Source organism: Actinokineospora sp. NPDC051303 (genome assembly GCF_055586285.1).
The window spans coordinates 83,452-179,576 of the sequence record NZ_JBVJIN010000010.1 but is presented as its reverse complement, the minus strand read 5'-3'; the positions used below and the strand labels follow the sequence as shown (position 1 = coordinate 179,576).

Below are 96,125 nucleotides of genomic sequence, written 5' to 3'. Positions count from 1 at the left end.
GCTGGCTCGCGTAGCCGTCGGCCAATTTACTGTGGGAGCCGGAATAGTGACGGCCCTAGCTTCCCACAGCGTCGCACCGACCAGTTGAGACCAAGGTTGGACGAGACGGTCACCGCGCTCTACGACGCCCAGCCCGATTCGACATCGACGCCGCCGTACTGGTTGCCGCTGGTGTGAATGAGGAGTGCGACCAGAAGCTTGCCCGTCACCGCGCGGAGCTGGAAGCCGGTGCTGGTCGCCCGGTGGATGGTCGACACCCAGGCCCGCCCGCGGAGGCTGCGGCGCGGTCACCGGCGGTCAGCGGGAAGCGGATAAGCCGAGTCCAACTCGGACTCCGGCTGATCTACTAACCCGGAAACAAATCGTGCGGGTCGAGACGAATCTCGACCCGCACGATTGGGGTTATGGCACGTGTCCGAGGGGGGACTTGAACCGTATCCCCAACCTAGTTTACGCGGCTGACCTGCAACTCCTCGAGCGGTGAAGTGTGCGTTCGTGTCTCCGGGGCGGCTTGCGCTGGATGCACACTGAGCCGGGTCTGATTCGGGGTGCCGGAGTGGCTCGTTCAGGTTGCGCGTCTTTGGACGTGAAGCCGTTGGTCATCTCGGCTCGGGTGCCGTTGGTGATGGAGCGTCGGAAGCCGTTGGCCGATGCGGAGCGTTGATTGGCGCGGCTTACCGGCGTAGCAAGTGGTGACGTGGGATTTACGCCTTCGTGTAGTTCGGAGTTTCATTCCCTTGTGGTGGTGGCTTGTGACGCTTCTCGGCGAGTTGCGATCGCCTCGCCATTGCCGTTGTCCCAGCCGTGAGAAGAACCCGCTGGTCAAGAGTCGACCAGAGCTCCTGTCGGGCGGTCGAGTGATGAAGGACGGGCCTCGGCGTCCCTGTTGGCGTCATAGGCCTTGTCGCCGCCTTGTTTGGTGCGGTCGCGTGGGGAGCCTCACCGAACCGGTGGCCGACGGAGAGACACCGGACCCGCTTTCGGTGATTCGCCGGGACGGTTGGGCGCTGGTCGCCCATATCCCGGCGCCGGTCATCGGTGTGGTCTTACTTTCCGTTGTGGAACAGCAGTAGACTTCATTCTCGCCGTCCGTGGCAGTGATCCTGATCGCATCGACAGCCGTCTTCGATCAAGTCCCCGGCGCGGCTTGGAGTCGGTGGGTTGTGCGTCGTGTCCTCCTCGCCCGCCACGATCTGCCGTCGAATTTGGGACAGGCACTGGAGACCGCTCGCTAACAGGGAATCCTGCGCGCGGCGGGGATCAGTTACCGCTGCCGGGCCGAGTTGGTGGCCTGCGGTGCCAGTCGACGTCGAATGGCACCGCAGGCCACCGCTCACGCGGCGGCGGCCACCTCCGGCGTGGCCTTGGCGGCGCGGTCGCGGGGGAGCAGCCAGACAGTGACCGCGGCCAGCAGCGCCGGGACCATCAGCGCGTAGAACCCTGCCTTCGGCGACGCGATGAGCACGGTCACCGCGGCCAGGTAGCTGGGGCCGATGATCGCGCCGATCCGGCCGACGGCCAACCCGAAGCCGAATCCGGTGCCGCGCAGCCTCGGCGGGTAGCACGTGGCCATCGCCGCGGTGATCAGGCTCTGCGTGCCGAGCGAGCCGAGGCCCGCGAGCCCCGACATCACCAGCAGCAGCACCCTGGGCTGCGGGGTGCTCAGCATGAACAGGGTCCCCACGGCGACCAGGAACGCCGCGCTCGTCACCAGCCGCAGATGACCCCGGTCGGCGACCAGCGCGACCAGCATCGTGCCCAGGCTGGCTCCCAGGGTGAACGCGACCAGGAACTCCAGCGACGAGCGCAGGTCGTAGCCGGACTTCACCATGATCGAGGGCAGCCAGGTGGTCGAGGCGTAGATGAGCACCATGCCCAGAAACATCGCCGCCCAGAACAGCAGGGTGCTCCGGCGCAGGTCGGACGCCAGCAGTCGGGCGATCCGGTTGCCGCTGACCTCGATCCCTCTGCCCGCCGCGCCCTCGGGAATCGTGTCCGGCGCGACGCGCAGGATCAGCGGGATGATCAGGACGGCCGCGGCGCCGATCAGGTACAGGACCTGGAAGTGGGTTTCCGGCAGGAGTGCCAGTCCCGTCAGCGCCGAGAGGGTGCCGCCGATGCCGATGGCGCCCATCGCGGTGGCGAGGTGGATGGTGCGCCTGCCGGGCGGGGCCCAGTCCGCGACCAGCGCGGCGACGAGCGGGGTGAGCGCGCCGACACCGATTCCGGTGCCGAACCGGCTCGCCACGAACAGGCTCAGGCTGGGCGCGAGTCCGCCCACCAGCATGCACAGGGAGATCCAGCCGACGCCGACGGCGAGTGGGACGCGGCGGCCCCACCGGTCCGCGGCCCAGCCCGCGAGGACCGAGCCGAGCGGCATGCCGAGCGCGGTCGCGCTCCCGAGCAGCCCCAGCGTCGCGGGGACGGCGTGCCATGGCTCGTACCGCAGCAGCGCTGGGCCCGAGGTGCCCAGGCTGAACAGGTCGTAGCCGTCGATCAGAAGGACAAGGAAGGCCAGTCCCAGCACACCGCGTCCGCGGGCGCCGGTACCGGGGGTTGTCGGGTCACTCGCCATTGAGGCCTCGTTTCCTGGACGAAGGAGATCCTGTAATGCAGGACACATGTCTCCTATGACGGGACTGTGACACAGAAGGTGGTCTTCGTCAAGGACGCGCACAGTGCGTGCGGACTGCTGACCAGCGTATATCGGCTCAGACTGAACGACAGGCTTGGCCAACAGCGAGAGTGTGTGCGTATACTAGGACTACAGTCTCGAATATCAGGACATGTTGTCAGGGTGCCAATGAGCGGGTGTCGGCAGTGTCAACGCAAAGGACTGAAGTGATGCGCGAACCGGCGATCGACCGGACTCTGACCCTGCACATGCAGGGCGACTGGGGCATGCAGAACCTTCACCGGGTGTGCGGCTGGCTCGGGCAGGGACTGGTCGACCGCGGCGGTCCCGGCACCCGGTTCGCCATCTGGAACGGGCGCGGTTTCGCCGACAACGTCCGCGCGGTCGGCCGGGGCGATGTCGACCTCGCCATGGTCACCCCGGCCGCGTTCGTCACCGCGGCGCTGGACGGGCGAGGGCGCTACGAGCAGGAGAGCTTCCCGCGGTTGCGGGCGATCGGGGTCGTCCCGCAGCGGGACCGGCTGGTCGTGGGCGTCCGGCGGTCGCTGGGGATCGGGACGTTCGCCGAGCTGCGCGCCACCCGGCCCGCGCTGCGCCTGGCCACCTCCGCCGACGACGGGGTCAACCACGTCGGCCTCGCCGCCCGGCAGGTGCTCGCCCGCTCGGGAGTCGACATCGAGGGCTGGGGCGGCCGGTTCCTGGTGGATGAGCGTCCGTTTGAGACGATCGCGCACGTCCGGGACGGCCGGGCCGACGCGATCGTCCACGAGGCGGTCATGCTGCCCGGCTGGCAGGAGATCGGCGCCGACCTGGCGTTCCTGCCCGTCGAGCCGAACGTGCTCGACGGGCTGGCCGCGGACTTCGGCTGGCCAGCCGCGACCCTGCCCGCGGGCTACTTCCCTGGCTCGCCCGAGCTGCGCACGCTCGACTTCAGCGACTTCCTCGTCCTCGCGCACGCCGATCTGGCCGACGACGTGGCCTACGCCCTGGCCTGGCTGCTCGGCGAGACCCGGCACCTCATCGAGGCGCAGTACCGGCACATCCCGCCGGAGCGCAGCCCCATCACCTACCCGCTCGACCCGGCCACCATGGGCCGCGCGCCCATCCCGCTGCACCCGGGCGCCGCCGAGTACTACGCGGCGCTGGGGACGTGATGGAGCCCGCGAAGCGCCTCGTGATCCAGGCGAGCCACGCCATGGCCGCGGCGGGCCAGGGCGATCTGGTGTGGGGCCACGTCGCGGTGCGGGCGGCCGACGGCAGCGGGATCTGGATCAAGGCCCCGGGCTGGGGGCTCGACGAGGTGCGCCCCGACCGCGTGCAACTCGTCTCGTTCGAGGCGGAAGTCCTGTCCGGGGAGGGAACACCGCACCACGAGTGCCACATCCACCTGGAGATCCTGCGGCGGAACCCGCGGCTGCGGTGCGTGGTGCATACCCATGCCGGCGCGGCGGTCGCCTTCGCCGCGCTGGGCACGCCGCTGCTGCCGATCTCCCACGATGGCGCGCTGTTCGCGGGCGCGGACGTGCCCCGCTTCGAGCGGGCGGGCGGTTTGGTCGGCACGCCCGAGCGGGGCCGCGCCCTCGCCGAGGTCCTCGGCGATGCCCCGGCCGCGCTCCTGCCCAGCCACGGCCTGGTGGCCGCCGGGGAGTCCGTCCCGGCGGCGGTGATGCACGCGGTGCTGCTCGACCGTGCGTGCCAGGCGCAGCTTGCCGCGATGGCGGCGGGTCCCGTCGCGGTGTTCTCCGATCCCGCCGAGGCGCGGGCCAAGCGCGCCGAGTGCTGGCCGGAAAGCCAGCTCACCGCCGGATGGCGCTACCTGGTCCGGCGGTCTCGACAAGGCCAGCAGGACCGACACGACCTTGTGAACGGAGCCGAGGAATGACGACCAAGTCCCCAGAGACGACCGAGTCCCGGGAGCGGTGGCGCACGGTGGACACCGCTGACGGTCCCATGCGGGTCTACGTGGCCGAGCCCGAGCGCCGCACCGGCCGGGCGGTGATCGTGCTGCAGGAGGCGTTCGGCGTCAACGAGCACATCCAGGACATCGCGCGCCGGTTCGCCGGGCGCGGCTTCCTCGCCGTGGCTCCCGACCTGTTCCACCGGACCGGCGCCCGCGTCCTCGGCTACGACCAGCACGCCGACGCCGTCGGCCTGATCAGCCAGATCGGCCCCGACGCGATCACCGTCGACGTCCGCGCGGTCCTCGACCACCTCGCGGGCGACGAGGGCGTCGGCGTGGCGCGCACGGCGATCGTCGGGTTCTGCTTCGGCGGCCGGGCGGCCTTCACCGCCGCCACCGCCACTCCCGGGCTGGGCGCCGCGGTGGTGTTCTACGGGCCCGGCATCGCGGCGGGACCGCACGCGGTGCTCGACCGCGCCGGGTCCGTCACCGCACCGCTGCTGCTGCACGTCGGCGCCAATGACCCGACCATCCCGCCGGATCACGTCGCCGCGATCGACGACGCGCTGCGCGCGGCGGGCACGGAGTTCGAGCAGCACGTCTACCCCGGCGCGGGCCACGCGTTCGCCTGCGACGCGCGCCCGGCGATGTTCCGCGCCGAACCGGCCGAGGCGGCCTGGGCGCGCACGTTCGCGTTCCTGGACAAGCACCTTTCCCCCGCCATCTGAATCGAGGCTCCCCGCCATGGGAATCGTCCACGAGGTCATCGACGCCCTGCCGTACGACGAGAGCACCCGCACCGTGCGCAGGCGCGAGGAACTGCTGCTCGCCCGGCCAACGCCGGGCCCGGTCACGCCGCGCGAGCCCGAGCCGCTGGTGGCCGTGCACTTCGCCCAGGAGTACAAGCCGATCGCCTTCGCCCCGCCGCGCGGGGTCTACGAGAGCGACAGACTGCGCGTCGAGTGGCAGACGATGAACTTCCGGCAGCCCTTCTACCACCGCAACTGCGACGTGGACGAGCTGTCCTACCAGATCTGGGGCGAGCGGACGCTGATGACCGAGCAGGGTTGCGTCGAGCACCGGCCCGGCGAGTTCTCCCGTATCCCGGCTGGCGTGGCGCACGACAACTACGGCCGTGCGGAAAGCCACCTGCTGTTCTACATCCCCGCGCCCGTCACGCGGGTCCACCCCGCGGCCCGGCGCGGTGCGCCCGTCTTCCCGCCGTTTCCCGGTTGGGAGCCCGCGACGGTGACCGAGATGGTCACCGAGTGCCTCGGCGGCCCCGGCCATGACGTGGCGGCTTTCCGCAGCGACGAGCGGATGCTGCTGGAGCACGCCCACGACGACGAGGACGCCATCGAAGTGGTGCGCGCCGACACCGGCCCTGGCACGACCTGGCTGTACCGGTCAGCGCACGTGGTGCTCGGCGTCACGCGGCAGGCGGGCACGGACGGCACGATCTACCGCAGGCACCGCGCCGCGGAGGAGATCCAGTACCAGATCAGCGGCCACCGCACGCTGGTGAGCCAGGCGGGCGCGCTCACGCTGGAGCCGGGCGACTTCGCGCGGGTCCCGCTCGGCTGCGCGTTCACCGACATAGCCGCCGGGGAGAGCAGCCACATCACCCTGATCTCCGGCACGCCTGTCCCACAGGTCGCCCCGGCGACGAAGAAGGCCGAGCCCGTCTCCGCCGAGCTGCTGGACCGGCTCCGCACCGCCGTGGCGAGGCGCTCATGACCGGGATGCTCGCCGCACGCGCCTACCGAGACTCGACAGAGCTGCGCTTGGAGCGGGTCGAGATCCCCGTGCTCGGCCCGGAGGAGGTGCTGGTCAAGGTGGCCTCGGCCGGGCTCGCCCCCGGCATGATGCGGCTGCTCGCCAGGGAGGGCGCGTTCCGGCACCTGCCGACCACGCCGGGCCACGAGATCGCGGGCGTCGTGGCCGAGACCGGTCGAGAGGTGACCGGGGTGTCCCTCGGTGAGCGGGTGCGCGTGCACGCCACGCTGAGCTGCCGCGACTGCCGGTACTGCCGCACCGACCGCGAGCAGATGTGCGCCCAGGCGGCCATGATCGGGCACGCCGCGTTCGGCTCGGGGCCGATGCCGCTCTACGAGCGCTACCACGACGGCGGCCTCGCCGAGTACGTCCGGGTCCCGCACTGGCTGATCGACCGGATTCCCGACAACGTCAGCTTCGAGGTCGCCGCCAAGGTCCACGATCTGGGCAACGCGGCGCGGGCGCTCAAGTGCGCCGCGCTCCCGCTCGGCGCGACGGTGGTCGTCGCGGCGGCGACCGGGACAATGGGCACGGCGACGGTCCGGTTGGCTCCGTTCTTCGGCGCGGGCAGGCTGATCCTGGTCGGCCGGTCCGCGCGGCGGCTCGACGAGGTGCGCGCGCTCACCGAGCTTCCGGTGGACGTGGTGGCGCTGGAGGACCTGGACGGGAACTGGCCGGAGTCCGGTGGGCTGACCCGGGGGCTGCGGGCGTGCGCGCCGGACGGCGCCGACGCGGTGATCGACTACACCCCTGCCTGGCCGGGGCTCGCCCAGGTCACCGCCGCGCTGGCCACCGGCGGGACGCTGGTGCACATGGGCGGCAACCCCGCGCCGCTGCCGCTGCCCATGATGACACTGATGACCAACTGCTGGCGGATCGTCGGAACCCGCAACTGCACCCGCACCGACGTCACGCAGGTGCTGGGCCTGCTGGCGGCAGGCTCGCTCACCGCGGACGACCTCATCACGCACCGCTTCCCGCTGCGCGAGGTCAACGACGCCATCGCCGCGATGCGCGACCGTCCCACCCCGACCTGGATGACGGTGGTGGCCCCGTGACCCGGCCACCCGTGCTGATCGTCGGCGGCGGGCCGGTCGGGCTGACCGCGGCGAACCTGCTGGCCGCCAGGGGGGTGCCGGTGCTGCTCGTGGAGCGCAACGCGGGCACCAGCGACGAGGCCAAGGCGATCAGCCTCGACGACGAGTCCCTGCGCGCCTTCGCCTCGGCCGGGCTCGCCGAGCCGGTGCTGGAGGTCGTGGTGCCCGGCACCGGCACCCGGTACTTCGACCGGCACGGCGAACCGCTGCTGCACGCCACCGGGCCGCGGCCGCCGCGCTGCGGGTTCCCGTTCAAGAACCAGTTCGCGCAGCCGGAACTGGAGCGCGCCCTGCTGCGCGCGCTCAAGGACCGGCCGGGCGTGGACGTGCGGTTCGGCACCGAACTGGTCGGGATCGTCGAGACGCCCGCCGGGCTCACCGCGCACCTGCTTCCCGAGGGTTCCCACGAGGTGGTCGAGGTGGCGGCGGACTGGCTGCTCGGCTGCGACGGCGGCCGCAGCACCGTGCGCGAGCTGACCGGCGTCGGCATGACCGGCTCCGCGCACCGGGACGTGTGGCTGGTGGCCGACACCCTCGGCGACGAGCACGACGAGCGCTACGGAATGCACCTCGGGACGCCCGACCGGCCGACGGTGATCGTCCCCGGCCGCGACGGCCGCTGCCGGTACGAGTTCCGCCTGCGGCCCGGCGAGGGCGAGCGCGGCATGACCCCGGACTTCGACACCGTCCGGCACCTGGTCGCCCCGTACCGCGACATCACGCCCGCCCAGGTGGAGCGCGGCACCAACTACACCTTCAACGCGCTGGTCGCCGACCGCTGGCGGGCCGGGCGCTGCTTCCTGCTCGGCGACGCGGCCCACATGATGCCCCCGTTCGCGGGCCAGGGCCTCAACTCGGGGGTGCGCGACGCGGCCAACCTGGCGTGGAAGCTCGCCGAGGTCTGGCACGGCCGGGCGTACGACCGGCTGCTGGACACCTACGAGCCCGAGCGAAGACCGCACGCGGAGGCGATGGTGCGGTTCTCCGAGCGGCTCGGCCAGGTCGTGATGACCACCAGCCGCACCCGCGCGTTCCTGCGGGACACGGTGGTCAGGGCGATGCTGTGCACGTCGCGGGGCCGCCGGTACCTGACCGAGATGCGCTTTCGCCCCCGCGCGACCCATCTGGGCGGTCTGGTGGTGCGCACCGGGGTCGGCGACGAGCGGTTCGTCGGCGTCCAGCTTCCCCGGCCCGCCGTGCTCGTTCCGCCCAGCCTGCGCCCCAGCCCGCTCGACGACGTGCTCGGCGATGACCTGGCTCTGCTCGGTGTCGAGGTCACCGAGCAGGACTGGGCCCGGGTGCTGGCCTGTCCGACCCTCTTCTCCGCCAGGAAGATCGACGCCGTGCTCGGTGACCGCCTGCCTCGCCCCCGCGCGGGTCGCCTGGCGGTCGCCGACGCCGACGGCGGCCTCGACACCGCACTGGGCGCCCTGAGCGGCCGGTTCGCCCTGGTCAAGCCGGACCGCTACCTCGCGGCGGTCTTCCCGGCCGACCAAGCCCCGCGGGTGGACGCTGCCTTGGCCGACTACCTGGTCCCCGGCTGACACCTACGCTTCGATGCCGTGCGTGCCCTTGTCGTCCGGTTCGGCGTGGGCAGGCACGGCATCGGGCGCTACCTGGTCCCCGGGCTGTCCATGATCTCCAGCCGGGTCACTTTGGCGGAGACCTCGGCCGCGGCCTCGGTGACGACGGCGGCGATCTCGACGGCCTGCCCGTCGGACACCCGGTGCGACAGGGTCGCGATGCTGAGCGCGGCGACGACCACCCCGTCCACGCCGCGGATCGGGGCGGCGACGCCGAGGACGTCGAGGTCGCGTTCGCCTCGGGAGACGGCGTAACCGCGCTCGCGGATCTCCGCGAGCCTGGCGCGCAGGCGGTCGGGGTCGGTGAGCGTGGCCTCGGTGAACCGGGTGAGCGGTGTCTTGAGGATCTCGTCGATCTCCTCGGCGGGGGCCGAGGCGAGCAGCGCGAGCGCGGCGGCGCCCGCGTTGATCGGCAGGATCTGCCCTCGCTCGTAGGACAGCCGCAGCGTCTGGTTGGGGGCCTCTTCGCGTTCCAGACAGACGACCGACGACCCGGCGCGGCGAGTCAGCAGCGCCGGGCAGCCGGTCGTGTGGACGAGTTCGCGCATGACCGGGCGGGCGACGTCGGAGAGCCCGATGCCCTTGCGCGCCAGGCGGGCGAGGTCGAGCACGCGCGGGCCGAGGCGGAAGCCGGAGCCGTCGCTCTCTTCCAGAAAGCCCATCGAGGTCAGGCTTTGCAGGTACCGGTAGGCGGTGGACCTGGCCACTTCGAGGTGGCTGGCGACCTGGGTGGCGGACAGGACGAGCCGGTTGTCGTCGAATAGCAGCAGAATGTCCAGCGCCCGGTCCGCGGTCGAGTTCCGACCCCGATAGCCGGCTCCTGAAACCTGGGAGGCTGCTCCTGACATACGAGAAATCTAGCAGGCCCGTCAGGTGACCGGACGGTATGCGGGTCCGTCCTCGGCGAGGAGGCGCTCGGCTTCGGCCTGGATGTCCTCGATGGGCTGGTCGAGGTTCAGCGTCTTGCGGAAGGGCTGCCGGACGTCGCGCTCGATCTTGAGGTAGACCTCGTTGCGGTTGCCCTCCGGGTCGAAGAAGTAGATGCCGAAGGCGTTGCCGTGGGTGACCTCCTGCTGCACGCGCACGCCCTCATCCCGGAACCGGTGGTGGAAGGCGACGATGTCCTCGATGCTCTCCACCCGCCACGAGATCTGGTGCTGCTGCTTGGCGCCCGGTTCGGCGGTGCGGCCCACCTGCAGCACGAACTCGTGGTGTTCGCGGTCGGGCCGCGCGCTGAGAAAGACGATGCCCAGGTCGTCGTCGGAGTCCGTGACGGTCAGACCCAGCACGCGCTCGTAGAAGTCGCGCATCTTCGGCAGGTCGTGCACCCAGAGACCGGTGTGCCCGAGTTCCGCGATCGCCATGACGCTCCCCATTCTGTCCTGAAAAACAGGACTATTGACCTGTTCTATGGGACATAGCGTACGCTGGGGTCCGAAGACGGTCAACGAAGGAGCGCTCATGAAGCTGGCCACAGTCCGACACCAGGGCGGAACCCGCGCCGCGCGCCGCGACGGTGCGGGCTATGTCCTGCTCGACCACGCGGACGTGGGCGAACTGCTGGCCTCCGGCGCGGACTGGTTCGACCGGGCGGCGCGCGCGGAAGGCGAGCGGGCGCCCGCCGACGTGCCGCACGCCCCTGTGACGCCGCGGCCCAACAAGATCATCTGCCTGGGGCTCAACTACGAGACGCACATCCGGGAGATGGGCCGGGCGCTGCCCGCGCACCCGACGCTGTTCGCCAAGTACGACGGCGCGCTCATCGGCGCCAACGACCCGATCGTCCTGCCCTCGGTCAGCGACCAGGTCGACTGGGAGGCCGAGTTGGGCTTCGTGATCGGCCGAGCGGGCCGCCACATCCCCAAGGAGCGGGCGCTGGCGCACGTCGCGGGCTACACCGTGGTCAACGACGTGACGGTGCGCGACTGGCAGCACCGCACCCGGGAGTTCCTCTCCGGCAAGACCTTCGAGTCGACCACACCGGTCGGCCCCGTCCTCGTCACGCCCGACGAGTTCGGCCCCGGCGAGCCCGACCTGGAGATCCGCTGCGAGGTCGACGGCGAGCTCACCCAGCGCTCCCGCACCTCGGACGTGCTCTTCGGCGTGGCGGACATCGTCGCCTACGTCAGCGAGATCATCACCCTCGTCCCCGGCGACCTGATCGCGACCGGAACCCCGGGCGGTGTCGGCGCGGGCCGCGACCCGAAGGTCTTCCTCAAGCCCGGCCAGGTCCTGCGCACGACGATCGAGGGGATCGGCGAGACGCGCAATCTGTGCGTCCCGGAATCCCGTCCCTGACCCCGGTTTCCGCGGTCCCGCTTTCACAAGACACGTCCGCATCGGACAAAGGAGATGGTGCTGTGCTCGGCGAGCAGGAGTTCCGCGACCTCATGGCCGGTGTCTGCGCCCCGGTGACCGTGGTGACCTCGGCGCAAGACGACGTGCCCTTCGGGGCGACGGTGAGCGCGTTCGCGTCGCTGTCGCTGCGGCCCCCGATGGTCACCGTGGCGTTGGACCGCTCGTCCACGCTGCTCACGCGCATCCTGGCGACCGGCCGCTTCGGGGTGAACGTCCTCGGCCATGCCCAGGACGACCTCGCGCTGCTGTTCGCCCGCCGCGGCGTCGACCGGTTCGCCGGACAGGACTGGCGCCTCGACCACGGTCTGCCCCGGCTCCTGGCCGCGCCCAGCTGGCTCGCCTGCGAACTGGCGGACCGCGTCGAGGGCGGGGACCACCTGCTGCTGCTCGGCCGGGTCACCCACGCCACGACGACCACGGCCGCGCCGCTGGTCTACGGCTACCGCACCTTCGGCACCCACTCGGACTTCGCCCGCCGCCCCCGGCGCCCCATCACCGACCACGTCGAGGCGTGTGCTCGGTAAGTGTCATCAGGAGGACTCATGCCAACGTCAGCCACCACACCGTCAACCACCAAACCGTCAACCAGCGAGTCGCCAACCGGCAGCCCCGACACCGTGGAACTGGTCGCCAGGGCGCGGGCGCTGCGGCCGCTGTTGCGCGAGCACGCCGCCAAGACCGACGCGGACCGCCGGGTGCCCGACGAGGTGATCGACGCCATGACCGAGGCGGGCCTGTTCAGGCTGTCGGTCCCCAAGCGCTACGGCGGGCACGAGACGAGCATGCGGACCATGCTCGACGTCTCGGCCGAGGTGGCCGAGGGCGACGGCTCCGCGAGCTGGATCGTCACCCTGGTCAACATCTGCGGCTGGATGACCGGGCTGTTCCCGCGCCAGGCGCAGGACGAGGTCTTCGGCGCGGACCCCGACGCGAAGGTCACCGGCGTGCTCACCCCGTCCTCGACCTCCCGCAAGGTCGCGGGCGGCTGGCGGGTGACGGGCCGCTGGTACTACAACTCGGGGTCGTCGCACGCGACGTGGGCGGTCGTCGGCGTCCCGCTCACCGACGACGCGGGCGAGGTGGTCGACCAGGCCATCGCGCTCGTGCCGCGCGCGGACCTGGAGATCGAGGACACCTGGTTCGTCGCGGGCATGCGCGGCACGGCGAGCAACTGCCTCATCGCCGAGGACGTGTTCGTGCCAGAGCACCGGGTGCTGTCGGTGCCCGCCGCCATCAGGGGCGAGTACGCCACCGAGCACACCGAGGAGGCGCTGTACCGGTCCCCGTTCGTCCCGATCCTGTCGCTGGTGCTCGCCGCCCCGCAGATCGGCCTCGCCCGCGCCGCGCTGGAGATCGTGACCGACAAGGCGGGCAAGAAGCCGATCTCGTACACCTTCTTCGAGACCCAGGCCGAGTCGGTCGCCGTGCAATTGCGCGTCGCCGAGGCCGCGATGAAGATCGACACCGCCTACCTGCACGCCGTCCGCGCCGCGGCCGACATCGATGACGCGGCAGCCCGCGGCGACTATCCCGGGCCGCTGGTCAGGTCCCGGGTGCGCGCCGACACCGGCTACGCGGTGCGGCACGTGCTTTCCGCGATCCAGATCCTGCTCGACGTCCACGGCGCGGGCAGCTTCGCCGAGGTCAGCCCGCTGCAGCGGATCTGGCGCGACGCCAACGTCGCGGGCAGGCACGCGATCGCCAACCCGATGATCGGCCTTGAGGTCTACGGGAAGGCGCTGCTCGGCGTGGACGAGCAGATCACCCCGCTGCTCTGACCGCTGCCAACGAAGGGAATCGCCATGCCCCCGCACCGCCTCAGCTCGGTCACCATCGGGGTTCCGCGCCCCGCCGAGGTAGCCGCCTACTACACGGAGTTCGGGCTGCGGCCCGAGAGCGACGGCTGGTTCAGCACCACCGACGGCGGCCGCCAACTCCGTGTTGTCCACGCGCCGACACGGCGGCTCGTGGAGGTCCGCGTCGCCGTCGACCACGACGAAGACCTCGCCGCGGCGCGGGCCCGCCTCGCGGCGCTGGGCATCGGCGCGGCCGGGGTCGGCGGCGCCCTCGCCGCCCACGACCTGGCGACCGGGGTGCGGGCGGTTCTCCAGGTGGAGCCCCGGATTGCGCAGCGGCCGGTCGCGCCAACGCCGTACAACGGGCCGGGCAGGCACGAGCGCGTCGGCGCCCGGGCGCCCGGGGTCCTGCGGGCGGACCCGGTCCGACCGCGCAAGCTGGGCCACGCCGTGCTTGCCACCACGGACCTGGCCACCACCACGGCGTTCTTCCGCGACGGGCTGGGATTCAAGGTGAGCGACCACATCAAGGACGCAGGGGCCTTCCTGCGCTGCTCAACCGACCACCACAACATCCTCGTGCTCGCCGCCCCGGTGACGTTCCTGCACCACACGTCCTGGCAGGTGGACGACATCGACGACATCGGCCGGGGCGCGATGGCGATGCTCGAAGACCACCCGGAACGGCACGTGTGGGGCCTCGGCCGCCACCACGCGGGCTCCAACTTCTTCTGGTACCTCAAAGACCCGGCAGGCAACTTCAGCGAGTACTACTCGGACATGGACTGCGTCGTGGACGACCAGCTCTGGACACCCGAGACCCTCGAAGGCGCCAGGGGGCTCTTCAGTTGGGGCCCGCCCCCGCCGCCGTCATTCCTGCGCCCGGAAGACCTGGCGGATCTGATGACCGGGACCCACCACCGCCCCCCGGCCACGACCTGAACCCCCGCGAAGGAGCACATTCCATGCGCATCGCCAACATCTCCGGCAGGCTGCACCTGGTTCGCGACGGCCGCGCGCTCGACGTCGCCGATGCCTCGGCGGGTCGGTTCGGCCCGGATGTCCAGTCGGTGTACGACTCGTTCGACGCCTTCACTGACTGGCACACCAGCCTCACCGCCGATGCCAGCACCTGGCGGCCCTTCGACCCAGCCGACCTTGGCTCGCCCGCGCCCGCGCCCCGGCAGCTGTTCGCCATCGGCCTGAATTATCACGCCCACGCCACCGAGTCCGGCTTCGCGCCACCGCCGTCGCCGACGGTGTTCACCAAGTTCGTCTCCTCGATCACCGGCCCCTACACCCAGGTCACGCTTCCCGACGGCGACGTCGACTGGGAAGTCGAACTGGTAGCCGTCATCGGCCGACTTGCGCGCCACGTCACCGAGGCCGCCGCCTGGAGCCACGTCGCTGGGCTCGCCGTCGGCCAGGACCTCTCCGAGCGGGTCCTGCAGATGGTCGGCTCCGTCCCCCAGTTCAGCCTCGCCAAGTCCTACCCCGGCTTCAGCCCGATCGGCCCGTGGCTGGTCACCCCCGACGAGTTCGCCAACCCCGACGACCTCGCCATCAGCTGCGCGATCGATGGCGAGCAGGTCCAGAACGGCCGCACCCGTGGATTGATCTTCCCGGTGCCTGCGCTGATCGCGAAGCTGTCCGCCGTCCTGCCCCTCTACCCGGGCGATGTCATCTTCACCGGCACCCCCGCCGGAGTCGGCCTCGGCCGCACCCCCAAGCGCTTCCTCAAGCCCGGCGAAACCCTCACCAGCACCATCGAAGGCATTGGCGACCTCCGCCAAACCTTCATCCGCTGACGCTGGGCCCAATCGCCCACCGTTGGTTCAGACGCACACCGAAGCGGGCCCGTAGGCGTTCGGGCCAGGCGCGGCCGATCTCGTCACCGCCATCGAGGGTGCGGGTCCCGCGTTCGTCCATCAGGTTGTTCTGGCGTCGGGCCTGTTCCGTCGTGCCTGGGCGGCGCCCACGCCGAGTCGAACTCGCAGGGTTTCAGCTGATATCGGTCTCTGGTGAGCTGCGTCCTCGCGTCGTGCCCGGGTCAACTTGATCGCCGGACCCGGTCGGCGGTGCCGCTGTCGACGCTGGGGCCCCGCAGCATCCATCCGAGCAAACTAGCCTCTCCGGCCGCCGTCCCGCTCACGGGTGGCCGCTACGTCAACCTCGTCGCGGTAGCGGTCCTGGCTGCCGGGGGTCACAGGCGGCCTGCGTCAATGATCGCCTGCGTGAAGGGGCGGGGGGCTTCTTGTGGGACGTTGTGTCCGATCCCGTCGAGGACCCGGTGCTGGTACTTGCCGGTGAACTTGGCGCGGTAGGCCGTTCCGTCTTTGGCCGCGTCGTCGAAGTCGCTGCCGATCGTGATTGTCGGCACGGTGATGGCGGGCCCGGCGGCGAGCTTCTGCTCGTACTGGTCGTATCGCGGCTCGCCGGGGGCGAGGCCCAGGCGCCAGCGGTAGTTGTGGATGACGATGTCGACGTGGTCGGGGTTGTCGAACGACACCGCGCTGCGGTCGTAGGTGGCGTCGTCGAAGTTCCATCGCGGTGAGGCGATTTCCCAGATCAGCTTGTTGAAGTCGTGCCGGTTCTGGCGGTAGCCGAGGACGCCGCGCTCGGTGGCGAAGTAGTACTGGTACCACCAGCCCAGCTCGGCCGCCGGGGGCAGGGGGCGCTGGGTCGCCGCGCGATCGGTGATGATGTACCCGCTCACCGCGACGATCGCCGCGCAGCGTCGCGGCCAGAGCGCGGCCATGATCGCGGCGGTCCGCGCGCCCCAGTCGAACCCGCCCACGATCGCCTTGTCGATGCCGAGGGCGTCCATGAGGGCGACGATGTCGAGCGCCACCGCCGACTGCTGCCCGTTGCGGATGGTCTCCGGGGAAAGGAATGTGGTCGGGCCCCAGCCGCGCAGGAACGGGACGATCACCCGGTACCCCTCGGCGGCGAGCAGTGGCCCGACGTCGACGTAGCTGTGCGGGTCATACGGCCAGCCGTGCAGCAGCACCACCGGCTGACCGGTGCTCGGGCCGAACTCGGCGTAGGCCATGCTCAGCACTCCGGCGTCGATCTGCTTGAGCGGGCCGAGGGCGGTGTGCTGGCCTGAGCCGTCCCGGAGGTCTTCCCCTGTGGCCGGTGCGCCGGTGGGAGTGTCCGACGAACAGGCGGCCAGCGACGTCGCCGCCATGCCCGCCGCGAGCAGCTGTGTGAACCGTCGTCTGTCGATCATCTGGGCTCCCGAGCACGTCTTCGTCCACTTTGACCAGGACGTTAGGGAGCCCGCGAAGGCGCACGCGACTGTCGGATGACGCAGCCGGTGTAAGTCACCGGCGGTTGTCCGCTATCGGGAAGTCGTTCCCCGCGACGACTTGAGCATCCCCGCGAGATCAGCGCGGGAACGGACGCCCAGTTTGGGGAAGATTCGGTACAGGTGGGTTCCCACGGTCCGGTGGGACAGGTAGAGCCGCTGCCCGATCTCCCGGTTGGTCAGGCCCTCGGCGGCCAGCCGCGCGATGCTCAGCTCGTGCGGGGTCAGCCGCTCCCGCGCGTCCGGGTCCCGGTTCGGGCTCGACTCTCCGGCGCCGCGCAGCTCCCGGCGGGCCCGTTCGCCCAAGGCCGCCATCCCGAGCGCGTCGAACGCCTCCCTGGCCGTGCGTAGATGCTCCCTGGCTCGCACGACTTGGCGCTGCCGCCGCAGCCATTCGCCGAACGCGAGGTGGACGCGCGCGCGTTCGGCGGGCCACCCGCCCAGGTCCGCCCGCAGCGCGGCCGTGAACAGCTCCTCGGCCTCGTCGTTCGCCGCGAGCACGGCGCGCGCGTAGCGCAATCCGATGTGCAGCGCGGGCGACGGCGTCGCGCAGGCCAGCGGCTCCAGCTCTCGCAGGACTTCCCGCATGGCGCCGCTCTGCCCGGCTCGCACGGCGGCGTCGGTGAGCTCAGCTGTGAAGTACGCGCGCAGGCCCAGTTGATAGGCGGGGTCCGCGGAGTCGAGCACCCGGCGCAGGCTGGCGAACGCGTCGTCGAAGCGCCCCTCGCCCAACGCCGCGAGCCCTCGGGCGAGCTGGACGGTGGCCAGGACGGGCCGGGCGCCCGCGGCAAGGCCGACCCGCTCGGCCTCGTCGGCCAGCACTCCGGACTCATCGTGCTCGCCACGCAACGCGGCGATCTCCGCTTGGACGGCCTTGGCCAGCCCGTGCATGAACGGCTGGCTGGTCTCCTTGGCGAGTCTGGCGGCCTCCGCCGCGGCGGGCACGGCCGTGGCCAGGTCGCCGAGCCGGACACAGCTCCACGCCTGGACGGTCAGCGCCCGGGGCAGCGCCCCGAGCCGTCCCTCGGCGCGCAGCCCCGGCACGGCCGCTTCGGCGAAGCGGGCCGCCAGGTCGAAAGCGCCGACCTGCAGCGCCGCGCTGCCCAGGTAGCGGTCCACCTCCGGGTCGGAACCGGCTGCGCCCGCTAGCCCGCGCAGCCCGTCGAGCACCCGCTCGCCCCGCTCGAACGGCGCGACGTAGGCGGCGACCGCGACCAGCCGAGGGTCGTCGGCGCCGACGGGCAGACGATCGGCCACATCCAGCAGCAGGCGCCGCGCGTGCGGGCCGGGTTCGGACCAGAAACAGCGCATGGCGGCGCCCAGCAGGATTCGGACGGCCGCGTCCACCTGCCCGTCGGCGGCAACCGACGCGGCCAGCTCGCCCAGCTCCGGCACTCGGGAGACGTCCTCGCGCACGCCGTCCTCGAAGCCGCTCAGCAGCCAGCTCGCGGTGGCGCGCTGACGCGGTGAGAGCTCGCCCGCCCGCGCCTCACGCACCAGGCGTTCGGCCATGTCGCGGCGGCCGGTTTCGACCGCCAGCTCGGCGGCGCGCACCAGGCGGGCCGCCCGTCCGCCGGGCCGCTCGCTCAACCTGGCCGCTTGCTCCAGCGCCGCGATCGCGGCGGCGAGCCCGCCCCGGCGCTGGGCCCGGTCGGCTGTCCGCTCCAGTTCGGCGGCCACCTCCTCGTCGGCTCCGGCTGACGCCGCGGCCCGGTGCCATGCTCGCCGGTCCGGCTGGTCGAGCAGCGTCTCGGCCAGCGCGAGGTGGGCCCGCCCGCGCTCGGCGGGCGTCGCGGCCGCTGCGATCGCCGACCGCATCAGGGGATGCCGGAACGTCACCGCGCCGTGGGTGAGCTCGACCAGCCGGACGTCGGCGGCAGGCGCCAGCATCTCCGGATCAGCCGCCGCGCCCAGGATCAGGCCGCTGGCCGCGAGCGTTTCGGCGATCGAGTCGTTCTGGTTCAGCGCCGCGACCAGCAGGGCGGTCCGGGTGGCTGAGGCCAGGGAGCCGACCCGGGCGGCGAAAGCGCGCGCGAGGCGGTCGGTCAACGGCAGCACCGGGTCGAGGCCATCGGCGTTCGCCACGGCCGTCGGCAGCTCGCGCAGCGCCAGCGGATTCCCCGCCGCCTCCGCCAGCAGCCGTGCCCGGGACGCCGGGGGGAGAGTGGGAGCGACTGAGTCCAGAATCTGGGCGGCGACCTGGTCGGGGAGTCGGTCGACCAGCATCGGGGACAACCCGGCGTCCCGCAGGGGCGAGGACTCGCCGTCGCGGAGGGTAGCGATCAGCACGACGGGATCGGACTCGATTCGGCGCGCCACGAACGCGAGCACGTCCGCGCTGGCGCGGTCGAGCCAGTGCGCGTCCTCGGCGACTAGCAGCACGGGCCGGTCCGCGGCCTCGTCAGCCAGCAGGCTCAGCGTGGCGAGGCCGACAAGGTATGTGCTGGGTTCCCGGCCGTCGGCGATTCCCAGCGCGGTTGCGAGCGCGTTCCGCTGCGGAGCAGGGAGCCCGTCCACCCTCGCCCGGATCGGGTGCAGCAGCTGGTGCAACCCGGCGTAGGCGAGGTTCTGCTCAGCCTCCACACCGGAGGCGGTCAGCACTGTGATAGCGGCGATCGACGCCGTGGAAACGGCTTCCGCCACCAGCGCGGACTTCCCGATGCCCGCATCCCCGAACAGGAGGACGCCACCGCCGTTCTCCGGCCCGTCGATGAGCTCGGCCAAGAGCTTCAGCTCGGCTTCCCGTCCGAAAAGCGGCATGGCGCGCACTCCTGCCCTCGGCGCCCCACAGCCCGCGTCCCCCGGGCCCCACGCGAGTCCTCACGACGACCCTACCGAAGGCCCGAGCGCGACGACGTACGGCAATGGCGTCATCCGACAGGTGCCGCGGCCCCGGCAGGCTGCCTAGCGTGACCTCATGCCACCTCACGACTTCCGCCGCTTCGTGACCGGTGCCGTGGTCACCGTCATCGCCGCGCTCGCGGCCGCCTGCTCGTCGCAACCGCCTGCTTCCCCCGCACCGGCGGCGGCAGCACCGACGACAGCCCACGCGGCGGCCTGGGCGCCCGCGCCGGTCGTCGCCCTGCCATCGCAACCGCCTGCCTCGCTCGCCGTCGACGCCCCCTTGCCCGACCAACTGGCGACCGGACTGGTCGTGATCCGCTACCGCGCGGAGAACCTGCGGATCGTCCCGGTGTACGGGCAAGCCGCGCTGGACGTCTCGCCCCGGATCGGCCACATCCACGTCACCGTCGACAACGCGCCATGGCACTGGGCGGACGGCAGTGGTGAGCCGCTGATCGTCCAAGGCCTGCCGCCGGGGCCGCACAAAATCTGGATCGGACTGGCCGATCCGACACACAAAATCATCGACAGCAAGACCGTGGACTTTATCATCGCCACACAAGGCGGCCACCGCTGACCTGCGAGTAACGAACTCACGTCGCCCTGGGTGTCGTGGAACTGGATTCCGGAAAACCAGGCGTGAGGGAGACGCAATGCCGCCGAGTCAGTTTTTCGCCGGTCTCGTCGCGCGTGGCCTCAAACTGGCCATGAAACCGCGCTTGACAGCCGAGTTGCGCTTCGAGGAGATCCCAAGACGGACGAGCGCCATCACGATGCCGACCCGACACGGGACGGTCTGCGGCGCCGTTACCGCTGGCGTCCGACGCGCCGGGCGCGGGGGTGTACGTGAATCTCCATGGCGGCGGATACGTCGTGGCGCCCCCCGAGCAGGACAACCCGTGGTGCCGATACCTGGCGGCCAAAGCAGGCGTCGCCCTCAAGGTGGACTACGCGGTCGTGCCTCGACACCGCTTTCCCGTCGCGGTGGAGCAGGTCTTCAACAACCGTCCACTGGGGACAACCCGGTTATGCGGCCTGGATGACCGACGTGTTAGACCGCGCCTACCCGCCCGATCCCATCACCTGACGAGACCGGCTTGAGGGATGGCTTGTGAGATCGAACGGTTGGATCGCACCCTTCGATGCTTACGTGACAGTAGGGGACGCACTTCGGCTGACCCGTGTTACCCCGGGAGTGGACCTCGGGATGCCCGTTCTCGTGCCACCCGCAGACCGACGACCGTATCCCCGTATCCGTCCCAACACGGTTTCGCGTACAGGCCGCATGTTTGGTTCCTCCGGGTATAGCTTGCGGATAACTGCACCTCAAGAACATCGCGATAGTAACAACGAAGGTAAGCGAAGGCTTGATTCAGCGATGAAAATCGAAAACGTACAGTCCACCGGCGCCTCCGATGACTACTGATCGGCCGTCGGGCGTCCAGGCGCACGCGGACGCCCGACGGCCGATCCTCGTGCGGCGTGTGGTTGACCGGTGACGACGTCCCAGATTCGTACCGTCCGGTCGTCGCCGACTTTGGCCAGCCAGGTGCTTGGCCTCAACCGGTCAGTGCGACGCTGTGGGATGATCTTGGGGACTGATCGGGGTGTCGCCTGGTGGCGTTTGGTGCTCAGCGAGCGGAACGCATTGCGACGTGGTCTGAAGATCCTCACCGAGGCACTCTGTCGCCATCATGACGAGCACCACATCGGAGTCGCCCGGCGGTGTGACGCCTCGCCATGCAGGTTGCTGTTCCGGCCGGAAAATCGGCGAGAACGGACAGGCTCGTGTGGTGAGGGCACTGGTGGTGGCAGTGTTACCGTCATCCCGATTCGCTCTGCTCGACGTCGCCACTTGAGCTCTTAGGAGATCGGGCATCGCTTTCACCGAGGTCGCCATACTTCGGGCTTCCGCGCCGTCAACGTCTGCATACGCAATCGCCTGATATCACGGCACTTGGCGCCCGTCGTCCTACTCGAACATCGCCTGCGGACTCCGCAAGCGGAGCAGCGGCCTGGATCAGTTTGGGTTTTGTAGCGGGTCGTGAAGCCCGGTGGGCGTGCGGGTGCGTTCGTCGACTTTGGCTCGTTTGAGTTGCTCGTTGGTCAGCCCATGGGTCTGGGTGAGGTCTGTGCCGCGGAGGTCGGTGTTGAACAAAATGGCGCCTGTGAGGTTGGTGCCGGTGAGTGTGGCTTTGGTGAGGTCGGCTTCGGTGAGGTCGGTGCCGGTGCAGTCGGTGGAAGTGAGGTTCGCCCGGGTCAGTGTGGCGTGTCGGAGCGAGGCGTGTCGGAGTCGGGCCGAGGTCAGGTTGGCTGCTGTCAGAGTGGCGTGGTCGAGGGTGGCTTCAGTGAGGTCGGCGGTTGTGAGGACGGCTCGGTCGAGGTGGGAGTTGGTGAGATCGGCGTAGGCGAGTGGGGCTTGCCGGAGGTTGGCTTGGGGGAGGCGTGCGGAGCGCAGGTCGAGAGGGCGATCGATGGCTTTGCGGGTTCGTCGGGGTCGCCGGAGTGTGGCCAGTGCGGCCTCGATGTCGGCGCGGTTGTGGGCTGTGGTGGGGTCAGTGTCGCGTGTGTGTTGTCGGAGGAAGCTGGTGATGGTTTCCAGGACGCGGTCTCGGTCGGTGGGGGAGTCGTCCAGGATGCGGTCGAGTGCGCGCACGCCGCCCGCGCGGAGGGTTTCGTCTGGGGAGCCGAGATGGTCGACGGCGGCGTTGTAGCGGTCGGTGAACTGCTTGTCGCGGTCGAGGAAGTACTTGCGGGCGGTGTAGTAGAGGCCGCCGCCGACGAAGGCGAAGCCGAGGACCGCGGTGATCCGGCCTTGGATGGCGGCGATGGCGTCCAGTCGTTCTTTCGCGCCGAGTTGCGCGAGGTCGTCTCCGCCCAGCCATCGTGCGGCGGGGCCGAACAGCAGCCACAGTGCGGCCAGCGCGACGAGCGCTGCGGCGATGGAGCCGAGGATTCGCGCGGCGGCCTGTGCAGGTGTTCTCATGGGGACATTCCACTACGGGCCGTGCGTCGTCTGTGCTCCAGGGTGTTCGCCGAGTAGCCTGCGCGGAGGTGGAAGGGGGAGATCGTGAGTGATGGCGTGGCAGGCGCGGGGGAGTCCGCTCCTGATCAGATCCAGGGCCGCAACCCGCATTACGTGAACCACGATAAGGAGTTGAAGATAGCCACCGCCGAGGCGGGGGCGGCAGAGGGAAACCACATCGTGGTGTTGTCGGGCAGTCCCGGAGTCGGCAAGACCGCGGCCGGGATCGAACTCTCGTTTCGGTTGCGGGACAAGTATCCCAGTGGTCGCCTGTTCGGGAGCCTCGGCCAGCTCGACTGTGAGGCCGAGGTGCTGAAGAACTTCTTGCTGGCGATGGGGGAGACGAGCATTCCGGATCGGCTCGATGCCCTCCGGACGCGCTTTCAGGCGCGGACCGCGGGCGGGAGGTTTCTGGTGCTTCTCGACCGTGCAACCTCGGCGGAGCAGGTGCGGCGTCTGCTGCCCGGCGATGGGGCGTCGCTGATCGTGGTGACCGAAGGACGGCCCCTGAGCGTGCTGCAGACGACCTACAAGGTGACCTTCCTCGATCTCAGCCCGCTGAAAGACGCACCCGCGCGTGAACTACTCGGCCGGCTGGCCGGAGCCGACCGGGTGGCCGCGGAACCGGAGGCGGTCGACAAGGTGATCCGGTTGTGCGGGCATCTGCCGATCGCGCTGTGTGTGGTCGGTGCCCTCGTGAACAGGTCACGCATCCGCACGTTCGCCTCGATCGCGGAACGTCTCCAGGACGAGCGCAGACGGCTGGTGGCCCTTTCCATCGACGCGGATCTCTCGGTGATCACCGCATTCACCGCTGCGTACCGGCTGCTGGGTGACTCAGCGCAACTGTGCTATCGCGGACTCGGGTTGCGGCCTCGAACCGGGGAGATCAGCGCCGCCGCGCTGGCCGTCGCTCTGGATCTGCCGGACTATGAGGTGGTCGAGGCGCTCGCCGAGTTGGCCGACAGCAGACTGGTCGAGGAAATCGCCGCCGACCGTGTCGCCGTGCGCGAACTGATGCAGCTGCACGCCGAGAAGCTCAACGAAGCCACACCGCGAATCGAGCAGGACGAACGGGCCGATCGATTGTCGCGGTACTACCTCACCCGCTGCGCCGCCGCCGACGACAAGATGTCACCGTTGCGACCGTGGCGGCGTCTGTTTCTCCCGGACTTGGAGCGTGGCGAGCCCTTCGCGAGCGAAACCGAGGCGCGGCGCTGGTTGCGGACCGAACGTGCCAACCTGCGCGCGGCTGTCGAACACGCATACGAACAAGGACACTACGAACCGGTCGTGTGGTGGTGCGTGCTGCTGTGGCCCTTCTACGAGAAGGAGAAGTTCCTCGACGACCTGTTCGCCACGCATCGCCTCGGAGTCAAAGCCGCATGGCGGTTGTCCGACCAGCGTGCCACCAGCCTGATCTGGGCACAGATGGGCTACGCCCACTACTGGCTACGCGACCTCGACGACGCGGCCAAGGCTTTCACCACGGCGATCGACGCTGCCCGTGACGTGGGCAGTCTCGAACTGGAGGCGACGGCAACCGAAGGACTCGGTCTGGCCCAGCTCGGCCTCGGCCGCGATGACGCGCGGGCGCTACTCGAACACAACCTCGAACTCGCCAAGCGAATTGGTGACGCCCGCCGGATCGCGCTCGCCCGGTTCCACTTGGCCAAGGCCGTGCCACCAGACCTGGCCCTAAGCCTCCTCGACGAGGCCGAGAAGGCTTTCACCGGGCTCACCGACGACGAAACCGAGAACCTCACCAAGGTCGCCATCTGGCGCGGTAAGAAACTGACCGAGGCAGGTCGATTCAGCGGAGTCGCCGCCGAGCTCACCCGTGCCCTGGGCACCATGGCCGCGCGTGGCCGACGATTCGACGAGTCCGAGATCCTCGACGCCCTCGGTGACCTCGCCTCCGCCCAAAACGAGCCAGCCAATGCCGCCGCCCACTACAAGGAGGCAGTGTCCATTGTCGAAGACCTCGGATTCACCACCCAGGCCACCGCGATCCGCGACAAACTCAACCGACTGGCCGGAGACCACTGACCACGACCTCGTGCGCCCGGAACCCATGAGCGGTCCTTTTAGGTTCATCTGAGTCGCTCCAGCAACGACGGCTCTCCCGGGCGACGACAGCGGACGGCGTCGAACGTGCACTGTCCGTTCGGCGACGGAGGCGTCGGGGGCGGTCATTGGCAGGGGAGCATCACGAGTTCGGATGCCTTGACTGGATGCGGCGAGGCGCCTGGCGAACTTGGTGTGGATGGTCGACAGTGGCGCGGTGACCGACGTGCCTGCGGCTTCGCCGCTCGAGGAGATGACTCGCCTGGAACGCGAGGTAGTCGACGCCGCAGGCCGTGGGAAATGGTCGGGTCCTGACCATGTGCCCGCATCGAAGAATCGGGGACGCAGGTCGACTCGGCCGTAGCGGGCGATGGTCTTGTTCAGGGCCTTCGCGTCGGCTGCTTCGACGAGTTCGTTGACCAGTTTCGCTGCCAGTACGTATTTCACCCGGTGGCCGGTCATGGCTGCGGCGGCGCCCAGTGCGATGAGCAGGTGCGACTTCCCGGTTCCGGATTTCCGATTAGACAGAGGGGTTCGCCTGTCGGACCCTGCCGCAGGATACGGGCGTGTTGATCATCGCTGGGTTGATGTTCGGGTTGGCGTCTTAGTCGAAGTCGGCCAGCCATTTCGGGCGGGGGAACCCGGCGCCCTTGATGCGCCGTTCGGAGCGTCGCCGGTCGCGGTCGTCGCACTCGACCATCAGCAACTCGGCCAGGAAACCGCGGTAGGTGAGTTGTTCGCGTTCGGCGGCGTCGGCGATCTGGGAGACCTGGGAACGGATCGAGGGCAGCCGCAGTCCCCGGCAGGCTTGGTCGATGGCGGCGTCGGCGGCTTGGTCTGTCATGGTGCGACGTGCTCGGTTCACGAGACTTCTTCCTGCGATGGTGGCGCTTGGGGCAGTTGACAGTTCTGGGCTGCCCGGCGGGGCAGGAGTTGGTCGTAGGCCGCGACCGAGGGCAGCGGCCTGAGATCGGACGGCAGCTGCGGCCCGCCGAGGCGACGCTCGGTCAGGCTGATCACTCGACCCGAGGCGGGCAGGGACTCTGGTTCGACGTCGGCATCACGGCGCAGACGACCGGCTTGCGGGCTTCCAACGCGACCACGTCGCAGGTGCTCGCCCGGCCTTGCGCGCTTGGACCAGCGCGGTCGCCCCGGGCAGCGCGCCCGGCTTGCGTAGCAGCACTTCGAGGTAGTGATCGAGCAGCATGGTGCGCGACCACTTCGTGATCGCCCGGACGTGCCGGGCGACCTCGACGCGGCCGTCGAAGACGATGACCTCCGAGGCCCGCAGCAGCACCCGGACCTGTTTGCCGATCAACCGGGCGGCACCGAGTGGTAGCACTGGCGGACCGTGACGCAGCCGTAGCGGTCCACGCGCGGTGTCAGCATCCGACCCGGCTCGAACCTCTCGCCCGGCGTCGGCGCGAGCAGGGGGGCTTCGGCGGCGAAAGTCGGCGCCGATCGTGCGGGCGCGCGGCCTTCGATGCGCCGAGCGTCCTCGGAGATGTCTCGACTGCGTCGATGCGGGCGTTCAACTGGGCAAGGGTGTCCACCTCCGGAACCGGGACAAGATGGTTGCGGCGAACCGGCCGACTTCGCCTTCGACACCGCCCTTCTCTTGGGTGCCCTCGATGCCGGGCATGCAGTAGAACGCCTCGAACCCGATGTGGGAACGAGAAACCACACCCACTGATCGGATTCGGTCCGTGACCGGCCACCCAGCACCCGCGATGCCGCCGGTTTGAGGTTGTCGTAGCGGATCTTGCCTACAGGCACCCCGCCCAGCACGGCGAAGGCGTGCAGGTGGCCTTCCACGAACGCCTCCAATCCCTGGGAGGCGAACACCTTTCTCCGCACTAACCTGCTGGTCGCGGTGGCCTCTGGCGTAATGACTCAATTAGTTCATTGAAGCGTACCTGTGCCGGGTTCATCCCCTTAGGTGAGCTTGTAGGTGGTGGTGACGGAACTGAGTGGCAGTGCCGGCAAGCCGGACAAGTCCTGCTGTGTGGGCCCAGTCGAGGAACCGGGCTGGTCGCATCGGCAGGCGATCAGTGCGGGCGAGGCGGTGGACGGTGACGAGGTATCTCGGCCAAGGCGACTCTATGAAGCCGGTCACAAGCCCGAGCGCAACAGAGAGCCAAGCCACAGCCTCGATTTCGAGCCAACCTGCGTTCCAGCTCACCAGCCCGATGGTGAGGCCGAAAACGAGCCCACCCGCGCACGCTGTGGCGATATTCCATGCGACGGCTTGCCGGAAGGCGTCGCTGGGTTTTCTAGCCTCCTGTTGTGGGGTCGCGAACCCAGACACCAGTCCGATCGCGAGTCCGGTGCTGACTGCGAAGGTTAAGTCAACTGCTAACCCGATTCCAGGTCCGGTCACGAAACTGAAAGGGATTGAGAACACGAGGCCAAGAGCGAGTCCGAAAATGGTTCCTAAAGTTGTTCCGCGCACGAACCGGGTCGTGAACCCACGGCGACCCTGGGGTGTACGAATGCTGCGTAGGTCCAGTCGCTGCGGAGGCAGCTGCCTTTTCCTGCCGGAGAAGAGGAAGACGAGGCCCAGCGCAAGCGCCACGCCCAGCACGGCAAGCCCGTCCAGCGGCGGAAGCGGAATATGGACGCCATAATTCATGGCGTACTGGAGTCCGAGCCCTATCAGGGGGAGGGCGGTAAGCCCGGTCACCAACGCGCCTGCCTGCCAGCGGATGCTGCGGCCGAGCCGGATGGGGTCACCAGTGGTGCGCCAGAGTTCGTGCAGGTGTAGGTCAGTACCGGAGTGGCCGAGGGTGGCCATGGTGGCGAGGTGATCGGCCAGCGTGCGCAGCCACTGTTCAACCGTTGTGGGGTCGTAGTGGCTGCCGTCGGGACCTGGGTGGTGCGTCGTGATGGCGGGGATGAGGCGGGTGAACAGGTGGTTGTCGAGCGCGGGAGGATCGAGATCGCAAAGCTCACGTGGAGCGGCGTCGGGGTGCTGGTAGACGGTAGCGGCGAGGTAGAGCCGCAGCGGTGAGGTTAGGCAGGCTGCGAGACGACCGCGTGGGTGGTGACGCAGAGTGGTGACGACTTTGCGCCATCGGCGTTGGACACCGTCGGGTTGGGTGTGGTCGGGGAATCGGTGGGCCAGCCATGCCACGACCTGATCGACGTGGAGGGGTTTCAGCGTCACAACGGTGGCGTCCTGGAGCGATCCGTCGATCCCACTGGAGTCGGGATGGGCGAGTTGCTGGTAGCGGGTAGTGCGGCAGGTCAGCACGACCGGCCAACGAGCAGGGCCCGCTGCCAGGTTGAGTGCGGCAAGTACCTGGCGAGCCCGATTGGACGCACCCTGGTCGGGATCCATCTCGTCGAGGCCGTCGAGAATGGGTAGCACCCATCCCTCCATGACTAGCGCCCTGGCGACGGCAGGCTCAACGCCGTGGACGTCAGCCACGTGTTCGGCGATCCAGTCGTCAAGGCAATCACGCACCGCAACTGGGCCAGCGGCATCGGCGGAGAAGGTGAAGGCTGACAGGCTAAGCCGTACCGGGACCCGGATGCGGGCGTTCGGGTCCGCGTGTGCGTCGGCGTTCGCCTTGGCGGCCAAGTCGAGCAGCAAGCGGACGACAAGTACGGTCTTGCCCGCGCCCGCGCTGCCGAGCACGACCAGCCTGCCCCGCTCAAGTGTGTTGTAGTAGGTCGCGACTGTCGCCAGCGTTCCCGACTGGCCGCCACCGTCGGTGCGCCACCGCAGCATCGCCGCTTCGGGTTGGGCAAACTCAACATCGGCCGGGCGCGCATCCCCGGTGTCACCCAGTAGCTGTGCCAGCCCCCGTGCCTCAGCCGTCGTGACAGCGGTCAGCAAGGCACGGGCTCGGCTCGCCAGCGTTGATGGGTCGTCAACTCGAAGCCGCGATCGCATACCCACTGCGGCGATGATGGTGCCCAACACTGTTGCCGGCAGGGCGAGCACGTTTGCGATTCCCGCTCCGTCGTTCCCGCCGGTCTTGCTCAACAGCCACCAGGTCGACCACGCCAAGCCGCCCACCAACAGGGTCACGCCGATACCCATGACCGAACGCGAACGATGCGACCACCGCCGAAACCCCACTATCTGCATCCTCCTGCACGAGCACCCTGTCAAACAGGCATCGTCACCCAGTGTTCCCGACCTTCAGGGTCTGTCAAACGAGCGGTGTAACTCGGGTTGAAGAGGATTACTGGCGTTCGGCGGCTAGGCGGCCGTCGAAGGCGATCTCGAAGGCGTTGAGCGCGGGTTTCCAGCGCATCGTCCAGCGTTTGCGTCCGGTGCCGGTCGGGTCCAGGCTCATGATCGCGAGGTAGACGCATTTGAGCGCGGCCTGCTCGTTGGGGAAGTGCCCGCGGGCCTTGACCGCGCGGCGGATGCGGGCGTTGACGGACTCGATGGCGTTGGTCGAGCAGGTCACCCGCCGGATTTCGGTGTCGAAGGCGAGGAACGGCACGAACTCGGCCCAGGCGTTGTCCCAGAGCCTGACGATCGCCGGGTAGCGGGCGCCCCACGTGTCGGCGAACTCGGCGAAGCGTTCCTTCGCCGCGGCCTCGGTCGGTGCGGTGTAGACGGGCTTGAGGGCCTTGGCGACGGCGTCCCAGTGCCGGCGGCCGGCGTAGCGGAAGCTGTTGCGCAGCAAGTGCACGATGCAGGTCTGCACGATCGTGCGCGGCCAGACCGTGGTCACCGCGTCGCGCAGCCCGGTCAGCCCGTCGCAGACCAGCATGAGCACGTCGGCGACACCGCGGTTGCGCAGCTCGGTGAGCACGTGCAGCCAGTACTTCGCGCCCTCGCCCCCGTCACCGGCCCACAAACCCAGGATGTCGCGGTGGCCGTCGCAGGTCACCGCCATGGCCATGTAGATCGGCCGGTTGGCCACCTGCCCGTCGCGGATCTTCACGTGGATCGCGTCGATGAACACCACCGGATAGACCGGATCGAGAGGCCGGTTCTGCCACTCGACCATGCCCTCGACCACCTTGTCGGTGATCGTGGAGATCGTCTGGCGGGACACGTCGGCGCCGTAGACCTTGGCCAGGTGCGCGGAGATCTCGCCGGTGGTCAGGCCCTTGGCGAACAGCGAGATGACCATCTCGTCGATGCCGGTCAGCCGCTTCTGACGCTTGGCCACGATCCGCGGTTCGAACTCGGCGTTGCGGTCGCGCGGCACGTCGATCTGCACCGGCCCGACGTCGGTGAGCACGGTCTTCGAGCGGGTGCCGTTGCGCGAGTTCCCGGTCCCACGACCGGCCGGGTCGTGCTTGTCGTAACCCAGGTGGTCGGTGATCTCGCCTTCCAGCGCCGACTCCAGCAGCCGCTTGGTCAGCTGCTGGAGCACCCCGCCGGCACCGGTGAGCTTCAGTCCACCGGCACGGGCACAGCTGACCAACTGGTCGACCAGCTGCTCGTCCAGGCCCTCCAGAGCGGTCTCGGGCTTGGCGTCCTCGGCGTTATCCACGCCGGACATCATCTCGGTCATCAGGTGCGCATCCTTGATCAGGAGTTACACCGCTCGTTTTACAGTCCCGACCTTCACGGAATTGTCCGCTCATCGGCAAATGAGTGCATTACCAGGTGTCGATGCGATCGACTGTCTGGCTTGATCAGCTGAGGGCGTTGACGCCATGTTCGCCGCGGTCGGCCCGGTGTAGGAGTTGCTCGGCCTGACGCTTCTTGCGGTTGATGTGGCGTAGGCTTTCCTGGAGTGCGGAGACCTCGCCGAGCCACTGCATCCGGCGGGCTTCATCGAGCCGTTCGTGGGTGTTGCGTTCGATCTCCAGCAGACGAGGAACTTGGCTCAACGACAATCTGAGCATTGGACATCGGACACAAGCGTGCTCGTGCTGACACGGTGTCCCATAAGGACGATCACAGCGTCCCAATGCGACCTGGCGAAGGCTGAAGTGGTCCCGGAACTCCTCCCACTCGGTGTCGGAGGGTTCGCGGTATTCTTCGCTCGGCCGCCGGGCGCGACGCTGGTCGACGAACTGCCGGTAGTGTCGGATCACTTCTTCCGGATAGACCGCGACATAGCCTTGTGTGGTGTTCAAGTCGAGGTGTCCCAATACTTTCGCGGCGATGTGGATGGGTAGTCCACTGTTGACGGTCTCGGTGGAGAAGACGCGCCGAAAGTCGTGCGGGGTGAACCTCAGCGGGGTGCCGTCGACATCGGTGATGTTTGCCCGGCGGGCGAGGTCGGTGAGGAGTTCGCGGATCCGGTTGGGCGGGATGACTTGCCGCCGATGCTGGGTGACGCGTTGGAACAGGTGCGGCAGCGGCGGGCCGAAGAGTCGTTCGTAGTTGTCGTAGCGCTGCAGCAGCGGCACTTTCCCGTCGTCGGCCTTGACCCGGCGGATGATGCGAGCGAGGACCGCGACCAGGTCCGGGTCGGCGGGGATGACGCGTTCGCGGTCGGTCTTGGATGGGCTGATCTGCAGCAGTGGCACCATGTCCCCGGTCGGGGCCTGGTATTGGCGCAGGCTGACGTGGGTGAGCTCGAGCAACTCCTCGATGCGTGCCCCCGTGCGGCGCAAGACCTCGATGGCGGCCCAGGTCCAGAAGGCGTTGTCTTCCCAGCGTTCGGCGTCGAACCGTGCCCCGGGAGCTTCGTCGAGCGGGGTGACGAACAGGGCGATGGGCCGCCACTTGCTGCCCGCGCGGCCGGTGCGTCGGTAGCGCAGCCCGTCGACGGTGAATTCCTCGCCCGGCGCGACCTCACGGACTGCGGCAAGCAGTCGGCGGGCGCTCTCGAACTGCTCTTCGGCCGCGCTGGTGAGCTGTGGGAGCACGGGGATGAGGGTGCGGGTGCGTTGCTGCATGCGGGCTTGGCGGTGGCGGGTTTCTTTGATGTAGCCGCGGATGTCGGCTTCACCGATCGGGCAGGGTGCGGCCCATCGTGCCCAGCGAGCCGGGTCCTCCAGCGACCATTGCAGCAGGTCGAGGTAGAACGCGCGGACCGCGAGCAGCACGGTGTGGACGGTGTGGCGGGGTTTGCCGTTGGGCAGCGTCCGGATCCGCTGCTTCCAGTCTTGGGCGACCTGATCGGGTAGGTGCAGAGACGTGATGCCGGGGTGGTGGCGTTCCAGGTCACGCCAGAACAAGTCGACCAGCACCTGCACCAGGTTGACCAAGGAGCCGTAGTCGAGCATGGCGGACCGCTCGACCAGGTAGTGCACCAGCACGTCCCGGACCTCGCGGTTGGCCACCGGGTAGCGGTCGACGAGTTCGGCCACCGACAGCTGCCCGCGGTTGTGCGCCTGCTGCAGCGTCGGCGGGAACCCGGCGAGACCGCCGATGGCGTGCAGGATCTCGTAGGCCAGCGGGAGCGAGGCGATCTTGTGGCCGCAGGACCGCCGGGCCGTAGCGTACTGGTCGAAGTCGGCGAGATCGAGCGTGCGTACCGGTTTGCCGGTGACGATGACCATGCGGGTTATTAGGTTCAGCGCCTCGACGGCGTATTCCGTCGACCCGCCGGGCCGAGAGCCCGTTTCTTCAACGTCTTCTCCAAGGCAGCGAACGCCTCGCGCTGATTGTGTCGGCGGAACGTCGTGTAGACGCCGAGCAGTCGGCTGCTGGACAGCCAGGCGTAGGACGGGCGGACCGCGCGTAGGACGATCAGGATGCTCAGCCCCGCGGTGAGCCGGTTGCGTTGCGCCGGCGTCAGGTTCGGCGGTCCCCATCGCCGGCCGTGTTCTTCGCCGCCGCTGAGGAGCCACCGGTCCTGCCAGTCCTCGCCGGGGAAGGTCTCCAGCCAGTCCAAGATCCGGGTCAGCGCGAGGGACTGTCGCCACTGCTGGTGATAAGTCGGCTGATCGAGCAGCGCCTCGGCCAGCGAGCCGAGTTCCTCACGGGTCGCTCGGTCACGGCCGTCCAGCACCACCGGTGCGACAGGTTGGGCCGCGGATGGGGCGGAGAGCGTCTGAGGGTCTTGCGGGCTGACCGGGGTGCGGGCGACCCGCCCGTGTCGGGTGGCCATCAAGCTGTCCCAACCACGTCGTCCCCGAACACGTCGGCCAGGTCCTGCGGGTCGTAGGACCAGCCGGTCAGCGGCTGTGGCGGTGGTTTGGGGCGGGTGTAGTGCTCATGCACCTTCGCGATCACCTCGTCCGGCCGCGGGCGCAGGTAACTTCCGGTGGTGGTGATCCGGCGGTGCCGCATCACCTGTTGGACGTCGACCAAAGTGACGTTCGGGTCGTCGATCAGCCGCAACCCCAGCGTGTGCCGCAGATCGTGCAGGGTGATGTTGGTGCCGATGCGGTCATTGATCCGGCGCAACACCGCCCGCAACGCGGTGTAGGACAGTGGCCGCAACGGGTGGCGCCGGGTCCACCACAGCGGCTCGTTCGGTTCGGGTCGGTGTCCCTCGTCGGCGAGTTCACCAAGGTAGAGCGCCAGCCATGCGAACGCTTCCGGCGCGGCCGGACACGCCTCCTTCGCCCCACCCAGTCCCTTGGTCTGCACGTAGATCCGGCCGTCGCCGGGGTGGGCGTCGGCGACAGTCATGCCCAGCAACTCCGCCGCCCGCGCCCCGCTCGACAGGAACATGCTGAACAGGGCCCGGTCCCGGTTGCAGCCCAGGCCGGCGAACAGGTCATCAAGGACATCGTCCGGGACCGCGCGCGGGGGCCGATCGGGCTGCTTCTGCCGGTAGGTGCCGCGCCGATGCAACACGAACGGCTCCAACGGGTTGTGATGGGCATTCAACCTTCGCCCGGTTCGGGACTGCGGCGGCACCGGGGACACCACCGGCCCCTGTCCGGTCTGCAGGTGGAAGTCGTAGAACACCGACAACACCGACAGCGCGTGGTTAATCGTGGCCGGCGCGTACCCGGCCGCCAGATACGGCTTGCCCGTCCGCCGGTTCACCGACCCCGCCGCCGGCGCATCCGGCCGCCGGCGGTCTCGCGCCGGGTTGTGGCTCGTCCGCAACCACAACACGAAATCCCGCACCTCCGCCCGCTGCGCACGACTCCATACCACGCCAACTGCAGCGAGGAACCGGAACCAGCGCAACAAGTCGTAGCCATACGACCGACATGACGCCGGGCTGTTCCCGCAGGCCAACAGGTCACGAAGGAACTCGCTGACCGGCGCGATCGCCACGCCCGCACCGTCCAGCACCACCCACGGCAAGCTCGGATCGCTCGTCGACCTCACGGCGCCGGTCCGCGCAACGACAAACCCAGCCAGCCGCTGGCCGGGCACCTGCTCGCCTTCCATCACCCTCCGCCCACAAGATCAACCTTGAGGACGGAGAGTGCTCAGCTACGCCGCCAACCTCCTGGACGACACGCCGGTAGTGCGGTCAATGGGTCGATGCACCGACTTATCCGAGTACGACATGCGCAGGGTGAACAGGAAGACCTTCGTCTTCACCCCGGCCAGCACCACGTAGAGCTCACCGAAATCGACCTCGGCTTCCTGCCCAGGCCCATGGGTTTGCAGGATGAAACCCTGCTCAGAGCCCTTCCCGGCTTCTGCGGCGATCTCCCGGCGGCGCGGGCCGACATAGTCACGCACCGTCGTATAGGGCAAGTCCACCGCGTCGTGCTCGTCGATTAACCGCGCAACGATCCGGCGCACCGTGTGGCGCTGCTTACGAGGCGCGGGCGTCAGGTTGGCTTACTGATATCGAGGACGTAGGGGACGATGTGCCATCCTTCGGTTGCGAGCTCGTTGGCTTGCTTGTGTAGCTCGTTGAAGAGGTTATTGGGTGTTGAGTAGCCCTTGCGCCAGGCTGGCGGACGTTGGGTTGGGGTGACCCAGTAGACGAGGAAAATGCTGTGTGAGCGCTGCTCGCGTTTGAGGTATTGGTTGATGAGTTGGTCGCGCATCGCGGTGAGCAACGTGTCGTTGTCGAGGCGTTTGGCCTCGACGAGGACGCGGGCGATGTCGTCGGTGTGGGTGCGTAGGGTAGCCGTGAGGTCAATTTTGTCGCCTATTCCGCCCTGTTTCAAGCGTACGACCTGTACTTCACGATCGACGACGATGCCTCCGGCGAGTAGCTGGCGAAGTTCGCGGTTTACCCAGTCCGTGATGTCGTCTTCGATGCGTGGTTCCTGTTCTCTCCAGATGTCGCGGCATGCTCCCTTGTGGGTGAGGCTGTGTTGGATCTTGTCGAGTAGCGCGAGCAGAACGCGTTGGAGGTCGGCGTCGTCGCGGACGAGGCGGGAGTCGGTGCGACGGAGCAGTTCGAGTAGTTGCGCCGGTGTGGTGGGGATGAGGCTGAGATCGGCCCGCCGGGCTCTCGCGGTGCGGAGGTACTCGGCGATGACCTTCTGGTCGAGATCGGGCCGATGCTGGCGCAGCGCTTCGAGTGCAGCGACCTCACCTTGATCGGCGAGCCGCCTCAGCAGTCTGCCGCGGAGGTCTTGGGCGTGATGCTGGGGTGAATAGGCGAATTTACTCTGGAGGGGTTCGTCGGTTCCGTATGGGTGGGTTTCGAACACGACCTTGGCGGCGGTGACCAGATGGGGGAGATCGAGCTGGTCCGCGTCGAGACGCGCCGCGATGGCGCGGACGGCAGCTGGCGTGGGTGTGCAGTCGGCGAGGTCATCGATGGTCGTGTTCGCGTCGAGGGTTACCAGATGCTCTTGGGCGCGGTCAACGACGGGGTTGGTCGGATCAGTGGCGCCCGGCGAGGTCGCCGTCATCGCCGCGGCGATGAGCCGGGCGCCGTCGGTGCACAACACCCAGCCGTGGGCGCTGGAGTTGCGCGAGCGCGCCGCCGGAGTGCACGAGCGGGTCGACCCCTGCCCCGGCACGACCCGCTCGGTTGGGACCGGTTGATCTCCTGTGGCGCCGCCCTGGCCAATGTGCGTCTGGCCGTGCGCAAGCTCGGCTACCAGGCCGAGGTGAGCGAGTTCCCCGACCCGGGCAGGCCCAGCGAGGTGGGCCGCGTCGTCGCAGGTCCGCGCGTCGAGCCCACCGACCGTGAACTCGCCCTCTACCGGGCGATCCGGGCCAGGCACAGCCACCGCGCCCGCTTCGGCGCCGGGCAGGTCGCCCCCGCCGTCCTGCGCGAGATGGTCGGCTCCGTCGACGTGCCAGGAGTGGCCGTGCGGCCGTGCGGCCCGAGGATGTGCCCGCGCTGGCGCACGTGCTGGCCTACAGCGGGTCCGTGGTCCAGCACGACCGCGCCTACCAGCGGGAACTGTCCGCGTGGACTGCCAAGGAACACCACGCGGACGACGGGTTGGCCCCTGCGGCGGCCGGGACCCTGCCCTGGGCGGGGCTGGTCGACGAGCGCACCGCGCTGCCCGACGAGGACGTGCTCGGGCGGCGGCTGAGCACGGAGACCGAGGTGCTGATCACCACGGTGGATGACGGTCCCGCCGACCATCTGCGCGCGGGCATCGCGGTGGAGGAACTGTGGCTGGCCGCGACCGCGGCGGACCTGGCCGCGTCCGTGATCACCCAGCCGCTGCACCTGCCCGAGGCCCGCGCGGGCCTGGTCGAGCGCCCCGGTCTGGCGGGCTACCCGCAGGCGCTGCTGCGCATGGGGCAGCGCACGGAGATCACCCCGCCCAGTCCCCGCAGGCCGTTCGCCGCCCTCATTCGCGGCCGGACGACGGCGGGCGCGCGATGAGCCGCGCCCACCCGGTCCTGGTCGCCGTAGACGGGTCCGATTCGGTGCTGGCCGCGGTCCGCTGGGCCGCGGGCGCCGCGAGGCGGCGGCGGCTGCCGCTGCGCCTGGCGCACGCGGGCGGCGGCCATCTGTCGACGGACCCGACGGACCCGGGGCTGCGGTCGGACTACCTCGACGCCCTGTCCTCGTGGGGCAGGCACACGTTGCGGGAGGCCCAGGCCGTCGCCGAGCACCGAGCCCGGAGTGGAGGTCACGCAGTCGCTGCGGCTCGGTGAAGCTGTGGACGTCCTGGTCGAGGAGTCCGCGCAGGCCGCCATGGTGGTGCTGGGCTCCCGCGGCCTCGCGGGCGCGCGCTCGGCCACCCTCGGATCGGTGTCCTCGGCCGTGGCCGAGCGCGCCGACTGCCCCGTGGTCGTGGTTCGCGGCGCGGGCCAAGGGGCCGATCGTGGTCGGGGTCGACGGGGCGCGCACGAGCGAGGCCGCGGTGGCGTGGGCCTTCGAACAGGCGTCGCTGACCGGCGCCCCGCTGGTGGCCCTGCACACCTGGAGCGACGTCGCGTTCCCGGGCCTGTGGGCGCCGTTGGCGCTCGATGTCGACTGGCACGCGGTCACCGGCCGCGAACAGCACCTGCTCGACGATCGCATGGCGTCGAGCTGCTTGTGGGGCTGATGAGGAATGTTCCGTCCTCGGCCAGGAGATGGTGTGCGAGGCGTCGCCATTCGGTGTCGGTGCGGTCGAGGTAGTCGTCGGTGTCGTCAGGGACCTCGACGGCCGGGACCGCTGTGCCTGCCGCGATGCGTTTCCAGGCGTCCGCCGGGAGTAGTGGTCTGGCTGATTCCGTGGTGCCGAGAATCTCCAGACCTGCTCGGCGGAGCTGTTTTTCCCGTGTGGTCATCAGCTTCCCAGCGGGTAGAAGTAGTGATGCTTGCCGCCGACCTGACCGTACCGCTCGAACTCGGTGGACCCGTCCCACCCGAAGTTCACGCCGTCGCGGCTGGGGTTGCCCTTGGGTTCGCCCGCGTGGAAGTGCGGGCCGGTGCTCGCGGGTCGTTGGTGTGCTCCGCGATGACGCGCGTGATCCGTCGTGGCGTCCATTGCCTCTGGGCGCGACGAGAAGTTCTGGTTGTCGACGCACTTCACCAAACCGAGCGGACCGTGCGTGCCGAGGGCGGTCGGGAGCGGGCGGCGTAGCGGAGCTGGCTGCCGAATATGTGGCCGGTCTGGGTGACCGCCCTGTCGCGCGGACAGCTTCGCGTTTGGCCCTGCCGTGCTCGGACAGGCCACCTCCATCCGCGTACCTCATCCATCCTTGCGTAGATCATGAATCGATCAGGATCGGGGAGGACACGCTGCGCGAGGGCAAGATCAACCCTGGCCTTTCATGATCTGTATCTAGAGGTCAATGCAGTGGATGCAGGTCGAGGGCGTGCGACGGATCGAGCGACGTTAGGCACGTTGGACTTGGAGGACCACGTGGAGCGGGATTCGATCACCGGGCTGTCCCATCGTGGAAACGTCCGCTTTTGCCGATGAGCATGGCCGGGTGGGCGGGGGTCATCGGACCTGGATGCCGCCGGTCCAGATGTGTTTGATCTGTTGGGTTCTTCTGATGTCGGTTGTCGGGTCGCCGTTGACGAGTATTAGGTCGGCTCGCTGCTGCGGCGCGATGGTCCCGCGGTCGGTGAGACCGAATATCTCTGCGGGAACGACGGTCGCGGCCCGGAGCGCTTCGACAGGGGAGAGGCCTGCGTCGACGAGTAGACCGAGTTCGTGGTGCATGGCTTGGCCATGTGGCGGGGAGAACGGTGTGGTGGTGTCGGCGTTGGCGTCAGTGCCTGCGAGGATGATCGCGCCCTTGCAGTGGAGGCGACGGACCGAGGCGAGGGCGTTGTCGAAGGACATCCGCGGCACAACGCGTAGTGCGGACAGCGCCCGCAGCACGGGTTTGCGGCCGACGGTCGCGCAGATTCCGCGCATCATGACGAGCGTGGGACTAACGACCAGGCCGTCGTGGGCGAGGTCTTCGCTTACGATCGACTGGATGGGCACGTGTGTCAGCACGTCCACACCGGCGGTGACGGCTGTCCGGAACGTCGCGCCGGTGACGGCGTGGGCGATCACTTTCAGTTCGTGGTGGTGGGCTGCGCGCACGAGCGCGTTCACCGTGGCGGGATCGAGAGCCTTTGTGCCGGGCTGTTTCGGATCCTCGACGAGGACTTTCAGGTAGTCGACATCATCGTGCACGCGGGCTGAGACAAATGCCTCGGCACTGGCCGGGTCCGGCACGCCGATACTGTTCGGATAGCTCATTTTCCTGATCGCGGTGGCGCCCGGAGCCACGGCTGGATAGCCGGCGCTGAACAGGTCGGCCACCCCATCGAGGTGGCGCAGCGGCAGGGTCTTGTCCGGGTGCGGTGTGCCCATGTCCAGCACGGTGGTGACGCCCCATCGGGCGCACACCGCCAACTCGGCGCGTGTCTGGACGTGGACATGGGTGTCGATCAGCCCAGGTAGCAGGGTCCCGCCGCGGGCGTCGACGACCCGGGCACTGGGCGGAGGGTCGGACACGATTAGGCCACTGTCGATGTGCACGGAGCGCGGCTCGGTCAGCGTGGCACCGTCGAACACCCGTGTGTTTGCGATCGTGGTGGCTTCCATGGGCGCGCAGATCCTCTTCTCACGGTCATCGGCGATGATAGACTAGCTACTGGTCTAACCTAGTCGATGTTTATCGAAGTTGGAGGTGTGGATGCCGACACCATTGCCGCAACTGCTTGCCATGGCGTTCCGGCTGCTCACCGACCGGGTGCACGTTCGCCTCGCCGCTGAGGGGCACCCTGACGTGCGGCCCGCACACGGCTTCGCGGTCGGCCGGCTGGTCACCTCACACGGTGCGACCGCGGTGGAGTTGGCCGGATACTTGGGTGTCACCAAGCAGGGTGCCGCTCACATCGTCAGCGAGCTGGAACGCTGGGGCTACGTCGAACGCGCCCGCCACCCCACCGACGGCCGTAGCCAGCTCATCCTCGCCACCGAAAAGGGCCGATCCCTGGTAACGCGGGTGGCCGCGATCTGGGCAGAGGAAGAGGCCCGGTGGGCCGACCTCGCGGGCGCCGACAGCCTCGACAGTGTCCGCGACACGCTGCAGATCTACGTCGCCGCCACAAGCGATGAGCGTCCCCCGATGAGACCGGTCTGGTAACCAGGTGGACCTCAACCGCGCCGCACACCCGGTCAAGAACCGACACGCGAATGCGCTCACACGCCGTTGATCGCGCGTTGCTTGAGCGCACGCAGAGTACGGTTCGGTTGGCTCAGCTGCAAAGTTCGATGCCGTTATGGCGGTAGAAGGTGTGTGCCGACGCCAGCAGGCTCAGACGCCGAGCCGATAGAGCAATGCTGCCATGACGGTATGTGCTCCTGACGAGATCGTGGATCAAGGAGCCCTAAGCACACCGCCCGAGCCTGACGACCCGGCGCCCGCGAACCTGACGGTTCGCTGAGGGGTGCCTGACAGTCGATCCCAACGGGTGGTGTCACCGGGCCAGTCAGCCCTAACGTTTTCCCGACACACCAACACACAGTTTGGAAAAGAAAATGTCTGGTCCTACTCGTCGTGGATTCATCGCAGGCACCGCGGCGCTGGGAGGTGCGGCACTGGTCGGAAGTTCGGCGGATGCGGAGGCGACGTCGACAAAGGGCGCGCGCGATTCGGTCGCGATCATGCCGAGTGACGCTCGCTATGAAGACCTCGTGTTGCGCCGGACGAGCGAGCGGTTCTTCCCGCGTCCCGAGTTCTTCCAATTGCCCACCACGACCGAGCAGGTCGTGCGGGCTGTGAATGACGCTGTACGTGCGGGTAAGCGGGTCACCATCCGCAGCGGCGGGCACTGTTACGAGAACTTCGTGGGCGACGGCGCAGAGGTGATCATCGACATGTCCGCGATGCGGCAGGTCACGTTCGACCGGCGCCGTAACGCGTTCATGATCGAGCCAGGCGCCACTCTGTGGGACGTGTTCGAGCGGCTCTATCTCGGCTGGGGTGTCACGATCCCCGGCGGCCAGTGCGGCAGCGTGGCCGCGGGCGGACACATCCAAGGCGGCGGTTACGGTCCGCTGTCCCGGCAGCTCGGCTCAGTGGTGGATTACCTGTACGCCGTGGAAGTCGTCGTGGTGGACCGTTCGGGACGGGCACGGGCGGTGGTCGCGACCCGCGAGCCGGGCGACGAGAACCGGGACCTGTGGTGGGCACACACCGGCGGCGGGGGCGGGAACTTCGGCGTGGTCACCCGGTACTGGATGCGCACGCCCGGCGCCACCGGCAACGATCCCACGCGCCTGCTGCCAAAGCCACCCGCCGTGACACTCGGCGCCACGATCGGGTGGAGCTGGCGAGACATCACCGAGGAGTCGTTCCACCGGCTGCTGCGCAACTACGGCGAATGGCACGAGCGCAACAGCGCGCCCGATTCCCGCTACGCCAGCCTGTTCAGCCCGATGCTGATCACCCGGCGCACCACGGGCGCCGACCCCGGTGGGTTCGCCATGGTGGCCACAATGGACGGAAACCTGCCGGACGCCGACCGGCTGCTGCGCGACTACCTCGCGGAGGTCACCGAGGACGTCCCGGGCACGGCCACGATCCAGCCGCCTCATCGGCTGCCGTGGCTGGCGGCGGTGAAGGCCGGGTCGCTGAGCCAGGCCGATGAATCCGGGATGTTCAAAGCGAAAGCGGCCTACCTAAGGAAACGGTTCACCGACGAGCAGATCAGGACCGCCTACACCTACCTGACCAGCACGGACCACAACAACGAGCTCGCAGTGCTGTTGTTGGTGTCCTACGGCGGCAAGGTCAACACCGTGGCGCCGGACGCGACCGCCTTGCCCCAGCGGGACAGCATCATGAAAGCGATCTACACCGTCACCTGGACCGACCCGGACGGCGAGCAGGCGAACCTGGACTGGATCCGGCGCTGGTACAGCGCGATGTACCAGGACACCGGAGGCGTGCCGGTCCCGAACGGCGTGAACGACGGCTCCTACATCAACTATCCGGACACCGATACCACCGATCCGAAGTGGAACACGTCCGGAGTCTCGTGGCACACCCTGTACTACAAGGGCAACTACGCGAAGCTACAGCAGGTCAAGGCACGCTGGGACCCGCGTGACGTGTTCCACCACGCCATGTCGATCAAGCCGCCGCACTAGTGGTCGAGACCGTTAGTTCGTCGGGGGTTGGCGCCAAGCGGTGGATGTCGTTGAGGTAGAGCGCGCAGGCGCAGTCGAGTGCTTCCTGTGGTGTGCCGGAGGGGTGTCCGCTGGGCAGGATCGAGTTCTCGTAGTCGTGGTGGCTAGCGCGGTAGATGGCGAAGCCCCAGGTGGTGGCTGATCCGTGGTAGCGCAGCCGCAGCAGCGGCAGGATGGTGCCGGTGGGGAGTTCGCCGGTGACGTGGGCGAACGCTCCGTGGTGGCGTACCTTCACTGTGGCCAGCGTTCCGGGTGCCGCCCGGGCCGCGAGCTCACCCCACGCCGCCCGACCACTTGGACGACCCCAAGGCCTGGCCTGGGAATGACAGATCAGCCAGTTGACGCCCGATTGGCGACAACGCCGAGCCCAGTTGGCCGGAGGAACCCGGCCGCCCCAGATCACACCATGTACAGAGGCATGCTCTGTATGGACACCTGTGGCGTGATCCCGGTCCGAGACTATCCGGGAGGTGAGCTGGGGCCATGAACGAGCCAGCGGGCGAACAGTGCCACATCAAGCGACTCGAAGCATCGGCGAGAGCGCTAAAAGAGGCAGAGGACAAGCAGAATCAACTCCGTGCCGCCGAGAGAGCCGCCACCAAAGCCAGAAAGGCGCAAGCCGAGGTCCATCGGGCGGCTCTCGACCAACACCAACGCAGCATCGTCGATGCCTATAACGCGAAGCTCCCCACCGACAAAATACTGGAAGCCGGAAACACCTCGCGAAGCTGGCTCTACCAAGTCCTCAAGAAATCCACCTGAACGAGATGTCAGGTACGGACGTACTGTCAACTGGTGGAGTATAGGTATTCGAACCCTGCGGTATTCCCCCAGTTGGTGAGCTGCCCGGCCTGTTCCAGGCGATGCGTCGCGACGCAAGGTGCGTGGGTAGCGCACAGGCGGTCGGTGGTCGGCGACGCTCGGTCGAACGTCCGCTCATGCCGATGAGAGCGCGTTTAGCGGTGCTCAATTGGTATTTGGCGGACCTGGTAGGTAGGCAGGCCACAGGTTGGTCTGAGAGGCGTCATCGAGTGTCAGTAGCGCGCGAGCGCGGGGGAAGTTTGTCGGGCGTGGCCGGAAGCCGCGCCCGTTGTTGTGTCAGTAGTGATGCGTCGTTGGTGATACGGGTGTGTGAAGTCGGGCATGGCTGTGTCGCTCGATCGGGTGCGGCCGCCGTGGTCGGATCGGTTTCCAGGTTGGATTTGTGCAGGCGCTCGACGAGCTCGTCCTCAATGATTCCGTCCTCACCGCCACCGTCGCCACCCCGCCGCCCGCGACGCGCCCGAACAGCGAGGAGTCCGACGCGACGGTGGTGCAGGTGGTGCTGGCCATCTACGGCGGGCTGGTCTTCGGGCGGGCGCTGAGCCTGCTCGTTATTGGCCAGCCTCACCGGAATGCAGACCCAAACAGTAGTCCGTTGGAATCAACGTACCGGTCTGGACTGGATCGACTACATCGCGGCTCGACCACGTCAAGATGATTAACCGGTCAACGGGTGAAGCTATGACACCCATCTCGGAATCTCACGAAGTGCTACGTTGACCGCTCGTCGCAGCACAGCTGGGATCTGATTCCAGGAGTTCGTGAGTCGCGACCGACACCGACCCCTCACGAGTTCAAGTGCGGGCGCGGCCAATCCTCCGCGGTGGTTCCTCATGTGGCCCGATCCGACAACGCCTCCCCGGACTATTTCCGGCCGCGGCTCATCGAGCCGGATGACCGGCCAAACCACGGCGCGATTCCGTCTGAGCGTGACACGATCGCGTCGCACACGAGACCGGCCGCGTCCTCCGGCGAGACGCTGAGCAGTCCCAGGTAGACGGTCGTCACGTCGATCCCGCTGGTGTCCGGGCCTTGCGACCAGTTGTCGAAGGTGGCCTTGGCGCTGTAGAAGTCGCTCCACCGCCTGGCGAGTGGAAGCCGGACGCCGACGTGGGAGACGTTGACGACGCGGGGGTCCACCCGAGTGCGCATCGCGGGGGCGAGCGCGGAGAGCAACCTGATCGGGCCGACGACGTTGACGTTGATCACGGCACGCAGGTCGTCGGCCTTATGTAGCGGGTTGGTCAGCCGAGGGGCCGGCCGTCTGCTCGCCGCGTTGACCAGGATGTCCACCGAGCCGTGCCGGAGCAGGACGTGCTCTGCCAGGGCTTCGATGGACTCGGGCCGGGTGAGGTCCGCCGCGTAGGTGAACACCGTGCCGCGTTGCCTGATCGCGTCATCGAGCAGGCAGGCGGAGCGGGCGGTGGCGATGATTGTGGCGCCCGCACGCACCAGACGCCGGACCGTCGCCCCGCCGACCGTGCCTGACGCACCGGTGATCAGTATCGTGCGGTCGGCCACCGCTTCACGCAGGGCGTCATCGCACACGCTGGCCCGGCCGTTGAACAACCGGGTCAGGCCATGCCAGGGTCCTTGCATGGCGAGGCTCCTCGTCAGTCGAGACAGTCGGAGTGCAAGATGGTGAGGCGGCAGGCGCGGAGTTCCTCGCGGGTCCGGGAGCGCTGGACTTTGCCGCTGGTGGTCCGGGGCACGCTCATCGGCGCGACGAGGACGACCTGCACGGCCAGTCGCAATTGTTCGGCCACGTGCTTGCGGACCAGCCCGGCGAGGGCCGCGTGGGTCCGGCCGCCCAGGTGCCGGGGCTGGATCTCGTGGACCAGCACGATGCGGTCGTCGGCCTGGGCGAAGGCGGCGCCACGGCCGAGGGCGGGGTCAGCTGTCTCGCCGATCCGTTCGATGTCCTGGGGATGGATGTTGCGGCCGTTGGTAATGATCAGGTCCTTGGCGCGGCCGGTGACGTAGAGCCGGTCGTCCAGGAGGAAACCCAGGTCGCCGGTGCGCAGGAACGGGCCGTCGCCGTCGGAGGTGGTGGCGAGGAAGTGTTCGGCGGTGGCCTCCGCGTTGCCCAGGTAGCCGTCGGCGACGCTGTCGCTGCGGACCCAGATCTCACCGACGTGCCCCTCCTTCAGTTCGTCCGCCGTGCCGGGGTCGACGATTCGGACGTCAGCATCGACGGGGCCGCCGCAGGCGACGAGGTCGACACCCGACGAAACGAGAACTGCCCGGCCCGCCTCGAGTTCCTCCCGGTCGAAGCTCCGCACGGTGACGCCCGCCCCGCAACGGGTGCCGGTCACCATCAGGGTGGCTTCGGCCAGGCCGTAGGAGGGCGCCCAGATATCCGGGCGGAAGCCGACGGTGGCAAGGCGGCGGGCCACCGCGTCCAGCAGACCGGCCCGGACGGGCTCGCCGCCACTCAGCGCGAACCGCAGACAGCTCAGGTCCAGACCGGCGAGGTCATCGTCCTTGATGCCGCGCAGCAGCCAGTCGTAGCCGAAGTTGGGAGCGAAGGTCCAGGCGGCCCGGTAATGGCTGATCATCTGCAGCCACAGCCGTTGATGGGCCACAAAGGACACCGGTGAGCTGAACACGAGGTTGCCGTAGCTCGCCAGTGGAGTGAGCAGCATGCCGACCAAGCCCATGTCGTGGTAGTGCGGGAGCCACCCGGCGCCGGGAGGCGCCCAAGAAGCAGACCGCAGCTCCTGTCTGACCTCCTCGGGCAGGATCAGTTCCCTGATGGACAACAGGTTGTGCAACAGGTTCCGGTGGGTGACCACAACCCCGCGCGGCTCGCTCGTCGAACCCGACGTGTACTGGATGTAGGCGACCGAGGACTGCTCCAACGCCGACGGGGACCACGCGACCGAAGACGACGACACCGTCTGGTCCGTCGGGACGCACCGGGGCGGTGCTGCCAGGTCCAGCTTCGCGAGCCAGGACCGGAGCGCGGGTTGCTGGGCGGAATCGGTGAGGATCAGACGGATGCCTGCGTCGTGGATGACGCCCTCCGCGCGTTCCAATGCCCGCCGGTCGGTGCTCGGCAACGGCACGGGAACCGCGACGCGCCCGGAGTACAGGCAGCCGAGGAAGACAGTGAGGAATTCCAGACCGGCCGGATACATCAGCATCACGTGCGCACCGGGCGAGGTTTCCTCGGCCAGCCAGGCCCCGACCGCCCGTGCCCTGGCATCGAGCTGCGCGTAACCGAGTCGTTCCACCTCGATGAGTTCGCCCCGGACACTGTCCACACGGGCGTACCAGCGCGCGTCGCCGAAGGCCCAGATCTTCTCCCGCAGGAAGCGGACGAACTCACTCACCGCCTGCTCCAATCTGTTGCCGCGCCAGGGTTTTATCCACATGACCGACGACCGCGCCGACCGTGTGCAGCTCCCAGGCATCCTCCTCGGAGATGCGGATCCCGAACCGCTCCTCGGCGTTGACGGTCATCCGCACCAGTACGAGCGAGTCGAGGCCGAGGTCGGCGACGAAGGCGGTCTGCTCGTCGACCGAGGCGGGGTCCACACCGCCGAACTCGGCGAGCATCGACTTCACCTCGGCCAGGATCACCTCCCGGTTCACCGGACCTCCCAGGCGGCGGGCAGTGTGCTGAGCCCGCGTTCGAACTGGCTGGGACGCCACTTCGGCGTGCCGTCCAGGCGGAGATCGGGCAGCCTGCGCAGGACGGTGGCGACGGCGGTCTCGGCGGTCATCCGGCCGATGCGGGAACCGAGGCAGTAGTGCGCGCCGTGCCCGAACGCCAGGTGACCCGGCGTGGGACGGCGCAGGTCGAGCCGGTCGGGATCGGGATAACGGCTGGGATCCCGGTTGGCCGCGCCGATGCAGAGAAACAACGACTCGTTCGCGGGCACCGTCACGTCACCGAACTCGATGGGCTCAAGTGTGCCGCGCCAGCTCGTGAACGGCAGCGGGCTCTCGTAGCGGAGCAGCTCACCGATGCCGCTCGACATCAGCGCCGGATCGTCGCGCAGCGCGGCGAGCTGGTCCGGGTTGGTGAGCAGGGCGTACAGGCTGTTGCCGACGCTGTTGATGCTCGGGTCCTGACCCGCGACGAGCATCAGCAGCACCTGGCCATGCAGCTCGTTCTCACTGAGCAAACCACCCCGGTCACATGAGTCGACCAGCAGGGAGATCAGGTCGTCGCCGGGGGAGCGGCGTTTCTCCTCGACCGCACCCCGCACGAACGCGTCGACCTCGTGAGCGAGCGCCTCCACGTAGGGAACGTCGTTGTTCCAGTCGGCGGTGCGCCAGATCATCGCGCGTAGGTGGCGCATGTCAGGTGGCGTGGCGCCGAGGATGGTGAACAGGACGTTGCCGCCGAGCGGGTAGGCGATGGACGTCATCAGGTCACCGCGGCCCGCGGCCAGAATCTGGTCGATCCGGCTGTCGACGAGCCGCTGGACACGCGTGCGCCACTGCTCCTGCCGCGCAGGCGTGAAGAACGGCTGCATGATCGCGCGCAGGTCGGTGTGGCGCGGTGCGTCGCTGTCGAGCAGGTGCACGAACAGCCGTTCGCGCATCTCCTGTGGCCAGTGCAGGAACCAGTTCCGGCCTGCGGGGATTCGTTTGCTGTCACAGGTCACCCGCGGGTCGGCGTGTGCCTTGCGCACATCCTCGTGGCGCGTGAGCAACCAGCCAGGACCGTCCGGGCTCGCGACACGGCTCACCGGCCGGTGCGCGCGCAGCCAGTGCAGCGTCGGATAGGGATCGTGCTGGAACGCCTCGGTGAACGGGGCGGGCAGCCCGCCGGGCAGGTCCTCAGGTGGCCAGCCTGGCGGATACTCGCGCAGTGCCTCGACCCTAGGCCGTGGCCGGGACGGCACGTAGGGATTTGCGTGCTCAGCAGGCAGATTTCCTGGCGCCACGGACACACCCTGCAGACGGCTGGTGCGCAGCATCGGGAAGTTCAGTTCGCCGAACCGGTCACCGCTGAGGCCGGGGCCGCCGTGGTTGGACAGGTAGCCGACGCCCGCGAGGTGCGAGTCGTTCACCCGGATCTGACCGCATGAGCGGACATTGCGAACGAACCGGTCGACGACCGCCTGGTCACGCGCCCACAGCGAGTTGCGCAGACCGTATGGGTTGGCCGCGACGAACGACAGCATCTCGGCCAGGAGATCGTCACTGTCGCGCGGCACCACCAGCGTCAGCAACGGGAAGAACGTCTCGTGGCGAACGGATCGCAGCTCCAGCGCCTCGGACACGCTGTCCACCCGGATCAGCGCGGGTTCGGCGAAGATCGCGACATCGCTTTCCTCGCCGTGCACGTCCAGGTGGCGTCCCCCGGCCAGCACCTGCGCTCCTGCGCGCCGCGCGTCGGCAAGAGTGGCGTCGTACCCGGCCATGTTCGGCGAGGCGGCGAGCACCACCTCCGGGTCGTCCGGGAAGCCAGGGCGCAGCGCCCGCACGCGAGCGGTCAACCGCGCGGTGAGCTCGTCGGCGATGTCCGGGTGAACCAGTGCGATGTTGGGCGCACAACAGATCTGGCCACTCGCGTGGAAGGCTTCCATCAACGCCTCGACGGCCTCGGTCAACGGCGCGTCCCACCACACCAGGACCACGTCGTTGCCGCCGAGTTCCAGGATCGGCTTCTTGCCCGCTGCCAGGCAGTTCTTCTCGATCAGCTCGCCACGGATCGAGTCGCCGAAGTAGAGGACATCGTCGACCAGCGGGCTGGCCAGCCAGGTGTCCATGGCCTGGGCGGGGTCGGTGCACAACGCGGACAGCACACCCGGCGGGGCGCCTGCCTCGGCGAGGGCGGGCACGGCGACCTGTTCGAGCAGGTACATCGCGGCGATCGGCGCCTGCCGGGACAGCCGCACCACCACAGCGTTGCCCGCGAGCACGGACTGGAAAGCCGTCCCGACGCTCAACGCCGGGGCGTTCAGTGGCGGCTGCACACATATCACGCCATCGGGCACCCGGCGCAAGACCACGGTCCGGTCTTCGGCGGTGTGGCGCGTCTCCATCTGCTGAAAACACCACCGGACGGTTTCCGGCCGGTAGAAGATGATCAGGTTCGCCACCTCCGCGCGGGCCAGTCGGACCGGGTGCCCCTCCTCCACGAGCAGGTCGGTCAACGCGTCCCCGTGCTCCACGAGCCGCCGGTGGAACGCCTCGGCGACGGCGGCGCGCTGGGCCAGCGAGCTGCCGCCCCACTCCTCGGCCGCCGCATGGGCGGTCTCCAGCGCGGTCCGCATGAGATCGGGACCGGCGACCGCGCAACGCCCCAGGATCACCTCGGGATGAGCGTCCGCGCTCATCCGCCCGGCGTTGAGCGCGTTGCGGTAGCACGAGGCGCCGATGGGGTCGTCGATCAACGCGGTCGCGCGGACCACGTGCACCCACTCGCTCTCACCGGGAACGCTGATGCCGCCGATGAGGGAACCGAAGCTGAGCATCACGCGCGCGCCTTTCCGGTGGCGGGACGGACACCCAGGCGCAGCAATACCTGACGGGCGAGGTCGTTGAGGGTGAGGGTGGCCTGGAGCAACTCCATGGGCGGGATGTCGACGTCGAACTGCTGCCGCAGCGTCCTCAACAGCTCGGCGCCCATCAGTGAATCGACACCGTAGTCCTGGACCGGCTGGGCCGGGTCCAGTCGGGTGATGTCGGTCTGCAGGACTTGGGCCAGGTATTCGGCAAGGGTGCCGCTGACCGCCCGCAACGCCTCGTCGGCGTCGAGACCAGCCAGGGCGGCCACGAGGTCCTGGCGGGTCTGGCCAGCGAACTCGCCGTCCGCGGACCACAGTGTCGAGAACCGGGGCGTACGCAAGCCCGGTAGCCAGGTGGCGAACTTGTTCCAGTCGAACCGGCCGAAACCGCCGACGGCGGCGTCCGAGGCCAGCAGCGCGTCCAATCCGGACAGTGCCTCGCCGGAACTGATCGGAGCGAGACCGAGCATCGCGGTAGTCTGCGCCAGACCCTCGCGGGCGATGTAGCCGTGGTCACCGATCCCACCCCAGGCGACGGCGAAGGCAAGCCCGCGCTGGTGTCGCGCCAGCGCTTCGGTGAACAGGTTTCCGCCGACGTAGGCGGCCTGCTTGATGTTGCCGAGGACCGAGGTTTGCGAAGAGTAGGACAGGAACAACCGCAGGTCGTGGTTGCGGGTCAGGGCGTCCAGGACCGCCGCACCGGCCAGCTTCGGAGCCAGGACCGCGCGGAGCCGTTCATCGGTCAGTTCCGTGAGCGGAGCGTCGTCGAGCACCATGGCCGCGTGCACCACACCCGTGAGCGGGTACCCCGAGGCGTCGATGCGGTTGATCACCTCAGCCATGGCGCTTGGGTCGCTGACGTCGGCGGCGTACGGGGTCGCGGTCACACCGGATGCGGCCAGATCGGCCAGCAACGCACCCGCTTCGGGACTGTCGGCGCCGCGCCGGGACACCAGGGCGAGATGACGGGCGCCGCGGTCGGCGAGCCAACGGGCGGTCGCCGCACCGAACCCGCCCAGCCCGCCGGTGACCAGGTAGCTGCCATCCGGACCGAACCGGACAGGCTCCGGCCGGGTGCTTACGGGTACCGGGCCGTCCTGCGGGTCCAGGCTCACGACAACCTTGCCGACGTGCCGGGAGTGCTGCAGCAGCGTAAACGCCTCTTTCACTCGTGCGGCCGGGTAGACCGTGTACGGAAGCGGCCGGTAACGGCCGTCCGCGATCCGTTCGGCGATCTCGGCCAGCACCTGCCGCGAGGCGTCGAGTCCGGCCGGGCCCCACATCAGGTCGGAGACGTTGACGCCAAAGAAGGCGATGTTGCGTTTGAAGGGCCGCATGAGCAGCGGCTTGTCGGCGTACATGTCGCGTTTGCCGAGTTCGAGGAACCTGCCGCCCGGCGCCAGCACCTCCAGGCCGCGGTCGATCGCCTCTCCGGCCAACGAGTTGAGCACCACGTCGACCCCGCGCCCACCGGTGATTCGCAGGGCTTGCGCGGCGAAGTCCAGGCTGCGGGAGTCCAGCACGTGCTCGACTCCCAGCGCACGCACCAGGTCACGCTTGGCCGGGCTGCCCGCGGTGGCGATGACAGTGGCGCCTGCTTGGTGGGCGAACTGGATGGCGGCCAACCCCACTCCGCCCGCGGCGCCGTGCACCAGCACGGTTTCCCCAGGTGCCAGCCGCGCGAGGTTGTGCAGTGCGTAGTGCACGGTGAGGAAGGCCACCGGCAGCGTCACGGCCTCCGGGAAACCGAGATGGTCGGGGATCTTCACCACGGCGGCCGCGGGCCTGACCGCCTGCGAGGCCAGAGCTTTTGAACCGAGCGCGCACACCCGGTCCCCCACAGCCAGCTCGGTCACGTCCTTGCCCACCGCCGTGATGGTTCCGGCGCACTCCAGCCCAGGCCCGTGGTCACCGAAGTCCTCCTCGGCCTCCTCTGGTGGCAGCAGACCGGTTGCCAGCATGATGTCGCGGTAGTTGAGTGCTGCGGCGCGCACCTCGATCACCACTTTCCCAACACCGGGGCTGCGGGGTCGGCATGTGGTCCACACCGGCTCGTAGGACAGCCCAGGTGACCGGATCTCCAGTGCGAAGGGCTCATCCCCGCCGGGAGAGACGACCTCGCCGGACGGGAGTTCGTGTTCACGGGGGACGAAGCGGCCACCCGAGGTCAGCACGATCTCGTCCTCGCGTGCCTCCGGCTCCTCGGAGTCGAAGGGCGCCAGCAGTTCCCGGGCCAACCGGTGCGCGTCGACTGCCGGGTCACCGAGGCGTTCCAACGACAGCCTGGTCACCCGCACCCGCGGGTGCTCGTTGGTCAGGGTGCGCGCCACGCCCCAGACCGCGGCATCGGCCGGGCAGGCGGGCCGCTCGGGCGCGGGCAGGGCGCCGCTCGGGCGGGTCACCAGCCACAGTGCGGGCTGGACGTCCTCGGACAGGTCCTGGCATGCCGCCGCGAAGTCGCGCAGTCCGGCCGTCCGGCGCACCGCCTGGTCGAGTAGCTCCGACGTATCCGTCCGAGAGTCGCCCAGCACGAACACGACGGCTGGATCACCTGCACCGGTGAGCGAGTCCGTCCACGCCGCCACGCCTACGGGAACGGCCGTCACCGGGACCGGCCGCGATTCGTCGCCGGTCAGCAGCGTGGCCAACTGCTCGGCCAGCGCGGTCTCCGTTGCGCTCTCGGTGATCACGACCCACCGGGTGGCATCGTCCGGCGGGGGCAGTGCGGGCTCGGCGAGTTCCCGTGCCGGTGCTGTGGCCAGCAGTATCGAGGCACCGGTCGAATCCGACGCCACGCTGTCGTGCAGGCAGGCGATGTCGTGGAAGCCTCGGGCAGGCAGGACATCCAGCCACCCGTCCCGGCCCAGCAGCAGCGAGTCCGGCCGCAACGTCAGGTCGTCGCGGTGCCAAAAGCTGTCCAGCGCCCCGAACACCGGCAGCAGGTCGTTGAAGTCGTGCGGCTCGCAGGCCAGCAGCCGCCCACCGGAGGCCAGCAGGCCGCGCACCCGGTCCAAGGCCCGGCTCAGGTCGGTCGCGGTGTGCAGGGAGTTGGCCGCGACGATCAGGTCGTAGTACCCGGCGGTGAGCCCCTGCTCGGCGGGATCGGCGTTCAGGTCGAACGTGCGGTAGTCGACGAAGGGGTAGTCGCTGAAGCGGTGCCGTGCACGGGCGAAGAAGGCTGCGGACACGTCGGTGAAATGGTAAACGGATCGCTCGGATGGCAGTACCGCAAGCAGAGCGGCGGTGGTGCCACCGGTGCCCGCGCCGATTTCCAGGATGCGCAGCGGCCGGTCCGCGGGCCAGGCCCGGACCATCTCGGCCGCCAGCGCCGCGAGGACCCGGTTGTGGAACCGGCAGGTCGGCGACCGGTCGTAGAGCAGCTCCCAGGCATCCCGGCCGCCGTGCCCGGTCATCAGGTCGAGCGCGTCGCGTTCACCGCGCAGGACTTGCGGCAGGTGCGTCAACTGACGGACGGCCAGTTGGATCTCGGCGTTGCACGCCGGGAAGTCCACGGGCAGCCGGGCCAGCAGCGGCTCCGGAGCCGCGACGCCGGTCAGCCGCCACCGGCCGTCCGCACCGGCGGCGCTCAGTCCGTGCCGGGACATCAGGCCGAGCAGGCCGTGGGCCAGCTGGTCGTGTCCCGGGCGCATTCCGTGACGAACCAGGTCGGCGACGGTGAACTCGGAGACCCCGGCGGGCAGCAGTCCCGCGAACGCGGCGGCGGCGACCTCGGCGGTCAGTTCCTTGAGCCGTGCGCCGAAGTCCACGAACCGAGTGGCACGCCAACCCGCATCCAGCGCCTCGACACTTGCCGTCACCGCTGCGCAGAGATCGTGATTACCGGGCAGCGGGGAGGGCGCGGCTGGAAGGTTGGCATGCGGCGCCGCGCGCAGCATCGTGCCGGTCCGCTGGATCTCCCGGTCGGCAGGGCTGGGGACCCGCCGCAGGCGCACGCTGTCCAGTTCGGCGGTGACACTGCCGTCCTGGTCGGTGATGATCACGTCGAAGCAGAGTGCGGCGGCGGTACGGGTGCGGTCACGGACGTGCACCAGCCCCGTCGCGGACGGAGAGCGCCACACGCGCACCGCCCCGATCGAGGCAGGCAGCCAGCACTGTCCAGCGTCCGCCCGGGCGAGCACCAGCGGCACACACGCCTGCAACGCGCCGTCCAGCAGCGCCGGGTGCACGACGTACTGTGCGGTGTCGGCCGCGTCGGTGGTGTGCCGGTAGGCGGCAAGAACCTCACCGTCCCCCCTGTGCAGCCGGACGAGCTGCCGGAACGCAGGCCCGTAGTCGAGTCCGGCCGTGGCCAGTTCCGGATAGACGGTGCCAGGGTCCATCCGGTGCTCGCAGCGGGTGATGATCTCGTTCAGGTTGAGCGGTTCCGGCCCACGGCCGAGCAGTTCCCGGACGCGGCCCCGGGCGTGCGGACGCGGCCTTGGGTCGGCGTCCCTGTCATCTTCCCTGTCAGTGGTTTCGGTGCTGGTGATGGCGACCATGCCGTCCTCGGGGGAGAACGCGAGCTGCACCCGGACGTCGCCCGCCCGGTCCCACGGGATGACCAGCGGGCGGCTGACTTCCAGCCGGTGGAGTTCCACCGGGCCGTCGAGCACCCGCCGACCGGCCGCCAGCGCCATCTCCACGTATGCCGCGGCCGGGAAGACCACCGAACCGGCGACCTTGTGGTCGGCCAGCCAGGGCGCGAGGGCCGGTTCGATCGCTCCGTGCCAGGCGGGTTCGGCAGTCGGCAGCCGTTCGCCCAGCAACGGGTGCTCCAGCCTGCCCGACCCGCAGCGGGGAACCCAGTTCTGCGGCCCACCGTTCCAGTGCCGCTCCCGTTGCCAGGGATAGGCGGGCAGCTCCGCCACTCGGGCAGGGCCGGGGAACCAGCGGGCCCAGTCCAGCTCGGCCCCCACGGCGATCAGCGCTTCGACCGACTGGCGCAGCGCGACCGGACCGACCTCGTCGCGGCGCAGGGTGGCGAGCACCGCGACCCGCTTGTGCCCGGCGGTGATCCGGGACAGGTAGGTCCGCAGCACGGGGTGGGGACCTACCTCCACCAGGACGTCCACGCCCGTCGCCAGCGCATGGTCGACGGCGTTCGCGAATCGGACCGGTTCACGGACGTTGCGCCACCAGTAGCAGGCGTCCAGGCCACCCGCGGGCGCCGGTCCACCGTCCACAGTGGAGATAAAGGCTGTGGTGCCCGCACAGGGGGCCAGCCCGGCGAGTCCCGCGGTGAGCGGGTTCCGGGCCTGGTCCATGGCCGGGCTGTGGAAGGCGTAGTCGAGATCCATCAGCCGGAAGAACGTCTCCCGACCAGCCAACTCCTCACCCAGCGTCTTCAGCGAGGTCTCCGGACCGGCGACCGTCACGTCCTTGGCACTGTTGACAGCGGCCACGACCAGATCCGGGTACGCCGCCAGAACCCGCTCCGCTTCAGCGGACGACAACCCGACCGCGGCCATCTTCCCCAGGCCTGCCGTCAGCGTCTGAGCCCGGCCACGCTCGGCGATCACCCACGCCGCCTCGTCGAGGGTCAGCGCGCCCGCGGCGTAGGCGGCGGCGACCTCGCCGACGCTGTGTCCCAGCGCGACTGTCCACCGCAGTCCCTTGTCCCGCAGCACAGCGGTGATCCCGGCCTGCACCGAGAACAGCAGGGGCTGGGCGATCTCGGTGGCATCCAGGTTCCACTCGGCCACCGGGCGGCGCAGGTACTCAAGGACGGACCAGCCGAGCCGGGGCGCCACGGCGGCGTCCACCGCCGTCACCTCGGCGTGGAACACCGGGTCCGCCAACAGATCCGCGGCCATACCCGCCCACTGCGAGCCGTTGCCCGTGAAGACCAGCCCGACCCGGCCGTGCTCGACCGCCTCGCAGGGCACGCCCTTCTCGGACAGGATCCGCCTGGCCTCGGCCGGAGAGCCTGCCAGGGCCACCCGGCGGTAGCGGTGCTTGGCCCGGCGCAAAGCGGCGGTCGCCGCGAGGTCGTAGAAATCCTCGGCGGGCAGGTCCGCCATCCGTGCGGCCAGCCGACGCGCCGCCTGCTCGGCGGCCTGCGGGGTACGTCCTGACGCGATCACCGGAAGCTCACCGGCCGGGTTCGCGCAGGACCGCGCCTCGACCGGCGGCGGGCCGACGATCACGTGGGCGTTGGCCCCTCCGAACCCGAAGGAGTTGACGCCCACGAACCCCCTCCGCTGCTCGGGCGCCACCGCACGCGCCTGACCGACCGGCGACAGACCCAGCCCGGTGAAGTCGATGGAAGGGTTGATCGGCTCCAAGTGAAGCGAGGCGGGGATCGTGCCGTGCCGCAGCACGGCGATGGCCTTGAGCAGTCCGGCGATGCCCGAGGCGGGCTCCAGGTGGCCGACGTTGGTCTTCACCGACCCGATCGGCAACGGCCCCACCGTTCGCAGGGAGCCCAGTGCCCGGCCCAGGGCGGCGCACTCGGCCGGGTCGCCCACCTGCGTGCCGGTTCCGTGTGCCTCCACGTACACCAACTCGTCCGGACTGATTCCAGCCCGCTCGTACACCTGCCGCAACAGGTCCTCCTGCGCCTGCGCGCTGGGCAGGGCCAGCCCGGCGGTGCGTCCGTCACAGTTGCTGCCGAAACCCGCGATCACGCCGTGGATCCGGTCACCGTCGGCGAGAGCGTCGGCCAGTGGCTTGAGCACGACCACGCCCGCGCCCTCCGCCCGGACGAACCCGTCCGCGTCCGCCGAGAACGCCGCGCACCGGCCTCGTTTCGACAGCATCGACGCCTGGCTGAACCCGATGTACACGCCCGGGTTCAACAGCAGGTTCACGCCGCCGACCAGAGCCACCCGGCTGCCGCCCGACACGAGCTGCTGACAGGCCCGCTCCACGGCCACCAGTGACGACGAGCAGGCGGTGTCGACCGCCATGCTCGGCCCGCGGAGGTCAAAGAAGTGCGACAGCCGGTTCGCCGCGATCGAGTGGGCGCCACCCGCCATCGAATAGGCGTTCATTCCCTGGAATTGGGCTATCTGCAGGCCGCCGTAGGAGAAGTCCGAGAGGCCGACGAACACGCAGGTGTCCGAGCCTGCCAGGGTCGCGGGGTCGATGCCCGCGTCGTCCAGCGCCTCGACGGCGGTCTCCAGCAGCAACCGGTGCTGTGGGTCCATCCGGGACGCCTCGCGAGGCGAGATCCCGAAGTAGTCCGCGTCGAACTCGCTGACATCGTCGAGGAATCCGCCCTGCGCGGTGTACGACTTGCCCGGCCGGGCCATCTCGGTGTCGACGAACCGTGCGCTCTCGAACCGGTCGGCAGGCATCGTGGTGATCAGGTCCCGTTCGGCCATCAGCGCCTGCCACAGCTGGTCGAGACTGGTGATGCCGCCGGGCAGTCGGCACCCTTGGCCGACGATGGCGATGGACTGGTCCTCGGGGTGGTTCTCCGCGCGCACGCCTTGCCCTTCACTGACCGTGATGAAGCTCGGACGCCCCACCTTGGCCAGCGCTTCCCGGAGGCGCCAGTTCTGTTCACCCGAACCGGTGGGAAACGATCACCGACACCACCATTGGGTGACAAAGATGCAAGTAGTTAGGCGTTCGAAGCTTAGGATTCCCGGTCATGACCGAGGAATCGACCGGCTCCGCCCGGGGACGCACCCGATGGTCGCGATTCCTCGTCGTGCTCACGCTCAGTATGGTTGGCCTCGCCGGGCTGGTGGTCGGGACCACCCAGGCCGCGCTGCCCGCCTCGTTCGCGCTGTCCGGCTCGAACTTCGTCCTCACCGTCGACCGCCTCGACGGCACCGGCTTCACCCAGTTCGTCGGCATCGGCCGTGGCGAGCAGGGCGTGCTCGTCACCGGTGTCCGGGACGCCCAGCTCACCGACCTGTGCCTCTCCGCTCGGGTGCCCACTCCCTTGGGCGACATGACGATCCAGGTCAACGCGGCCGCGGACGGCCCGGTGGCCGCACACCACCTGGTACTGGACCTGACCGACATGCACACCAACGCCAAGGTCACCGGCCTGACCCTGGGCGCAGACGCTGGCACCGTCGGCCATGACATGGGCCTGACCGGTTCCCGGGGCAGTTACGCACACACCGCGGACCACATCGACATCCGCGCCCTGCGGGCCACCGCGACGACCACGACGGCGGGCACCTTCGAGCTGACCGGCCTGGGCATCACCATCCACCCGGGCGACCAGCCGTGCCAGTGATCCGAGCCTTCGCCGCCTGGCGCGGCACCCGGCCGTTCTGGGCAGGCCTGCTGGCCGTCTTGGCCGGGGCGGAAATCCTGCTGCTGCCCCTGCGCGGCCTGGAGTTCCTTCTGGTGCAAGGGATCGGCGGCGCCGGTTCGCTGGCGGTCGCCGCCGCCCTGATCACCTGCGGGATCGCACTGTGGCAGCGCCCGCACCGCGCCCGCCTGCTCGGCGGCGTCCTGCTGGCTCTGGCCGTGCTGGCCTATCTGGTGGCCAATCTCGGCGGCTTCCTGGTCGGCACGGCCCTGGCGGTCATCGGCGGTTCGCTGGCCCTGGCCTGGCAACCCGGAACCGCTACGTGAGCACGGCGGTGCTGCTCGCCCTGGTCGCGGCCACCAGTCTCACCCTCGCCCCAGCCCCCGTCGCACCGGCCTGCGCGGTCGACCGGCTCCCAGCCGATGCGCCCTCCGCCGCCGAAGCCCAACAGGCCGCGGACATCGTCGCGGCCTGTTGGCCCGCGACATCCGGCGGAGGCGGACCGGGCAGTCTGCTGACCGCCCGTACCCTGACCGCCCGGATGGTCCAGCCCGTCCTCGGTACCCGGTTGCGACTCCGTGCCGAAGGCGTCGACGTCGTGGACGCCGACCTGGGCTCGATCCGGATATCCCAAGGGCACCTAGAATCGGTGACACTGGAGGCGGAGTCGATCTCGGGCAGGCTCTTCGGCCTGCTGCCGATCACCCTCGCCGGTGGTCTGCCTGTGTTGCCGACTCCCTTGCCGTACTTGGCATTCCATGACGTTAAGATACGCGGCCTGGTCCTGCGCGCCGAGCACGCCGACCTGCACGAACTCACCTCTGGCTGAACAAGTCTGTTCCGTCGAACGTCTGCGGCGAGCAGGTCTACGTCGCCTCGATGGAGGCCCGGCACTCCGGGTGAGCACCCAGCAGCTCGCGGGCCGCTGCGTTCTTCAGGGGGGAAGACGCCCGCGATCGGCACGGTGAAGCGGCCCTGCTGGGCGAGGTCGGTGGCCCGCGGCAAGTCCTTCGACCGCTTGCGGGTCCGCTTCGGGGCCGGTCAGGCGCGTTAGGCGGACTCCGTAGTTCGCGGCGTTCATGTCGGCGAGGGTGACCACAACGGATCAGCCACCCGAACGTGTTCCGAGCACATGCACAGGTGTGTTCGTCATGGCGAACTCCTCGCGGCGAGAAGATGTGAAACCGACGCCACAAGGAATCCATTCGGTCGACAAGAAAAGACCACGAGAAGAACAAGAACGATCTCCTTGTCACGCCTCCGAGCTGCTAAGAAGATCGACCATGAACGATCCAGTCACGCACGGCCCAGCACGCTGCGACCACGGGCGGTGTGATTGGCTTTAGTGGCCGCTGAGCAGCGATTTAAGTCCTTGTTAGTAGCCCGGCCGAGCGCCAGCAAGGACGAGGTGCTGCTCGACGTCGAGGATGTGGCGCCGGGGCACGTGACGAAGATGCGCTGGAATGAACGGGGCAAGTGGGTGTGGTCCGATGATGTTGTGCATGAGGCGCTGATCGATACTGACTTGTTCGAGCGGGTCCAGCAGGTGATGGCCGCCAAGGGGGCGGGCCCGCACCGCCCGCGAGCGGCACCGCACCCGTCATTTCTATGTGTTGCGCGGTCTGTTGTGCTGCGGGTTGTGTGGGTGGCGGATGCAGGGCCAGCGGAGCAGGGAGGCGTTGTACTACCGCTGCCGGTTCCCCAACGAGTACGGACTGGCGAGCAAGATCGAACACCCACGCAACGTGTATCTGGCCGAGCGAGAGCTGGTGACACCGTTGAACGCGTGGCTTGGCACAACGCTGGCGCCACACAGGTTGTCTGCGACGGTCGACGCTCTCTATGAGGCACAGCCTGACATCGAGGTTGATCCGCGAGCACTGGACGCGGCTCGGGTTGTCGAGGAGTGTGACCAGAACCTTGCCCGGCACCGCGCGGTCTTGGAGGCTGGTGCTGATCCGCAGTTGGTGGCCCGGTGGATGGCTGAAGCGCAAGCCCGTCGAGCAGAGGCAATGGCCCGGTCGCGGACTGTGGCAAAACAGCGGCGGATGTCGAAGGCCGAGATCCAGCACTTGGTCAAAACCTTGGGCGCTGTGCGCACAGTGCTGGACGAGGCTGACCCGGTAGACAAAGCGGAGCTGTATCGCCAACTTGGGCTCCGATTGACCTACCAGCCCGGAAAACGAACTGTGCGGGTCGAGATGAGTCTCGACCCGCACAGTTGGGGTTATGGCACGTGTCCGAGGGGGGACTTGAACCCCCACGCCCGTTAAGGGCACTAGCACCTCAAGCTAGCGCGTCTGCCATTCCGCCACCCGGACTCGCGGTCTCCCGCGTGGTGTGGGCATACCTTATCCGATGCCCTCAGCCAGTCCCAAATCGGGGCTGTGGCGGTGGGGTGGCAGTGGTAGGAAAGCGGTGTGACCGAGCAGCAGAGCGCAGCGTCCGTGCCCCATGACACCAGGTTGGCCGAGGAAGAGGCCGTCGCGCTGACCAGTGAGTTGATCCGCATCGACACGACGAACACCGGGGATCCGGCGACCGTGGTCGGGGAGCGGGTGGCGGCTGAGTACGTGGCCGAGAAGCTGGCGGAGGTGGGGTACGAGACGACCTACGTGGAGTCCGGGGCCAGGGGGCGGGGCAATGTGTTCGCCCGGTTGGCGGGGGCGGATCCGGGGCGGGGGGCGTTGTTGGTGCACGGGCATCTGGATGTGGTGCCCGCCGATCCCGCTGAATGGTCGGTTCATCCGTTCTCTGGGGCTGTGCAGGACGACTATGTGTGGGGGCGTGGGGCGGTCGACATGAAGGACATGGTGGCCATGACGTTGGCCACCGCGCGGCGGTTCAAGCGGGACGGGGTGGTGCCGCCGCGGGATGTGATCTTCGCGTTCTTCGCCGACGAGGAGGCGGGGGGCGACTACGGGTCGCAGTGGCTGGTGGAGAACCGGCCGGAGTTGTTCGAGGGGGCGACCGAGGCGATCAGCGAGGTGGGCGGGTTCTCCATCACGGTGAAGGACGGGGTGCGGGCCTATCTGATCGAGACTGCGGAGAAGGGGATCGCCTGGATGCGGTTGCGGGCGCGAGGGCGCGCCGGGCACGGGTCGATGGTGCATGAGGACAACGCGGTCACGAAGCTGACGCAGGCCGTGGCCCGGCTGGGGACGCACCGGTTTCCGCTGGTCATGACCGACTCGGTGCGGGAGTTCCTGGCCGCGGTGACCGAGCTGACCGGGATGGAGTTCGACGCCGACGACCTCGACGGGTCGGTGGCCAAGCTCGGCGCCGTGGCGCGGATGGTGGGGGCGACCCTGCGCGACACCGCGAACCCGACCATGCTCAACGCCGGGTACAAGGCCAACGTGATTCCCTCGGTGGCCGAGGCCGTGGTCGACTGCCGGGTGCTCCCCGGCCGCGAGGCCGCCTTCCTGCGGGAGATCGATGAGCTGCTCGGGCCCGACATCGAGCGGGAGTGGGTCACCCACCTGCCCCCTGTCGAGACCACGTTCGACGGCGCCCTGGTCGACGCCATGACCGCGTCGATCGTCGCGGAGGACCCGGGCGCCAAGACGCTGCCGTACATGCTTTCGGGTGGGACCGACGCCAAGGCGTTGCAGTCGCTGGGCATCCGCTGCTTCGGGTTCGCCCCGCTGCGGCTGCCCGCCGACCTGGACTTCAGCGCGCTGTTCCACGGCGTGGACGAGCGGGTGCCGGTGGACGCGCTGAAGTTCGGGACCCGGGTGCTGGACCGGTTTCTGCGCGACTGCTGAGTGGACAGTCCAACCGGGCATGTCAGTATTCGCCCGTGTCCACGATCGAACGCTTCGCCGTTGCCGACGGGGCGGAGCTCACGGTCGTGCGCGCGGGCGACCCCGCCGCCGACGTGACGGTGGTCCTGTCGCACAGCTACGCGCAGGACCACCGGGTCTGGCACCGCGTCCTGGAGACGCTGCCGGTCGCCGTGGAGCGGCCGGTGCAGGTGCTGGCCTATGACCACCGGGGGCACGGCTCGTCCACCGCGGCCGTCGCGGCGACCGCCACCGTGGAGCGCCTCGGCGACGACCTGGCCGAGTTGATCGCCGGGGTCGTGCCGCGCGGGCGGGTGGTGCTGGCCGGGCACGGCATGGGCGGTCTGGCCGTGATGGCGCTGACGGTGCGCCACCAGGCGCTGTTCGCCGAGCGGGTCGCGGGACTGGCGTTCCTGTCCACCGCGGCGAGTTGGCTCGCCGAGCCCGCGTGGGCGAGCCCGGTGGGCCGAGTCGCGCGGGACCTCCGGGCCATCCTCGGGCCCCAGATCGTCAACCGGGTGGCTGAGCGGATCGACAAGGCCACCGCAGTCGGGTTGCGGTGGCTGCTGCTCGGCGACGACCCCGACCCCGACGACGTCCGGCTGGTCGCGGACATGGTCGCCGCGCACTGGCCGGACACCGTGGCGCTGTTCCGGCCCGGCCTGGACCGCTACGACCGGGAGGCCGCGCTCGCCGTGGCCGCGGACACCCCGGTCGTGGCGATGGTCGGCGACCGCGACCGGCTCGTGCCCGCGTCGCACGCCGCGGCTCTGGCGGGCGCGGTGCAGGACGGCACGGCGGTGGTGCTGCCCGGCCTGGGGCACATGCTTCCGCTGGAAGGTGTCGCGCAGGTCCTGCCTCGGCTGGTAGGACTTGCGCACGCCGCCCTACGCCGCTGAACCATCCGCCGAACGGACGCGTAACCAGGGGTGACGCCAACACTCGCCTGGAGGTCCGCACATGCCCGAGTTCGTCGACGGTCTGCCACTGCACGCCCTGGTGCTGCACGCGGTCGTGGTCCTGGTTCCGCTGACGGTGCTGGGCGCGGTGGCCATCGCGGTCTGGCCTGCCGCGCGACGGCGGTTCGGCTGGCTGGTGGTGGCGTTCGCGGCGGCGAACGTGGTCCTGACCCCGATCACGACCAGCAGCGGCAACGCCCTCGCCCGCAGGCTGCCGGAGAACCCGCAGATCGCCACGCACCAGCAGCTTGGCGAGCAGCTCATCTGGTTCGTGCTGCCGCTGTTCCTCGCGGTCACCGCGCTCATGGTGGTGCACACTCTCGCCGCCCGCGCCGGTGGCGACGCGCCGAGCTGGACGAAGATCGCGCTCGTGCTGGCGGCTGTGGCCAGCATCGGGCTGGGCGCCGCCTCGGGCGTGCACGTGTTCCGCGTCGGCGACGCGGGCTCCCGCGCCGTGTGGGACGGGATCGAGAACCTGCCCGCTAGGTGATCAGCCCGGGCAACGCGTTCTTGCGCCGCTTGCGCCGAAGCCACACCTTGCGGGTGCCGTCGGCGTAGAGGCGCACGTTGGACAGCTCCCACCCGCTGAACTCGGCGTGGATCGCCAGTTGCGTGGCCGCTGTCAGCCGCGACACGCCCGGAGGCAGCCGCAGCGGCCGGTACTCCCACTCGCCGTCGATCACCCCGTCACTCATGGCTGCACCACCTGCACACCTCCTCCACTGGCGGACGCGACCACCACGCGCCCGCTGGCCGGGTCCACGGCCACCGAGTTCGGCTGCCCGACGGTCGGGAACCGGTACCGCTCCTGGGGCTCCTCACCCGCGACGTGGAAGCCGACGACCTCATTCGTCTCGGTCAGCGTGACCCACGCCAGGTCACGGCGGGGGTCGTAAGCGATGGCGTACGGCGCCCCCTGGACCGGGTAGCGCTGCCGCATCAGCAGCGGGTCGAGGGAGAACGCGAGCAGCGCGCCGCCGCGGGTGTCGGTGACCAGGACGCGGCCGTAGCGGTCGACCGTGCCGTTGGTGGCGCCCTGGCCCGCGCGCAGGCCCTGGCCGAGCGCGCCCTTGCCCAGGTCGAGTTGGAACACCGCGTTGCGCAGCCGGTCGAGGACCACCGCGCCGGACCCGGCGCTGAACACCTGGTCGGCGCTGAGCAGGCCGCCGGAGACGACCCGCTGCACCTGGTCGCCGTCGAGCACGGCAACCCCCTTGCGCTCCCGCACCGCGACCAATGTCGCGCCCTGGTGCGTGGTCGCCCCCGCGGCCTCGCCGGGCACCGTGGCCTGGGTCACGGCCCCGTCCGGCAGGCTCACCCGCACCACGCCGATGCTTGGGACCGCCGCGAGCACCGGCCCCCCCGCACCCGCGAGCGCCAGCGTCTCGGCGGGCCCAGGCAGGGCCACCGTCCGAGGCGCCCGATCGAGCGCGTCGAGGTCGTAAAGCTGCAGCTCAGCCCCCACGGCGACGGCGAGGACCCGGGTCTTCTCGTCGATCACAGCGGCCGTCACCGACGCGTCGAGCGGGACGACGGTCCCCGCCGGGGCGACAGCGGGGGCTGGCGAACGAGCGGCCGTCGCGGCGATCGGGTTGTCCGACACCATCAGCTCGTCCTCGGGCTGCCCGCTGGACGAGCACGCCGCCGTGAGCGTGGCGACAACAACCACGGCGGTGACCAAGCGACGCACCAGCGAACCTCCGACAGCGATGGCGACAACGGACCTCTTCCCAGCATCCCGCACCACGTCCCGTCAGGCCACGTCCGGTCGCCGCAGCGTGTCCGACATCGCCTGCGGGGAACGCCCAGGTTCGGGATCGGCGTCACCGCCATACCTTGCTCCGCGTCTCCCTGTCATCCGTAAAGTCGGCCTTGTCAGCGAACGAGGCGAACCCGCGGGAATGGCTACTCCTGATCTACACTGGCCGCCTGCGCCAGCCGGCTCGACAGAGGAGTAACTGTGCCTCAATACGCATACGTGTACGTCGGCAAACCGGCACGCGACAACTTCCAAAGGGGAATGGACAAGCTTACCTGGGGGTGGAAAAAGGAAACATATAGTGCCGACGTGGATAAGGCGATGGTTGCGCTGCGGAAACCCCGGGTCGCGACCTACCTCGTCTTCGCTCAAGTGCTGCGATCACCGAATCAACCATCAGGGTGGCCACGCACTCGCGAGGACAACCCGGCGTGGGCGGGTGCGTACCTGGAAGCGATTACCCTCGCCAAGGTCACTCGGCCGCTCCACGAGGACCATGATCCGCTCTGGCCGGATGGCATCTACCCGTACCGAGTGTCCCTCGGGTCGCTGGTCGACTTGCCGACTTTTCCTCCGGGCGGAATGGACCCCGAAGTGATGTCGATCATTCGTGACGCGTCCTTCCGGGTCGGGTTGCCCTTGCTGGGGCCGCCTCCGGTGGACGAAGCCGATGTGGAAGCTTATCTTGGAGCCGATGACGCCGCTGACGACGACGAAGCCGTGCCGGACCGATTGCTGGACGGCTTGGACAGCCTGGACGGACTCTCCCGTGCCCTTTTTCGCCGAGAACAGAAGCGGCTCAGGCGGGAGGTGTTCGGCAAAGCGAAAACACATCCCTGCAGCATCTGTGGCCGGGTGTTGCCGCTGTCGCTGCTGCGGCTCGCCCACATCAAGCGGCGCGCCGAGGCGACGATGACCGAGCGCCTGAACCTGGCGAACACGATGCCCGCGTGCACTCTGGGCTGCGACGAGTTGTTCGAGCGGGGGTACGTCTTGGTCGACGGGCAAGGGCGGATAAACCGCAACTCGGCCGCGACCGCCGTGACCGCTGACCTCGACGTGGTGCTTTCGAGGTTCGACGGACGAATCGTGCTGGACTACCGCAGCGCCTCCGCGCCGTTCTTCGCCGCGCACGCGGACCGACACCACGCGCGCGGCGCGAGTGGTGCGCGACCGTGAGCGCTCGCCAGCGTCATTCCTCGGCGCTGAGCTGCAACTGATGGTTTTCGATGTGGATTGACGCGTGAAAGGTTGTTGTTTCACTCAACCCGGCCATCCACGTCTTTTTAGGGCGCACAGTCGGTTTTGGGAGCGGCGGGATACCCAGGTTCAGAAGCATTTGCCGGGTTCGAACATCCTGTGAATAGAGCACTGTCGACCGCATGCCGCGGGTGGCGAGGACGCGGTAGACAGTGCGGATGAAACGGTCCGCTTGCTTGGCTCGTTTGACCGCGGAGTCCTCGCTGCGCTCTCGGTCGGTGTGCCAGGAGTCGTCTTGGCCCCACACCAGGTCGGGGCCGATGATGACCCCAGCGTGATCGTATTCGAAGCCCTGTGCGGTGTAGACGCAGCCGATCTGGTTGAAGCCGTTCGGGTGGGTTGTCCACATTGTCGTCGCCGGAATGTAATCGGGGTCCGTCGGCTGCCCGGCGTGGTCGGCGGCGTTCCAAGGACGCCGCCAGTCTTCGATAATCACCTCGTTGGGCAGCAGCTTGGGGGCCGCGAACTTCTTACTCCATGGCCAGCAGAAGCCCGCGGCAATTCGCGCGACGACCTTCTCGTCGTGTTCGGGGCCTTCACGGCGCAGCGCCGCCAAGTGCGCTTCCATCTCGGCCGGAGACTCCGCGACGTGCAACTCGTAGTCATCGAGCGGGCGCCAGGGAAGAGGTCCGCCCTCGGTGATAGCGAAGAGACGGTCGATCCATTTCGTGTACTCGGTCGAACCACCACACCGGAACTGGTCCGTCAACTTGATCGATATAACGCGGCACCCGAGTCGCTCCGCCGCCTCGGTGATGAGGGCGACCGAGCCGATACTGTCGGCTCGAGTGGCCTGGTGGTCGTCCAGCAGGAAAACCGGCACCCGGGCGGCGTTGATCAGGTCTTCGACCTGCGGCGTCTTCGAAGACCGATATTGCATGGACCCGGTCTTGCGGATGCGGTGCGCTTCATCGGCGATCAGCACTTCGAGCGAGTTGGCTTTCTGGTGCGCATATGAGGCGAAGTAGGTGAAAGCGAGGTGGGCGTGCTTGCGAGGACCGGACAGGTTGTCCCGGAGGGCTTTGGTCAGGTTGCCCGCACCGGCCGCGTGCGCCACGATCCGCCCATCCCTGCTCAGCTGACCGAGTAGTTCCAACGCCACGACACTCTTTCCGGTGCCCGGTCCGCCTTCCACGATCACGACGTGTTTGGTGTTGTTGGTCGAGCTGGCTTCAACCAAGTTATGCACCATGGCCACCGCGCGCTGCTGCGGCTCGAGCAGAGGGAAGACTGTGCGGTGTCGAATACATTCGGTGACCGATTCCAGCAGCTTGGGGGTAGGTCGACGCGGCGAGCCGATAAGGTGGTCCGCGTTCGATTTCGCATTCTCGCCCGACAGGACACCTCTGAGGTGACCCAGAAGTGGCGCACGCGCGTCGGATGGAAACACGCGGACGTTCTTCGCGATCTCTGGGCCGAGTTCGCCGTCCATGAAGAGGATCGACTCGACGTTCTCCGTGACCGCCTCGTGCAGGTTGACCACACCGCGCAAGTCGGCGCCTGCGACCACAGGCAGATAGCTGCTCAGGGCCAGACAGTAGTTCCAAACCTGGTCGGACGGGTGCGTGAGCGGCCCGAACCCGGGGTAGTCGGGAAGCCTGACGAGCGAAGATTTCGGGATGGCCTCGATTCGAGACCACTGCTTGTTCTCCACCACGACGACCGACATGGTGGTCGGTTTGCCGGGCCGCGAGCCGACCAAGACCATGTCCATCCGGGCTTCGGTAAGCGGGTGTCGTAGCTCGAGCAGGACCTCGACATCACCGAGACCGGCCTCCATGAGCACGGAGATGATGGTGGGGATGCTGCTCTTCCACGACTCGACTTCCTTTGGCTGCGGCGAGTGCCTGAACTTCGCGAGCATGGCGCTGCTCATCTGCTTGCCGAGACCGCCATTGCGATTCATGGCGTCCAACTCCGCAGCTGTGCGCCGAAGTAGGTACTGCTGTGACACGACGCCCCCAGAGTGCTCGTTCCCCTCGCATGCGCCCAGCAAGCGAGAACACTTGTGGGTGACACCCTATCGAGGGACAAATGACCGCTCGTAGTCGAGGTCGAACACCTGTCCACAGGCGCTTGGCCAGCCTGAGTGGCGGCGCGGGGCATGGCACCGACACCACGAGGACCGACACTCGAAGCCGGGCGGGAATCTCCATCTGAATCGTCTTCGGCCTAGCCGGGGTGTGAACGTGGTTGGCGGAGGGGTGGCAGTACTGGGCGCAGACGATGAGCAACTTGGGGGAGCAGTGAACCGCCGGATCCACGATTCGGCGTTGACTCGGTTACCGCTTCCCCGGCGGGACGGGGCCGATCACAGGGCGTGGAGGCGGGCAAGGGTCTGCTGCAGTTCTTCCCGCAGTGTGCCGCCCCGCCATCTCGGCGGCCGAGTGTCGTCTCCGGTCATTCGACCTGCGCTGGGTAACGGTTTGCGATCGGGCGGTTGCCAAAACCGGGAAGATCACGCTGTGGTGATTGCCTGTGGGCGTGGATCCCGACCGGCGCGAGCCGGGGTAGAGTCGCGCGCCTGCCGCCTACGGACGGGAGCGACCGGTGAGCGTGCGCGTCTTCATCTCCTATGCCCATGCCGACCGCGCCGTGGTGCTGCGGTTGGCGGAGCGGCTGCGGAGCGAGCGGTTCGACGTCTTCCTGGACGAGTGGCGGCTCGTGCCCGGCGACACCGTCTCCGCGGAACTGGAGAAGGGCATCGCCGGGTCGCAGGTCGGTGTCGTGGTCTTCAGCGCGATGTCGGTGGGCAGGCCCTGGGTTCTGGAGGAGTACTACGCGCTGCTCACCCGTGCGGTCACCGGCGCGGGCAGGCTCATCCCGGCCGTGATCGGCTCGGTGGAGCTGCCGGTGTTCGCGGGAAATCGACTCGCGGTGGACATCGGCGGGCCTGCTGGACCGGAATTGGACGCGGCGTTGGAGAAACTGGTCAAAGGGGTGCGCAAAGCACAGACCTAGGTCGGCGAAAAGGGCGTCGGGGGCGGACGGAGCGTTCACCGGCCACGGGTCGTCCTGCTACTGTGACCGGCGACTCGACGTCTTTTCGAGTCCAGCGGCCAGAACGTGAGGGACCGGATGCCCGTATACGGAATCGACCTCGGAACCACCTATTCCTGCATCGCCAGGATCGACTCGTCGGGCGCGCCGGTCGTGATCCGCAACGATCTCGGTGAGGAATCCACGCCTTCTGTCGTGTATTTCGCCTCCGAGTACCAGGTCGTGGTCGGGCGGGACGCGAAGAACGCGGCCGTGGCCGACCCGGATTCCGTCGTCGCGCTCATCAAGCGTGAGATGGGCAAACCGGGGATGGAGTTGGAGTTCCACGGCCGCGGCTACACCCCGGAGGTCATCTCCGCGCTGATCCTGCGGGAGCTGGCCAAGTCGGCTGCCACCACCACCGGCGAGCAGGTCCGCGACGTGGTCATCACCGTGCCCGCCTACTTCGGCGTGGCCGAGCGGGAGGCGACCAGGGCCGCGGGCGAGATCGCCGGGCTCACCGTGGTCAACGTGGTGCCCGAGCCGGTCGCGGCGGCGCTGCACTACGGCGTGCTCAACACCGGGTCGGACCGCACCATCTTGGTGTTCGACCTGGGCGGCGGCACCTTCGACACCACGGTCATCCGGCTCCAGGGCGGCGACGTGACCGTGCTCTGCACGGACGGCGACCACGAGCTGGGCGGGGCTGACTGGGACAGCAAAGTGGTCGACCACCTCGCCGACGAGTTCATGCGCCGGTTCCCGGACTCCGGCGCCGCCGACGACGAGGTCTTCCTGCAGGACTTGGCGCTGGGCGCGGAGGACGTCAAGAAGTCGCTGACCAGCCGCGCGTCCCGGCGGCACACGATCAGCTATCGCGGCGCGCGGACCCAGGTCGAACTCACCCGCGACACCTTCGAGCTGATCACGGCCGACCTGCTCGAACGGGCCATGGACATCACCGGGCGGACCATCGCCATGGCCGCCGCGCGTGGCGTCGACCGGTTCGACGAGGTCCTGCTGGTCGGCGGGTCAACCCGGATGCCGATGGTGGCGGCCGCCCTGAGCAGGGAGTTCGGGTTCCGGCCGAAGGTCCACGACCCGGACCTCGCGGTGGCCAAAGGCGCCGCGCTCTTCGGTGTCGTGGAATCGCTGCGCGTCCTCTCCGCCGACGGGTCCGCCACCGCCGATCTCGCCCGGCGCCTGGATGTCTCGCCGGAAGTGGTCACGGCGATGGCGGCCAAGAAGGTCACGATCGTGGTGCCGAGGGCGTTCGGGGTGGCGGTCATGGAGGACACCGGGGACGACGACGACGACACCGCGCGGGACGCCGGGGACTCCGCCGAACCGCAGGCCTTCCTCATCTCGCACCTGCTGTCCGCCAACACGCCGCTGCCCGCCGAGCACACCCGCCAGTTCGTCACCCCGTACGAGAACCTGCGCGAGATCACCGTGGAGATCTGGGAGCAGGCCGGGCCGGTGGCGTCGGAACAGCCGGAGACCAACCAGCAGATCGGCCGCGCGTGCATCACCCGGCTGCCGCCGCTGCCCAAGGGATCCGCGGTGGATGTGACCTTCCGGATGGACGAGAACGGGATCCTGCACGTCGCCGCGCAGGAGAAGCGCACCGGGCAGACGGCCACCACCACGATCGAGATCGGCGACCTGACCCCCGCGCAGATCGCCAGGGCGCGCACCGACGTCAACCGCCTGTCCTGACCGGCCGCTCACCTGATCCGCACGGTCGAGGACGGGCTCACCAGGGCGGGCACGTCGGACACCGCCGAGAAGTTCGGGACCAGGTCGCGGACGATGTCGTCGATCGAGGGCCCGAGGTAGGTCACGACCCGCTCGGTGAAGGCCAGTTCCCCGTCGACCGCGCGCCGCCGCCGGAGCCACCGCACCTCGGCGAAGTCGTCGTCGGTCGCCGCCAGCTCCTCGGCGACTTCCTCGGCCGCCCGCCCCTGGCCCAGCGCCGCGGCGACCTCGCCCGCGACCGCGTCCCGCAGCCCGGCCGCGACCGCGGCCGACCTGCCGTACTGCGCCAGCGCCTCGCGGTAGTCGCCCTCGGCGGCGCAGGCCAGGCCCAGCTCGCGGTGCAGGTGCATGGCCACGACCCGGTCCCCCTTCTTCAGGCTGACCGCCAAGCCCGACTCCAGCTCGGCCCGCGCGCTGGCGGGCTCGGACCGCCGCCGATGCGCCGCGGCGAGCTGGTGCGAGCAGTCGACCAAGAGCACGCGGTCGCCCAGCGCGCGGGCCGCGTCGCGCGCGTCCTCGGCGAGCGCCGCGCCCGTGTCCGGGTCGCCGTCCCGCACCGCCTGCTCGGCGCCCAGGAGCAAGCCCACGACGGTGGACGGCGACGGGGGCCGCTCGGCGGCCAGGGCGCCCGCGCGGCGCATCGCCTGCCGGGCGGAGGCCAGCCGCCCGGCCCGGGCCAGCCCCCACGCCAGCCACACCACGCACGCGAGTTCGTCCTCATCCCGGCCAAGGCCCGCGAAGCCCGCCGCGGCCGCCCGCATCGCCGCCGCCGTCTCGGCGAAGTCGTGCTGGTCGGCCCGGCACCGGCCCAGCTGGCGCAGCACCTCCGCAGCCAGGTGGGGTGCTGACGCGGCGGAAAGCACGTCCAGGCACTGCCGGTAGCAGCGCTCCGCCTCGGCCACGGCGCCCCGGTCGAAGGCCAGGTCGCCGTGGCGGGCTAGGCACTCGGCGATCAGCCGCGGGTTGCGCTCGGCCCTGGCCAAGGCCACGGCCTCGCCGATCCACTCGGCCGAGTGGTCGTCGGACCCGGCCTGCCTGCCCGCCACGGCCATCGCCAGCAGGCAGACCGCCATGCCGCGCCTGCTGCCCAGGCCCTCGGCCCGCCGGTAGGCGTCGTCGAACAGCTTCGCCGCGCTCGGGGCGTCCCCGGCGCGCAGCCGGACCAAGGCCAGCTGGATCACGCAGCCCATCGCCAGGCCGTCGTGGCCGACCTCGTCGGCGATGCGCATCCCCTCGGCGAACTCGGCCGCCGCGTCGGCGGACCGGTCGCAGCCCACCAGCACCGTGCCGAGGACCAAGTGGGTGGCCGCGACCAGCACCTGGGCGCGCATCGCCGTCGCGGCCGCCATCGCCGTCGCCAGCTCGGCGATGGCCACCTTCGGCTCGCCGAGCCTGGCCGCGATCCGGCCCAGCTGCTGGTGGGCGACCACCGTGCCGCGCCGGTCGCCGAGCTCATCGGCGAGCTCAGCGAAGCGCTGATAGGTCTTCCTGGCCGTGGCCAAGTCGCCGAGGTCGGCCTGAATCTCGCCGGTCAGCTGCTCGCAGGCCGCTGTCAAGGGCAGGTCGCCCGCCTCGTGCGCGAAGCGCAGCGCGGGGCTGAGGTGGTCGAGCGCGTCGGTGACCATGTGCCGGTTCAAGTTGACGGCGGCGAGCTGCAGGGCGGCCGCGGCGAGCAGCCTGCGCACGTCGGTGTGCGCGGCGGCGGTCTCGCGGGCGCGCAGCTCGTGCCGGTCCGCCACGGCGTGGTCGCCTCGGGCTCTGGCCAGCTCCGCGAGGTCCCGGTGCACCGCGCCCACGTCGGCCTCGTCGCCGATCTCCCAGGCCACGTCGATCGCGCCGACGCTGAACCGCTCGGCGTCCTCGTCGTCGCTGCGGGCGAGGGCGATCCCCCCGAGACGCTGGTAACAGCCCGCCAGGATGATCCGCGCGGCGAACCGCTCGCGGATCTCCTCGCGCCCGGCGGCGCGCACCGCCTCCCGGTACCGGTCCTCGGCCGCGGCGGTGTCGCCGCGCAGCTGCGCGATCGTGCCCAGCTGTTGCAGGCCCGCGGCCACCGCGACCAAATCGTCCGCCGCCTCGGCCAGCTCTTGAGCCTGCCGTTGCTGCTGCTCGGCTTGGTCGTGGTCGCCCCGGCGCAGCGCCACGACCGACCGCCGCTGCCGGAACACCCGGCCGCGGGTGTCGTCCGGGGCGAGCTGGACCAGCGCCTGCCCGCACAGCTCCCACTCCCAGTCGTTCGCCCCGCGCAGGTCGAGAATCGCGCACATCTCGGCGGTCACGGCCAGCGCCTGCTCTTGCTCGCCAGCCTGCACGCTGTGGTGGCGCACCTCCTCCAGCTCCCGCAGGTGGACCTGCGGGACCCGGTCCCAGAGAGCCGCCCGCCAGCGGTGGTAGGCGGCGGCGCGCCGGTGGGCCGCGGCGAGGTCCGCCGGGTCGACCCTGGACACCAGCGCGCTCGCCGTCCATCGGTGCACCAGGTAGTGGGCGCCCGCGCCCTCGCCCGCGTCGTCGGCGGGTGGCACCGGGGTGAGCAGCGTCAGCCGCTCCAGCCGCGCCTTCGCCTCGGGCACCCATGCGGGCAGCGGGGGCAGCGCCGCGGCGGCGAGATCGCGGTTGAGCTGCTCCAACTCCTCCCTGGGCAGGTCGAGGTCCGCGCGGGAGCGGGCGGTGCCGTCCTGTTCGCCCGCTAAGAGGGCCGCGTATGCCTTGTCGAGCCGCGCCTGCCGGGCCGGGTCGAGCGCGTGGGGGTCGGTCGCGGCGGCCCACCGCAGGCCGGACTCGTCGAACGGCCCGCGGTGCACGGACACGGCGACGAACAGGTCGTAGGCGGGCCGGAAGGTCGTCATCAGGCCCGCCAGGAGCTGGTCGAGCAGCACGTCGGCGGACACGATGGCGGTCGTCTCGCTCAGCGCGGTGTCCAGGCTCGCCCCTGACCGCTGCCGCCACCAGGTCGCCACGTCTTCGCCGGACCGGGCCAGCGCCGTGTCCAGCCGCCGGACGACATGGTCGAAGCGGGAGCCGGATCCGCGGCCAGCCGCGGCCCGGCCGCGGTGCTCGCCGCGCAGCACGGCGTCCAGGTACTCCAGCGCCCGCGGGTGGCCGCCGATGGCTTGGTAGGCGCGGCGCTGCTCGGCGACCTGGAGCGCGTCGAGCGCGGGCAGCCGGTAGATCATCTTGCGGGTCTCGGCGAAGGACAACGGGCCCAGGTGGTGCGTCACCAGGCGACTACCGGCGCCGGGAATGGCGAATGACAGCCGCGACGTGGCGACCAGCCGGACCGGGGCGGGCAGCCGCAGCCACTCGCCGAGGAACTCGGCGACGTCGGGCTCCAGTTCGCCGTTCGCGGCGCGCTCGACCGTCCACGGCTCGGACTCCAGCGGGTCGCCGACCGGGTCGTCGAGCAGCAGGACCACCGGCGTGCGACCCAGTTCGGGCAGCACGTCCTCGGCCAGCACCTCCAGCCGGTCCCGCCACGGCAGGCTCTCGTCCCGTGCCTCGGCCAGGCTCGCCGTCACCATGCCCGCGTTCGACATGGCGGCGTTCGGCGCGGCGCGCAGCCGCCTGCCCAGCCTGCCGCAGACCTTGTCCAGTATCTGGTCGACCGTGCGCGGCCCGTGCTCGGCGACGACGACGGGCTCGGCGCCTGCGTCGCCGCTGTCGCTTCCGCCGAGCAGGTGGATCAGCTGGGCGGCCAGACTGCTCTTGCCGACGCCGCCCATACCGTGAATGAGCACGCCCGCGGCCTCGGGACCCGCGTCCAGCGCGCGTGACAGCGCGCGCAGCTCGGCGCGCCTGCCCACGAAGTCGCCGATCCGCAGGTCGGTGACCTGCCCCAGCCGCCGGGCCGGGCGCGTCCTCGCGGTCGGGTCTGGCCGGGCGCCGGGGTCGAACAGCAGGTTGTGCCGGACCCGCTGGTGCAGCGTCGGCGTCGACCACTCGGCGAGCGCGGCCGCCGCGTCGCCCGCACCGAGCCGCCGCCTGCCCGCCTCGATCGACTGCCGGGCCGCGGTGAGCGCCTGCAGCGGGTCGGGCCCGTCCCGGTGGCTCGCGAGCTCGCGGTAGGCGGTGGACAGCAGCTCGGTCGCGTACTCGTCGGACACGTCGGTGCTCATCGCGATCACCGACGGCACCCCGCGCTCGATCAGCTCGCGCGCCAGGCCGGGCAGCGCCGACCCGGCGCCGTCGTCCTCGCCGCCCGGGGACTCGCCGCCCGGGGACAGCGCCGTGCGGCACCCGGCGAGCACGACCAGGGGCGGCAGATTCGCGGGGAACCCCAGCTCGTCGGCCAGCCTGCGCGCGGTCACCCGGTCCACCCGCCCGTCCTCGGTCTCCAGCTCCAGCACCCCGGGCGCGGCGTGGCAGGACAGGTGCAGCACATGGCAATCCTCGGTGGCCAGCGCATCCCGGATCGCGGTCAGCGAGCCCCAGTTGAGGATGCGCACCTGGGCCTGCTCCGCGGAGCGGGCCGCGGCGACCTGGGTCAGGATGGTCGCCAGCTCCTGCTCGTAGTCGAGCAGCTCGCCGCCGCCGGTGTCCGGGCTCGCGATGACCGCCAGGATCCGCAGTGGCCGGGGGACCATCGGGGCGGCGGTGGGGCCGAGCCCGGAAGTGTGCCGGTAGACCCGGACCGCGGGGTCGAGGCTCACCGGCGTGCCGCCCCCGGAGAGCACCAGCGACTCCCACGGCAGGTCGGCCACCTCGTCGGAGGCGCCAACGAACTCGAAGGCCAGGTGGGCGACTCGGCCGGACCGGCGGGCTGCCGCGAGCGCCGCGGCGAGCGAGCCGGACAACGGCTCGGGCAGGAACGCCTCGGCCAGCCGCACGCCGACCTCGCGGCTGGCCGCGTCCAAGTCCGGCTGCGCGGTGTCCGCCGGGGCGGACGAGCCTGTCGCATGGGCACGAGTCGTGCGGCCCACCGCCCTGCGGCAGCGGTCGGCCACGCGCAGAGCGTGCCGCAGCCCCGCGGTCGCCCCGGCGTGCCGCACGCCCTCGGTGGTCCCGTCCTCGCGGTGGACCGTGGTGTCGGTGGCGCCGACCCGCACGGTCAGCAGCGCCGGGGTGTCACGCAGTCGGGTGTCATCCGGGGCGGCGGTCAGCACCACGTCCACCGGGCCGCGCGCGCGTTCCCCACGCAGGTCCGCGACCAGCCGCTCGACCCGGCGGGTGAAGTCGTCCGGGTCGAACACGTCCGCGAAGGACACCCCCAACCGCGCGCCCAGCCGGGGCGGCAACTCGACGCCGTGATCGAACACGATCGGGACGAGCCGGTCCAGTTTGCCGTCCATCGCCCGGGTCGCCAGCGCCGCGTACTCCTCCAGCGCCCACGGGTGGTCATTCCACTGCCTGCTGACCACGACCAGTCCGTGCCGCGCGGCCTGGATGCCCGAGTCCAGCCTGGTCACCACCCGGTCGCCGGGAAGGATTTCCCAGTCGTCGTAGAACACCGTGAGGCCCTGCGCCAGCAAGCCGCGCGCGAGCGCCCGCGCGGGCGTGGCGTCGGCGGGACAGTAGGAGACGAAGACGTCGAAGTGCTCGGTGCCCAACGCGGTCCCTTGTGCTATGTCGTATTCGGTCGCCGAATGGCGCAGACGAATCCTCGCACCGTCCGAGCACAAGGGACAACACCAAAGCGGACAGCGACCGGACAAATAGAGGACAGTTTGTTGCCTGCCTTTGTCCACCGCGGTCCGCCGGTGTGATGATGTGCGCGCCGCCGCTCCACGCTTTCGCGGGTGCGACTCGCGCGTCGAACTCCGTCGAGGGGCCAGCTGATTGTGACCGACGAACTGATTGAGCGGCTCGGCAAAGTCGAACACGCCATTGTGGACTTTCATCGCCGAGCCGCCCACCGCGAGACCGTGATCGATCGGCTGCACGAGGAGAACCAGCGGCTGCGCGCCGGATTCCAGCAGGCCGCGCTCGCCCCGGTCGTCGCCGAACTGGTCCGCCTCTACGACGGTCTGGCGGGCCAGGCCGCACGGCTCGCCGACGACCCGGACCAGGCGGCGGCCGGAGTCCTGTTCGCCAGCTTCGCCGACGATGTGGAGATGGCCCTGGACCGGTGCGGGCTGCACGTTTACACCGCGGTCGTCGGCGACGAGTTCGACCCAGCCCTGCACACCGCGGTCGGCGTGGTCGCCACCGCCGATCCCGCCTGCCACAACCGGGTCGCGGTCTGCGTCGCCGCCGGGCTGCGGGACCAGGAGACCGGCCGGGTGCGCCGCCAGGCCAAAGCCCGGTTCCACCAGTTCCCGTCCCAGCACGAGAGGTGAGGTTGTGCCCACGTACGGCATCGACCTGGGGACCACGTACTCCTGCATCGCCCACGTGGACGATGTCGGGCGCGCGGTCGTGGTCAAGAACGCCATCGGCGAGGACACCACGCCCTCGGCCGTCTACTTCGAGACCGCGGACAACATCGTGGTCGGCCGCGAGGCGAAGAGCTCGGCGATGATCAGCCCGGAGTCGACGGTCCTGCTGATCAAGCGCCAGATGGGCGAGAAGCTGACCCTCGCCTTCCACGGCGTGGACCAGACCCCGGAGACGATCTCCGCGTTGATCCTCAAGGAGATCGCCCGGTCGGCGGCGGAAGCGCTGGGCGAGCCCGTGGTGGACGTGGTGATCACCGTGCCTGCCTACTTCGGCGTCGCCCAGCGGCAGGCCACCCGCAACGCCGGGAAAATCGCCGGGCTGAACGTGGTCGACGTGGTGCCCGAGCCGGTCGCGGCGGCGCTGCACTACGAGGCGGTCACCTCCGGGGCGGACCGCACGATTCTGGTTTACGACCTGGGCGGCGGCACCTTCGACACCACCGTCATCCGGCTCTCCGGCGACGAGGTCACCGTGCTGTGCACCGACGGGGACCACCAACTCGGCGGGGCCGACTGGGACCAGAAGATCAGCGATCACCTGCTGCGGCAGTTCATGGCCGAGCATCCCGACTCCGAGGCCGAGTCCAGCGAGGACTTCCTGCAGGAGGTCGCCGCGGCGGCGGAGGACTTGAAGAAGGCGCTCTCCAGCGTCACCAACCGCCGCCACCACCTGCGGTTCGCGGGCGAGGTCAGCTCGGTGGAACTGAGCCGCGACGCCTTCGAGGAGCTGACCGCCGACCTGCGCGAGCGCACCTTCGACATCACCGCCCGCACCATCGGTTTGGCCAAGGAGCGCGGGGTGGACCGCTTTGACGAGGTGCTGCTTGTCGGCGGCTCGACCAGGATGCCCGCCATCGCCGCGGGCCTGCGGGCGCGGTTCGGGTTCGAGCCGCGGCTGCATGACCCGGACCTAGCTGTGGCCAAGGGCGCGGCGCTGTTCGGCCTGCTCCAGTCGGTCCGGGTGGCGTTGCCCGACAGCGCCGACCCCGACACCGACCCCCAAGCCGCCGCCGCGGTCAGCGAGGTGGCCGACAAGCTCGGAATCGCTCCCGAGCAGGTGCGCAAGCTTGTCGAGAAAAAGGTCGTCACTGTCGCCCCACGAGCCTTCGGTGTGAAGGTGTGGCGTCGGGACACCGACGAGTGCTTCGTCCACCACCTCATCAAGGCCAACGACCCGCTGCCCGCCGAGCCCGAGACCCAGCAGTACAGCACCGGCCACGAGGGCCAGAACAGCATCACCATCGAGGTCTGGGAGCAGGCGGGGTCGAGCGAGTCGGAGGCGCTGGAGCACAACGAGCAGATCGGCGCCGGGGTGATCGAGAACCTGCCGCCGCTGCCGAAAGGCTCACCGGTGGACGTGACGTTCCGGATGGACGCCAACGGGTCGCTGCGGGTGCGCGCGGCCGAGTTGCGCACCGGGCGCGACCTGGACATGGAGATCCGCATCGAGGGCCTCAGCGACGCCGAGGTCGACCGGGCCCGGGCGGCCGTGGCCAAGTACACCATCGGCGGCTGACCGTGTCCGACGAGCTGGCGGGCTACGCCGAGGACGTGCTGGACCCGGCCAGGCGCGCGGGCAACACGCCGCCGCCGGACCTGTTCACCCGCTACGACGTCGATCCGCAGCGGGTGCGGAGCCAGGAGGACTTCCTCCGCCGGGTCGAGGTGATCGTCAAGCACTGGAAGAAGCTCAAGATGCAGCGCAAGTACAACCAGTTGGCGACCGCGCTGCTCGCCGCGCACGCCGACCTGGAGCGCAAGCGGCTGCTGACCCTGGAGCACTTCGCCCAGCGGCGCGACGAGGCCGCGGGGGCGGCCCGCTCCCGATTGGACAGCCGGGTCGCCGCCATCGCCGCCTCGACCCCGTGCCTGACCCTGGCTGCCCTGCGCAGGCTTGTCGGTTCCCTCGACGGCGCCTACGACGAGAAGGCGGTGCGCGCGGCGCTTGCCGAGCACTCCGTCACCGTGATCGACCCACCGTGGGAGACGGTGGCTGCGGCTCCGGTGGCCACCGTTCGGTCTCTGCGTGACGCGCTCACCGCGCTCGGCGCCCGGATCAGCCCAGACGTGCTGTTCGGGGTGGACGCGGTCCGCGCCGGATTCACCCTGCGCTCGGGATTCCGGCTCGCTGACGGCGGCACGGTGACCCTGGACCAGCTGCACAAGGTGCGCGCGGCGCAGGCCACCAGCAAGCACGACGACCGCAAGACTGCGGTGGACAACGTCCTGGCGATCCTGATCACCGCGGCCGACCAGCCGGACGGCCTGCACCGGCTGGTGCTCTGGGAGGTCCAGGAGCAGTTGCGCCCCGACGTCGTCGCCGGGCTGCCAGTCCGCGCCGTAGCCAAGGCGGGCGAGGAACTCGGGCTCGCCGCGGCGGAGGCGCTGGCGCTGGCGGCCACGCTCAGCGCCGAGGGCGGTGACGGCCCCAAGGGCGGTGGCGACCTGCTCGACCGGATCACCGAGGCCCTGCGGGCGGGCGAGCTGGACGAGGCGGAATCGCTGCTGGCCGAGGCGCCCGCCGCGGCGGGCGCCGAAGCACGCGAGCGGTTGGCTGAGTCCCGTGCCAAGGTCGCCGACCTCGTCGCCGCCGCCGAACGCGCGTTGGCGGGCGGCGACGGAGAGGAAGCCGTGGGCTTGTTCGCCGCCGCGGCCAGGATCGCCGCTGACGACGAGACCCTGCCTGCCCGGATCGCCGCGATCGCCCCGCCGCCGCCCAGCGAGGTCGTCGCGGGCGGCCACGGCGGGCGGATCGCGGTCCGCTGGACGCCGGGCGCGGTCCGCACCGGCGATGTCCGCTACCTGGTCGTGCGCTCCGCCGACCGGCCGGTGGTGTCGGCAAGCGCAGGGATCGTGGTCGGCGAGACGGAGTCCAACGAACTCGTCGACGCCGAGCCCGCCGCGGCCGAGCCCACCTACTACACCGTCTTCGCGGCCCGCGGCGACGGACCGCGCTCCCCGGGGGTGGCCGCCGCGCCGGTGGAGGTGCTGCCCGAGGTCGGCGATGTCACGCTGCGCGTGGCGGAGGGCGTGGTGACCGGCTCGTGGCAGATCCACCCCGCCGCCGTCGAGGTGGTCGTCACCCGGACCGAGCGCGGAGCGCGGGGGGCCGAACCCACCCTGGTGCCGCTCACGGACCCGGCCGCGACGGGATTCGCGGACCGCGACGTGACTAACGGCCACACCTATGACTACACCTTCCACGCGGTGTACCTGACCAGGGCGGGCGAGCGCCGGGTCTCGGCGCCGGTGGTCGCCTCGGCCACCCTCACCGAGCCGCCGGGAACCCTCACCGCGCTGCTGCACGAGGTCGTCACCGACGACGGCGGCACCGGCCTGCGCTTCACTTGGCGGCCGCCCGAGCGTGGCCTGGTCGAACTGCGCCTGTCCGGGGGCGTGCCCCCGTGGCCCGAGGGCGACCTGGTGGACCGCGCCGCGGCCCGGGGGATCGGCCCAGCGGTGGGCGGCGAGCCGGTGGTCGGGCCGGACGGTCTGGCCGACCTCGTCGTGCCCGCCCCGGCGGGCCGGGTGGTGGTGACGGCTGTCGTGATCGCGGGCGACCAGGCCAGGATCGGCCCCTCGATCGCCTTGACGCTGGTCAAACCGGTCGCCGACGTGCGCGCCGAGCGGTTCGACGACCAGGTGCGGCTGCGCTGGCGCTGGCCGGACGGGGCGAACCTGGCCAGGGTGACGTGGTGCGCCGAGAGCGAGGACATCGCTCGCGGCGGCGTCCACCAGGACGTGTCCCGTCGGGTCTACGGCGACGCGGGCGGAGTCCGGGTCGACGCCGTCCCGGGCCCGCTCACCATCGCCGTGGCCACCGTCGTCCGAGATCGCGGCGAGGAGATCGTGTCCGCGCCGGTCACGGTCAGCGTCGCGGGCGCTCCCACCCGGGTCGCCTACGGCCTGCGGCTCGCCGGACTGCTCTCCCGCAGGCACGACCTGGTCCTCACCGCGGAGCGCACATGCAGGCTGCCCGGCCTGGTCCTGGTGCACCGTGCCGACGGCATCGTCCCGCTGCGCCGCGAGAGCGGCGAGGTCCTGGCCAGGGTCGACGCCCGCGTCCTGCGGTCGGGGACGCCGTTGACCGTGCCGCTGGCGAAGCGCGTCGACCCGCCGTCGGGGTTCGCCTGCTTCGTCGACCCGCAATCGCCACCAGCCGACGAGGTGACCCTTGTTCCCACGCCTGTCCGCTGACGCCGTCGCGTCAAAGCTCATCTGCCCCTACTGCTACCGCAAGTTCCGCGCCAAGGACATCAAGTTCCGGTGCACTGGCCGCACCGGCCGCGGCTCGACCTGCGAGGTCGCCCGCGACCACGTGCTCTACGAGCAGATGGGCGACACCGACCGCAAGTTCCCGGCCTTCAACGCCAACGGCCGCCGGATGTCGGCCGTGCACCAGGCATGCGGGTCCGAGACCACCAACCGGCTCTGCCCGCACTGCCACAGCCAGCTCCCAGTCCTGTTCGGACAGACACCGAGCAGGCTCATCGCCTTGGTGGGCGCGAAGAACAGCGGCAAAACCGTCTACATGACCGTCCTGCTGCACGAGCTGTTCCAAGAGGTCGGCGGCAGGCTCAACGCCTCGGTGCTCGGCGCGGACGACTACACCAGGGCGACCTTCGAGGAGGAGTACGAGAAGCGGCTCTACCTCAAGGGCGAACTGCACCAGACGACGAAGACCGCGGGGGCGCGCCGCGGCGGCCGCAGGCCGCTGGTCTTCAACGTCACCGTCGGCGACCGCGGCAAGGTCCGGCGGACCGTGCTGTCGTTCTTCGACACCGCGGGTGAGGATCTGACCAACCAGGGCTCGGTCGAGCGCAACGTGCGCTACCTCAGCAGCGCCGACGGCATCATCCTGCTGCTCGACCCGTTGCAGCTTCCCGGAGCCCGCACCCAGGCCGACACCGCGGCGCTGCTGCCCGAGCAGCACGGGGCCGTGGACGCCCCGGTGAACGTGCTGTCCCGGATCATCGCGCTGCTTCAGGCGGACGCGGGCGGCACGGGGAAACTCGCCAAGCCCATCGCGGTCGCCTTTTCCAAAATGGACGCTCTGGTCGCCGCGCTGCCCGACAGCAGCCCGCTGCGCAGGCGACCGCCCACCCAGCCCGGCTTCGATGAGGCCGACAGCCAGGAGGTGCACCGGCACATGCGGGCACTGCTGCACGACTGGTCCGGGCACAACCTCGACGACGCCTTGGCCAACAACTTCGCCCGCTTCCGGTACTTCGGACTCTCCGGCCTCGGTCGCAGCCCGCAGTCCGACGACGGCGGGCAGTCGCAGCGGCTGGCCGACGGCGCCCCGCACCCGTGGCGGGTGGAGGACCCGTTCCTGTGGCTGCTCAGCGAGTTCCAGCTCATCCGTCGGATCGGCAAGCCGAACGGCGGTCGGTGACATGTTCGACCAGGCGTACTACACCTCCTGCGAGCACGGCCTCTCCGGCCACGCGGGCTACCAGTTCAACGCCGCCAGCGCGGGCCTCGGCCAGGACGCGCTGTCCGACATCGAGGCGCTGACCTCCTATAGCCCGCCTCGCTCACTGTCCTATTCGGCCGGTGCGGCGGAGATCGCCGCCGCACCGGTGAACCTGTGCTACCGGCCGGGCCGCACCACGATCCTGGCCAACGTGGTGTTCGTCGGCGTCGACTACTCCCGCCGGTTCGGCAACTACTTCGCCCACGCGCTCGTCACCGCCGACATCGCCGCCGAACTCGGCCCGCTGGCCCCGATCGAGTTGTGGGGCGCGCCGTTCTGGGCGCGCGACCCGGTGGCGTCCCCTCGGTTGCCCGGGCTCGCGGCGGGAACCGCGCACGGCGCGCTGACCAGAGCCGAGGTGGCGCGGTTCGTCGGCGAGCACCCCCATGGGGACTGGCTTCCGGCGCTGGTGACCGCCGCCGGGCACGCGGTGCGCGAGCAGGATCGCAAGGTGTTGATCGTGGAGCGCACCGCGGAGAACGTGGCCCGCTGGATCGCCGCCGTGTCCTATCTGCTGCCCGTCGAACTGGTCCACGCGATGTCCTTCGCCACCTACGAGCACGAGCCCCGCTACAGCGGCCTGGCTGTGGTCGGCACCGTGCCGGACACCGATTTCGCCGTGGACGAGAGCGCCATGGAGGCCAACTACGTCTTCGACATGACCGGCGGCCGGGCCAGCGCCATCGAGATCCACCCGCTCGCCGAGTTGCTGGCCGACATCGGCGTGGAGTCCGCCGCGGACGCCTGGGGCTCCGCGCGGTCGCTGGCGTCGGGCCGGGAGAGCTCGCTGGACGACTGGCATCCGGTGCTCGCCGCGAGCGTGCTCGGCCGCAAGCTGGCTTACGCCGAGGACGCCGTGGCCGTCGCCCGCTGGCTCGGCGCGCATGGCGCGCGGCTGAGCCCGGAGACCACTGGCGGAATCGCCGCGAGGGCGCTGCCACTGCTCAAGGGCGCCGACGACCCGGTGGAGCCGCTGCGCGCGCTCGCCGTCGCCGTCCGGGCGGCCGGGGCGCGCGATCTGATGGCGGAGATCGAGGAGGCCACGGTCCAAGCGCTGCTCGAAGGCGAGGTGGCCCGGCTCGACCCCGAGGAGCCCGTCGAGTCGCCGCGGGCCAGGAAAGCCGCTTCCGCGGCCTTGGCCGCCCGGCTTCGGCTGGCGAACGGCGAGACGGTTCTGACGCTGCTGCGCTGGGCGCAGTCGGTGGGGGTCGCGGTGGCCGCCGAGGTGGTGCGCGCGGCAGGCGCCCGAGCCGTCGGGCCGATCGTCGTCGCGGCCCCGGAGAGCGACGGCGCCGTGGACGTGCTGGCCCGGTGGCCCGCGTTGTGCGCCGGGGTCGTGGACCACTTGGCGAGCGTCGCCGAGCGGCTGGTCGAGGTGGTGGCGGTCCTGACCGGGCCCGCGGGCGACCTGCTCGACACACGCGGCCGCGACGAGCTGCGGGAGGCCGCCACCGTGGCCGCCGTCCGCGCGGGCGACCTGCCCGCCGTCGACGCGTTGGTGCGGGTCTCGCGCGAGCGGGGGGAACTGCGGCCGGGGCTGCTGGAGCTGCTGTGGCCGGGCGGCGCGGAGTGGACGGTGACCGAGGCGCACCAGGTCGTGGGCGCCCTCGACCCCGCGTTCGTCGTGGCGGACTCGGTGGTCGGCAGGCTGGTCCGGGTGCTCGACGGAGCACCGGCCACGGACGCGTTCGACCAGCTCTGCGACGTGGTGTCGCAGAGCCCGGCGTTCGCCCGCCTGCCCGCCGACACCCGCCGCGCGGTGGAGCGGCGGCGGGAGGTGCTGCTGATCACCTCGGGGCTCGTCGGGCTGTCCGCGGCCGGGTTCCACCGGGCGCTGGCCGAGCTGGCGGCGAGCTTCCCTGGATTCGACGAAACCAAACGCGCCGAGGTGACCCGCAAGCTCGTGCAGCAGTCGATCAAGCTGGAGTACGGGGAACTGGCGCACCTGCTGACCAAGATCAAATTCGTGCGCGCGACGTACGTGTCCTCGCTGGAGCACGAGAGGCTGCGCCCCGAGGTGCGTGTGGCCAGGATGGCGGGCCTGCTCGGCGCGATCAGCGAACTGCGCCGTGAGCAGCACCTGCAACCGCAGCGGGTGGAGCTGGAGCGCTTGGCGCGGGGCGCGCTGGGCAAGTGGCGCGGCCGCGAGGTGCGCCGGGTGATCGAGCTGCTCGACCGGCACGGCCTCGCGCACATGGTGTGGTGGACCAGGAAGTGGCTGCGCGAGCGGCACGGCGCCGGGATCGCGTGGTGGGCGGGCGCGCTGGGCCCCAAGCTCGCCGACACACCGCCAAAGCCCACGCGCCCGGCTTCGCGGCGCGGTTAGGAGCCAGGATATGGAACAGGTCGTGGTGGCGCTGCTGGCGCTGGTCGTCGCCGTGGCCGTCGCCGTCGTCGCGGTGGCTGCCCGGTTCGGCGCGCCGATGCTCGCGCGGTACGCGCAGGGCTACGCGGTCGGCTACGGCATCGGCAAGGAGCCGGACGCGGCCGAGGTCGTGCGGCAGCCGGTGAAGAAGCCGACGGACAAGCACGAGCCCGCTTTCGACCACTACCTGCGCGGCCAGGCGTGGCGCGACGCCCGACACGCCCACCGCCTGGGACAGCTGCGACTGAGGGAGACTCTGAGCGCGCGGTGGAACCGGTTGCTGGACCGGCATTTCCGCTTCCGCCACGTCGAGGGCCAGCCCGAGCAGGCGCCGACGGGCCCCAGCCGGGCCGTCGGCGTGCTGATGGCGGTTGGTTTGGGTCTCGCGGTGGCGGTGGTGAGTCTGCTGCTGGTCGCGGTGTGCGTGGCGGAGGCGCTGGTCTTCTGCGTGGTGCTGCCGCTGGCCTGGCTCGCCGCGTGGGCCCTGCGCGGCCTCGACACGCTGGTGCTGCTGGCCCGCGGGATCACCAGGACCTGCAACCACGGCGGCCACCGGGTGCCCAAGGTGACCGTGGAGTGCGACGGCTGCCACGCGATGCACAAGGACCTGCGGCCAGGCCGGTACGGGATGCTGCGCCGCACGTGCCAGTGCACCAAGCGCCTGCCCACGACCGCGCTGCTCGGCAGTTACCGACTGCCCGCTTGGTGCCCCCAGTGCGACAAGCCGCTCGCTGACCGCACCGGCATGGCCCCGGAAATCGTGCTCCCGGTCTTCGGCGGCTCGTTCGCGGGCAAAACACAGCTGATCACCGCCCTGGTGATGGCCATCGAGTCCATAGCGGACCGGATGGGCGGCGGCTTCGACTACGCGGACGACCTGACCCGCAACCGCATGCAGACCTTCCGCCGCATGCTCATCGACGCCAACCGCACGGAGAAGACCAGCGCGATCAACACCACCACGTCCTCGGTGGTCCACCCGGCGTTTTCCCTGCACGTCCGCCCCGGAAACGGCAAGCGCAAACTGGTCCACATCTTCGACGCGGCCGGGGAGTCCTTCATGGCCGCGGCCAGCATCCAGCAGCTGACCTACCTGAAGCTGGCCCGCACCATGGTGTTCGTCATCGACCCGTTGTCGATAGGCAGGCTGTGGCACAACCTGCCCGCTGACCGCCAGGAGATCCTGCGGAAGGTCCGCTCGGACATCGAACCCCATGTGGTCTTCGAGAAAACCCTGCAGACGATGACCGACATGGGCATCACGACAACCGATGTTCGCCTGGCGGTGGTGGTCAGCAAGGCCGACCTCCTCCCGGACGCGCTGGAGGAGGTCAACGGCCGCGACGGCCAGGCCATGCGGGCTTGGCTGTCGACTGTTGATCTGGGAAACATGGTCAGAGCCATGGATCTGCACTTCAGCCAGGTCGAGTTCTTCATCACCGCCGCCACCGCCCAAGACGCCCACCCCCACCCCAGCGTCGAGCTGTTCATCCGGGAAACCCTCGCCGTCAACGGCCTCAAACTCGTCCACCCTGCCAACAAGAGATGACACCCATGCCCGAAGACCCCTACCGCCCCTGGCGCAAATCCGTCTACATAGCCACTCTGACCCTGGGCGCCACCATCACCCTGCTCCTGACTTTGGCGGTCGCCCTCACTGTGGTGGGGGTCGTCGACGCCCTCGTCCAGGCTTCTTCCTGACCGACTAGCCGATTGTGGCCGCTTCCGCGCGGTGACTCGGCACTGCCGTCTCACACGAGGACCGCGTCCAGCCACTCCGACGCGGCGGGCGTTGGCAGGAGTTAGCCAAAACAAGGACAGATCGCCTCCACAGGAGGTCCCTCTCCCGCCTAGATCGCTACATTTGCGCTGTGTCTGTCACCGAGCGGCGATTCAACGCGTTCCTGTCCTACAGTTTCGCGGCCGACCGGCAACTTGCCCATGCGCTGCAACGAGGATTGCACCGACTGGCCAGGGCGTGGTACCAGCCATCGGTGCTGCGCGTCTGCCGCGACCTCAGCAACCTGCCCGCGTCGAGCGACCTCCTCGGCGCGATCCGGGACGCGCTGGCCGACTCGGACCACTTCGTGCTGCTCGCGTCCGAGCAGTCCGCGGCGTCGAGCTGGGTGCGCGAGGAGATCGGGTACTGGCAGGCGGAACGGGAATCGAAGACATTCCTGATCGCGCTCACCAGCGGCACGATCGTCTGGGACGACGAGGCCGACGACTTCGACTGGACGCGCACCACCGCGTTGCCGAGGCAGCTCAGCGGGTACTTCTCGGCCGAACCGCTGTGGGTCAACCTGAGCTGGACGCGTGAGGTGAGCCATCTGTCGTTGCGCAACGACCGGTTCCGCTCCGACGTGGCGACGCTCGCGGCCCCGATTCGCGGCCTGCCCAAGGAATACCTCGACGGTGAGGACCAGCGCTTGCACCGGTCCGCTGTGCGCACCAGACGATTGGCCACCTCCGTGTTGGTGGTGCTGCTCGTGCTGGTGACGGTGCTGGCGGGCGTGACGTGGCAACAACTGAACGAGTCGAACCGGCAGCGCGACCAAGCGTTGTCCCGCGAACTCGCGGCCCGCTCCGCCGAACTCGGCGACCGCGTCCCGTCGGTGTCCAAGCTGCTCAGCATCGCGGCGTGGCGCATCAGCCCTACTCCGCAAGCGAAGGCGGGCATGCTGCGGGCGGCCGCCCGCCCTGGCATCGTGGGCGTCGCGGCCAACAATGCGCCGGTCGTCTCAGTCGCCTACTCGCTCGACGGCAAGACGGTTGTCGCGGCAGGCCGCGACGGCAAGGTCAGGTTCTGGGACACGGCGACGCACCAGCAGGCGGGTGAGCTGGCCACGCACGCCGACCAGATCGCGGTAAGCCCGGACGGACAGCACCTCGCCACGGCTGGTGACCAGCAACCGGATGGTTTTGCCCTACCGACCCGATTCTGGGATGTCACCACACGCCAGGAGTCAGGCGCGCATCTCCCACTCGCCCCGGCGAACCCGCGGACCGCGGTCATGAACAAGCTCCACTGGAGCAAGACGATCGCGTTCAGCCCGGACGGCAGATCAGTGGCGACCGGGGCGAGTGACGGGACGGTGCGACTCTGGGATTTCGGCACGCGCCAGGAGATCGGCCCGGCACTGGCCGGGCATCCCGGCGATGACGCGCCGTCCGTGGCGTTCGACCCTGCGGGAAAAACCCTCGCCACAGCGGGCAACGACGGCGCCGTGCGGTTCTGGGACACGGCGACGCGCCAGGAGATCGGCGAACCGTTGACGGCGCACCCGCCAGACCCTCAAGGGGCGATCGTCCCGGTGCTCGCGTTCAGCCCGGACGGCACGACTCTCGTGAGCGCGGGAACCGACGGCACGGTCCGCTTGTGGGACACCGTCACCCGCCAGGCGAAGGGCGCGCCGATGAGCGGGCACACTCGTTCCGACCGCGCGATCGTGCGGCCATCGGTGACGTTCAGCCCCAGCGGCAAGATGATCGCCACCGGAAGCCACGACGGCACGATCAGGCTGTGGCAAGCCGACAAGCAACAGCAGATCGGAGAGCCGCTCGCCGGTCACAGCGGGCCTGTCACGTCGATCGCGTTCAGCCCGGACGGCAGGACGCTCACCAGCGCTGGCATGGACGGCATGGTGCGGCTGTGGCACGTCGCGGGCTACGAGCAGGCCGCCAACCCGCTCGCTGGGCACGTCGCGGGCGTCTATGCGGTCGCCTTCAGCCCCGACGGGAAGACGCTGGCCAGTGGCGGGGACTACGGCGGGATCACCGACTATCTCGGAAGCCCGTTTCTGTGCGGCCACAGCGGCTGGGGCATCTGCCTCAGCGGCTACGGCTGGCTGAGCGCGAGCGGCGAGGGAGTCGGCCCCAGCACGGTGGTCACGCCATCCAAAGACGACGACCACGCCCAGTGGCGGTTCGCTGACGGGCCGACGGTTGTGATGTGGGATGTCGAGCGGCGCCGAGAGAACGGTCGGATAATGACAGGCCACACCCGGACGATCCGCGCGCTCGCGTTCAGCCCGGACGGCACGGCGCTGACCGGTGGCGGCCTCGACGATCCGTACAGCGGCAGCGGAAGGATCCTGACGTGGAATCCCAGCGATCGCCGCACGATCGCGAGCGTCCCGACCGGGAAGGACCGAGCTGTGTGGTCCGTCGCGTACAGCCCGGACGGCAGGTCGCTGCTCAGCGGCGGCGACCTCCAGTCGGTCGGTAAGACAACCTTGGGGGAGAACGACTTCACAATGAACGACAGCACGGAGCCCGGGGTCGGTGAGGCCGACAAATCGACCGTCATCTCCTGGGGCCCGCTTGCCCAGCCGCGGCGAAGCACGCTGCTGCACGACCAAACCACGTACTCGGTCGCCTTCTCCCCGGACGGCTCCACCATCGCCACCAGCGGCGCGGACGGTCTGATCCGCCTGTGGGAAGCGGCGTCAGGGAAGCAAAGAGGCGAACCGCTGCGCGGCCACGTCGGCGTGGTCGGTTCTGTGGCCTTCTCCCCGGACGGCAAGACACTGGCCAGCAGCGGAGATGACGGTACGATCCGATTGTGGGAGACGGCATCCCACACGCAACGTGGTGAACCGCTGCGCGGACACACGGGCCCGGTGTACTCGGTGGCGTTCAGCCCGGACGGCGCCATCCTGGCGAGCGGCAGCGGCGACAATTCCGTGCGGCTATGGGATATCGCGACTCGGAGTCAGGTCAGTGAGTCGTTCCTGGCGCACCGGGGACCGGTGCGTGCGGTCCGGTTCAGCCCGGACGGCAGGTGGCTGGCAAGCGGAGGCGAGGACATGGCCGTGCGTCTGTGGGACGTCGGTTACGCGACGGGGGATGTCGAGAAGTCGTTGTGCGCCATGGTGAAGCGCACGCTCACCCGGGCCGAGTGGGAGCGTCTGATCCCGGACGCGCCCTTCCGCGAGGTCTGCCACTATGGCTGAGCTGACCATTGTGATCGATGATCTTTCTGGGGCTCGGATCGCGGAGTTTCTTGATGGGCATGTTGAGGAGATGCGGTCCATCTCCCCGCCGGAGAGCAAGCACGCGTTGGATCTTGAGGGTCTGCGTAGGCCCGAGGTGACGTTTTGGACGGTGCTCCACGGGGATGACCTGGTGGGGTGTGGCGCGCTCATGGAGCTTGAGCCTGGGCACGGGGAGATCAAGTCGATGCGGGTGGCGGGGGAGTGGCAGGGGCGGGGGGTGGGGTCCATGTTGTTGCGGCACATCATCGGTGTGGCTGTCGAACGTGGATACTCGCGGTTGAGTTTGGAGACGGGGTCGTTCGGGTTCTTCGCGCCTGCTCGTAGGTTGTACGCCAAGCATGGGTTCGAGGTGTGTGGGCCGTTCGCGGGGTATCGGGAAGATCCCAATAGCGTGTTCATGACCAAAGTGCTGGCAGCCGGGACCGCGGGTGCGGGGTCGGGGGAGTGATGCCGCGCCTCGCCGTGAGCGGTTCGCTGGATTTCGCACAGTGACTGACCCTCGCGGGTGAAGTCGAGACCAAGCTGTAACACATACTGTGCTTGGGCCGACTGAGCAGGCACGAGTGCAGGAGGAATCAATGTCGATCGATCCAACGCACCTGCCCCTTCTCGGCAATGTCGAGCCAGCCGATCCGCCGCCGCCGGTTCGGGTGGCGAGTGTGCTGTTGTTGGCCCATGTGACCGTGTCCGGAGCCCACCTCGCCCTGGTCTGGGCCAAGACCGGCCAGGATCTGTCCCTGTTCGCCGTCCCCTTGGGGCTGTGCGTGTGGTTCGCGCTCAGTGTGCGTGGCGGTCGGGACTGGGCGCGGTTGGCCGTGTTGCTGGTGGCGCCGCTGGTCCTGTTGCTGACGCTGACCCTGGCGTCCGGGCCGGACGATCTGGCCGCGGTCGCGTTGTCCGCGCTGCTGGTGGCCTGCGCCGCGCACCAGATGTTCCGGGCCGACGTCGCGGAGTACTTCGCGCCCGAAACCGATCAGGCCGGGGGCAGGGACTAGCCCAGGCGGGACTTGACGCCCTGTTCCGGATACCCGAACTCGACCCCGCTCACGTCGTCCAGTGCCGCGCGGATGGCCGCGGGCAGGGTCAGGTCCTCTGCCGCCAGCGAGCCGCGCAGCTGCGCGGTGTCCCGCGCGCCGACGACCGGGGCCACCACGCCCGGCCGGTCTCGCACCCACGCCAGGGCCACCGCCAGCGGCGAGGTGCCCAGGCCATCCGCTGCGGTCACCACCGCCTGCACGATCCGTGCGGCGCGCTCGGTGCGGTGCTGTTCGACGTACGGCGCGAACCGCGCCGAGGCGCCGCGGGAGTCGGCTGGGGTGCTGGTGCGGTACTTGCCGGTGAGCACGCCGCGGCCCAGTGGCGCCCAGGGCAGCACGCCGATGCCGTGGTGCGCGCACGCCGGGATGACCTCCCGCTCCACGCCCCGCTCCAGCAGCGAGTACTCGACCTGGGTGCTGACCAGCGGCGCGCCGCCCGCGACACACGCCTGCCGGGTCGCGGCGGTCGCGGTTTGCCAGCCGGAGTAGTTCGAGATGCCCGCGTAGCGGACCTTGCCGCTGCGCACCGCCGCGTCCACAGCGGACAGCGTCTCCTCCAGCGGCACCGACTCGTCCCACGCGTGCAGCTGCCACAGGTCGATGTGGTCGGTGTCGAGACAGGTCAGCGACGCCTCCAGGGCCGCGAGCAGCGCGCCGCGCGACGCGCCGCCGCCGAAGGGCCCGTCGTGGCGGCGGGCGACGGCCTTGGTGGCGAGCACGACCTGCTCGCGGGGGACGAGGTCGTCCAGCAGCGCGCCCAGCACGCGTTCGCTCTCGCCGTCGGCGTAGATGTCCGCGGTGTCGACGAGCGTGCCGCCCGCCTCCACGAAGGCCGCCAACTGGCTGGCCGCCTCACCGGCGTCGGTGTCCCCGCCCCAGGTCAACGTGCCCAGCGCCATCCGGGACACCCGCAGCCCACTGCGCCCGAGGTGTCGTTGCTCCACGAGCACGGAGCCTAGGCGGCCGACCCCGGGCGCCGGACGCGCCACTCCGGGCGACTGGTGGATCGGCGTTACCCGTGGGTAGTGTCAGCCGTGTGCGACTGGGACTGAACATGGGCTACTGGGGCGCCGGGAACGACGCCGCGAACCTCGAACTGGCCAAGGAGGCGGACCGACTCGGCTACTCGGTGGCCTGGGTCGCCGAGGCGTACGGCTCCGACGCGCCCACGGTCCTGGCCTGGGTCGCCGCGCACACCGAGCGCATCGACATCGGCAGCGCCATCCTGCAGATCCCCGCGCGCCGCCCCACCATGGCCGCGATGACCGCCGCGACCCTCGACACGCTCTCCGGCGGCCGCTTCCGCCTCGGGCTCGGCGTGTCCGGCCCGCAGGTCTCCGAGGGCTGGTACGGGGTCAAGTTCGACAAGCCGCTCGGCCGCACCCGCGAGTACGTCGACATCGTCCGCCAAGCGCTGCGCCGCGAACGGGTGAGCTACCAGGGCAAACACTTCACCCAGCCGCTCCCGGACGGCCCCGGCAAGCCGCTCAAGCTGACCGTGCACCCGGTGCGCGAGCAGATCCCGGTCTACCTCGCCTCGATCGGCCCGAAGAACCTGGAGCTGACCGGCGAGATCGCCGACGGCTGGCTGGCCATCTTCTACTCGCCCGAGCACGGCAAGGAGTCCCTGGAGCTGATCGCCCAGGGCCGCGCCAAGGCGGGCAAGACCCTCGACGGCTTCGACGTCGTCCCCACCACCCCCATCGTCGTCGGCGACGACTGGAAGACCGCCGCCGACACCGTGCGCCCCTACGCCGCGCTCTACGTCGGCGGCATGGGCAGCCGCGAGCAGAACTTCTACAACAACCTGGCCTGCCGCATGGGCTACGAGGCCGAGGCCGCCGAGACCCAGAACCGCTACCTCGCCAAGGACTACGAGGGCGCGGCGGCCGCGGTGCCGCTGGGCTTCCTCGACTCGACCGCGCTGCTCGGCCCCAAGGAGCGCATCGCGGAGAAGATGCAGGCCCTGGCCGAGTCAGGGGTCACCACGCTGACCGTTTCACCGATCCTGCAAGATCTTGAGCAAAGCAAGGCGGCTCTGCGGGTCGCCGTGGAAGCTCTGGATCTCGCGGGAGTCGGTAGTTGACCTGGTTTCAAGCCATTGTCCTCGGCATCGTCCAGGGATTGACCGAATTCCTCCCCGTCTCGTCGTCCGCGCACATCCGTGTCGTCTCCGAACTCTGGTTCGGCGCCGACGCGGGCGCCTCGTTCACCGCCGTCATCCAGCTCGGCACCGAGGCCGCGGTGGTCATCTACTTCGCCAAGGACATCTGGCGGCTGCTCCGGGCCTGGTTCCGCGGCCTCGGCAGCGCCGAGGCCCGGCGTGACCCGGACTACCGGTTCGCCTGGTACGTGATCATCGGCTCGGTCCCGATCAGCGTGTTCGGCGTGCTGTTCAAAGACGAGATCCGCACCGCCCTGCGCAACCTGTGGATCACCGCGTTCGTGCTGATGATCTTCGCGGTGATCCTCGCCGTCGCCGACGAGACGGCCAAGCAGCACCGGGACAAGCTGACCATGAAGGACAGCGTCCTGATGGGCCTGGCGCAGGCCATGGCGCTGATCCCCGGAGTCTCCCGCTCCGGCGGCACGCTCACCGCGGGCCTGTTCCTCGGTCTCGACCGCGCCGCGGCCACCCGGTACTCGTTCCTGCTGGCCATCCCGGCGGTCTTCGGCGCGGGCGTCTTCAGCATCCCCGACGTCCTCGACCGCAGCGGCCCTGGACTACAGGCGAGCGTCCCGCAGACCATCGCGGCGACGGCGGTGTCGTTCCTCGTCGGCTACGCCTGCGTGGCCTGGCTTCTCAAGTACGTCTCCAAGCACAACTTTATGCTCTTCGTCTGGTACCGGATCGCTCTCGGCGCGGTGCTATGCGGGCTGCTGGCCACCGGCGTTGTCTCCCCGACCTGATCGCCTAGGCTCGGGGGGTGGCCACAGTCGTACTGCTTCGGCATGCCCGTTCCACCGCCAACAACTCCGGCGTGCTCGCGGGCCGCAGCGAGGGCGTGCACCTCGATGAGTCCGGCCGCGACCAGGCGGCCGGACTGGTGCGGCGGCTCGCCGACGTCTCGCTGCACGCGATCGTGACGTCCCCGCTGCTGCGCTGCGCGCAGACGGTGGCTCCGCTCGCGCAGGACCGGGGGCTCACCCCGGTCACCGAGGAGGCGCTGGCTGAGGTCGACTACGGCTCCTGGACCGGCAAGGCGATCAAGGACCTGCTCGGCGAGCCGCTGTGGAAGGTCGTGCAGCAGCACCCGTCCGCCGCGGTCTTCCCCGACGGCGAGGGCCTGGCCGCCGTGCAGGCCCGGGCGGTGGCCGCGGTGCGTGCCCACGACGCCCGGGTCACCGCCGAGTTCGGCGACCGGGCGGTGTGGCTGCTGTGCAGCCACGGCGACGTCATCAAGGCGCTGCTCGCCGACGCCCTGGGCCAGCACCTGGACGCCTTCCAGCGGATCGTGGTCGACCCGGCGTCGGTCAGCGTCGTCCGCTACACCGAGACCCGGCCGTTCGTGCTGCGGATGAACGACAACGGCGGCCAGCTCAGCGGCGTCGTCCCCCCGGAGCCCAAGCCGGACGAGGACCTGGAGCGGGCGGGAGAGGCGACCATCGGCGGCTCCACCGGGCGCTGACGCTAGCGCGCGAGAAGCTGGACCTGGGCCAGCCGAGGGGAGCCGTCGAAGGTCAGGCGGTGGTGGCGGTATCGGCCGGGCGCGGCGACCTTGAACGGGCGGGTCTGCCCGCGCCACCGGAACTCCTGCCCGGCGCGGGTGTCCAGCTCATGCCAGGTGCGGCCGTCGGCGGAGCCGCGCAGCGTCCACCCCGTGGGGTCGGGTCCGGTCGCGGCGGACGTCAGGGTGTAGATCAGCACCTCCGCCGGGTCCGTCGCGACTTCGACGGGAATGCTCACCACGGTTTCGGTGGCGGCGGTGTCGTCGAACAACGCGCCGCGCAGCCCTGCCGTGATGTCCCGCAGCGGCGGACCGTCGCCCAGCGCGGGCGGCAGGTGCCCGCTGCCCCACTTCGAGGGCTCTTGCCCCAGGATGAACTCCAGGCGGGCGCCCGCGGCGATCACGTCGTGGTCGATCCAGGCCCGCTCGTGCGGCTCGCCGTTAACCAGCAGGCTCTGCACGTACACGCCCGTGCCGTTGGCGACCACCACCAGGTCGCGGCCGTTCTCCAAGTGCACGGTGGCGCGGGGGAACAGGGGAGACCCGATGGCGTACGAGGGGCTGCCGACGCGCAGCGGGTACAGGCCCAGGGCGCTGAAGACGTACCAGGCCGACATCTCCCCGTTGTCCTCGTCGCCGCAGTACCCCTGGCCGATCTCGCTGCCCTGGTACAGCCTGGCCAGCACGTCGCGGACCTTCTCCTGGGTGCGCCACGGCCTGCCCAGGTAGGTGTAGAGGTAGGCGATGTGGTGGGCGGGCTGGTTGCTGTGCCCGTACTGGCCCATCCGGACGTCGCGGGCCTCGGTCATCTCGTGGATCACGCGGCGGTACGAGCCGGGATGCCGGGCGGTCTCAGGCGTGGTGAAGTACTCGTCCAGCTTGTCGGCCAGCGCGTCCGGCCCGCCGTGCAGGGCGGCCAGGCCCATGGGGTCGTGCGGGACGGCGAACGCGGCCGTCCAGCCGTTGGTCTCGGTGCAGTCGTAACCCCAGACCCGGGGGTTGTAGTCGGCGGGGGACCAGCGCCACCCGCCGTCGCGGCCCTGGAAGAAGCCGACCGACGGGTCGAAGTGGTGCGCGTAGTGGCGGGCGCGGTCCAGGAAGTAGGCGTGGTTGTCCTCGTCGCCGAGCGCGGCGGCCATGGTGGCGATGCCGAAGTCGTTGACGCAGCCCTCCAGCGCCCACGACATGCCCTCGTGCACGCTGGTCGGGGTGTAGTGCAGGAAGATCGACCGGTCGAGGCCCTTGCGCCCGACCGACTCGTTTGGCGGGACCACCGTGGCGTTGCGCAGGGCGGCGTCGTAGGCGTCGCGGGACACCGGCACGCCCTTGGCGTGGGCGTCGGCGAACGCGACGTCGGAACTGGTGCCGGTCATCAGGTTGGCGTAACCGGGGGAGGACCAGCGCGCGATCCAGCCGCCGTCGCGGTACTGCTGCACGAACCCGTCGATCAGCTCGGCGCAGCGGGTAGGGGAGAGCAGGGCGTAGGCGGGCCAGCAGGTTCGATACGTATCCCAGAATCCGTTGTTGACAAAGATTTTCCCGTCCTTGACCGCTGGCGGGTCGACCGGACTGGCATAGCGGGGGCCGGTCTCGGTGTCCTCGTATCCGGAATTGGGGTACAGGAACAACCGGTACAGGCACGAATAGAGAGTGGTGAGCTGGTCGTCGGTGGCGCCATCGACCTCAATGCGCCCCAGCACCTCGGCCCACGCCGCGCGGGCTCGCTCGCGCACCTGGTCGAACGACAACCCGTCGACCTCACCGAGATTGCGCCGGGCCTGGTCCGGGCTGATCAGCGAGGTCGCGATCCGCACGGTCACCACGGTCTCCTCCGCCGCGGGCGCGAACCGCAGGAGCAGGGCGCGCCCGCGGCCGAACCGCCGGGTGACCTCGGTGATCTCCCGGTCCACCGTGGCGTGGACGAACATCCGCCCCGCGCCGACGGACAGTCCACTCCGGACATCGGTGTGCCCGGTGACGACGTTCCCGTCGACCCGCACGGCGCCGTGCCGGTTCACGTTGTCCAGCACCAGGTTCGCCGGACCCGGCGGAAAGGCGAACCGCAGCACGGCGGCGTGGTCCGCCGGGGCGACCTCGGCGCGCACCCCGTTGTCGAAGCGCACCGCGTAGTGGTGGGGGAGCGCGGTCTCGTTCGCGTGGTCGAAGGTGAGCGCGCGGGCCCGCCTGCCCAGGCTCGTGCCCGTCGTGGGCATCAGGTGGAAGGTGTGCCGGTCGCCCATCCACGGGCTCGGCAGGTGGCTGAGCCCGATAGCCTGCAACGCGGGCCGGTTCACCGCGGTGTTGCCCCGGTGGTACTCGTAGGACCAGTTGGTCACGGCCGCGTTGGTCACCGGAATCCAGAAGTTGAACCCGTGCGGCACGGCCGTGGCGGGCACGGTGTTGCCCCGCGAGAACTTCCCGGTGGACTGGGTGCCACGGGTGGTCACCACCCGGTCGACCGGGTCGGTGGGCCGGGCAGGCGACGGACCGATGACCAGGTCGTCCAGCCACCCGGAGAACTCGGCTGGCCCGTGCGGGGAGTCGTAGGTCAGCAGAATCCGGGCGATGGTCCGCCCCTCGGCCACCGGTCCGAGCCGCACGACCCGCTGGTTCCACTGGTCGGGGAACAGCGCCCGCGACTCCCCTTGGCCGCGCGCGGTGAACGGAAACCCGAGATGGTCGGTCGCGGCCAAGTCGGATAGTCGTGTCCCGTCCTCGAACGCGAGATCCACCGCGACGAACGTGCCGGGGTAGCGCAGATCCCCCAATTCCGGAAAGACCACATAGGACAGCACGGTGTCGGCGTCGACCCGCAGATCGGACCGGAACAGCCGGTTCGTCACCCGCGCCGCGCCCCGCGCGGTGTGTTCGCCCTCGTAACGCAGCGCGCGGACGCCGGTGAACCCCACCCGCGTCTTCGCCGCCGGTGCGACCGCGGGCCCTGAGCCGACCCAGGTTCGCAGCCGCA

General features: G+C 69.8%; 75 protein-coding genes, 1 tRNA gene and 2 pseudogenes (1 of these 78 running past the window's edge). 46 read left to right on the top strand and 32 right to left on the bottom strand.

The annotated features are described in order from the left end of the window. Positions 1–119: 119 nt before the first annotated feature. Together ACZ6SD_RS10990 and ACZ6SD_RS10985 are read right to left on the bottom strand one after the other, a co-directional pair. On the bottom strand, positions 120–257 hold the full coding sequence (locus ACZ6SD_RS10990; RefSeq protein WP_465316738.1) for a hypothetical protein: 138 nt from the start codon (positions 255–257) through the stop codon (positions 120–122). 1,076 nt (positions 258–1,333) lie between these two features. Continuing rightward, complete coding sequence (locus tag ACZ6SD_RS10985) at positions 1,334–2,575, bottom strand: MFS transporter (RefSeq protein WP_465316737.1); 1,242 nt, start codon at positions 2,573–2,575, stop codon at positions 1,334–1,336. A gap of 269 nt (positions 2,576–2,844) precedes the next feature. On the opposite strand from ACZ6SD_RS10985, the gene ACZ6SD_RS10980 reads away from it, so the two are divergent. The 6 genes from ACZ6SD_RS10980 to ACZ6SD_RS10955 are packed head-to-tail and all read left to right on the top strand — an operon-like array spanning position 2,845 to position 8,952. Further along, complete coding sequence (locus tag ACZ6SD_RS10980; protein ID WP_465316736.1) at positions 2,845–3,789, top strand: TAXI family TRAP transporter solute-binding subunit; 945 nt, start codon at positions 2,845–2,847, stop codon at positions 3,787–3,789. Then, positions 3,789–4,517 (top strand): class II aldolase/adducin family protein, encoded by a 729-nt coding sequence (locus ACZ6SD_RS10975; protein WP_465316745.1) that lies wholly within the window; start codon positions 3,789–3,791, stop codon positions 4,515–4,517. Before ACZ6SD_RS10980 ends, ACZ6SD_RS10975 begins: the two co-directional genes overlap by 1 nt. After that, positions 4,514–5,263 carry a dienelactone hydrolase family protein gene (locus tag ACZ6SD_RS10970; RefSeq protein ID WP_465316735.1) on the top strand — a complete coding sequence of 250 codons (750 nt, stop codon included), beginning with the start codon at positions 4,514–4,516 and terminating at the stop codon, positions 5,261–5,263. Before ACZ6SD_RS10975 ends, ACZ6SD_RS10970 begins: the two co-directional genes overlap by 4 nt. Positions 5,264–5,279: 16 nt before the next feature. After that, positions 5,280–6,272, top strand: a complete 993-nt coding sequence (locus tag ACZ6SD_RS10965) for a hypothetical protein (RefSeq protein ID WP_465316734.1) — start codon at positions 5,280–5,282, stop codon at positions 6,270–6,272. Further along, positions 6,269–7,369 carry an alcohol dehydrogenase catalytic domain-containing protein gene (locus tag ACZ6SD_RS10960; RefSeq protein ID WP_465316733.1) on the top strand — a complete coding sequence of 367 codons (1,101 nt, stop codon included), beginning with the start codon at positions 6,269–6,271 and terminating at the stop codon, positions 7,367–7,369. The genes ACZ6SD_RS10965 and ACZ6SD_RS10960 overlap by 4 nt, the downstream gene beginning before the upstream one ends. Further along, entirely contained in the window at positions 7,366–8,952 is a 1,587-nt protein-coding gene (locus ACZ6SD_RS10955; protein ID WP_465316732.1) for a bifunctional 3-(3-hydroxy-phenyl)propionate/3-hydroxycinnamic acid hydroxylase, read from the top strand. Before ACZ6SD_RS10960 ends, ACZ6SD_RS10955 begins: the two co-directional genes overlap by 4 nt. Before the next feature lie 68 nt (positions 8,953–9,020). On the opposite strand, the gene ACZ6SD_RS10950 is transcribed toward ACZ6SD_RS10955, so the two are convergent. Together ACZ6SD_RS10950 and ACZ6SD_RS10945 are read right to left on the bottom strand one after the other, a co-directional pair. Then, the gene (locus ACZ6SD_RS10950) at positions 9,021–9,839 is read right to left on the bottom strand and encodes an IclR family transcriptional regulator (protein ID WP_465316731.1); all 819 of its coding nucleotides are present in this window, start codon (positions 9,837–9,839) and stop codon (positions 9,021–9,023) included. Between the two features lie 21 nt (positions 9,840–9,860). Continuing rightward, positions 9,861–10,355: a VOC family protein gene (locus tag ACZ6SD_RS10945; RefSeq protein ID WP_465316730.1), complete on the bottom strand. Its 495-nt coding sequence runs from the start codon at positions 10,353–10,355 to the stop codon at positions 9,861–9,863. A 97-nt stretch (positions 10,356–10,452) separates the two neighbouring features. Here ACZ6SD_RS10945 and ACZ6SD_RS10940 point away from each other — a divergent pair, with 97 nt between their 5' ends. The 5 genes from ACZ6SD_RS10940 to ACZ6SD_RS10920 all read left to right on the top strand — a co-directional run bounded on the left by ACZ6SD_RS10940 (position 10,453) and on the right by ACZ6SD_RS10920 (position 14,953). After that, complete coding sequence (locus ACZ6SD_RS10940) at positions 10,453–11,289, top strand: fumarylacetoacetate hydrolase family protein (RefSeq protein ID WP_465316729.1); 837 nt, start codon at positions 10,453–10,455, stop codon at positions 11,287–11,289. 62 nt (positions 11,290–11,351) lie between these two features. Further along, positions 11,352–11,873 carry a flavin reductase family protein gene (locus ACZ6SD_RS10935; RefSeq protein ID WP_465316728.1) on the top strand — a complete coding sequence of 174 codons (522 nt, stop codon included), beginning with the start codon at positions 11,352–11,354 and terminating at the stop codon, positions 11,871–11,873. An 18-nt stretch (positions 11,874–11,891) separates the two neighbouring features. Then, positions 11,892–13,127, top strand: coding sequence for an acyl-CoA dehydrogenase family protein (locus ACZ6SD_RS10930; protein ID WP_465316727.1), 1,236 nt, complete (start codon positions 11,892–11,894; stop codon positions 13,125–13,127). Between the two features lie 24 nt (positions 13,128–13,151). Then, complete coding sequence (locus ACZ6SD_RS10925) at positions 13,152–14,087, top strand: VOC family protein (RefSeq protein WP_465316726.1); 936 nt, start codon at positions 13,152–13,154, stop codon at positions 14,085–14,087. 23 nt (positions 14,088–14,110) lie between these two features. Next, a complete protein-coding gene (locus ACZ6SD_RS10920) occupies positions 14,111–14,953 on the top strand; it encodes a fumarylacetoacetate hydrolase family protein (protein WP_465316725.1) in 843 nt (280 codons plus the stop codon). Positions 14,954–15,348: 395 nt separating this feature from the next. On the opposite strand, the gene ACZ6SD_RS10915 is transcribed toward ACZ6SD_RS10920, so the two are convergent. Together ACZ6SD_RS10915 and ACZ6SD_RS10910 are read right to left on the bottom strand one after the other, a co-directional pair. Beyond that, entirely contained in the window at positions 15,349–16,377 is a 1,029-nt protein-coding gene (locus ACZ6SD_RS10915; protein WP_465316724.1) for an alpha/beta fold hydrolase, read from the bottom strand. Between the two features lie 111 nt (positions 16,378–16,488). Continuing rightward, positions 16,489–19,215, bottom strand: coding sequence for an ATP-binding protein (locus tag ACZ6SD_RS10910; protein WP_465316723.1), 2,727 nt, complete (start codon positions 19,213–19,215; stop codon positions 16,489–16,491). 157 nt (positions 19,216–19,372) lie between these two features. On the opposite strand from ACZ6SD_RS10910, the gene ACZ6SD_RS10905 reads away from it, so the two are divergent. Then, positions 19,373–19,876, top strand: coding sequence for a DUF6130 family protein (locus tag ACZ6SD_RS10905; protein WP_465316722.1), 504 nt, complete (start codon positions 19,373–19,375; stop codon positions 19,874–19,876). 263 nt (positions 19,877–20,139) lie between these two features. Then, positions 20,140–20,400, top strand: a complete 261-nt coding sequence (locus tag ACZ6SD_RS10900; RefSeq protein WP_465316721.1) for an alpha/beta hydrolase fold domain-containing protein — start codon at positions 20,140–20,142, stop codon at positions 20,398–20,400. Between the two features lie 919 nt (positions 20,401–21,319). Here ACZ6SD_RS10900 and ACZ6SD_RS10895 read toward each other — a convergent pair. Then, on the bottom strand, positions 21,320–22,285 hold the full coding sequence (locus ACZ6SD_RS10895; RefSeq protein ID WP_465316720.1) for a pentapeptide repeat-containing protein: 966 nt from the start codon (positions 22,283–22,285) through the stop codon (positions 21,320–21,322). Positions 22,286–22,381: 96 nt separating this feature from the next. On the opposite strand from ACZ6SD_RS10895, the gene ACZ6SD_RS10890 reads away from it, so the two are divergent. After that, a complete protein-coding gene (locus ACZ6SD_RS10890) occupies positions 22,382–24,373 on the top strand; it encodes a hypothetical protein (protein WP_465316719.1) in 1,992 nt (663 codons plus the stop codon). Positions 24,374–24,796: 423 nt separating this feature from the next. Here ACZ6SD_RS10890 and ACZ6SD_RS10885 read toward each other — a convergent pair. From ACZ6SD_RS10885 to ACZ6SD_RS10840, 10 genes and pseudogenes are all read right to left on the bottom strand, one after another. Next, positions 24,797–24,853, bottom strand: a pseudogene (locus ACZ6SD_RS10885) (hypothetical protein); the annotation flags it as partial. 142 nt (positions 24,854–24,995) lie between these two features. Beyond that, on the bottom strand, positions 24,996–25,235 hold the full coding sequence (locus ACZ6SD_RS10880; RefSeq protein ID WP_465316718.1) for an ATP-binding protein: 240 nt from the start codon (positions 25,233–25,235) through the stop codon (positions 24,996–24,998). Between the two features lie 216 nt (positions 25,236–25,451). Further along, the gene (locus ACZ6SD_RS10875; protein ID WP_465316717.1) at positions 25,452–25,733 is read right to left on the bottom strand and encodes a hypothetical protein; all 282 of its coding nucleotides are present in this window, start codon (positions 25,731–25,733) and stop codon (positions 25,452–25,454) included. 585 nt (positions 25,734–26,318) lie between these two features. Beyond that, positions 26,319–28,439 (bottom strand): NACHT domain-containing protein, encoded by a 2,121-nt coding sequence (locus tag ACZ6SD_RS10870; protein WP_465316716.1) that lies wholly within the window; start codon positions 28,437–28,439, stop codon positions 26,319–26,321. 145 nt (positions 28,440–28,584) lie between these two features. Then, positions 28,585–29,877, bottom strand: a complete 1,293-nt coding sequence (locus ACZ6SD_RS10865) for an IS256 family transposase (RefSeq protein WP_465316715.1) — start codon at positions 29,875–29,877, stop codon at positions 28,585–28,587. A gap of 124 nt (positions 29,878–30,001) precedes the next feature. Beyond that, on the bottom strand, positions 30,002–31,822 hold the full coding sequence (locus ACZ6SD_RS10860) for a tyrosine-type recombinase/integrase (RefSeq protein WP_465316714.1): 1,821 nt from the start codon (positions 31,820–31,822) through the stop codon (positions 30,002–30,004). A 14-nt stretch (positions 31,823–31,836) separates the two neighbouring features. After that, positions 31,837–32,373 carry a hypothetical protein gene (locus tag ACZ6SD_RS10855; protein ID WP_465316713.1) on the bottom strand — a complete coding sequence of 179 codons (537 nt, stop codon included), beginning with the start codon at positions 32,371–32,373 and terminating at the stop codon, positions 31,837–31,839. Beyond that, positions 32,373–33,617, bottom strand: a complete 1,245-nt coding sequence (locus ACZ6SD_RS10850) for a tyrosine-type recombinase/integrase (RefSeq protein WP_465316712.1) — start codon at positions 33,615–33,617, stop codon at positions 32,373–32,375. Before ACZ6SD_RS10850 ends, ACZ6SD_RS10855 begins: the two co-directional genes overlap by 1 nt. 45 nt (positions 33,618–33,662) lie before the next feature. After that, positions 33,663–33,980, bottom strand: coding sequence for a hypothetical protein (locus ACZ6SD_RS10845; protein WP_465316711.1), 318 nt, complete (start codon positions 33,978–33,980; stop codon positions 33,663–33,665). A 29-nt stretch (positions 33,981–34,009) separates the two neighbouring features. After that, the gene (locus ACZ6SD_RS10840) at positions 34,010–35,050 is read right to left on the bottom strand and encodes a hypothetical protein (RefSeq protein WP_465316710.1); all 1,041 of its coding nucleotides are present in this window, start codon (positions 35,048–35,050) and stop codon (positions 34,010–34,012) included. On the opposite strand from ACZ6SD_RS10840, the gene ACZ6SD_RS10835 reads away from it, so the two are divergent. The 5 genes and pseudogenes from ACZ6SD_RS10835 to ACZ6SD_RS10815 all read left to right on the top strand — a co-directional run bounded on the left by ACZ6SD_RS10835 (position 35,025) and on the right by ACZ6SD_RS10815 (position 36,655). Then, on the top strand, positions 35,025–35,186 hold the full coding sequence (locus tag ACZ6SD_RS10835; protein WP_465316709.1) for a hypothetical protein: 162 nt from the start codon (positions 35,025–35,027) through the stop codon (positions 35,184–35,186). The genes ACZ6SD_RS10840 and ACZ6SD_RS10835 overlap by 26 nt on opposite strands. A gap of 277 nt (positions 35,187–35,463) precedes the next feature. Continuing rightward, on the top strand, positions 35,464–35,985 hold the full coding sequence (locus ACZ6SD_RS10830) for a hypothetical protein (protein ID WP_465316708.1): 522 nt from the start codon (positions 35,464–35,466) through the stop codon (positions 35,983–35,985). Further along, positions 35,982–36,260: a universal stress protein gene (locus ACZ6SD_RS10825; protein ID WP_465316707.1), complete on the top strand. Its 279-nt coding sequence runs from the start codon at positions 35,982–35,984 to the stop codon at positions 36,258–36,260. Before ACZ6SD_RS10830 ends, ACZ6SD_RS10825 begins: the two co-directional genes overlap by 4 nt. Beyond that, positions 36,229–36,348 (top strand): annotated as a pseudogene (locus ACZ6SD_RS10820) (universal stress protein); the annotation flags it as partial. The gene ACZ6SD_RS10825 and the pseudogene ACZ6SD_RS10820, both read left to right, overlap by 32 nt. Before the next feature lie 82 nt (positions 36,349–36,430). After that, the gene (locus ACZ6SD_RS10815) at positions 36,431–36,655 is read left to right on the top strand and encodes a universal stress protein (RefSeq protein WP_465316706.1); all 225 of its coding nucleotides are present in this window, start codon (positions 36,431–36,433) and stop codon (positions 36,653–36,655) included. Between the two features lie 225 nt (positions 36,656–36,880). On the opposite strand, the gene ACZ6SD_RS10810 is transcribed toward ACZ6SD_RS10815, so the two are convergent. Both ACZ6SD_RS10810 and ACZ6SD_RS10805 read right to left on the bottom strand, forming a co-directional pair. Further along, entirely contained in the window at positions 36,881–37,126 is a 246-nt protein-coding gene (locus ACZ6SD_RS10810) for a hypothetical protein (protein ID WP_465316705.1), read from the bottom strand. A 414-nt stretch (positions 37,127–37,540) separates the two neighbouring features. Further along, on the bottom strand, positions 37,541–38,644 hold the full coding sequence (locus ACZ6SD_RS10805; protein ID WP_465316704.1) for an amidohydrolase family protein: 1,104 nt from the start codon (positions 38,642–38,644) through the stop codon (positions 37,541–37,543). Between the two features lie 91 nt (positions 38,645–38,735). Here ACZ6SD_RS10805 and ACZ6SD_RS10800 point away from each other — a divergent pair, with 91 nt between their 5' ends. Next, positions 38,736–39,188: a MarR family winged helix-turn-helix transcriptional regulator gene (locus tag ACZ6SD_RS10800; protein ID WP_465316703.1), complete on the top strand. Its 453-nt coding sequence runs from the start codon at positions 38,736–38,738 to the stop codon at positions 39,186–39,188. 395 nt (positions 39,189–39,583) lie between these two features. Next, positions 39,584–41,197 carry an FAD-binding oxidoreductase gene (locus tag ACZ6SD_RS10795; RefSeq protein WP_465316702.1) on the top strand — a complete coding sequence of 538 codons (1,614 nt, stop codon included), beginning with the start codon at positions 39,584–39,586 and terminating at the stop codon, positions 41,195–41,197. On the opposite strand, the gene ACZ6SD_RS10790 is transcribed toward ACZ6SD_RS10795, so the two are convergent. Beyond that, positions 41,181–41,471 carry a hypothetical protein gene (locus tag ACZ6SD_RS10790; RefSeq protein WP_465316701.1) on the bottom strand — a complete coding sequence of 97 codons (291 nt, stop codon included), beginning with the start codon at positions 41,469–41,471 and terminating at the stop codon, positions 41,181–41,183. The two genes, ACZ6SD_RS10795 and ACZ6SD_RS10790, sit on opposite strands and share 17 nt — an antisense overlap. A 248-nt stretch (positions 41,472–41,719) precedes the next feature. On the opposite strand from ACZ6SD_RS10790, the gene ACZ6SD_RS10785 reads away from it, so the two are divergent. Continuing rightward, positions 41,720–41,998 (top strand): hypothetical protein, encoded by a 279-nt coding sequence (locus tag ACZ6SD_RS10785; RefSeq protein WP_465316700.1) that lies wholly within the window; start codon positions 41,720–41,722, stop codon positions 41,996–41,998. A 442-nt stretch (positions 41,999–42,440) separates the two neighbouring features. Beyond that, positions 42,441–42,716, top strand: a complete 276-nt coding sequence (locus ACZ6SD_RS10780; RefSeq protein WP_465316699.1) for a hypothetical protein — start codon at positions 42,441–42,443, stop codon at positions 42,714–42,716. A gap of 206 nt (positions 42,717–42,922) precedes the next feature. Here the strand turns inward: ACZ6SD_RS10780 and ACZ6SD_RS10775 are convergent, their stop codons facing one another. From ACZ6SD_RS10775 to ACZ6SD_RS10755, 5 genes are read right to left on the bottom strand one after another with little or no spacing between them, the layout of a single operon-like run. Next, complete coding sequence (locus ACZ6SD_RS10775; RefSeq protein ID WP_465316698.1) at positions 42,923–43,657, bottom strand: SDR family NAD(P)-dependent oxidoreductase; 735 nt, start codon at positions 43,655–43,657, stop codon at positions 42,923–42,925. A gap of 14 nt (positions 43,658–43,671) precedes the next feature. Next, positions 43,672–45,393: a fatty acyl-AMP ligase gene (locus tag ACZ6SD_RS10770; RefSeq protein WP_465316697.1), complete on the bottom strand. Its 1,722-nt coding sequence runs from the start codon at positions 45,391–45,393 to the stop codon at positions 43,672–43,674. Further along, positions 45,386–45,655: an acyl carrier protein gene (locus ACZ6SD_RS10765; RefSeq protein ID WP_465316696.1), complete on the bottom strand. Its 270-nt coding sequence runs from the start codon at positions 45,653–45,655 to the stop codon at positions 45,386–45,388. The genes ACZ6SD_RS10770 and ACZ6SD_RS10765 overlap by 8 nt, the downstream gene beginning before the upstream one ends. Next, the gene (locus tag ACZ6SD_RS10760) at positions 45,652–48,495 is read right to left on the bottom strand and encodes an aldehyde dehydrogenase family protein (RefSeq protein WP_465316744.1); all 2,844 of its coding nucleotides are present in this window, start codon (positions 48,493–48,495) and stop codon (positions 45,652–45,654) included. Before ACZ6SD_RS10760 ends, ACZ6SD_RS10765 begins: the two co-directional genes overlap by 4 nt. Next, positions 48,495–55,958, bottom strand: coding sequence for an SDR family NAD(P)-dependent oxidoreductase (locus tag ACZ6SD_RS10755; protein ID WP_465316695.1), 7,464 nt, complete (start codon positions 55,956–55,958; stop codon positions 48,495–48,497). The genes ACZ6SD_RS10760 and ACZ6SD_RS10755 overlap by 1 nt, the downstream gene beginning before the upstream one ends. A 167-nt stretch (positions 55,959–56,125) precedes the next feature. Here ACZ6SD_RS10755 and ACZ6SD_RS10750 point away from each other — a divergent pair, with 167 nt between their 5' ends. From ACZ6SD_RS10750 to ACZ6SD_RS10735, 4 genes are all read left to right on the top strand, one after another. Then, on the top strand, positions 56,126–56,725 hold the full coding sequence (locus ACZ6SD_RS10750; protein ID WP_465316694.1) for a DUF6230 family protein: 600 nt from the start codon (positions 56,126–56,128) through the stop codon (positions 56,723–56,725). Then, positions 56,716–57,069, top strand: coding sequence for a DUF6114 domain-containing protein (locus ACZ6SD_RS10745; RefSeq protein ID WP_465316693.1), 354 nt, complete (start codon positions 56,716–56,718; stop codon positions 57,067–57,069). Before ACZ6SD_RS10750 ends, ACZ6SD_RS10745 begins: the two co-directional genes overlap by 10 nt. After that, positions 57,066–57,572 carry a hypothetical protein gene (locus tag ACZ6SD_RS10740; RefSeq protein WP_465316692.1) on the top strand — a complete coding sequence of 169 codons (507 nt, stop codon included), beginning with the start codon at positions 57,066–57,068 and terminating at the stop codon, positions 57,570–57,572. The genes ACZ6SD_RS10745 and ACZ6SD_RS10740 overlap by 4 nt, the downstream gene beginning before the upstream one ends. Positions 57,573–58,353: 781 nt before the next feature. Next, a complete protein-coding gene (locus tag ACZ6SD_RS10735; RefSeq protein WP_465316691.1) occupies positions 58,354–59,016 on the top strand; it encodes a recombinase zinc ribbon domain-containing protein in 663 nt (220 codons plus the stop codon). On the opposite strand, the gene ACZ6SD_RS10730 is transcribed toward ACZ6SD_RS10735, so the two are convergent. Continuing rightward, a tRNA-Leu gene (locus tag ACZ6SD_RS10730) sits at positions 58,981–59,064 on the bottom strand. The genes ACZ6SD_RS10735 and ACZ6SD_RS10730 overlap by 36 nt on opposite strands. 99 nt (positions 59,065–59,163) lie before the next feature. Between ACZ6SD_RS10730 and ACZ6SD_RS10725 the strand changes: the two genes are divergently transcribed. The 3 genes from ACZ6SD_RS10725 (at position 59,164) to ACZ6SD_RS10715 (ending at position 61,977) form a co-directional block, all read left to right on the top strand. Then, on the top strand, positions 59,164–60,510 hold the full coding sequence (locus tag ACZ6SD_RS10725; protein ID WP_465316690.1) for a M20/M25/M40 family metallo-hydrolase: 1,347 nt from the start codon (positions 59,164–59,166) through the stop codon (positions 60,508–60,510). 35 nt (positions 60,511–60,545) lie between these two features. After that, positions 60,546–61,427: an alpha/beta fold hydrolase gene (locus ACZ6SD_RS10720; RefSeq protein WP_465316689.1), complete on the top strand. Its 882-nt coding sequence runs from the start codon at positions 60,546–60,548 to the stop codon at positions 61,425–61,427. A 61-nt stretch (positions 61,428–61,488) separates the two neighbouring features. Beyond that, positions 61,489–61,977 (top strand): DUF2231 domain-containing protein, encoded by a 489-nt coding sequence (locus ACZ6SD_RS10715; protein WP_465316688.1) that lies wholly within the window; start codon positions 61,489–61,491, stop codon positions 61,975–61,977. Here ACZ6SD_RS10715 and ACZ6SD_RS10710 read toward each other — a convergent pair. Both ACZ6SD_RS10710 and ACZ6SD_RS10705 read right to left on the bottom strand, forming a co-directional pair. After that, positions 61,970–62,182, bottom strand: coding sequence for a DUF5703 family protein (locus ACZ6SD_RS10710; protein ID WP_465316687.1), 213 nt, complete (start codon positions 62,180–62,182; stop codon positions 61,970–61,972). The genes ACZ6SD_RS10715 and ACZ6SD_RS10710 overlap by 8 nt on opposite strands. Continuing rightward, complete coding sequence (locus tag ACZ6SD_RS10705; protein ID WP_465316686.1) at positions 62,179–63,177, bottom strand: YncE family protein; 999 nt, start codon at positions 63,175–63,177, stop codon at positions 62,179–62,181. The genes ACZ6SD_RS10710 and ACZ6SD_RS10705 overlap by 4 nt, the downstream gene beginning before the upstream one ends. Positions 63,178–63,447: 270 nt before the next feature. On the opposite strand from ACZ6SD_RS10705, the gene ACZ6SD_RS10700 reads away from it, so the two are divergent. Next, positions 63,448–64,425, top strand: coding sequence for a hypothetical protein (locus ACZ6SD_RS10700; RefSeq protein ID WP_465316685.1), 978 nt, complete (start codon positions 63,448–63,450; stop codon positions 64,423–64,425). Positions 64,426–64,438: 13 nt separating this feature from the next. Here ACZ6SD_RS10700 and ACZ6SD_RS10695 read toward each other — a convergent pair whose 3' ends face one another. After that, a complete protein-coding gene (locus ACZ6SD_RS10695) occupies positions 64,439–66,412 on the bottom strand; it encodes a DUF2075 domain-containing protein (RefSeq protein WP_465316743.1) in 1,974 nt (657 codons plus the stop codon). 644 nt (positions 66,413–67,056) lie between these two features. Here ACZ6SD_RS10695 and ACZ6SD_RS10690 point away from each other — a divergent pair. Next, positions 67,057–67,467: a toll/interleukin-1 receptor domain-containing protein gene (locus tag ACZ6SD_RS10690; RefSeq protein WP_465316684.1), complete on the top strand. Its 411-nt coding sequence runs from the start codon at positions 67,057–67,059 to the stop codon at positions 67,465–67,467. 117 nt (positions 67,468–67,584) lie between these two features. After that, on the top strand, positions 67,585–69,204 hold the full coding sequence (locus ACZ6SD_RS10685; protein ID WP_465316683.1) for an Hsp70 family protein: 1,620 nt from the start codon (positions 67,585–67,587) through the stop codon (positions 69,202–69,204). An 8-nt stretch (positions 69,205–69,212) separates the two neighbouring features. Here the strand turns inward: ACZ6SD_RS10685 and ACZ6SD_RS10680 are convergent, their stop codons facing one another. Continuing rightward, entirely contained in the window at positions 69,213–74,786 is a 5,574-nt protein-coding gene (locus ACZ6SD_RS10680; RefSeq protein WP_465316682.1) for a CHAT domain-containing protein, read from the bottom strand. Between the two features lie 231 nt (positions 74,787–75,017). Here ACZ6SD_RS10680 and grpE point away from each other — a divergent pair, with 231 nt between their 5' ends. The 10 genes from grpE (at position 75,018) to ACZ6SD_RS10630 (ending at position 89,447) form a co-directional block, all read left to right on the top strand. After that, on the top strand, positions 75,018–75,515 hold the full coding sequence (grpE, locus tag ACZ6SD_RS10675; protein WP_465316681.1) for a nucleotide exchange factor GrpE: 498 nt from the start codon (positions 75,018–75,020) through the stop codon (positions 75,513–75,515). Positions 75,516–75,519: 4 nt separating this feature from the next. Further along, positions 75,520–77,130: an Hsp70 family protein gene (locus ACZ6SD_RS10670; RefSeq protein ID WP_465316680.1), complete on the top strand. Its 1,611-nt coding sequence runs from the start codon at positions 75,520–75,522 to the stop codon at positions 77,128–77,130. Positions 77,131–77,132: 2 nt separating this feature from the next. Continuing rightward, positions 77,133–79,811: a SaeA-related protein gene (locus ACZ6SD_RS10665; protein WP_465316679.1), complete on the top strand. Its 2,679-nt coding sequence runs from the start codon at positions 77,133–77,135 to the stop codon at positions 79,809–79,811. Beyond that, a complete protein-coding gene (locus tag ACZ6SD_RS10660) occupies positions 79,789–81,009 on the top strand; it encodes a TRAFAC clade GTPase domain-containing protein (RefSeq protein WP_465316678.1) in 1,221 nt (406 codons plus the stop codon). The genes ACZ6SD_RS10665 and ACZ6SD_RS10660 overlap by 23 nt, the downstream gene beginning before the upstream one ends. Position 81,010: 1 nt before the next feature. Next, on the top strand, positions 81,011–83,416 hold the full coding sequence (locus ACZ6SD_RS10655) for a GTPase-associated protein 1-related protein (protein WP_465316677.1): 2,406 nt from the start codon (positions 81,011–81,013) through the stop codon (positions 83,414–83,416). A gap of 10 nt (positions 83,417–83,426) precedes the next feature. Then, positions 83,427–85,004 carry a TRAFAC clade GTPase domain-containing protein gene (locus tag ACZ6SD_RS10650; protein ID WP_465316676.1) on the top strand — a complete coding sequence of 526 codons (1,578 nt, stop codon included), beginning with the start codon at positions 83,427–83,429 and terminating at the stop codon, positions 85,002–85,004. 5 nt (positions 85,005–85,009) lie between these two features. Then, on the top strand, positions 85,010–85,156 hold the full coding sequence (locus tag ACZ6SD_RS10645) for a hypothetical protein (RefSeq protein ID WP_465316675.1): 147 nt from the start codon (positions 85,010–85,012) through the stop codon (positions 85,154–85,156). Between the two features lie 170 nt (positions 85,157–85,326). Next, the gene (locus tag ACZ6SD_RS10640) at positions 85,327–88,410 is read left to right on the top strand and encodes a WD40 domain-containing protein (protein WP_465316674.1); all 3,084 of its coding nucleotides are present in this window, start codon (positions 85,327–85,329) and stop codon (positions 88,408–88,410) included. Further along, entirely contained in the window at positions 88,403–88,900 is a 498-nt protein-coding gene (locus ACZ6SD_RS10635) for a GNAT family N-acetyltransferase (protein ID WP_465316673.1), read from the top strand. The genes ACZ6SD_RS10640 and ACZ6SD_RS10635 overlap by 8 nt, the downstream gene beginning before the upstream one ends. Positions 88,901–89,030: 130 nt before the next feature. After that, positions 89,031–89,447: a hypothetical protein gene (locus ACZ6SD_RS10630; protein WP_465316672.1), complete on the top strand. Its 417-nt coding sequence runs from the start codon at positions 89,031–89,033 to the stop codon at positions 89,445–89,447. Here the strand turns inward: ACZ6SD_RS10630 and ACZ6SD_RS10625 are convergent. Continuing rightward, positions 89,444–90,433, bottom strand: a complete 990-nt coding sequence (locus ACZ6SD_RS10625; RefSeq protein ID WP_465316671.1) for an aldo/keto reductase — start codon at positions 90,431–90,433, stop codon at positions 89,444–89,446. The two genes, ACZ6SD_RS10630 and ACZ6SD_RS10625, sit on opposite strands and share 4 nt — an antisense overlap. Positions 90,434–90,525: 92 nt before the next feature. Between ACZ6SD_RS10625 and ACZ6SD_RS10620 the strand changes: the two genes are divergently transcribed. From ACZ6SD_RS10620 to ACZ6SD_RS10610, 3 genes are read left to right on the top strand one after another with little or no spacing between them, the layout of a single operon-like run. Next, entirely contained in the window at positions 90,526–91,575 is a 1,050-nt protein-coding gene (locus ACZ6SD_RS10620) for an LLM class F420-dependent oxidoreductase (RefSeq protein WP_465316670.1), read from the top strand. After that, positions 91,572–92,399, top strand: a complete 828-nt coding sequence (locus ACZ6SD_RS10615) for an undecaprenyl-diphosphate phosphatase (RefSeq protein WP_465316669.1) — start codon at positions 91,572–91,574, stop codon at positions 92,397–92,399. Before ACZ6SD_RS10620 ends, ACZ6SD_RS10615 begins: the two co-directional genes overlap by 4 nt. Before the next feature lie 17 nt (positions 92,400–92,416). Beyond that, complete coding sequence (locus ACZ6SD_RS10610) at positions 92,417–93,118, top strand: histidine phosphatase family protein (RefSeq protein ID WP_465316668.1); 702 nt, start codon at positions 92,417–92,419, stop codon at positions 93,116–93,118. Positions 93,119–93,120: 2 nt separating this feature from the next. Here the strand turns inward: ACZ6SD_RS10610 and ACZ6SD_RS10605 are convergent, their stop codons facing one another. Continuing rightward, positions 93,121–96,125: the 3' portion of a GH92 family glycosyl hydrolase gene (locus ACZ6SD_RS10605; RefSeq protein WP_465316667.1), read on the bottom strand. The gene runs 88 nt beyond the window's last position; 3,005 of the gene's 3,093 nt are visible here — the last part of the coding sequence; the start codon falls outside the window, past its right edge — the gene reads right to left on this strand; it ends in the stop codon at positions 93,121–93,123.

Bases quoted from the DNA above. Each gene is read 5' to 3' on its own strand.
- ACZ6SD_RS10985 (WP_465316737.1), bottom strand. From the start codon at position 2,575: ATGGCGAGTGACCCGACAACCCCCGGTACCGGCGCCCGCGGACGCGGT.
- ACZ6SD_RS10980 (WP_465316736.1), top strand. From the start codon at position 2,845: ATGCGCGAACCGGCGATCGACCGGACTCTGACCCTGCACATGCAGGGC.
- ACZ6SD_RS10975 (WP_465316745.1), top strand. From the start codon at position 3,789: ATGGAGCCCGCGAAGCGCCTCGTGATCCAGGCGAGCCACGCCATGGCC.
- ACZ6SD_RS10970 (WP_465316735.1), top strand. From the start codon at position 4,514: ATGACGACCAAGTCCCCAGAGACGACCGAGTCCCGGGAGCGGTGGCGC.
- ACZ6SD_RS10965 (WP_465316734.1), top strand. From the start codon at position 5,280: ATGGGAATCGTCCACGAGGTCATCGACGCCCTGCCGTACGACGAGAGC.
- ACZ6SD_RS10960 (WP_465316733.1), top strand. From the start codon at position 6,269: ATGACCGGGATGCTCGCCGCACGCGCCTACCGAGACTCGACAGAGCTG.
- ACZ6SD_RS10950 (WP_465316731.1), bottom strand. From the start codon at position 9,839: ATGTCAGGAGCAGCCTCCCAGGTTTCAGGAGCCGGCTATCGGGGTCGG.
- ACZ6SD_RS10945 (WP_465316730.1), bottom strand. From the start codon at position 10,355: ATGGCGATCGCGGAACTCGGGCACACCGGTCTCTGGGTGCACGACCTG.
- ACZ6SD_RS10940 (WP_465316729.1), top strand. From the start codon at position 10,453: ATGAAGCTGGCCACAGTCCGACACCAGGGCGGAACCCGCGCCGCGCGC.
- ACZ6SD_RS10930 (WP_465316727.1), top strand. From the start codon at position 11,892: ATGCCAACGTCAGCCACCACACCGTCAACCACCAAACCGTCAACCAGC.
- ACZ6SD_RS10925 (WP_465316726.1), top strand. From the start codon at position 13,152: ATGCCCCCGCACCGCCTCAGCTCGGTCACCATCGGGGTTCCGCGCCCC.
- ACZ6SD_RS10920 (WP_465316725.1), top strand. From the start codon at position 14,111: ATGCGCATCGCCAACATCTCCGGCAGGCTGCACCTGGTTCGCGACGGC.
- ACZ6SD_RS10915 (WP_465316724.1), bottom strand. From the start codon at position 16,377: ATGATCGACAGACGACGGTTCACACAGCTGCTCGCGGCGGGCATGGCG.
- ACZ6SD_RS10910 (WP_465316723.1), bottom strand. From the start codon at position 19,215: ATGCCGCTTTTCGGACGGGAAGCCGAGCTGAAGCTCTTGGCCGAGCTC.
- ACZ6SD_RS10905 (WP_465316722.1), top strand. From the start codon at position 19,373: ATGCCACCTCACGACTTCCGCCGCTTCGTGACCGGTGCCGTGGTCACC.
- ACZ6SD_RS10895 (WP_465316720.1), bottom strand. From the start codon at position 22,285: ATGAGAACACCTGCACAGGCCGCCGCGCGAATCCTCGGCTCCATCGCC.
- ACZ6SD_RS10880 (WP_465316718.1), bottom strand. From the start codon at position 25,235: ATGACAGACCAAGCCGCCGACGCCGCCATCGACCAAGCCTGCCGGGGA.
- ACZ6SD_RS10870 (WP_465316716.1), bottom strand. From the start codon at position 28,439: ATGGGTATCGGCGTGACCCTGTTGGTGGGCGGCTTGGCGTGGTCGACC.
- ACZ6SD_RS10865 (WP_465316715.1), bottom strand. From the start codon at position 29,877: ATGACCGAGATGATGTCCGGCGTGGATAACGCCGAGGACGCCAAGCCC.
- ACZ6SD_RS10860 (WP_465316714.1), bottom strand. From the start codon at position 31,822: ATGGTCATCGTCACCGGCAAACCGGTACGCACGCTCGATCTCGCCGAC.
- ACZ6SD_RS10855 (WP_465316713.1), bottom strand. From the start codon at position 32,373: ATGGCCACCCGACACGGGCGGGTCGCCCGCACCCCGGTCAGCCCGCAA.
- ACZ6SD_RS10850 (WP_465316712.1), bottom strand. From the start codon at position 33,617: ATGGAAGGCGAGCAGGTGCCCGGCCAGCGGCTGGCTGGGTTTGTCGTT.
- ACZ6SD_RS10840 (WP_465316710.1), bottom strand. From the start codon at position 35,050: ATGACGGCGACCTCGCCGGGCGCCACTGATCCGACCAACCCCGTCGTT.
- ACZ6SD_RS10825 (WP_465316707.1), top strand. From the start codon at position 35,982: ATGAGCCGCGCCCACCCGGTCCTGGTCGCCGTAGACGGGTCCGATTCG.
- ACZ6SD_RS10805 (WP_465316704.1), bottom strand. From the start codon at position 38,644: ATGGAAGCCACCACGATCGCAAACACACGGGTGTTCGACGGTGCCACG.
- ACZ6SD_RS10800 (WP_465316703.1), top strand. From the start codon at position 38,736: ATGCCGACACCATTGCCGCAACTGCTTGCCATGGCGTTCCGGCTGCTC.
- ACZ6SD_RS10795 (WP_465316702.1), top strand. From the start codon at position 39,584: ATGTCTGGTCCTACTCGTCGTGGATTCATCGCAGGCACCGCGGCGCTG.
- ACZ6SD_RS10785 (WP_465316700.1), top strand. From the start codon at position 41,720: ATGAACGAGCCAGCGGGCGAACAGTGCCACATCAAGCGACTCGAAGCA.
- ACZ6SD_RS10775 (WP_465316698.1), bottom strand. From the start codon at position 43,657: ATGCAAGGACCCTGGCATGGCCTGACCCGGTTGTTCAACGGCCGGGCC.
- ACZ6SD_RS10760 (WP_465316744.1), bottom strand. From the start codon at position 48,495: ATGCTCAGCTTCGGTTCCCTCATCGGCGGCATCAGCGTTCCCGGTGAG.
- ACZ6SD_RS10750 (WP_465316694.1), top strand. From the start codon at position 56,126: ATGACCGAGGAATCGACCGGCTCCGCCCGGGGACGCACCCGATGGTCG.
- ACZ6SD_RS10715 (WP_465316688.1), top strand. From the start codon at position 61,489: ATGCCCGAGTTCGTCGACGGTCTGCCACTGCACGCCCTGGTGCTGCAC.
- ACZ6SD_RS10710 (WP_465316687.1), bottom strand. From the start codon at position 62,182: ATGAGTGACGGGGTGATCGACGGCGAGTGGGAGTACCGGCCGCTGCGG.
- ACZ6SD_RS10695 (WP_465316743.1), bottom strand. From the start codon at position 66,412: ATGAATCGCAATGGCGGTCTCGGCAAGCAGATGAGCAGCGCCATGCTC.
- ACZ6SD_RS10685 (WP_465316683.1), top strand. From the start codon at position 67,585: ATGCCCGTATACGGAATCGACCTCGGAACCACCTATTCCTGCATCGCC.
- ACZ6SD_RS10655 (WP_465316677.1), top strand. From the start codon at position 81,011: ATGTTCGACCAGGCGTACTACACCTCCTGCGAGCACGGCCTCTCCGGC.
- ACZ6SD_RS10650 (WP_465316676.1), top strand. From the start codon at position 83,427: ATGGAACAGGTCGTGGTGGCGCTGCTGGCGCTGGTCGTCGCCGTGGCC.
- ACZ6SD_RS10645 (WP_465316675.1), top strand. From the start codon at position 85,010: ATGCCCGAAGACCCCTACCGCCCCTGGCGCAAATCCGTCTACATAGCC.
- ACZ6SD_RS10635 (WP_465316673.1), top strand. From the start codon at position 88,403: ATGGCTGAGCTGACCATTGTGATCGATGATCTTTCTGGGGCTCGGATC.
- ACZ6SD_RS10630 (WP_465316672.1), top strand. From the start codon at position 89,031: ATGTCGATCGATCCAACGCACCTGCCCCTTCTCGGCAATGTCGAGCCA.